We start from the raw sequence: 103,767 nt of genomic DNA on the forward strand, positions 1-103,767 counted from the left end.
CAAAGGGAAGCTCAAGAAAGACAAGAACAAGAACGAAGAGAAACAGAGTCTCGCCGTCAACGAGAGGCGCAAGAAAGGCAAGAACAAGAAAGAAGAGAAACAGAGTCTCGCCGTCAACGAGAGGCGCAAGAAAGGCAAGAACAAGAAAGAAGCAGACGTTAAAGCATTATTTATATTTAAAATTATGTTATTATGAAGAATTTATTTTTATTGTTAATCGTAGCTATTACATTTTCTTTATTCTCATCATGTGAAGGACCTTCCGGACCAATGGGTCCTTCCGGACAAAGTGGACTGAATGGGAAAGATGGTATCGATGGAAAGGATGGTTATGGTACAAATTGGTACGTAACATCATTTACGATAAAACCCAATGAGTGGAAATTAGTAGGAGATCCAGGGGAGCTCAATTCTCATTTCTTTGTAAACAAACCCCTAAATGAATTAAGTAACTTCATTTATAAAGAGGGTGCTGTTATTGGATATATTGAAACCGCCAAAGGCGTCAAAAATGGACTTCCTTATGTTCTACATCTAGGGGGAAAAGATGATAAGGGTGAATTGTTATGGACAGAGACTGCTGATTACGACTTTTATCCGGGTGGAGTCGGATTTTATCTGACATATTCAGATTTCAAGACCGAATATCGTCCTGATAAAGATAAAACTTTTTACATTGTATTGATGTGGTAAATATTTAAATATTTGATAATTATGGGCTTAAACACATTAAGTCCATAATTATATAATAGGGTTAACTATTTAACAATTAATTCACTAAATTGAATCTTTTTATTATCTCCCGGGATAATAAAGCATTAAATATAGGATTTAATTACTAAATTTGCATCTTATAAAATGAAAATTATTAAGGATAACTTTCTCTGAAAAAGATAAGTAAAATGAGAGTAAATAAAGTCTACCTCTGTTTTATTATATGTTTGTTTATATTTTCTACATCTGTAAATGCACAGAATACAGGTCTTGTAAGGCAACAGAAAGATAGTATTTTGAAAGATATAACAAATATAGACAGGCAACTCAAGAAGATTTCAACACGAGATACAACCAAAGGATTTTCGGCTCCGTTAAGAATCGACTCTGCTTATGCAAATGGATTAAATGCGAGTAATCTGCAACCTCTAAGAGATGAAAAAGGACTGCTTATTCTAAAAAATGATTGGATGCCATTTGATGATCATGTATCATTTAGAGATACGGTGATTTTTGATCCGGTATTCTTACCTGTTGTTTTTGATGGTAAGATATTACCATCAGATATGGACTTCTTATCAAAAAAATCAGAAAATGATACTACAAGCGAGTTTCATTTGATATCTCCGGATAGTACTTTTGCGCCTAAACTTGCACGGGTTAAGGAGATAGAGGCTGAAAGAAGACAGTACTACATGAATAATCCTCAAAGGGTTAAATTGAATGTATTTCATTTTAAAGACATTCCTCTCTTAAAGGAGACTATAGTCGAGAAAAAGAGTATATTCCAAGATTTACTTACAACTGATGATCCGATAGGCATCAATAAACCGGAAGTAGAGAAAATACGAATAAAACCGGTGTATTGGATCAAAACAGGAGAACATTCATTGCAGATAAATCAGAATGAGCTTTCAGACAATTGGTACAATGGAGGGAATAGCAACTTTAGCATAATAAATTATCACAAGCTGAATGTAAAGTATAAGAAAAACAAGACTAGTTTTGAAAACACTTTCGAATGGCGTTTAAATGTCCAGAGAACACCTGCCGACAAATTCCATAAAATTAGTATCATTGAAGATTATGTAAGAAACAGTAGTCTTTTTGGAATAACTGCATTTAAAAAATGGTCATACAATGTCAACTTAAAGATAGAAACACCAATATTCAGAGGTTATCCTGTAAACAGTGAATCGAGAGTAAGATCTTTATTTTCTCCTTTAGTTGTCAATTCGGGTATTGGTATGCGATACACTACAGAAAACATATCACCTAAAGATAAATACAAGCGATTAAACTTGTCGTTAGAACTATCTCCAGCCTCTATTAACTACACTTTAGTAGCTGATACAATGGTGGACAAGTCGAGATATGGAGTAGATGAAGGGAAGAAAAGTAAACTGGATTTAGGATCTACAGTTAAGGCAGATATATCATATTCATTTAACCGATATAACAAATTCACAAGTCGAATTATGTATTTTACAAACTATGAGAAAATACTATTTGAATGTGAGAATAAATACACAATGAACCTAAATAGATTTTTATCAACGTCTATTTATTTCTACCTGCGCTATGACGATGGTGTACCTCCGACTAAAAAAGGAGATTGGGGATATTTTCAATATAATGAGATGGTAGGTTTTGGACTTACTTATACGTGGTAAAATATTTCCTTTTTTAACACCCTTGTAATCAATAAGTAACTTACAAGTATAGAAAAAATTTATTTATTTACCCGTTTTTATTTGGAATGTTACAATTATTTCTATACTTTTGCACTCACAAGATCGCGGGGTGGAGCAGTGGTAGCTCGCCAGGCTCATAACCTGGAGGTCATCGGTTCGAATCCGGTCTCCGCAACTAAAAAGAAAGCAATCTCAATTGAGGTTGCTTTTTTGTTTTATATATTGATTTTGGAATATTTTACAATGCTTGCAAATGTATAATCAGAGAAACCAAGCATTGAAGAATGCAAGAAACATCCAGTCATCATTCGATAGAAATCGAATACTTTGAAATTTTTGTTTTTCTTCTCAATAAATTATACAACTTCTCTGTTGAAAGTGATATTGTAGTCCAATTGCCAACGGAATTATATTTACATAGTTGAGTTGCACTCCCTGTACTAAATCCAATAAAAATATTACCTACATAGCAGGTCGCGAATTGTTCTGTATAAACAGGATTTGTTACAATATCGTAGATATAATAAAACACTGAATCTTTCTCTTGTTCTGTTATGTCAAAATATTCTTGTCCTCTATTTATAGGCTCATATTCGATGACAGATTCATTGATTCTTATCTCTTTAAGGTCACATGTATCTCGAACTCCATAATTCTCATATTTATCAATAACTATTACCTGATTTTGAGATTCAATTCTAAGAGTCTTCCAACATATAGATTTTTTTCTCTATTCCCTATCATTGATTGATCTTGATTTTTTTTACAAGATATTAGTATAAAAATAAGCATAAAGATAGATGGCAACAATACAGTTCTCATATCATATTATTTATATCATATAGAGTCTCAATCTGGAATAATTCCATAACAATCACCCTCAATTCCCAAACAAATCACTTTTATAGTCTAACAAAGCATTCAATAAAAAACAGAAAGGACTAAGACTTCTCATGATAACTACTATAAAAACAAAAAAGGAAGCTAAAAAGCTTCCTTTATATTTTGTTATCCTGATAATTCTAATTAAGCAGGATGAATTGCTTCAGTTGGACAAGCATCAGCACAAGTACCACAGTCAGTACATGCATCTGGATCAATTTTGTAGATGTCTCCTTCTGATATTGCATTTACAGGACATTCATCGATGCAAGTACCGCAAGCAATACAATCTTCATTAATAACGTAAGCCATGATTTTTGTTTTTTTAATATTATTACTAACTTTGATTTGGCAAATATAATGAGTTTTTTCTGTATCTAAAATAGATAGGATTAGATATTATTAATATTTATATTGTTTATATCTATTTACGAAAGTCTCGATCAATATTATTTACCTGGCAATAAACTCATTATGAATAGTTTTTGTTTTACATCAATAAGATGAAGAAATTACTATTTTTACGCTTTCTAGATTAAAATAAGTACTTTGCAATAACTAACAGCAAATACGTTATTAGAAATAAATACTGAATTTTGAAACAGCAAAAATTAATACTATTATACCTATCTTTTATTGTCCTGTTCGGTATTAATATGCAGGCACAGACTCGTAAACCGCAAAACCTACCTTTTGCAGATCAAAAGATGTATCATTTGGGCTTTATGGTTGGATTCCAAGCACAAGACCTTATTATATCACATTCGGGCTATGTGGGAGATAACGGTGAAGCTTGGTTTACGGAAATCCCCTCCTATTCGGTAGGATTTAGCGTAGGTATGATTGCCGACAGATATTTGAATCAATATTTCAATCTGCGGGCCACTCCTTCTCTACATTTCGGGGAAAGGCGTTTTGTTTTTAAAGAACAAACATCCGGTAAAGAATATGAATCAGCCTTGAGGAGTAATTATTTAACACTACCTCTTTATCTCAAATTTAGCGCAGATCGTACAGGGAATTTCAGACCCTATCTGCTTGCTGGAGCATACGCAGCTTTAAATATCGGACAAAAGAAGAATGATATACTTCGATTCAAGTCGATGGACTATGGTCTGGAGTTTGGCGTTGGATGTAATTTGTATTTACCGCTATTTAAACTGTGTCCTGAATTAAAATTTTCATTCGGACTGACTGATGTTGTAAATAAAGACAGATCAGATTTATCTGATAAAGATTTAATTAAATATACTCAAGCGATTTCATCGGGAAAAACACGAATGATATCACTTGTGTTTAACTTTGAATAATAGAGGGATCATTTTTGATCATAATCATTATACCTGTCTTCTATATAGGAGATTCTTTGCAAATGAATACTACTGAAAAAAAGACCATCGGAAAGATGATTCACTTGTACTGTAAAGATAAACATGGTACAAGCCATGCTTTATGCTCGTCTTGCGCTGAACTGAACAATTACGCACAAAGAAAGTTAACGAAATGCATATTTGGTGAGGATAAACCTACATGCCAAAACTGTAAAGTTCACTGCTATAGTTCGGAAATGAGAGAAAGAATAAAAGAAATTATGAAATACTCCGGTCCACGAATGCTACTTCACAATCCCATTTTAGCAACTAAGCACTTGATCAAAGGGCTGAGATCACCTAAGAAAGCTTATCCAAGAAAACACGATTAGTACAACTCAAAAGATAATAATCTAAAATAGTCATCGCCGCCATAGCCTCAACAATTGGTACTGCACGAGGTAGAACACAAGCGTCGTGACGTCCACGAGCCTTAAGATCTGTACTATCTCCATCTTTATTTACAGTCTCCTGATGCATCAAAATTGTTGCCACAGGTTTGAAAGCTACACGAAAATAAATATCTTGTCCGTTTGATATTCCACCTTGTATACCTCCCGAATGGTTTGTCTTGGTTCCTATCTTACCATTATCGTTATAGAATACATCATTGACCTCCGATCCTCTGTGATTGACATCAAATCCATCGCCGTATTCAAACCCTTTCACCGCATTTATGCCAAGCATAGCATTCCCTAAAGCGGCATGTAACTTATTAAATACAGGCTCTCCTAATCCTACAGGAGCACCCTTTATAACGCACGAAATAACGCCGCCAATAGTATCCCCTTTCGACTTAACCTCTTCTATAAGTTCTATCATTAACTTTGCTTTCTCAGGGTCGGGGCAACGTACAGGCGTAGATTCTATAAGCGACAGATCATAATTCTTGTATAGTTTTTCGAGCTTTATATGTCCTACTTGCGAAGTATAAGCCAATATTTCCACTCCTAATTGTTTCAACGCAAGCTTAGCTAATGCCCCGCCTACACAACGAGCAATAGTTTCGCGGGCCGACGACCTGCCTCCTCCACGGTGATCACGTATACCATACTTCTGAGAATATGTATAGTCTGCATGAGAAGGACGATAAATATCTTTCAGGTTGTCGTAATCTGACGAATGCTGGTTATTATTTCGAATAAGAAATCCTATCGGTACTCCGGTAGTTTTACCATCATATATACCCGATGAGAACTCTACTTCATCTGCTTCTTTGCGAGGAGTAGTTATCTTAGATTGTCCCGGGCGACGGCGATTTAGTTCGTTTTGTATAAACTCCATATCTACGGTTATCCCGGGAGGGCAACCATCAATAACTCCTCCGATACCAGCACCATGAGACTCTCCATAAGAAGTAAGTCTGAATATATTTCCAAAAGTATTCATCGATAATCTTAAATATGATAATAATACAAAATTACATGAAATAATTTAATAATCGAGCAGATATATTAAAAGAGGGCAATTTCCCTTTCTAAAATGAAAGAAGAAACACCCTCTTATTTTCTATATATTGAAGATAGTTTTCTTAGTTTTCTTTATTCTCATCCATCCTCAACACCTTTTTGTCTTCGTTCAGATAACAATTGACAGTGTCATTGATATTATATATCCTATAACTGTTGTCATAAGACCATGTACCCTGAATGTATACCCGAAATAGATAAGCCTCATCAGGTTTCTGACGTTTTTCTTTGGCTATTTTTTCGTACGATATCGGCTTAAAGTATTCCACCTTGGTTATAGTCCCATTATCTGCATCCCTGTACCTCATATGCTGCCTTACAGCATCACCCATTTTCTCCAGATTGTTTTGATAACTCAAATTACAAGAAGTCAATCCGATAGACAATAATAAAAAGAATATGTACTTTTTCATATTTTTCAGATTTTTCAGATTTTGTTATTCAAAATTACAGAAACCGAATATCAGAAACAAATAAAAAGCAAAAGTTATTTACCAAAAAGAAGCAGGAACTGTCTTTTTATCATTTTTTTGTTACTAAATTAGCGATTCAAATGTATTCCAATTTAAGGGTTGCCTGAAATGAGCAAAAAAGGTTCGGAGAAATTTTCGCTAGAAAAGCGTTCTAAATCGGCTTTATATGCACTAAACGGTTTGAGAGTATTATTTTTGGAAGAGCATAATTCCCGTATACATATAGCTATTGTAATAGTTGTAGTTACGGCTGGATTTCTTTTAAAAATATCAAATACAGAATGGCTTGTTATATGTATTCTGATAGCGTTAGTTTTTAGCCTAGAGATAATAAATTCTGCCATCGAGAATATATGTGATTATATATCACCTCAGTGGAATGAAGTTATAAAAAAAGTAAAAGACCTTGCCGCAGCTGCAGTTTTTGTATCGTCTGTAATATCTGTCATCTGCGGAGCTATTATTTTCTTACCCAAATTGTATAATTTATTTGCATAAATTTCAAATACCAATAAATAGTTTCATTCAATTAACGTTCTTAAAATGAAAAAATTAATTTACTTATTACTTTCCTCTTTACTTTTCATATCATCCTGTAATACAAAACCTTTAGAGCTGAATGTAATGACATTCAATATTCGTTTGGATGTTCCCAGCGACAGTCTTAACAGCTGGCAATACAGAAAAGACAATGCCGCTGAAATGGTTCGGATGAATGATGTGGATATACTCGGCATGCAAGAGGTTTTGTTGAACCAGATGAATGACCTGAAAGAACGCCTGCCGCAATACACAGCAATAGGCGTAGGACGTGAAGATGGTGCAGACAAGGGAGAATTCAGCCCCATTTTCTATAAAAAAGATAGATTCTCGGCTATAGAGTCCGGCACATTCTGGGTAAGTGAAACGCCCGAAGTGGCAGGTTCTAAAGGTTGGGATGCATCATATATACGTGTGGCAACCTGGGCTATACTAAAAGAAAAAACTACAGGTAAAGAAATATTTGCTATTAATACACACCTTGATAATGATGGGTCGATTGCCCGCAAAGAAGGTGGAAACTTACTATTAAAGAAAGCTGAAGAGCTGGGAAAAGGTCTGCCGATAGTACTTACAGGAGATTTTAATGATACTCCGCAATCGGAAGCGATTAAAAATATTACAGATGCTTCAAAAGCAAATCACCTGATAGACAGCAAAACGGTTGCCCTAAAAACATCAGGTACAGACTGGACATTCCACAACTTTGGTAGACTAGCTGAAAGCGAACGTCCTCTAATTGATTATATATTTGTGAGTAAACAAATAAAGGTACAAGATTATGCAGTCTTGCCCGACACTTTAAATGGAACTTTCGTCTCCGATCATAAGCCGGTACTTTCTAAACTAATTATAGAATAACACTTTAAACATTAATAATATGAGGAAGTCTTTTATTTTTATCGCTTTACTAGCCATAGCCGGACTTGTCAAAGCACAAACAATGGAAAAACTACCTATCGATCCGCAGGTTAGATATGGGAAGTTAGAAAACGGACTTACATACTATATCCGTCATAACGCCTACCCTGAGAAACGAGCTAACTTTTATATCGCTCAGAAGGTAGGTTCTATGCAGGAAGAAGACAATCAGGCAGGATTAGCCCACTTTCTTGAACACATGGCTTTCAACGGGTCAAAAAACTTTCCGGGGAAAAAGACCATGTTAAATTATCTGGAGTCAATCGGTGTTAAATTTGGTGCAAATGTAAATGCATACACTTCGTTTGACGAAACTGTATACAATCTAGATGACGTTCCCGTAGTACGCGATGCGATTATTGATTCATGCTTGATGGTATTGCACGACTGGTCTGGATTTATCGCTCTGAAAGATGAGCAAATTGATGAAGAAAGACTTGTTATAAAAGAAGAATGGCGTACCCGTAGCGGCGCTCAGTACCGCATATGGGACAAACAACTTCCTGTTATTTTCGAAGGAAGTAAATACGCCGACCGCATGCCCATTGGTAAAATGGAAATCGTAGAAAATTTCCCTTATCAGACATTACGCGATTACTACCATACATGGTATCGTCCCGATTTGCAGGGCATTGTTATTGTTGGAGACATCAATGTAGATGAAGTAGAGGCCAAGATAAAAGCTATGTGGTCTGACATTCCTAAACCGGTAAATCCGGCAGAAAGAGTTTACTTCCCTGTTCCGGATAATGATAAACCAATTGTATCTGTTATTACCGACCCTGAGGCTGTAAGAACTCAAGTAACTCTGTATATTAAGCACGATGTAATACCAGCTGAGACAAAACAAACTCAGGAAGGCCTGATTATTAGCTTCATTAAAAGCCTTGCTTCGAATATGCTATCAGATCGCTTAGAGGAAATATCTCAAAAAGGAGATGCTCCCTTTGCTGCATCCTACGCATACGATGGAGAGTTCTTCGTATCAAAAACAAAAGATGCATGGACCACTATTGCGCTAAGCAAGGAAGGAAAAGTTGATGAGACTTTAGCGAGCCTGATAAGAGAAAATGAACGCATCAAAAGATTCGGATATACTGATGCTGAAGTAGAAAGAGCGAAAGCTACTTTATTGGAACAATATGAAAATATGTATAACAACAGAAATAAAGAGCTTAACAACAGATACGTTCAAGAATATGTAAGAAGCTTTACCGGCGATGAAGGCATACCGGGTATCGAATACGAATATGATTTCGTTAAGAAGTTTGCTCCATTTATTAATGCTCAAGCAATTAACGCTGTTGTAAAACAATTGATTGCGGATAAGAATATTGTGATTACCGTAACAGGCCCTGAAAAAGAAGGACTTGTGTATCCTACAACAGATGAGTTATTGAATGTATTTAAGAAAGTAGAAGCCGAAGATATTACTGCATACCAAGAAGCCGTATCTAACGAACCTCTTGTAAGCCAATTACCAAAACCGGGATCTATCGTAAAGACTGAAGCCGATAACACGCTAGGGACTACAATATGGACACTATCGAACGGCATGAAAGTAGTTATTAAAAAAACGGACTTTAAAGATGACGAGATACTAATGTCTGCTCATGCTTATGGAGGAACTTCTATCGTTCCTGACGCTGATATCTATAATGCAAATATGGCTTCAATGGTTCCATCAGTAGGCGGTATTGGCAATTTCAGCTCTACAGATCTCAAGAAAGTATTGGCTGGCAAATCTGCAAATGTAAACAATAGCATATCGGCTTATACACAAGGTTTCAATGGTTCTTCAAACATGAAGGATTTGGAAACAATGCTTCAGTTGACTTATCTATATTTTACTGCTCCTCGCAAAGACGAAGGGGCATACTCCAACATTATGGATTTGATCAAAAATCAGCTGAAGAACTTAACTTCCGAACCTTCGTTCATCTTGAATATCAACAAAACAAAAGCAATGTATGGAGACAACCCTCGCATGCAAGTTATGTTGTTAGAAGATGCAGAAAAGTTGAACTACGATCGCATTATTGAAATATACAAAGAAATATATGCTAATCCGGGTTCATTTGTTTTCAACTTTGTGGGTACAGTGGACGAAGCTATTCTGAAACCATTGGTAGAACAATACCTTGCTGCACTACCATCAGGAAACAAAGATGCCAAATACAAGAATGTAGATTCGAATATACGTAAAGGACACGTTGAAAATGTTTTTGAACAAGAGATGAAAACGCCAAAAACATCTGCATTCGAAATGTATAGCGGAACTCTGAACTATGAGCAAAAAAATCAAATTGCATTATCTGCGCTTAAGCAAATATTGGATATTGTATACGTGCGTACAGTAAGAGAAGAAGCCGGCGGTACTTATGGCGTTGGGGTACGCTCTTGGATCTCTCGTATTCCGGCAGGTCAAAGTGTATTGCAAATGTCTTTTGATACTGATCCTGAAAGAGTTGCTTCAATAACACCTATTATCAGCCGCGAAATAAATAAGATAGCTGAGAACGGCCCTGAAGACACTGACTTCCTGAAAGTAAAAGAATATATGGTAAAGAAATTCCAGGAGGATGAAAAACAAAACGGCTATTGGGTGGGCATATTAGGTTCCAAATATTTCTATGGGGAAGATAACCATTCAAATTATTTAGCTCTTGTGAACTCTCTATCCAAAGATGATATCAAAGCTTTAACTAAACAATTGGTATCTCAAGGAAATCATATAGAAGTAATTATGAATCCGAAAAAATAAAAGCTGACTTTTAGAATTTCAAAATAAAGAAAGCCGTCTGAAAAATATCAGACGGCTTTCTTGTTTATATCTTCAATATTTAAATTACTGTCAATATCTGTAATTCATCACTGTTCTCTATGAAGATCAGAATTTATTTCAATAGATTTTCAATTTTGTCTACTAAAACAGATTTCTGTGCAGCACCAACTTGTTTATCAACCACTTCACCATTTTTAATAAAAAGTATAGTAGGGATATTACGAATACCATATTTAGAGGTAATCTCGTCATTGTTATCCACATCTACTTTACCAATGGTTACTTTATCGGCATATTCACCGGCCAATTCTTCAACAATTGGGCCGACCATACGACATGGGCCACACCATTCTGCCCAAAAATCAATAACGACAGGCTTGTCCGATTTTAGAACATCCTCAAAACTTGCATCTGTAATTTCTAAAGCCATAACTTTTGTCTATTTGTTTATATATTTTATATATTAAGTCTATTTTGTTTTTTCCTGTGCAAAGGTAAATAATCTATTTTAGATATAAAAATTTCAATTTACCTTAAAGACAAAACTTTCGTTTTCCACCAGATAATCAATAAGTTCCTGTTTCACATTTATTTTATAGCTTCGTGAGAACAAATCTACTTTCATATTTCGCTCTCCGTCTACTACTTCAAAATATAACAATGAATTACCCGGATTGTTTTTAGTTAAAGTAGATAATTCTTCTACCATCTGGGTATTCATGTCATGCAGAGGCAATGTAATAGTTATCTTCTCCACCAAGGTATCTTTTATGTCCGGCAACAAATTAATTGAGTTAATCTTAAGCTCCATCTGATTGGCATCATACTTACGCCCTTGCACACGCCCCCTTACAAATACATATAAACCGGGACGGCCATATTTACTAAAATTGATATAATCATCGCCAAAAAGAGGTATCTCTCCACTACCGGTAAAATCCTCTATACGCAATATCATATAGGGCTTTCCATTTTTGGTGATGCCCTCACGCATTCCACTCACCATCCCCCCAAAGGTAACTTCTTTATTTTTCAACGCATCTTTATCTTCTATTTCAGACATACCTACATTACATACATAATTTAGGATAATCTTGTATTCATCAAGTGGATGGGCTGATAAATAGATCCCGATCAGTTCCCGCTCTTTATTCAAACGTTCCAGATCTGACCATTTCTCAACTTTGGGAATCTCGGGACGTGCAATATCAAACGAAGCATCGTCTCCAAACAGGGAGTTTGCAGCTTGATTTTTATCTATCTGAAACTTATTCCCATAACGAATAAGCATATCTATAAATGTCTCGCCTTTACCGTTCATTCCAAAGAATTGCTCTCGCGTCATTCCCGGAAAGTTATCAAAAGCTCCGGCCAAAGCTAAAGATTCTATATTCTTCTTATTACATGCACTAAGATTCACACGCTCTACAAAATCAAAAATATCTTTGAACGGACCATTATTTCTTCTTTCTTCTATGATATTCATTACAGCCCCCTCCCCTACACCTTTAACGGCTGCTAGACCAAAGCGAATATCTCCTTCTTTGTTTACCGAGAACTTAAGGTATGATTCATTCACATCAGGTCCAAAAACATTCAAGTTCATGGCTTTACACTCATCCATAAACTTAGTAATTTCAGTAATATTAGATAAGTTCCGAGAGAGAACCGCAGCCATATATTCGGATGGATAATTTGCCTTCAACCAAGCCGTTTGATATGCAACCCAAGAATAACATGTCGCATGAGACTTATTAAATGCATACGAAGCAAATTTCTCCCAGTCGGCCCATATCTTTTCCAGTGTCTTCTTTTGATGCCCGTTCTTTGTTCCTCCGGCAATGAACTTCTCCTTTAGGGCATTCATCTTATCTATAAGCTTTTTACCCATAGCTTTACGTAGCTCATCGGATTGTCCACGTGTAAAATCTGCCAATAGACGAGAAAGTAACATGACCTGTTCCTGATATACTGTAATACCATACGTATCATTCAGATAACGCTCCATTATCGGAATATCATAACTGATCTCTTCCTTTCCATGCTTTCGGGCAATAAATGATGGAATGTAATCCATCGGCCCCGGTCGATAAAGAGCATTCATCGCAATCAGGTCTTCAAACTTAGATGGCTGTAACTCTTTCAGGTATTTCTGCATACCGGCAGACTCGAACTGGAATGTACCTGTTGTTTTTCCCTGACTGTAGAGTTCATATGTTACAGGATCTTCCAACGATATACTGTCTATATCGATATCTTTACCTGTTGTATGTTTGATATTTTCAATTGCCTCTTTTATGATCGAAAGGGTTTTCAACCCCAAGAAGTCCATTTTGATAAGTCCGGTTTCTTCAATAACAGTACCTTCATACTGAGTAACCAAGATATTTTCTCCGGTCTCTTTATCTTCCGCCGTACTAACGGGTACAATATCTGAAATATCCTGCTGCCCGATAATGATACCACATGCATGTACACCTGTATTGCGGACATTTCCCTCTAGCATCTGCGCATATTTTATTGTATCGCGCATTATCGGATCGTAGCTGTTTGCTGCTTCTTTCAGCTCGGGAACATATTCTATCGCATCTCGTAGTGTGACTTTTTTCTTATCAGGAATACGATCAGGAACAAACTTTGCCAAACGATTAGATTCTGATAAAGGCAGTTTTTGTACACGAGCAACGTCTTTTATAGCCGACTTTGTCGCCATAGTTCCATATGTGATAATATGTGCCACACGTTCTTGACCATATTTATCTGTTACCCACTTCAATACTTTGCCTCGCCCATCATCATCAAAGTCGATATCTATATCGGGCATCGATATACGGTCGGGATTCAAGAAACGCTCAAACAGGAGGTCATATTTAATAGGGTCTATATCTGTTATACCCAAACAATAAGCTACTGCCGAACCCGCAGCCGAACCACGTCCCGGACCTACAGCAACCCCCATACTGCGTGCGGCAGCAATAAAGTCCTGAACAATGAGGAAGTATCCCGGAAACCCCATGGTCTTCATCGTATTCAACTCAAAATCGAGCCGTTCTACGATCTCCGGACTTCGGTCTTTTCCATATCGTTTATCTGCTCCTATGACTGTAAGGTGTCGCAGATAGTCTGATTCCAGCTTTATCCGAATAACCTTATCATACCCTCCCAAACGGTGATATGCTTTTTCTCCGAATTCGAGAATAAGATCTTCTTCGGAATACATAATTTTATACCCTTCTTCGGTTCCAAATGAGGCATCGATCGTAAAGAAAGGCATCAATGCATCCGAATCTATAGAATAAAATTCTACTTTATTTGCTATCTCAAGCGTATTGGTCAATACTTCGGGATGATCTGCAAAGATTTGATTCATCTCTGCTGTTGTTTTCAACCATTCCTGTTTTGTATATCTCATCCGTTTAGGATCGTCAAAGTCCTTTCCTGTACTCAAGCAAATCAGTCGGTCGTGTGCATCGGCATCCTCCTCATCTACAAAGTGAACGTCATTTGTTGCGATTACCTTAACGCCGTACTTCTCACCAATACGAAGCAGTTCTTTATTTACCTTTTCTTGTAAAGGATATGCTTCTGCATTTGCATCGGGACGGTTTGTCTTATGTCTCTGCAACTCGAGATAATAATCTTCACCAAAGAGATTTTTAAACCATTGAACAGTTTTTTCGGCCTCTTCTATATCATCGGACATAATCTTTTTAGACACTTCACCTCCAAGACATGCTGTAGAGATAATAAGTCCTTCATGATATTTTTCGAGCAATTCTTTGTCGATACGGGGACGCATATAATAACCTTCTGTCCATCCGTACGAAATCATTTTGATAAGGTTTTTATACCCGGTAAGATTTTTGGCCAAAACCACCAAGTGCCAACCACTCATATCCGGCTTGCCTTCCTTCAGATGTCTGCTTCGACGTGCAACATAACATTCGCAACCTATAATGGGCTTAAACTTCTTAGCCTCTTCTTCCTTTATTTTGGTTTTTAAATCTCCTATCTGAATCGAGTTGTCTGATTCTTTATCTGCCTCTAATTTCTTTATCTCAGTTTTTAGTTCCTTAATAGCAGCATCATATTTCGAATTTTTCTTTTTTACGTAATTGAAAAACTCTTTTATCCCAAACATTGCGCCATGATCGGTCAAAGCAATGGCTTTCATTCCATCACCAACCGCCTTATCTACTAGCTTTTGAATACTAGCCTGACCATCAAGCAGTGAATATTGGGAGTGAACATGTAAGTGTACAAAATTATTCATATCTCAATCTTTGCTTTTTCACAATTTGTAAAGTTACTATAAATAGCCTGCCTTTACCACAAAAATACGCATCAGTTTTCAACAAATAATATCCGTTAGGTTTTATGCCCTTGTAGTCACCGAGATAAGAACATGCAAGCCGTTAATTATAAACCCGCAACATTCTCACAACACCTTCAAACATCTATAAACAAACATCTTAACACATACAATATGATCATTAAAAATAGGATTTATAAAACATGTGGTCAGAAATTATAAATACTGACAGTTTATTAAATCTATTCATATATTTTTGTAGCAGATGCTAAATCAGACTAAACAGCTTCCTAGCTTTAACTGAGAACATTCTCATTGAATTAACAAACTTTACAAAACTTGAAAATGGTAAGATCCTCCGGATTTTACCATTTTCTACATCTAACATTATAAATTAGGACTTCTGAGTTCGATTTATAATAACCCAGAAAATCAAATTTAGACAAATGGGGTTTTATAATTATCAATATATTGGTACACAGAAAATATATACCTAAATTTGTGTACACAAAACTGACCGTATGATCAAGAAAAACATATTATTACTTCTCATATTTATAACATCTCTTGCTTATTCACAGCAAATAAAAATCACAGGAAAAGTTACTAATCAACAAGGAAAATTGTTGGAACACGTTTCTATTTCGGAGATCAATAGCCGCAACGAAGTAATAACAAATGAGAGAGGCGAATATGCATTATCTATACAACCTAAAGATTCGATTAAGATCATATTCTCTTTGATAGGCTATCAGCGTCACCAATATATAATACCTAAACCTACAAGTGACTTGGTACTGAATATTACCTTAAAAGAAGATAATAATATCTTAGGAGCCATTACTATAGAAGGACAACAAACCGTTACCACAGTTATTGAACGAGTCGACTACTTAGCAACCAGACGAGCTTCAAATCCTTGGGGAAGTATAGAATCTCTCCTCGCAACGATGGGGGGAGTAAGCTCTACAAACGAACTGAGTTCGCAATACTCTGTACGTGGAGGGAACTTTGATGAAAATATCGTATACGTTAATGGGAATGAGATTTATCGCCCTCTCTTAGTGCGTTCAGCTCAGCAGGAAGGGTTAAGTTTTATAAATCCTGACATGGTGCAAACCGTCGGTTTTTCTGCCGGAGGATATAGTGCAGAGTATGGAGACAAGATGTCATCAGTGCTTGATATTACATATAAAAAACCAAAAGAGTTTGAAGCGTCTGCCTCTGCCGGACTTCTAGGGGGAAGTGTCCATATCGGTAATTCGACAGGAAAATTCTCGCAGATTACGGGAATTCGTTATAAAACAACTCAGTCCTTACTGAGCTCTACCGATACTAAAGCCGAATACGACCCTTCATTTATTGATGCTCAAACATATATAACGTACGACTTGTCGCCCAAATGGGAAGTTAGTATGCTGGGAAACTATTCGCACAATACTTATGAATATACGCCCAAGACACGCAGTACTAGTTTTGGTACACTTACCATGCCTCGAAACTTTACCGTATATTTTGATGGATGGGAAAAGGACAGGTTTATTACTTACCAAGCAGTATTGACGCTGAAAGGCAGAATAAATGAAAATATAAATATAGGTATTACCGGCTCTACATTCTCTTCTGACGAAAGAGAACGTTATGATATAGAAGGCAATTATATATTGGAGGAACAGAACATAGTAGAGGGAAATGAAACCTTTGACGAATCTTCTCTGCTGGGGATAGGACGCTATATTGAACATGCACGCAATGAGGTGAAATCGGAAGTATATACAATCAGTCATTTCGGAGACTTTAAGATAGGAAGTAACCTCTTGAAATGGGGGCTCACTTATCAACAAGAAAATGTAAGAGATAAGATCAAAGAGTGGGAAATGAGAGATTCTGCGGGTTACTCTCTACCAAATACAGGAATAGATGTCAATCTATATTCGAATCTGAAAGCAGATAACAAAATCAAGCCTTCTCGTTTCTCCGGATATATACAAGACACTTATAAACTCAATACAGACAATGGCTTATTTATTATAAATGCCGGAGTCAGAGCGAGCTATTGGACTTTCAATGAAGAACTGATAGTAAGCCCACGTGGAGCTATAGCTTTTGTACCAAGCGGAATCGAAAACTTCTCGATACGACTAGCGGGAGGCATTTATTATCAGGCTCCTTTTTACAAAGAATTCCAAAAAGTAATAAATGTAGATGGGAACAATGTTATCGAGCTGAATAAAGATATTAAATCACAAAAATCGATTCATGTCGTACTAGGAAGTGATTATTATTTTGGAGGCGGGGGCGAACACAACTCTCCACCTCTGAAGTTATCAGGAGAAATATACTATAAGAAATTATCTGATCTGATTCCATATACAGTAAACAATGTAAAAATACGTTATTCAGGAGAAAATAGTTCAAAAGGCTTTGCTCTAGGGATGGACATGAAGCTGTACGGAGAATTTATTCCGGGTGTAGATAGCTGGATTAGTCTGGGAATAATGAAAACGCAACAGGAAATAGACGGGGTAAAAGTTCCTCTGCCTACAGATCAACGTTTCAACTTTGCATTATTCTATCAGGACTATATGCCGGGATATGAACGCCTAAAAATGAGCCTTAGAGGTCTGTGGTCGCAAGGCTTACCCGTATCTGCACCATACAAAGGGTATGAAAACGGATATTTTCGCACACCTGCATATAAGCGTGTTGACATCGGTTTTTCATGGCAAATACTAGGCGAAGATTTTGCTATACGCAACACAAACTCGCTATGTAAAGCCCTAAAAAACATCTGGCTAGGAATAGATATCTTTAATATATTCGACATGCAAAATACAAATACGTATTACTGGATTACAGATATTTACAATCATCAATATGCCGTACCAAATTATCTGACCGGACGCCAAGTAAACGCAAAACTATTAATCGAATTTTAGCTTATTTAATAAATTGAATTCAATCATATAAGGTTAAATAATATAACTTTACTATCAATCAAAAACGAAGAGATTATGGAAAATTTTTCATTAGCAAATCCCGTAAAGATTATATTCGGGGAAGGAATGATCAAAGAGATTACGAACGAAATACCTCAAGGCAGTAAAGTGTTAATGACTTACGGAGGAGGCAGTATAAAGAAAAACGGAGTGTACGATCAGGCTGTAAAAGCTCTAAGCGGTTACGAATGGCATGAATTTGGAGGGATAGAACCAAATCCACACTATGAAACCTGCATGAAGGCTGTCGCTGTAATCAAAGAAAAGGGTATCGATTTTATATTATCCGTAGGTGGCGGATCGGTTCTTGACGCTACAAAGTTTATTTCTGCCGCAGTCTATTTCGAAGAGGGTGATCCGTGGCAGATACTGTCTAAAGGTAGCAAAGTAAAGAAAGCTATGCCTTTTGGAGACATTATTACATTGCCTGCTACAGGATCAGAAATGAATAGCGGAGCTGTAATAACCCGTGCCGAAACTCAAGAAAAACTTACATTTGGTTCTCCCCTCACCTACCCTAAGTTTTCTGTACTTGATCCGACTGTAACATATTCATTACCTCCCCGCCAAACAGGGAATGGAGTTGTAGATGCTTTTGTACATGTAATGGAGCAATACCTGACATATAACGAAGGAGATTCTTTGCTGCAAGATAATATGGCTGAAGCTATTGTAAAAACATTGGTAGAAGAAGGACCTAAAGCACTGAAAGAACCTAGCAACTATGACGTTCGTGCCAATCTGATGTGGGCTTCAACGTGGGCACTGAATGGCTGGATTGCCTGCGGTGTGCCCGAAGACTGGGCTACTCACATGATCGGACATGAACTTACAGCTTTCTATGGACTTGATCATGCTCAAACTCTTGCCATTGTATTGCCGGGAGTAATGACAGTGCTAAAAGATCAGAAAGGCAGAAAGATCACTCGTCTTGGAAAAGAGGTGTTTGGCATCCAAGGAAGCGATGCAATAAATAGAACAATTAAAGCAGTAGAAAACTTCTTCGAATCGATGGGTGTAAAAACTCATCTGTCTGACTACGGATTGGGCGATGAGGCTATAAATAAAGTAGCTGAGCGATTAGGAAACCGTGGATGGAAACTCGGAGAGTGTCATAACATTACTGCTGATGTAATCAAAGATATTTTGACTTTAAGAAAATAAGTCGCAAATATAGAAAGTAAGCCGATAATTATATCGGCTTATTTTATAATCTGATCTTCGGAAACCTCGCTTAAATTATTTATTATTAATTCTTTTAGCTTTTCTTCCGGCAATATTACATTAAAGTTACCCCAAAAATTTCTGTCATACTGATACTTAGTATCTGAGAATATGTTTTGAGTAGGTATTCTTTCCTTTCGGGCAAATGCATTTACATCCGTTGTATCTACCATACAGTTTACCATTTCGAACCACAGATATAATGGAGTGCTAAAAAGCTTTCGCTTTCTTTTCATCTTAAATTCGAGGTCTCCACGAATATGGTTCACATAATAAATACCATCATTGGATAATTTATACGAGACATTGTACCGAGCCTGTTGTAATGTTAGCCGGATATCCTTATTCTTCCTTTGAACATAAAGATCTGTAGCCTGTTGTACAAACTTGGGATTGACCTCGAAATGCGCTTCTATCAAAGCATAATTCTCTGCGTCAATAAACAATTGTCCTTTAAACAAAGGTTCATCGATATATTCTTTCTGACAGAATGAAATAATATTCACCCTTCTGCCATCTACAACTGTAATATCTGTATGCCCATACTCATATTTATTTTGCTCTTCAGGCTTCAAAAAATCAGGTAAGTTCTTCACCAAATCCAATATCAGACAAGAATTAATACCGGATTTCATTTTTGTAAAGATTGTATCACTTTCCTGAATACTCTTAATACGGCGCATCTTTATAAGTTTTACCTGATCAAGATTTGCATTTACATCATAGCCGGTCTTATAGATTTTAAGTACCGCCTCTGTTACATCTATATTATTTTTTTTATGGTCTATACCCTCTCTGTAGAAGGTTGTAAGATAAACAGGCGAGGTTGAGTAGTTATTCTTACGATTCTCCAGCATACGGTTAATCTCTTCTTGAGGCTCAACTACTCTAATTACGACTTCCTGTAATGGTATTATTCTGGGCTCGAGGGCAAAACGAATATGCTGTCCGGCCAATAGTCCTACTTCCACTTCCTGACTTTCGTAACCTACATGAGTAAACTTTACCTTGGAGTGACGAAGAGAATCAGGCAATATCAATTTGAATTCTCCATCCTGATTAGAAATCGTTCCTATTGTTGAGTTGCTGATTCCTACTGCGCTATAAGCCAAAGGCTCATCCGTTATCTGGTCGTATATTGCACCACTAAAAGTAAAGAACTTTTTCTCTACACTATCTACCTTTTCTATGGAGATTACGGCATGTGTCTTTATCCGATCTGTAACTTGTAATAAAATATGATTTCCTACAACAGAAATCTTTAGTTGATTATTCCCGGTGATCGCATATATGGCTTCCCGCAATGTATATTCGCCTTTTGCAATCTTAACCTTCTTATCATTGTCTATTATCTGGCTATCATAGATAAATAAATAACCCGACTTGTCGGATACTTGCCTCAGCAGTTTATATACACTCTCTTTACTTTTTGGTAATTGTATCTTCCGATTTAGCACTGCGCCATCATCTGCCTGTAAGATCACTGCTACCATCATTAGCAATAACGATACAAGAATACGATGAAAGGTATTTTCAGCCGTATATTTCATGGCGGTTATATATTATTTTTGTGATATAAATATCACATTATCTTGCTGTTTAAACTGCAAATTAAGAGCCAGACAAATCAGTTCAGCCATTGTGTATGGAGTATCACCCGAAAAGGTAACTGTCAGTAAACGATCTTGCAGTTCGGGTGACACTGTTAGCTGCTCTGCATCGGAGTTCATATTTATAACCCTCACAATATCCGACAATCGCTGATCTTTAAAATGAACCCTTTTGAGGTACGATTCAAACTGTGAAACATCTGTGGTTTTAACCTTATGTAGATTATCAGATTCCAAAAAGGCTGTTTCTCCTGCCCTTACATTTACTATCTGCCCGTTCAATTTTGAAGTGACTCTTACTTCTCCACGCCGTACTGATAAAGAAAATGAATTTTTATTTTCACTCTTCACATTAAATGAAGTGCCCAATACCTCAATAATCGTTTGCTGAGTTTCAATGACAAATGGTTTACTTGGATTTCGACTGATATCAAAAAAAGCATTTCCCTCTAAAACGACCTCTCGTTTATCATCCGAAAAACGATTCGGATACTGCAAAGATGCTTGATCTGAAAGATATACTATCGATCCATCTTCTAAAGTAGAGATCAGAGTTGGAGCATCCTTTTCGTTATTTATTGTCAACATTTCCTTATGGCTGGTCTTTTGTCCCCATATAACGAATACTGAAATGGCACAAATACATAAAATTGCAGCCACAGCCCCCCATCTTACCAAAGATGTACGTATGCTTGCCTTTTTCGCTACTTTATTCTCCGGCAGCAATCCGTCCCGATCGAGCCGCATATAAAGGCGATCCCAAGCCTGATCTGTAATCTTATTATTTGTTTCTTTCAAATTCATGATGCGTGTGTATATTTTTCTATTTCCTGTCTTAATATCTGATATGCTTTTGTCATTTCTGCCTCTACCGTTTTTATTGACACAGAAAGCAATTGCGCAATTTCTTTATATTTACGACCTTCCATCCGATGCATTCTGAAAATGCGTAGTCGTCGTTCAGGTAACTGTTCCAGTGTACGATTTATAATATTCTGAAGTTCTTTATATTCAATCTGTTCTTGCGCTGTCGTTTCCGATGCTTCAAGCTTCCTGCTTAATACATTTTCGCGGTGACGTTCTTTTACGTACTGATGTTCGAAATATTGAAGCGACTGGTTACGTACTGCCCCATACAAATAGCTCTTCATCGAACGGACAATATTCAATGCCTCTCGGTCGCGCCACAATACATAAAATAATTCCTGAACAATCTCTTCAGCTGCATCTTTACGACCAATTATGCCAAACGAGTACATGTATAAAGGCAGATAGTACTGGCGAAAAACCTGTTCGAAGGTTTCTATATCACCATCCTTTATCTTCTTGAATATAAGTACATCGTTCAGCATAATAAGTACAATCACAAGTAAGACCAAATATAATAAATCATAACGAATTTATCAGTTACTTTGTTGTTTCTTTAATTTATTTACTGCCGATTCAAGCGACTCTGTAGGTTCTATAATGTTATAGCCCTCCCAGAAGTTGGCATCATAGAAGTTACTCACTTTGTCTGATAACGAATATCTGTCGTTAAATGCTTCTCTAGCGGGAATTTTAGCTATATTATTTTCTTGCCTGTCGGTAACAACCATCTCTGATATAATTGTATAGTTGGTAGAGAACAGCCTGCGTTTATAATCACATTTGAAGCGAACTTCGTTACGAACATAATTCAGATAGCTTTTTCCATTCTGCTGCTTATAAGTAACCAAATAGGCTACCTCTTCAGGTTTGAAATGCAATCTGAATGGTTTTTTACGAAGAATGGCCTGTGTAACTTTATTGCGGTCGTCCATACTCAAATTAAACTCTGCCCGTGAAAAAGCTAATGTTTCCTGATCAATGTACAAGTTACCATAAAACAGGGCGTAAGGCATGACAACCTGAGGCTCAAAACTTATCACATAATGAAGACGTTCGTTTATCATTACACTGTTCTCCATCTTGTACTTGTAGTAATGAAGAGAAGCTTTATCTAACATTATATCCCTATTCTTCACAATATCCAGGTAAGTAGACAAGTTGGGACCTCCTACAAATTTAACAAGCAGAGTATCGCCGGGTTTTGGACTGAGCAGTTTCCTGCCCTTCAACACTTGTACCCTATCTCCTGCATCCGATTGAGTGTATGGGGTCTTGTAGATATCTATAACAGCTTCGGAGATATTTATATAGCTTCGTCTTTTCTGTATAGTTTCACGATAAAATCCGGTTAAAAGATTTGTCATCAAACTATTGTTATCACCTATCTTATCGATAGCTTTTTCCACCAATTGCAACGGATCAGTAGATTCGACAACGACCTCTTTCAATTTGTTCTCGTTACGTGTAAGGAAGATCGTAATATTACTCATATCCTGATCCAATAGAGGTACCCGCTGATTGAAGTAGCCTATGTGGGAAACTTCTATTGTTTTAACGTTCAGGGAATCTCTGACCTTAATGGTAAATCCACCATCAGCATTCGATATCGTACCGATACCTGTTCCGGGAACAGATATACTCACATATTCAAGAGTCTTCTTTGACTTTATATCCTTCACTACTCCGGTTATTGTAATATATCCCGGATCTTTGGCCGAATAAGTTGGAAGTGCTACACTCCAAATTATAAGGACTGTAAATACAGTTTGTATCAATTTTAAACATTTAGTTCTCATGGCTATATTGTTTTTAATGATGATTAATAAAACCGGTTGTACTATTATGATCGTTCAAAAAATGAAAACCCTATCCTTTATCAGATATTTAACATTTAAAGAATGATAATTTAGTTCTAAAAAAATATGAGTATTAATAAAAAGCGATATAAATCACACAATAAACAACTAACAACCTGCCACTTATAAATACAAAGGCTTGTGATTTTACTATCACAAGCCTTTGTTTTCCTTATACTCTTATATTTTTATTTTGCCACTTTCAGCTCGTTGATAAGACGAGGGCAGTTCATTACCTTATCTATTATATAAAGTACGTAACGTATGTCTACACTGATTGTACGTTGCAACTCTGGTTCAAACAAGATGTCACCGCTCAACGATTCCCAGTTGCCATCAAAAGCAAGTCCGATTAGTTCTGCGTTTCCATTAAATACAGGGCTACCTGAGTTACCTCCTGTAATATCGTTGTTCGACAAGAAGTTTACATACATTTTTCCATCAGCTTTGTTTGCATATTGTCCAAAATCTTTACTTGCCAAATCGTCCAATATATATTGTTGCACACCGAACTCTGGATCGTTAGGAACTTGTTTATTCAGTACACCTTGAGATGTTGAATAATAGTCGTAAGTAACCGCATCGGCAGGCTTATATCCGCCCACAGAGCCATAGCTCAAACGTTGAGTGAAGTTAGCATCCGGGTAGAAAGCTTTATTCGGCTCCATTTCCATTAATCCCGCCATAAACAAACGGCTGCCTTTATCTATCTGAGGATAATAAGGTGCAGATGCCTGACGTAATAGGTTTAAACATGGTTCTAAAGATTGAGCGAATGAAATTGCAGGGTCATTATTGATTGCCTCCTGATCTTCACTGCTTATTAGAGCTGTAGCAGCTTCCAGATTGGTAAATTTAGTATTGTTGTAGAACCACTCGGCAAATTTATCATAGTCTCCACCAAATTCATTTGCAATCTTTGTATATACCGAAGGCAAGTATTCAGCAGGAACTCTTTCGGCATATATTTTTAGTAATGCAGGCATTACTTTACGATCGAGAGCCGGCTCATAATCTTTATAAAGCGGAGCTAAACGCTTTGTGAATTCTTCACCTTTATTTTTGTCAGGATCCATTCTATTTACAAGGAGTGCCGTATTTGCATAGCGGATAATTTCAATCCCATTGAAGAATGTTTCGTACAGATATGTCTGAATTCTAGATGTTTCCATTGTTTCAGTATAGCCTTCTTTCACTAGCGTAAGAGCATCCCCGTATTTTGCTTGCAATGCAGGTTTTGAAGCAGCCCATTGCGCAAATCTAGCCTCAAGTTGTTCTTTATCTTTTATAACGCCAAGTTTAGCAATAGCTTCGTTCATCCCCATAGCATTTTTCCAGTAATTGGAGCTTCCTGCATATTTAGAGGCGTATTTGATACGAATAGCATCGCTTGCGTTCATATCTTTTCTCCAGATATCCTGTTTTGCTCCGCGAACTTCAATCCGAGGTTTATGTTCCGATTCTACCATTTGGTTGATACCCCACGATGTCATATAGCGTTCGGTACTTCCCGGATATCCAATCGTCATGGCATAGTCGTTCTCTTTGTAGCCCTTTAGAGAAACAGGAACTGAATATTTAGGTTTGTAAGGTACATTATCTGCACTATATTCTGCTGCACCATTGTCTTTGTTAGCATAAACGCGGAATACAGAGAAGTCGCCGGTATGGCGAGGCCACATCCAGTTGTCTGTTTCACCACCAAATTTTCCTACAGAAGATGGAGGAGTAAATACAAGTCTTACGTCTCTGAATACTTCGTATACAACAACATAGTATTTGTTGTGTGTATAAAAAGGTATTACTTGCGCTCTAAGAAACTTATTGTCTTTATACTTTTCAAGATATACTTGCGACAAAGAGTCTATTTTTTCTTCACGTACATTCTCGCTGTCAGTAGATAATAGTGTGGAGGTTACAAAATCTGTAATGTCTTCGGTCTTTTGTAAGAAAGCAACAGTCAAACCTTCTGCTGGTAATTCTTCCTGAAATGACTGGCTTACAAAACCGTCTTTCAAATAATCATGATCTACAGAACTAAGCTTTTGTATTGCATCGTATCCGCAGTGATGGTTGGTGAATATCAACCCTTGACGAGATACCGATACTCCGGTACAGCCTCTACCAAAAATAACTACAGCATCTTTCAGCGAAGGGTTAGTCTCACTGTATATGCTATCAATAGGGAACTTAAATCCCAACTCTTTCATGCGGGCAGCACTCTGCCTGTTGAGTTCTTTTAATAGCCACATTCCCTCGTCAGCCTTTACTCCGGCAACAGTAAGGAAAATTGCTAATATTAAAAATAGTTTTCTCATCGTTTTAGTTATTATTAATTAATGATATGTTTGGTAATTAAATAGCTCTTCAGTCATACCTATATAATTTACTGGCTGGCTGAAAGATACAGCTAAAAGGTGACAAAAGTAACAGCTTTTACCCACTTTTTTAAAGTGTAACCTTTTATTCTTCACACAGCATACATCCCATTTATATACAGATAATTATATTTAACTTTCACAACACGATGAAATAAGAAAGTGTCACTTATTTCTTTTATTGTTGCTAATATATTTACTGATGACAGGAATCTCTTTTAATGGCAAATCTTTCTTTATTATAACCGCCGTAAATATAACAAGGAATACCGTACGATATGCCAGTCGTAAGATTTCGTTATCTATCTGTGGATACATGGCCGCAATGTAAAATACGACAGCCAAAGCAAAGTATAAGAAAATGCGCTTTAGGTCGTATCTTATCGGATAATATTTTTGTCCTATAAAATAAGATATACTCATAATAATCAGATTACAAATCAGCGTAGCCCATGCACTGGCAATATAGCCATAAACAGGGACAAAGATGATATTGATCGCAACCTGAAGGATACATCCGAATACAGAAAAATAGGCTCCGTATTTTGTCTTATCGGTTAGCTTATACCATACCGAAAGATTGAAGTACATCCCAAAAAATATTTCACCCATCATGGCAATAGGAACAATGACTGTACCTACTGTATAGTTTTTGCTGACTATATACTTCAATATATCAAGATAAAACATCACAGCCAGAAAAACGAGTAAAGCAAATATTACAAAATACTTCATAGCATCGGCATACGGTTTTGTACTGCTGTTCTCCCTATCCTTGCTAAAGAAGAAGGGCTCGTAAGCATACCGGAATGCCTGTGTAAACATTGTTATAATAACCGTTATCTTAAGGCAAGCATTGTATATACCTAATTGGCTGAAAGCTTCATCGGGATTATCGAACAGAAAAGGATAAGTTAATTGCGCTACAGTCTGATTTATAACTCCTGCCAGCCCCAATATTAAGAGAGGGAATGAGTATATCAGCATACGTCTGATCAGAGCATTATCAAATTGGAGCTTCACATTCTTCATTGTTGTCGGTATCAATAGTATCAATACCACCAAGCTAGACAGCAAGTTTGCCAAAAAGATGTATCCGATACCGATCTCGGGATGAAAGAACTTATTAATAGCCAGGTCCGGATAGTTTTTGTATAGCCAAGGACATACGACCAAAAACAGAAGATTGAAGAATATATTAAACCCTATAAACGTAAGCTTCAATGTAGCAAACCGAATCGGTCTTTTCTGATAACGCAAATAAGCAAAAGGGATTGTCATAAAAGCGTCCAGTGCCACTACAATAGCCATCATCCAGATATGTTCCTTGTGATCGGTATATTCCATCCATGACGAAATAGGATTGATGAAGGAAAAACAGAATAAAATAAACAGCAGAGATGTTGTAGCTAATGAGATTAAAGATGTAGCATATACTTTATCAGGATTCTCTTCTTTCTTGTTCATAAAGCGGAAAAATCCCGTTTCCATGCCGTAAGTCAGCAAAACCATGAATAACGCCGTGTAGCCGTATATATAGCTTACCTTGCCATACTCGATAGTATCAGTAAAAATATATGTGTGTAAAGGAACAAGTAACCAATTAAATATGCGGCCAACAATACTACTCAATCCATAGATTGCAGTATCTTTTGCTAAGCTCTTCATTCCACTCCCTGCCATATAGATATATTTAGTTGGCTACAAAAGTAGTAAAAATAAATCATGAGTTGTATTTTATACCCTGCTAGTTAATTCCATATTTTTACTCGTCAAGACACATTACCTAATCCCCTGATAGTAGCTACAATAGATGCCTAAGCAACTATAAAAAGTGAAATTAAATAATCATTTTTTAATATTATAAATTACCTTTGTGATAATAATAAATAAAAAAGGAAGTCCAAATGAATTATTATCATCTGTCTATATTGGTACATCGTCAGGCTATCAGGTATGGTAAGAGAACAGCTCTGAAATATAGAAACCCGTATGAAAAAAAATGGAAGAATATTTCATGGAATAAGTTTTCGGACAATGTAATGAAAACAGCCTGGGCAATGGCTGAAATGGGTGTAGAAGAAGGCTCTAGGATCGCTGTGTATTCTCAGAACATGCCACAATATCTTTTTGCGGATTTCGGTACTTTTGCCAATCGTTGCATTTCGGTACCTATCTATGCAACATCATCACCGTCGCAAGTAGAATATATCGTAAAGGATGCCAGTATACAGTTACTGTTCGCCGGAGAGCAGTTCCAATATAATAATGCATTTAAAGTGCAACAAAATTCGCCTGCTTTAAAGAAAATTGTTGTATTCGATAATAATGTGAAATTTCATCCCGATGATAAGACTTCTGTCTATTTTGATGATTTTATCGCTACCGGTGAAAATTCGCACACAGAAGTTATCGTGCGAGTACGCCTTAAATCGAGAAGAGAAGATGATATAGCTTGTATTATATATACTTCAGGTACAACCGGCGAACCGAAAGGAGTAGTATTACCACATTCGTGTTTCTCTCAGGTTTTCCGTATTCACGACATGCGTCTGCCTATGACTTCGAATAAAGACCTGTCTATGAATTTCCTTCCTTTGGCGCATATATTTGAACGGGCGTGGACATATTACGCTATCCATAAGGGTATGACCATTGCTATCAATCAAGATGCAAAGGAAATACAAAAATCAATAAAGCAAGTTCATCCGACTATCATGTGTAGTGTTCCCCGATTCTGGGAAAAAGTATATGCAGGCGTTCACGAAAAAATATCCAGTTCCAAAGGTCTGATGAAATGGCTATATACCGATGCCATCAAGACAGGGAAAAGATATAATTTGGACTTTAAAAATAAAAATCTACGAGCCCCGCTTGGTACTCGTATTAAATTTGCTCTATATAACAATACTATATTTTTCGTTCTTAAGCTGGTTATCGGTATCGAGAAGGGAAACATATTCCCTTGTGCAGGAGCTCCATTATCTGATTCAATCATTGAGTTTTTACAGTCGGTAAATATTCCAATAATTGTGGGTTATGGTCTTACTGAAACAACTGCAACTGTAAGCTTCTATCCTAACAAAGAATTTGTTATTGGGTCTATTGGCAGCGTAATGCCGGAAGTTGAGGTTAGGATTGATGAGACAAACAACGAGATTCTTGTGAAAGGAAAAACCGTGATGCGAGAATACTACAACAAACCAGAAGAAACAACTAAAGTTTTCACCGAAGACGGCTTCTTCCGGACGGGAGATGCAGGAAAATTGGAAAACGGAGTATTGTACATTACCGAACGTATCAAAGACCTGTTTAAGACAGCTAACGGAAAATATATCGCACCTCAGGCTATAGAGACACGCGTAGCCGAAGACAAGTTTATCGATATGATTGCAGTTATAGCCGACGAGCGTAAATTTGTGAGTGCTCTTATTGTTCCCGATTATAAAGCACTGGAAGAGTATGCAAATGAGCACCAAATAAAATATGACAAAGTAGAGGACTTGTTTTCTAATGTAGACATTCTCCGTATGCTCGACGGACGCATAGAACTCTTGCAAGCTCATTTTGCGCCATACGAAAAGATAAAAAAATACAGGTTGCTGGCCGAGCCATTTACGATGGAAGGTGGTGAATTAACCAATACACTCAAAATAAAGCGTAAATTTGTAGCAGAAAAATACAAAGATATTATCGACAAAATGTATAAAGAATAGAATGTTTAGCAACAACTAACTAATTCTTTCTAATAGCTTAAAATTACGCAATGGCCGGAATTTATATTCATGTTCCTTTTTGTAAGACAAGGTGCATATATTGTGACTTCTACACACGCACAGATATGTCTCCGAAGTATGACTATGTTTCGGCTCTTTGTGAAGAGATAAAGCTACGTAAAAACTACATTGGAGAGGAAGATGTAAAGACAGTATATTTTGGAGGAGGTACTCCATCTCAGTTATCTGAGAGTGACTTCCTCCGTATATTTGAAACTTTACACCATGAATTTCGGATAGCACCCGATGCTGAGATAACAATGGAAGCTAATCCCGATGATCTCTCACCTCAGTATTTAGCAACCCTTAAAGAAAAATTACCATTCAATCGCCTGAGCATTGGAATTCAAAGTTTTGACGATGAAGAGCTCAAATTCCTGAAGCGCAGGCATTCTGCCGATAAAGCAAAAGAAGCTGTCAGAATGTGCCAATCGTTAGGCTATGATAATATCAGTATAGACCTCATGTATGGTTTGCCGAACCAGACAATGCAGATTTGGGAAAGAAACCTCGAAGAAGCAATTGCTCTCGATGTACAGCATATTTCATCTTATCATTTGATCTATGAACAGGGCACAAGGCTCTATCGCTTATTCAAAATGGGAGACGTAAATCCTGTTGATGAAGACCTGAGTGTAGACATGTTTTCACGAATGATAGAGCAACTTACCGCTGCAGGATTTGATCATTATGAGATCTCTAATTTTGCTCGTCGCGGATTATACTCAAAACATAACAGCTCGTATTGGCTTGGAAAAAAGTACCTGGGACTAGGTCCTGCTGCCCACTCTTACGATGGACAAAACCGCTCGTGGAACGTTGCCTCTATATCAAAGTATATAGAAGGGATAAGGGCTGAAAATCCAAATCTTGAAATTGAGGCATTAGATGAAAACACAAGATACAACGATTTTATTTTAACAGGTATGCGTACCAAATGGGGAGTAAATCTGTCTGAACTGGAATCCCTTTTTGGCACTAAAATGAAAGCATTCTGCTTGAAAAACGCACGAAAATATCTCGATCAAGGGTTCTTAACCGAAAAGGATAATATCTTAAAATTAACCCGACAAGGAATCTTTATATCCGATGGTATAATGAGCGACCTGATGTGGGTATAATTTAGAGTTTCTAGAAAGGTTTTATCTGGCACTAATATTGAAGAAGATTAAATTAATCCTCTTGATTTGAATTCAAGATATTTATTTATAGAATCGATAGTAAGGTTTTCAGGCTTTGAGAGAATCGTATGAATTCCATATCTATTGAGTTCTTTTACGATCAGGTATTTATCATTCCATAGCTTTTCGGCCATCCCTTTTCTGAATATATCTTCCAATCCTGCAGGAGAAGACTCCAGCACCTCGTTAAATTCTGAATTCAAGAAAAATGCAACCAACACCAAATGATCTTTGGCCATGTGAGTGAGATATTTCAACTGGCGGCGCATTCCATTTATAGTCTCAAAGTTTGTAAACAAAACAATCAGACTGCGTTGCGACAATTTACGACGAACAGTAGCATACAATCGTTCATAATCAGACTCCTTAAAATCTGTTTTCTGCGCATATAACGTTTCCAAAATCTTTACTCGCTGACGGCGTTGCCTATCTGCCGGTAGTATTTCATCCACATTCTTAGAGAAGGTTATGAGTCCGGCTTTATCACCTTTATTCAGAGCTGTGGTACTTACCATCAATGTAGTATTGATTGCATAATCCAACAGTGTCAACCCGTTGAATGGCATTTTCATAGTACGCCCTTTGTCGATCAAGCAATATACAGGTTGTGATTTCTCTTCCTGATAGGTATTTACCATCAGCTGGCTCATACGTGCCGTTGCCTTGTAGTTGATTGTACGAGGATCGTCACCCAATACATAATGTTTAATATGATCAAATTCAGTAGCATGCCCGATGCGTCGTATTTTCTTAATACCATAGTCTGTAAGACGATGCGATGCCGCCAATAATTCATACTTGTGCATTTCGAGGAAAGACGGATATACGGCAACATCCTTATTCTCGTCGAATATATAACGTCGTGTAACAAGCCCCAAGAGTCCCGCCACATAAACGTTTATTGCTCCAAATTGATACACTCCTCTTTCGGTGGGACGAAGATCGTAGTACAAAACTTCCGATTTGCGTACACCTATCGAAGTACTAAAGGTCAGATCTCTTTTTTGAAACTGAAAAGGCACCTCTTCAATGATTTTGATCGCAACCCTGAATGGATATTTATTGGATACCGAAAGTGATATTGTGTTTACATCACCGTTCGATAACCGTTCGGGACAATTACGAAAAGCTTGTATACCTCTTGTCTGCCGATAAAGAGTAAAGGTATCCAACAATAAGAATACAGCCAACACGCTCATCACCACAGTCATGATAAAAAGTGAGACCTCGAAAATATAAGATACGAAGTATCCCAACACACATAAAGCCAGCGTGAAGAAAAAACGGTTTGAGAGATAGAAACTCTTAAAGAACCATTTTATCGGGGAACTTCCACTTTGTCTATCAGTTGACATATAATTGTATCGGTAGATGTACCGTCCATTTCTTTTTCGGGTGTTAATAAAATTCTGTGTCTAAGTACAGGCACAGCAACTTCCTTGATATCGTCAGGCGTTATAAAATCACGTCCTCGTATGGCTGCCATTGCTTTAGAGGCATTCAGTATTGCAAGCGATGCACGAGGCGAAGCCCCAAGGGTTATCCATGGGCTCTGACGTGTAGCAGATACAATCTGAGCGATATATTCTAATAGCTGATGTTCAACCAGCACTTTATCTACCGCTGAGCGCAAAGAGTTTAATTTCTCAGCCGTCAGAACCGGACGAATACCTATCTCAGGAGATAATTCACCTCGGTTTTGCCTGTCCAAGATATTTATCTCATCTACAATATTCGGATAATCGACTACGATTTTGAATAAGAAACGATCTAATTGAGCCTCGGGCAAACGATATGTCCCCTCCTGCTCTATCGGGTTTTGAGTAGCCATTACAAGAAATGGATAGCTCATTTTATATGTTGTTCCATCATTTGTAACCTGACGTTCTTCCATCACCTCAAAAAGCGCAGCCTGAGTCTTTGCAGGAGATCGGTTTATTTCATCAATCAGCACAATATTCGAAAAAATAGGCCCTTTCTTAAATTCAAATTTGGCAGACCCCGGAAGAAAAATACTTGTACCCAAGACGTCCGAAGGCATAAGATCGGGCGTAAACTGTATACGACTGAAAGCAACATCGATAGTCTTTGCCAGAAGTTTTGCTGATAAAGTTTTAGCAACACCGGGAACCCCTTCTACCAATACATGACCATTTGCCAAGATAGCAATTATCATCTGCTCTATCAGTTGATGCTGTCCAACAACAACACGCCCAATTTCATTTTTTATCTCCTGAACACTTTGGCTCAATTCGGAAAAATCTATCCTTGACTGAAATTCTAAATCCGACATATATTTTTATTTTATTTGTTTTTTACCTTTCTATAAAATTCTTCCAACAGACTATTATATTGCAAGAATATATCGTTTGACACATGAGGCAATATAATTATATCGTTATATAAATTAAATAGATTACTCAATTTATCTCTTTCAACTCCTGATTTGGCACTCAGTACATCCAAAAAGTCGTCATTAATTTTCTCTGTCGACATATAGTAATTCTTCCTTATATAGTCAAGGAAGTACGCATGTCGCTTTTCGGCAATGGTTTTAAAATCTTTTTTGCGATAATATAAATTACTGATTGTACCTAGAAACTCTAATGAAGAGTTTATATGTGGTTTGATGACAGGAATAATCCGTTGAGTACGTTTCGCCCTGAAGATCACAAAGAGCAACAAACCGCCGAGTATAAGATATAATGCAATACGTAACAGAGGATTGGACAACATCGCCTTGAATATACTACTATTCGCATCAGTACCACCTTGCTTTTGATATTCGTCCCAAATAATTTTACTATTCTGTGGCAAAAAAGATAAGCATCTGAAAGCAAAATCATATTTGTTTAGTTGCAGTAGATTAACATTGGCAAAAGCTGATGGGATTGTATGCAAATAGAAATGCCCTTTTCCATATTGTACTTCTAAGAACACTGTATCTTTTTTGTTATTAAAGGCCAATGGACGTGACATCAATTTGCAACTATCTGTGTTAAGCCTTGTTTCACCGGTTATACCTGCAAAATTATATTTCTGATGCGGAGAATCTATTAAATAATAAGCTGTATCTGCTTCAAAATATCTATGCTTTGTCTTTATACCTAAAGTATCCATCAGGCTCGAAGAAAAGCTTTCTGCCGAGATGAACACATTATTCCCCAACCCAACAAAATCGACTAAATATTGCATATCTACTTTATCCAGCGTAAACTTGGTATTGATAAATATATATGCTGTAGTATCTATTTCCGCATCAATACTTTTNNTCCTCAAGCCCTTGCTCAAGTACTGTATCTACTACAAGGTCGGTATTTACTTGAGTTGTATCAGACTCTTCAGTATAGTCATATTCATCATCAGAATCTTCATAATAACCTGAACCATACGAATCATAAGATTTGTCATAGGAAAAGTATTCTTCCATACTCTCTTTCAGGTTATTATATATTGGTGTGCGTGTAGATCGTATATTCTTTTTGTGAAAGATATCTCCAAGTAGCTCGTATGCAATATATGTTCCATATGGAGATGTCTTGGTATTTATAAATGTAGGTCTCCAATCTACCGGCTTAGGAGCTTTGGTTCGGGCATACGACAAACCAANNTTGAAACCAATCAATAAAAGGATAATCACCCCAATCAGAATTATTAGTTTCTTATCTTTCATGGTTTATCATTTTATTTAGGTCGCCCATACGGGAATCTACTTCAGTGAATTTACTCTCATCCAACTCGAATTCACCATACCACACATAATCAAAGATTAGTGTAGTTTCAAGAAATTTAGAGCGCAACAAGGGATTCTGCATCTCGTACTGATAGCTGTAGTTGGTCTTATGACTACTCCATTCTATAATGTCCTTATCAGACATTTGTTTCAGATTTTTCAGATATAAAAAACGGACAGCCAGACGATAATCTTTGTTTCTTAATGCATTAGATATTAATGCATCAAAATTCATTTCATGTACATTTTCTGTATAGATATCGATATCCGACTTATCTAGTTCTTTCTTACCCAATAAAGTTCTGTAATCTACTCCAATAAGTTTTAAGACAATCAAACATATTACAACTACTATGATGAGTAGCACTACAATGCTCAGTATTCCTGATTTAGCGACCGCACCAAATAAATTATTGATAAAGTTATTGATTGCCAGTAAAAATCTATCCCACCACGATAGCCCTCTTTCTTCTTTTTTATACTGAAATCGCGCATCTTTTCTATATTCCTCTATTTTGCTTTTATCGGGTATACGTATGCTTACTTTTTCTTGAATGTGTAAGGGCTTTGTTGTTGCAATAGAATCTGACTGACCAAAAAGATCTATGCACATACAAACCAAGAGCATTAATAAAATGCTCTTGAATATGTATATATTTTTATTTGTATTTACCACCCTAAGGGATATGTTGAAATATTAGTATTAATATTGAATCGGTTGGTCTTCTTCTTTATTTACACCGATCATATCTATTTCGTCTGTAACTCCAATACCATCCAATTGGCTTCTATAACTGAAGTACATAACACCCAATACTATTATTAGTATAGGGCTCAACAACATGCGAGCTGTGTAACTCAAAGAGTATGTAAGGTATATATATATTTCGCTGGTAAGAAAATCTATTCCTAATAGATTACCGATCATCGTGCCATATACCGGAAGTGTAAACACAAAACCAATAACACTGGCTATAATAGAAAAAATGGTTATTAATGCCGAAGATATCCACCAATGATGGCGGACAAGATCAATACTCCGCTGAAAAGTTTCTACCAGACCCTTTTTCTCTACTATATATGTATAGAAATATAGTGAAAGGTATACCGAAATAATCAGCCCAGGAATCAAACACAATATCCAACCTGCAGAAATCAGAATCCCATAGATGATAGAATAACCGAACAAAGGAAGTGCTACTTGCTTTACTTTTGTCCACACATCCTTACTATCTACCGTGCCATCTTTCGATTCGGCATATAATGCCATATAGCACACAGGATAAAGTGACATTAAATATCCTGCTACCATCATAATAAATATACCAAGAAAAAATCGCCAATCAAATAGTGATCGAAAAATTGCAAATGGATCGTCTTCATATTCGCCAATAGATGTCATACCCATATTGGAAAAAGACAGTAAATTCATAAGAAAATATGTAGCAATAAGTGTAATAGGTATAAATACCAATATACCCTTTAAGATTGCTCCATAATTTTGCTTAATGAATGCAATTGAAGTATCAAAAATACCGCTAAAGTCACGGCTTTGATATAACTTGATCTTTTGTTGTTGTTTCATTTGTTTTTTTATTGATGTAATAAGGATAATAGATAAAATACCATATAATAAATAAGGCCGACAAGCCTATTATTGTCAGATTAAAGTAAACCGGCATTTCGGTCAAACGAGTCAGATAGCTCTCGATAAAAGCCGCTACAATAAAAACGGGAATCAGTGCAACAACTATTTTCACAGCATCTTTTGCTCCTCTCTGTAATGACACTATGCGTTTGTATGTACCGGGAAATAAAATACTATTGCCCAATATAAGCCCTGCACCTCCGGCTATTACGATTGCTGATATTTCTAATGTCCCATGCCACCAAATGGATATAGCCGAAGTAAACAACAAACCTTTCTTAAAGAAAAAGTATTGAAAAACACCCAGCATTACACCATTGGAGAATAAGATATAAACTGTACCCATAGAAAATAAAATGCCACCGACGAATGCATAAAATGCAACTCCAATATTATTTGTTGCGATGCCGAAAAACATAGGCGCCTCATCCGAGCTTTTATATATAGCCATCGGATCACCGCTCTCTATATTCTCGAGAGTTTGATTTACATATCCGGGACTTAATATCTGACTAGCGAAGGCTGATTCTTGTTCTAAAGAAAATATCCCAAGCAAAACACCTGCAAACATCGTCAAAAAAGAATAAAGCATGTGTCTGCGATATTTGTACATGATAAGAGGAATTTCTTCTTTCCAGAAACGAAAAAAGCGTCCTTTCTCTTTTTTCTTATACTGGTATATATTGATAAAATAGCGCCCTGTAAGTTGATTTAGATATTTTACTGTTTGCGACCGCGGGTAAAACGTACGCGCATAAGATAAATCATCCGTGAGTTCAATGAAATTATCCGCTAATATTTCAGCCGGAATATCTTTTTCCTTGGTCTGGATATCTATTTCTTGCCACTTATCTCTATTTTGCTTGACAAATGCGGCCTCTCTCATCAAAAACTACAAGTTTGCATTTATAATATATTGTTTCAGCACAAATATAGCTCTTTGGTTAAAAAGAATGAAAAATTTGTACTATATAATCATACAAAAAACATAAATTTGTTCTTTATTTTTAGTGTTTATGATAATAGAAGTACAAACAACCCAAAACGTAACAATAGACTACGAAACAGCCGGTGTCGGATACAGACTTTTAGCTTATATTCTCGACTGGGTTGTAATTTTAATTTGGTATTTAGGTTGGATTGGAATTATATCTCTTTTCTCCCAAGCCGGATTATGGAGTGCGTTTGATGGTAATACTGCCATGATATTTATAATTATAATAATGGCTTCCCCTGTACTTTTCTATGACCTCTTATTCGAAACATTAAATAAAGGACAAAGCATTGGCAAAATGATCGTAAAAATACGAGTTGTGAATGTCGATGGTACTGTTCCATCCGGAAGTTCTTATCTCTTAAGATGGTTATTCCGCTTAGTTGATTTTACGTTTACAGAGGGTTTTCTGGCTATCATAATGATTGCAGTTACAAAAAAGTCGCAGCGGTTGGGTGATTATTTGGCAGGAACAACAGTCATAGACCTCAGATTGAACGCACGAAACAAAGAGTTAAAGCTTTCTGATCTTGATTTTCATGAAGACTATAAAGTTACCTATAAAGATGTGCTTGACAAGTTATCCGACAGAGACATTCAAACGATTACTTCTATCATAGATGACCAACGCATGCAATACAACGAATACTTTAACCAACGTTTGGCTGACAGAATAAAATCGATTACAGGCTATGAATATGATGGTCCTGACAGAATTTTTCTTCGAAAAGTAGTCACCGACTACAATTATTTAGCGGTACAAGAAGTATAAATAATTATCAGGTAATATTAAGTTCAAGAGTCTCTCCTTCTTTTATACGCTTTAGGTGACAAAACAACAATTCACCGTTTTCATCTCGTAAGTGCATACCGTTTCCTTCGCAATAACGAAAGTATTTGCAGTCTTTACATTCACCTTGCTTCATCCATCTACGATCTCGAAAGGGCTGATAGCGATTCGACCATATTTCCCAAAAGCTATCTTTATATATATTTCCCTGCGTAAAATTTGATCGCAGATTAGGACACGCCGAGATAGAACCATCAACAAGTACCGATGCAATATTGATACCGGCATGACAAAAATAGAAATGATCTCGGATCTCTGTTTCATAATTGCCAACAAAACCTTCGCAACCATAACTGAGGTTTATAAGACCTTCCTTACGAGTGTGTTTTATAAATTCAAATAATTGCTTAAACTGAATCGGGGATAATTGTAGCTCCTTATGATCGGCAGCTCTTCCGATAGGGAACACAGTAAAAATACGCCATGATTTAACACCGGTATCGATGAGTAGCTTTTTCAAATCATTGAGTTGAGAGAATGTATCTGCCGTAACACAAGTAACAACATCGAATACAATATCTTTAGTCTGCGCCAGCATCGAAATAGCATTAAATGCCATACGAAAGCTATTCTTATTTCCACGCATTATATTATGTCTCTCCTCAAGTCCATCGAGGCTTATTGTCACCGATCGCAAACCGGCATCAAGAAGGCTTTTCAATCTTTGTTCCGATAAAAACAACCCGTTTGACACCATCCCCCACGGATATTCCCTTTTGTACAACTCCCGTCCGCAAGCCTCAAGGTCGTTACGCATCAATGGCTCGCCACCTGTTATAACAATCATTGTATCATGAGGATTAACATGAGGGGTAACTTCATCTACCACTCGCAGAAAATCTTCCAAGGGCATATCCTTTTGCCTCATATCTTTGTGACAATCGCTGCCACAATGCTTGCATGCCAAATTGCATCTCAAGGTACATTCCCAAATGAGATAGTTTAATTTATGTAGAGATGTCTGATTCTTTTTATGCTGACGAAACAGCTCTAAACCTAAACGCTTTCGGAAGGGAATGTCGTCTACACTCATTATTTTTCAGGATTAGATGAGTTAAGCTTTACAGTACCCAAATCCTTTGTCGTTTCACCGACATACCAACCACCACTACCATTGGTAAAGCTCGGATTATCAAACCTCACAGTATCTATCACTGTTTCCAATAATCCGTTTTTCTCCCCATCGATATCTTCGTATTTTATAACAAACTTCTGACTAGTTGGAAAGTCTTGAATCGATACATTAAATAATCCTTTCACATCGGTTTTTACACTATCTACATAGCGTACTTTACCTGTATCATAACCATTTTTAATTACCCCTAGTGCAACTTTAAGCCCCGAAACTTCTTTATCACCATTTTCCACCTTGCCTTTCACAATAAATTTAGCAGATGGAGTTCCATACTCAACTTTAGGATCAACGGTTGAGCATGAATGATAACCTAGAAAAATGAGAACAAAAGATAAAACCTTTGAATACGCAGAAAGAAGCCTAATTTTCATAATATATCTGTTTTATAAGTATAGATTTAGTTGTCTATATATTACGATGCATATAATGCACAGAAAGTTGCATGAATAATTATTTCTTTGCAGATGGCTTAGCTTTTCCCCGAGCACTTACCTTCGGCTTTGCTACAGGTTTCGGACTCTCAAGTTTAGTTTCAGTTGCTACACTTTTAGGCTTCTCTGTTGCCTTGGGCTTTGCCATTGTAGGTTTTGTTTTAGGCTTTAACAGAATTTCGAGCTTTTCAATTTTGTCTTCCAGCTCTTCTATTTCATTTGCCTGATTGTGAATGGTAGTGAGCAATGCATTAAGCTCCTCATTATCAATAGAGCTAGGAAATTCGGCTTCTACCCTTTCCTTGAAGTCGCTCAATACATTCATATAAGTATTAAATGCTTCGTATGGAGATGAATATGGGCTAAATGGCAACGCATTTTTTGTTCCCATATAATAAAAATGATCACTCGATTGCAAATATATCCAGTCTTGTAATATCCGTCTCGATTGACTCAGGCGAACACGTTCCGCTATTTCATACAACTTATTGAATGCTTCTTCTTGCAATGTATTACCCAACCATGCCGAAACATCTTTTTCTTCACCTACCCATGATATAGGATGCATAGACGAAATAGAATCTACAGGCTTCATCGTCTTAAATATTTCTGATGGGGTAGCAAATCCGATGTTATTCTCAGCAGCAAAACGAGGCAATACTCTCATAAATTCGAATATACCGGAGCTTTTCTTTTGGAAATTACCTAATGCTTCATAATTCATAAACAGATTGATAACCTGTTCCTCTTTTGGCGTATTAGCCACCCAGGAAATAAATTTATCGGCAGTAAGCGGATACTCATTCCAGCTATAGTTCGAAAAACGAGTTGCAATATCGTCACTGAATTTTGAATTACGTAGCAGCAACTTCAATTTTGGCTCTTCTGCTGCTTGATAAAGATAATTAGGACTTTTCCATCCGAGTGTTCGCTTAGCACCCTCGGTTAATATTCCTGTATAGCCCATTTCATAGACTAAGTGTCCAATTTCGTCAGAGTATATCAATTCTGTGTTGCGAAATACCTTTGGACGTTGCCCAAACAGGCTTTCTATCTTATTGCTATGCTCATTTACTTGCTTCTTGAACTCTTCAGGATCTACCAAAGAAGCCAAAGAATGTCCTTGTGTTTCAGTCAAAAACTCAACACAGCCTGTATCTGCCAACTCTTTGAACCCGTCAATAACCTCAGGAGCATATATTTCCATCTGATCTAAAGCCACGCCCGAAATAGAGAATGCAACCTTAAATTTGCCTTCGTATTCTTTTATCATCTCAAGCATCAACCTGTTGGCAGGTATAAAAGAAACCTCAGCCACCTGTTGCATAAAATCCTCATTGGCAAAGTCATCATAATAGTAATGATCGCCGCCAATGTTGAAAAATCTATAGCGTTTTAGCCTGTGAGGCTGATGTATTTGGAAATAGAAACATATATTTTTCATAATGTATTTTGTTTTTTATTATCGACATAGACTGTTATAAATATCCCTTACCTTTTGTCCGGCATATTCCCATTTTATATTATCCACCTCTTCTTTCCCTTCTCTGCTAAGGAATTCAGACATGGCATCGTATGTACAAATAGAATATATAGCATCAGCCATAGCCTCAACATCCCAATAGTCAATCTTCACTGCTTTATCTAAGATTTCGGCACAGCCGGATTGTTTAGATATGATAGTGGGAATACTACACTGCATAGCTTCTAGTGGAGAAATACCAAAAGGCTCCGAAACCGAAGGCATTACATATACATCGCTCCGTTTGAGCATTTCATATACCTGTTTTCCTTTTAGGAATCCTGTAAAATGAAATTTATCCGATATCCCTCTTTCGGCTGCAAGATAGATCATACGTTCCATCATATCGCCGCTACCGGCCATCACGAATCGTATATGCTTTGCCTTTTCAAGTACACGAGCCGCAGCTTCCACAAAGTACTCCGGCCCTTTTTGCATCGTGATACGCCCCAAGAAAGTTACAACTTTATCCTTACCTTTTTGAGGCTCTATCGCGACAATCTCGGCACTTAATGGTTCTACTGCATTGTGCACAGTAGTTACCTTTGCAGGGTCTTGATGATATTTTTCAATTACTGTTCGCCGGGTCAGTTCACTCACACAGATAATATGATCTGCGTAGTCCATCCCGTTTTTTTCCATTTGATAAACTTGCGGGTTTACCTTGCCTCGGCTACGGTCAAAATCTGTTGCATGCACATGTATAACCAAAGGTTTTCCCAAAACATTTTTGGCATGTATTCCTGCGGGATAAGTCAACCAATCATGTGAGTGTATTATATCATAATTATGAGTGCGTGCAATCACTCCGGCAACAATAGAATAATTATTTATCTCCTCCAGCAAATTGTCGGGATAACGTCCCGAGAACTCGATACAACCCAAATCATTTGTATGCAAATAATTAAAATCGCCATAAATATGATCACGTAGATTATAATACTCCTGAGGGTCCATATATTTGGACAGACGCTCGCTTACGTAGTCCCAGTATACCTCACGCCAGGCTACAGGGGTATTGCATGCTCCTATTATTTTCAGAAAACTCTGGTCTTCATCGCCCCAGGGTTTAGGTATAACAAATGTAATCTCCATATCAGGCTGCAAAGACATACCTTTTGTCAATCCATAACTGGCTGTTCCAAGCCCGCCTAATATGTGGGGAGGAAACTCCCATCCAAACATTAATGCTTTCATATATTTTAGTTCGAAACTATTCTGTTAATTTAACAATCTAAATCATATTGCATATAGAGGTATTCTTTATCATTCAATATTCATCTCCAAACATTTTCTGAACATTGAGAGCAGTTATTATTCCGGCAACATTTATGGCATAAGAAATCTGCCCATGTCCGAAATAAGGGATACTGCCATCATATACAGAAGATAAAGAACCTATGCCATCGTTAGACATTTCATCCTCAACACCAATCAAAAGACGGTCGAGAAAAGACAATCCACTCTGCTGAAATATTTTAAGGTAAGCTTCCTGATATGCCCGCAGCAGCCACGGCCATGCCGCACCATTAAAAGCACTGTAGAGGCGATCATATATTGAGCCTTCACATCTCGGACGAAAGCCAATGCTCTTCGGACTAAGGGAACGAATGCCTTTAGGTGTAAGTAATTCTTTAGTTACTATATCAATTATACTTTTACTTTGTCGCTTACCCAGCAGTGGGTAATCGACAGCTATAGCCAATAACATATTTGGTCTGACACTCCAATCGACGAAATTACCCACAACATAATCGTACAGATAGCCACCATCGTTAAGAAAGACTTCCAAAAATGATGTTTTGGTTATCTCAGCCAATAGAGCCATCTTTCTTTCCAGCTTCGGATTATCTTGATTGCGTGCTATTTCTTCATTAAACTTAAGTGCATTATACCAAAAAGCATTAACCTCAACCAAACACCCTGTACGAGGAGCCAAATAAAGTCCGTCCGAAATCTTATTATGCATCCAACTCGGATAACCAACTTTATTGTCTACAGTAAGTAACCCATTCGTTAATGGTTTCAAGTTAGGGTGATTGCCTTCTTGTATAAAGCTTACTATCTGGCTAACCAGACTAGCATATTTCAAATAAAAACGCTCAGAATCGCACATCTGAAACTTTTTAAGGGCACGTATCACCCATAAAAGTACATCTGCATCGCCTATATCCTTCAAAAATCCGGTAATAGGTTTCCCCTCCATAAATTGCAGAATTGTAGGAATAGCAGTATCAACAATCTCTTCAAAAGCATCTTTCTTGCCAACTCCTAGTGTAAGTCCTTCCAAAGCCATAAATTGCTCTCGGGTCTTAACCTCACCCCAAGGATAACCATTCAGTAAATATAGTTCATCTTTAGTAGGACGATAATAAAACTGATGTGCTGAATTTTTCAGACAGTTGTAGAATGAAGAACGAGGGGTACGCTCTTTTATACCCTTTTCAAACGAGAAAACCAGCTTATTCGTATCTACGTGAATATCACTTGCCGAGAATATAACTGACTCACCTTTCTGTATGGGTAATTCGAAGTATCCGGGCACATACAAATCTTCTTTGTATGGTAATCCGTGATTCATATCCTGCATATATTCTACACCTTTATACCAGTTGGGCTCAAAGACGAAATTTACAGGCTTATTAAACTGCATAAACAAATCGGGATAACCGGTATACATACACATACTGATGCCATTTTCAACTTCCTTATATCCAAGTTCTGCTATCGGATTCTCTTCCGTTAATTCGTTCACATCTCTAAATGCCAAGAAAGGCTTGAAGCGCATCGTTGTAGGCGAATGAGCATCTATCAGCGTATATCTGATAAAAATAGAATTATCCTCTAAAGAAAACATCTTCTCTTTAGATAAAATCACCCCCCCTACTCTATATATCGTTCGCGGCAACGAGTCGCAATCAAATTCTCGTATATATTTATGCCCCATCGGGCTATAATTATTTCCATCATATTTATGTATCCCCAGATTGAAATCCGCACCATGCTGTATTACAGTTTCATCTAAGGATGATAGCAATACATGATTTGTATCACCCAAACGGGGTACAGGAAGAACGAGTAGCGCGTGTTGCTTTCGTGTGTTACACTCTACTAATGTTGTACAGTGATATGCTCCCCTCCGGTTTGTTCTCAAAATCTCACGATAAAGCGAGTATTCGAGGTTAACCATCCGCGATTTATCAAATTTGAGGTAAGCATTGGTCTTTTTATAATTGTAATCCATAATGTTACTGATAGATTTTCGGTATTTAATATGTCAACAAACAAGCTATATAAATTCAAACTCGTTTATACAACAAGCTTTTTTGTTCTTAAAGATATGAAAAATGTAAACAAAAAGCGAAGCTTTAGGATATTTTATTAACATTCCCTTATATACACTAATATTCAAATGAATAGACGTCTCTCTATTTAGAATAATTATATATAATAAACGCTTCCTTCTAAAACACACAAATAATTATCAATAAATACTTTATACGCAAATATTAACAAAGAGTACTTTAACTTATCTCAATAAAGTATATCTATTGATAAGTATTTTATATATTTGTACTCCGAAAAAAGGTAAAGTAAAAATTTTGAAATAAAAACAAGTATATGCTTTCATTTATTACCTGGGATGTAAACCCTGATGCTTTTGCTATATTGGGACGAGAAATACGATGGTATGGAATACTTTGGGCTACCGGAGTACTGCTAACAACTATTGTTGTTCAAAAAATGTACAAAGCGGAGAAGCTGCCTGAGAAATGGTTCGATTCGTTATTCATCTATGTTCTCACGGGCCTCATTATCGGAGCACGACTGGGGCATTGTTTATTTTACGACCCGGTATACTACCTAAGCAATCCGTTAAAGATGCTGATGGTATGGGAAGGCGGTTTATCGAGCCACGGAGGAGCAATAGGCATGACTGTAGGTATATGGCTATTTTCGGTCAGAGTTACCAAAAAGAGTATGATATGGGCTCTTGACCGATTGATAGTAGGTGTTGCCATTGGTGCAACATGCATCCGTTTGGGTAATCTAATGAATTCTGAAATATACGGAGGAACGACAACTCTTCCTTGGGGTTTTAACTTTGTGCGCGATCCGCATTGGCATTTCCCAATAGCAGAAGGTGGTGCAAACGAATTACCATGTCATCCTACACAAATATATGAAGCCCTCATTTACTTCGCGATTTTTTGTATAGGACTATATCTATTCTATAAAACAAATGCAAAAAACAAACAAGGCCTGATACTAGGGGTCTCTCTTATAGGGATCTTCCTTTCCAGATTTTTTATCGAATATATAAAAAATGTACAGGAGCCATTTGAGGTTAATATGATAGCTACTTTCGGTATTAATATGGGACAATTGCTAAGTATCCCATTCGTACTATGGGGTATATGGCTAGTGTGGAATGCAACAAGAAAAAAAGCAACAATAGAAAGCAAAACAATAAAGAAGTAGAAGTAATTTCGTATGTTAAAACCAATTCCAATAGAAGATGACCTTTACTATATCGGAGTAAATGATCGCACTAAGAATCTTTTTGAAAACTTATGGCCACTCCCTAAAGGCGTATCTTATAATTCATACCTTCTTGTAGATGAGAAGACAGCTCTTTTTGATACAGTAGACGTATGTTATTCTGATATTTTTTTCCATAAGCTGGAAATAGCCTTAAATGGAAAGTCTCTTGACTATGTAATCATCAATCACATGGAGCCCGATCATTCAGGTTCTCTGGGATTGCTTAGAAACAGATTCCCGAATGTACAGATCGTAGGTAACAAACGTACGGCTGAAATGGTACAAGGATTTTATGGAATCTCAGATGGAGTGAAAGTTATAGAAGACGGAGAAGAACTGTCTTTAGGTAACAAACATAAGCTTATTTTCAATCTGACACCAATGGTACATTGGCCTGAAACGATGATGACATATGACACTTATCATAAGATCATATTCTCGGGCGATGCTTTTGGTACATTCGGAACTCTTGATGGTGGTATTACCGATGCACAACTACATCCTGAGCGCTACTACGATGAGATGGTGCGTTATTATTCTAACGTTGTAGGCAAGTTTGGCTCTCCGGTACAGAAAGCACTTGAAAAACTTAATACTCTCGAAATAAAATATATCTGTTCTACACATGGTCCGATATGGACTCTTGACGAACAGATAAAAAAAGTAATAAGCATATATGACAAGCTAAGCCGTTATGAAGGCGATGAAGGCGTTGTGATTGCTTATGGCAGTATGTATGGCAACACTGAGCAAATGGCTGAAACAGTAGCTTACGAACTGGCTCAACAAGGGATAAAAGAGGTTATATTACATAATGTATCGAAGCGTTCACATTCATACATTATACGTGATATATTCAAATACAAAGGATTGATCATCGGATCTCCTACATATAACAACAAACTCTTTCCTGAGGTAGAATATCTAATCTCGAAAATTGAAGGTCGTGATATGAAGCACCGTTATTTCGGATATTTCGGATCATTTACCTGGGCGGGAGCAGCAGTTAAGCGTTTGGCTCAATTTGCAAGCGACAGTAAATTTGAAGTCATAGGCTCGCCGGTAGAAATGAAGCAAGCTATGAACCTAAATACTTATGAAGACTGTGTTTCTCTGGGAAAGGCTATGGCCGACAGACTTAAACAAGACAGATAAGCTATTCGCGCATTAAGTAGATATAATATAAAACAAAAGCCGTCCTTTAAAGAACGGCTTTTGTCTTATTATAGAATAAGTCTAAATTATTAGAACACAAGGTTTACACCAATTTCTGTTTGGCTAAGATCGAAATCGAATCCGAAATTATCACCTTTGATTCCAGCATATTTTGCATGTTGATAACCTAAGAATCCGAATTTACCTGTTAAAGTAATTTTATCTGTAACATTAACTGCTACACCCGGACGGAAACCAACTTCCCAAGCATTTAGTTTATACTTTTCAGCGGCAGTCTGACCTGTAGCTACCATATAATCTGTTTTTCCATAAGTATATGCTACGCCACCATCAACAAACAGGCTACCCATAGTTCCTTTTAGGAATGACATACGTAGGAAAGGATTTACTGTAAACGCGTCTTTGAAAATAATATCGGAATTTACAGAACCGTTTAATGCTGGTTTATTGTGTGCATAACCCAATCTGATACCTACTCCCATATTATTAGTAAATGCATAACCTACTTCAGGAAGAATACGGTATGATGATACTCTGTCGCCACCATCAATTTTAGTACTGTTGAAACCAACGCTACCTCCAACCCATATCTGACCAACATCTTGTGCTGAAACTGTTGCTGTTAGACCTAACATAATTGCAAGTGTAAAAAATAACTTTTTCATAACTTTTAATTTTTGTTTTTAATTTACCTTTATTTAATTAACTCAATCTTTTAAGATATTCTCTTATTGATGAAGACAAAGGTCTAACAAAATAGAGAACGACAAAAGGTCTATTTTGGCTTAAAGATGTTCTAAAATTCTTTTTAGGCATAACTTTGAAAAATTGTTGACAACAGAAATAGTCTAAAATTCTTATAATATGTTCAAAAGTTCTTTTTGGCTTTTTCTATATTTCAATGAAAATAGACTATGTTTGCATTCATCTTAATCGACTTTTTACACAAAAAGAATTCAAAATATGAAATTGGCAAAAATCCAACTAGAGGATATTTCAGAACATATAGATCCTTTCGCAATCAAAAATTTTATTATATCCGATAAAGCAGTATTATTTCCTCCTCTGTCCTCCAATTTTCCGTTTATACTAGATGGCGTAGCTTTTGCCATTTGTATTAAAGGGAATGCTCGTATAAAAATAAATTTCAAAGAATATGATATAGAGAAAAACATGATTATTACAATCATGCCTCAGTTTGTCACAGAATTTATCACACGTAGTGAAGATCTGATGCTTGAGTTTTTAATTTTCTCTATAGATTTTCTAACAGAAATGCCCAATATATCGAACTTCGACATATCGAGAAGTATTATGCAAAACTCTTGTATAAAAATATCAGAAACGGAAGCCAACAAATATCTGGAGTTCCACTCTTTTATTGTTAAACAATACAAGCGCAGAGATCATCCATTTAGGAATGAAATGGCTAAAAGCCTCTTATATGCAATGCTAACCGAGATAGGTAATATATATTACAATCGGATCAAAGATGTAAGTGCGCACGAATGTGATAGCATGAATACATCTTCGCATCAGGATGAATTAATCTCACGCTTTTTTAATTTATTATTGCAATATCACAAAAAAGAACGATCGTTACAGTTCTATGCGAGTGAAATGTGTCTCACTCCAAAATACTTATCAACTATTGTAAAAAGCAGAACAGGCAGAACAGCCTTTATGTGGATAAATGAAGCCTTGATTGCATCAGCAAAACATCTGCTAAAAACAACAACAAACACAATTTTACAGATATCAGACGAGCTGAATTTCCCCAATCCTTCTTTCTTCGGGCGATTTTTCAAGAAACATACAGGACTAACTCCCGTACAATACAGAGAGACTTAATGCATTAGGGGGAAGAGAAAAATAAAACATAAAAACGGGAAAGGGTTTCGCGATAAAATCGAAATATCATGATATAAACTTCCTAAGTAAGGGGTTCTTTTTCATATCATCATATTTGCGAACTACTACCCCCAGCCTCTCGAATAGTTGACGGATAAGCGGATCAATATCCATTACATACACCTCTTTGATTCGATTGGTTAATAACCAAAGAGCCAAATAATTGACGTCCTTTTTCACTATAATGTCTTTTTCGATCTCTACGACTGTATTACTGTCGGTATGCAAAACGATTATAGGTATTGTGTCTATATCGGATTCGTCAATCTTATCGTTTTTAAGAAATAATGCTATTTTCATAAGATTAACTTTTAGGTAAAGTTGATAAATATATATGATCGTCAAAAGTCCTATAAAGCGGTATAAGTGTCCTAAATATCCTAAGTTACTATTATTTGAACAAAGTATGTCTTCGTTATGTTTAAAATGAAGAGTATACTACACATTAATATTAAATAAAAATAGAAACATTATGAAGAAACTATTAATCGGAGCAGCTGCCGGTATAGGTCTTGCGCTCGTTATTTATAAGTTGGCAGAAAGTGGTAAGCTAGATTGTGTATGTGATGACTTAAATAAGTTATCAGGTCAGGCTAAGAAAAAAATAAAAGATGGTATCGATGTTGGAAAAAACCAACTGGAATATCTAAAGGAACGTGCAGCCTACAAGTCTGAACAATTAAGCGAATTGGCTGATGAAGTGGAAAAGAAAGTTTTGGACAAATTAAATAAAGCCAAGAGCTAACTCCAGAATTATTGGTTGATAAAGAAACAAAAAGGAATGCTAACGTTAGCATTCCTTTTGTATATAAATGAAAGGTCTTATTTACATATTTGTTTTTAGGAACTTAATAACCTTTTCGTATAAATAAGTTCTGTTGGCAGCACCTCGTATCGAGTGATCTTTATCCGTGAACACAAACATATCGAATTGCTTGTTGGCTTTGACTAATGCCGCAGCATAATCCATCGTATTTTGAAAATGCACATTATCATCGGCAGAACCGTGAATTAATAATAAATTTCCCTCTAATTTGTTAGCTAGCAAAATCGGAGAGCCTGATTGATATCCGGCTGCATTTTGCTGTGGAGTACGCATAAAACGCTCTGCATATACAGAGTCATAAAACTTCCAATCGGTAACAGGAGCAATGGCAACTCCGGCTTTGAATACGCCATTCCCCCGGCTCATACTCATTAGGACATTGTATCCACCATAACTCCATCCCCAAATAGCGATTTTGCTTCCATCTATATAAGGTAAAGAAGCAAAATGTCTTGCCGCAGCTGCTTGATCGTCCGACTCGTAAATACCGAGATTCATATATGTACACTTGCGAAAGTCTTCCCCTCTGGCAGCAGTTCCACGTCCGTCAACACAAGCAACAATAAATCCTTGGGTAGTCAGGTAATCTGTCCAGTCAACACCGTACTTATCGGCTACCTGTTGCGAATTCGGACCACTATACTGCACCATTACCAACGGGTACTTGCGTGATGGATTGAAGTCCACCGGTTTCATTATATACGCATTCAGGTCTTGTCCGTCAGCCGCTTTTACAGTAATAAACTCCTTTTTAGGTAGATTGAGTCCGGCTAATGTATTTTTCAATTTAGCATTATCTTCCAATACTCGAAGTTCCTTTCCTGTAGCGTCGTGCACGGTAACAATCCGAGGTATTGAGATATTTGTATAACTATTGATGTAATATTTCCCATTTTTACTGAATGTCGCACCATTAGTTCCTTGCTTTGTAGATAATTTGGTTTTTATTCCTTTCACCATATCCACCTTGTAGATTGCTCTTTGGAGAGGGCTGTCTTCTGCAGCTTCATAAAAAACAGTTTTAGAAACCGGGTCAACAGCCAATAGACTTGTTACATCATAGTTTCCGGAAGTCAATTTCTTTTGCTGAGCACCATTCTTATCATAAAGATATATATGAGAATATCCATCCTTTTCGCTAACATACACAAACTGATTGCCAAAGAAGTATATATAGTTTAACAATTCAGAGTCTATATATCTGCTGTTTTCTTCATGAAGGATAGAGCGGCATACCGATGAGCGTGCATTTGCAAGAAACAGATCAAATTTATTCTGTTCTCTGTTCAATGTCATTATTGCTAAATCGTCTCCGGTAGGTAAAAACTGTATACGAGGGATATACTCAACATTATCAGGTATATTCATTTTCCGTATTGTCTTCGAGTCAATATCGAATACGTTGCATGTTACTTTCGAATTTTGTTCTCCGGCCTTCGGATACTTGAACGAAAATGAAGTCGGGTAAAGATTGTTTTCATACATCTGCATCGAATACTCAGGCACATTTGTTTCGTCGAATCTTACAAATGCCAACAAACGCCCGTCTTCAGAAAAATCCATAATACTGGTCGTTGCAAACTCTTCTTCATATACCCAATCTGTTCCCCCATTGATTATTTTACCCAATGCTCCATCTTTTGTTATTTGAGATTCTGTATCATAATCAAACTTAACTAGCCAGATATTGTTGTCGATAACATAAGCCAACATTCTTCCATCTTTAGAAAAAGTCGGGATTGATTGCTTTTCTTTATTTTCAGTCAGTTTTCGGACTAAATTTCGTCTAATATCGTAATAATAGTAATTTGCTTTGAATGAATGACGATAGATCGGTTCGTAATCGTTATACACAACCAGACGTTTCTCATCGGGGCTGATTATAAATCCTTGAAATGAGCTGAACGTACATTCACGTGCCTTATTAACATTAAACAGAGTATCGGTAGGCAAACCTGTTTTGTACGAATACTTAATGATCATTGTATTTTTATTATCTGCCTGAAAATAAGATTCCCCATCGGCAGAAGAAACAACAGGCTGAACACCGCGAGCAGAATATTTACCCGCATTAATATCCATAAGGTCTAAACGTTGCGCACTTGCTGTTGTTAAGACAAAACAAGCAAGCAGCAATCCTAAAACATTTTTCATATCAATAGCATTTATTTTTGACAAATATATCAATTTTCGATGGGAGTTGTAAATGATATATCGCATTAAATAGAAATAACCTTTGACCAAGGCCAAAGGTTATTGTAAAAACACCTAAAGTAATACGTAGTTTTTAAAGTCCTATTTGTATTTTTATTTGCTTATATACAACCGATATTCTCCCGGTTGAAGTGTAATATCTATAGAATTATCGGATACATTTAGTTGGTTACCCGTAAAATAATCCTGCCAGTTACCTGTTTTTCCGAAATTAACCTTTTGAGTTAATTCTGTGACATCGAAGTTAGCTATGGCACAGATAGACTCTGTTGATGATTTCAATAATACTTGTTTATACTGATTTGCTAAATCAATAGTATAGTCACTCGTATAAAAGGTAGTATTCGTATTACGAAGTTTGTTCATTTTAGCAAACACATCGTAGAGGTTTTTTCTTGCAGGTACATCATAGTATTCCCAATGAGGAGGCTTTTCTCCTAAGCGGTCATTATTTAATTCCTCATCGTAGCCCAGCTCTCCGAACTGCCAGATCATTTTAGGTCCAGGTAATGACATCAAAATAACTGCTGCCGCTTCTGTTCGTTTTAATCCTGTTGCTAAATTTTTCACATTGTAATCACCATAGCTTTTTCCGTATGAGTTATTTTTGAACATAATTCTTTCTTCATCATGACTTTCCATATAAGCTACCAAATTTGGTTTCGTCCATTCTCTTTTCTTATATGAAGCCCATGAAACATCACCTTTTAGTCCATTGTCTCCGGCTTCAGCCCCCCAACCCATCGTTGCCTCATTGAAGTTATAATTCATATTACCCCATAGTTTAACTCCATAGTCTGCCAGTATTTTTTCTTCATCATTGGCTGTTAGATGCTCAAAAATGACAATTGCATCAGATTTCCGTTTCCAAATTTCGGAAGCCATTCTTTTAAGTATCGCTATACGACTGTCGTCTTTACTCCACCCATCACTTTTTGTATTGGTAAAACCTTTTGTAAAGTCGAAACGAAATCCATCTACTTTGTATTCTTTCATCCAATATGCACAAACACTGTCTACAAATGCCTGGGTATATTTACTCTCGTGATTGAAATCATATCCCCAAGAATAACTGGAGTTAGGGGATATTTTATTGTACCAAGGATTATCGGCTGTAGGATTTTTATCGCTACCCTGATACATTCTCACCATCGGGCTTTGTCCATAGCTATGATTTAGTACCATATCCATTATCACAGCAATTCCATTAGAGTGGCATGCGTCAATAAATGCTTTATAGTCGTTAGGTGTACCGTATGCTTTGTCTGTAGCAAAATAGAACGACGGGTTATACCCCCAACTATTATTACCCTCAAATTCATTGAATGGCATTAGCTCTATAGCATTTACTCCAAGATTTTTAAGGTAGCTTATTTTTTCTTGCACAGCCTTAATCGTTCCCTGCTCTGTAAAATCACGAATAAGTATCTCGTAGATAACCATGTTATCCGGCTTATCAACTCTAAAAGTATTTACTTTCCAAGAATAAGAAGCCGGAGCTGTATTTACTACCATAGCTATCTCGGAAGTCTTTCCCGTAGGGTATTGTATCAAATTAGGATATACATTATTAGAGATATAACGATCATTATCCGGATCAGAAACTTTAGATGTATAGGGGTCTGCTATCCTTATCGAATTATCTATGAAGTATTGACATATATACTCCTTCCCTTTTTGGAGATTGCCTATTTTTATCCAGAAACGATCCCCGTCTTTTTTCATCTTATAGCTCTCCGAAACCGTCCAATTATTGAAGTCTCCGATAAGGTGAACCGTTTGTTTTTTAGGAGCAAAAAGAACAAAAGCCAATGAGTCGTCACTGATAACAGTAATACCATCTCTAAGACTGCCTATTGTTGGCGTTACAGGGACTTCGGGTATATCAGGATTGTTGGGACCATTATCACTGCATGATAAAAACATGCATAGTACTAGAGGGAAAAAGAATCTTAATAATTTCATGATACGAATAAGTGTATTAGGTTATTTTGGCACAATAGCCTTCCGTATCACAAATCTATGGTTTTTGATCCGACAGTTATTATCCTGAATAAACTACTTGCATAAAAAAGAATGCAAACGTTTGCATTCTAAACAATTAGTATTCCCAACTATATAAGCATGTTGTTGCGTTCTATTAAATAAGATTATAAGGAGAGTAAATATAGAAAAGGCGCCGGATCAGTTAAGATTCCAACGCCTTTTGCTTACCTATATATAAATAATCATTCACTAATCCGTTTATAGTATTTCGGCTTATAGTCAGGGAAGAGATCCGGATGAAATACATAGGCCATATCTTTTAAGATATAGTCGGGATGTATAGGCAGATCTTCGTAATAACTGCTATAAGCGGTGTTGCATCCATATATGTTTTTACTTTTGAATGCTTTAAAGTAGGAATATGGCTTATATTCTTTCTCAAGACTTGCATAAGTCATATCCGATGGGGTATTGTACTTGATAATCCAGATGTCAGCCTCTCCTGCCTTGTCAAAAACTATTTCGAAGTTAAGAGGCATATATGATGTTGATTTGTCCTCATTCCATGGATATATTGCCCCTGCATCAAACAACATATTGGACATAAAGCTTCTGCCACCCGGCATATTCCATTTTCCTTGATAAGGTATATCCGGGAGTACCGACTNNTCTCTTAGTTACATTGGCTACTATCTCTTTCACTTCTTTATAGTTTTTCTCTGTAATAGCAAACAGAGAGTCGGCATAGTGTTCTTTTCCTGTGAATAAAGAATAAAAACGAATCCATTCAGCGCGTCCCAGTGGATGAGATTCTGTATAGTCTACAGTTTCGAGCATGGGGATATTTGTTTTCTCTACATTGCCGTATGTCCAGCCTTGTATTGGGGTTGCAAAAATAGCATCGGGATTCAACATGATTATTTTCTCTACATCGGGCTTACTAGCCATTCCCAAATTTTCTATTTCGCCATTTTTTACACGCTGTTGAATTACATCCAATTTTATATACTGAGGTTCACAAACTCCTTTTATAATATCTATTTGCCCCAATTCATTCAAAGATGAACAATGGATAGTAGAATAGGTAGCTACATTCTGAAGTGGAATTTTTACAACGACACCCTTCGGCAAATTTGCTGGCAATTCTTTTGTTCGGTCTACAAGCACATAGGTATGTAACAACCGAGTAGTGTCCCACGGGTCACGTACAGTAACAAGGGTATAATCATTATACTTTTTCACTTGAAACCCTTTGGCATAATGCACTGTATAAACAGAGTCCGCCTGTTTATGAAGAGCACTCTCATCTTGTCCGACAGGCTTTTGTTTGTTACAGCCCGTCAAGACAAGAATGATAGTGAAAAGTAGCGTGATATTGAATGATTTCATTTGTTGTTTTATTATTTATAAGGCTTTTACTATAAAGCCATAATACGATACTTCCTTAGAAGTGTTTCTATACTGATATTAGTTGGAGGTAAACGGTTAACTAATGCTCGTATTCCATATTCGTCTAATATCTTATCATCATGTATAGAAAACGCAAATCTACCACAGAATTCGCAGTCCTCGTCATTCCGATCTGTTTGAGGATCATAATCAGATACTATATATATAACACCATTATACGTAAATTTCTTTAATAAATCTTCTTTAAATATAGTTGTTCCACCATATCCTATTATTTCTNNGACTTGTTGAGGTATTAGTATTTTTTATCATTTTCAAACCAAACATAGCACTATATCTTTTTGCTTCTTGTGTTGCATATTGGTCGAATTCACCAGGGTATATTGTATTTATCTTTAAACAGATTATATCTCCAAACCGAGTATATAGATTAACAAGTGCATCTCGAGCAATCGGACTATATATATATCCAAGCTCAATTTTTATATAAGGTTCTTGTAATCTTTCTATTTTATTAACTCCCCTAGCGATATACCCTTTCATTATTTTTCTAAGGTTGAACTCCGGAATAAACTCTGTAATAGGAATTAATCCGCCATCTCCCAATTCAATAATACTATGAGTGCTTTTATCATTCAAAGAGCTGACCCATCTAGAGAGGTCTAAATTAGTATTTTTAACCTCTTTGGCTATAGAAAAAGAAGCAAAATCAGGAGAACCTCCGATTGTTTTAATAGACATTTTAATAGAACTGAATTCATTAGTAACGGATGTACTACTGTTATTATTTCTTCCAAAGTTCAATTCTGCAGAACTATTTTCCTTGGCCCCCTTAAATTTATATGAAGCATCCATTTCGAGGTTCATATTTTTTTCTTTTGTCTCACTGGTTTCTGTTTTTTTATATAAACCCACATATTGAGCAGATGCTTTCCCTCCAGTAACAAAGCTGGCCAAAACAAACCCTCCATAATTGGAAAAAAATTCACTTGGGTGTGTCCTATATAATTCTTCTTTGAAATCCTTAGACAAATAATTCTCTTTAATCTTTTCTAATATGTTTGAACTGGTTTGCAATTCAAAACAAGAATCTCTTACAACGATATTAACTTCACCAAAAACTGCATCTGTATTTTCCACAAGTGATTTCGTAAATACTTCTTTTTTATTACTTTTACTTCCAATAGAGAAAATTCCAACATCAAGCTTAAACCCTCCACCTATATTTTTAGTTATTGTTGAATTAGAGGTATATCTATCAAAGTTAGCATATGAAAAATATGAACCATCACTTGTATTATTTTTCCAGAAATTACAGTACGAACGATAGTCTTTGTAAAATTTATCAAAATCGATAACTGAATAACCAAGATTTCTTGAATCTTCAATAGGATAATAATTATTCCNNAAGTATTTCACTTGAGGAATACCTATAACTCCGGTTTTTGTGGTGTTAGTTACGGAAGAAAATTTTGACTGATACTCAGAACGAACCCATGGAATATTATGGTCTCTTTCTTTTAAAACTACTTCGTTATTTGCCATTGAATAACCTGCTTCTTTATTCTTTTCATAGTGATCTTCACAGGAAAAAATAAGAAACGATAGACTAAGGATTAACAATAAATACTTTTTCATAATTTAAATTTTTTAGTAAATACAATATTTTATTTTAATAAGAATATAATTCCGTTCAAATTGAGTGATCTTCTGATTTACTAAATTTTTAATTTGATTTGTAGTTATTAATCATACAAACTCATAGAAATATAACTATGAGTTTGTATGAACTTCGCTTATTTGACTGTAGGATATGCTGCAATCGGATTTAAACCTTTTGTGTCAAATGTTTTAATTAATTTACCATCTGTATTGAAAACATACATATCTCCATCGGTCTTATAGTCTGATGTACCTATAAAGATATATTTCTTCACAGGATCAGATGATATACTATATGGTTTGTTCAATACAGTACCATCAGTAATAAAATTGTTAGTCAATACCTTTTCTGCTTTAGCATCGTATACGCTATATGTTATAATCTGATTCCAATTGGCATCGTATTGAGAATATATAATGTATATATTATCGTTACATATTGTCATCCATGTAGCATTTCCTACCTGAGTTACTTCTTGTGTATCTGCATCTATTCGTTGCAATGTATTTGGTACATCATTATAATTTCCATTTGATATTACATAGATATCCCCTTGACTATCTACAACCATTTTATCAGGATTTATAACAACATCCAGCTTCTTAAGCTCTGTAAAAGTCGCTACATCTACAACCGAAACTGTTTTATCATAACCAATAGCTGTATTATAGTCTAACCCTCCTGAATTTGCAACATATAATTTTCCTTTGGATGCTCGTACATATTCAGGGTTACGGCCAACTTTTACCTCAGCTTCAATTTTTAAAGTATTCGGATTTATTTTAGCCAAATACCCATCAAAATATGTGACATATACTTTACCATCATAAGCTGTAAGATTTCTCGGCTGTTGCTTTTTTCCTTCTTTAGTAGATTCTATAGTACTTAATATTTTACCCGTTTTGTCCAAAACATAAATAACAGCAGATCCTGATACTGCTATATAAGTTCTATCTCCGTAAGTTATTATATCTTGTCCAGTATCTCCCAGTCCTTTACTATTTATTGATTCGAAGACATTGTAAGTAACCTTTCCTGTTTCATAGTCGTAATAAGCAATATTTGCGTTATTACTTCCGCTTTTTCCACTATTTAATATATATGATCCTGTTCCTACCAAAGGTGGTTCAACAACAGGTGGCTCAACAATAGGTGGTTCAACAACAGGATAGCCTTCGTCATCACTACATGATGCGAATCCTAAAACTAATGCTACAAAGAGAAATGCGTAAAAAATTTTATTTATTTTCATATGAATAAATATTTAAAAATTATAATTAGCTGATATTGTAAAAGATCGTCCCGGCATAGGATAATATTGTACAATTTGATAATTCTTGTTTGTCAGATTAATTAAATTGAGTTGGAGGCGTAAGCTATTATTATTTAATATAAAAGACTTATTTAGTGAAATACTATGATCTGTATATGATTCTATCTCATTTTTTGGTATATTCTGATCAAGAGCGTAACGTTTGCCTGATATAATTACAGTATAGGCAAAATTTAACCAAGGGTTTTCTAAACTTACCGATGCCGAACCATAATGACGCGGTGTGTAAGGGATTTGATCTTTATAGTTTTTACTATTTTTATCTGTTACATCTATAACTCTCTGATAACTATAATTACCTGTGATATTTAATGATATTTGAGATGTTAACAATGCATGGAGACGCGTATTCAGATCCACCCCAGTCATATCTACCTTTCCATAATTGCGCATCTTAAAAATATTCATTGTAGGAAAAGGCACAATTTTATCATCTACTTTATTTCTGTAACCATCTAAAGATACACTCATAAAGTCAATGGTCTCAGATATTTTTTTTGTCCAAGTCAATCCTATATTGTATTGTGTAGCATATTCCGGTTTTAGATTTATATTGCCCATGCGTATGTAATACATATCATCAAAAGTTGGCACTCTGAATATCTTTTTATAAGATGCACGAAGTCTTAAATTGGCTTCTTCGAAAGGTAAGTATGATACACTTATAGATGGCGTTATCTTTTTCTTATCTTCAGGTGACTCTCCCGTTTGAAGACTTTCATCAACATAAGTAGCCAAAAGGCTTCCGGTTACGGTTAGATATTTATTAGTAAATTGAGCAGCCAAAGCTGTGAGTGATGAAATTCTCTTCGGCTTGTCTACATCTTCAAAATTACTGTTCAATCTATTCTGAAATATATCTTCAAATAAACTTATAGATAGATATTTAAGAGGTTTGCATATCATACCTGCTGATGCATAGTATTCATACTGAGTGATGCGGTCTTCTTGTTTGTTTTCTGCTGTATTATTGGTTATTGACAGATATTTATAATGGTTGCGGCTAAATTTTAATTGTCCTTTTATACTTATTTTATCATTAACTTTATTTTTGTAATATAGCTGGGAGAACAAATCCTTGTTCCAGACTCTTTCTTCATTGTCGTCTCTGTAGAAAATTACAGAACCCGGCAAACCTCTCTCCGAATCATAATAATTTACCTTAAATTTCAGCTCGCCAGCTTTACCCATACTCCCATAAAGGTTTAATTCTGTACGCCAGATATTGACATCCGAATTTCTACGCTTACGTTCTTCTGTCTGGTCGGCATTCTTAAATGTAAATTTATATCTTCCGTCTGCTCTTTCCCATCCTGTATTTAACGAAAGAGAGAATTTCTTATTCAGTCGGTGTGCATAATAGACAGTAGGATTGAAAAGCCCATAAGAACCAGCTTTAACTTGTATATTTCCATTATATGATTTATTCTTAAAGGCAGGGTTTGATGTTATTACCTCTAATAAGCCGGCTGATGCATATGATCGTGCAGATTGGAATATATCGTCAGATTGACCAATGGAGAGACTTATCATGGAAACATTTTCCAACGAAAAACGGCTGATATCAATCTGTCCGGATTGAACATTACTCATCGTAACACCATCATAACTAACTGCAGTATGTTGTGCCCCCATCCCCCTTATTGAGACAGTCTTCATACCTCCAATACCTCCATAATCTTTTACTGTAACTCCCGAAAAACGACGTACAGCATCAGACACGGACAGTATTCCTATTCGTTCAATCTCTGTATTATCAATCACTTGAAGTGGAGTTGTAGATCGTGAGACAGAAGGTTTGATCTGTGCAGAAATTTCTATCTCTGACAGTTTCTTTGCATTGAGACTATCATTAATCTGAGCCTGTACATGCATACAGCCTACTACAAATAAAAATATAAGGGAGAATAAAAAAGTCCTCATCTTCACAAATTATTCAATAAAATGCTTTCGATAAGAACAAAGAAAAGACTATATAATCTTAACACTGTTTCTTAAGCTCTATTCCTCGAAAGCTGTCCGAACTATTACTTTGCAGGTCTTCTGACTTACTCCAACTTGTACAGCCTTCCCATTTTGAATAACAGTGGCTATGTTGCACAAGCTTTACAGAGCTTACAGCAGCGGGTCTGTTCAGGATTTTCACCTGATTCCCTTTTAATTCGTTAACAAACGAAACAAAGTGCTGCAAAGGTAAGGATAAATTATATTGAAAGACAAAATATAAATGTTAATTCCACTAGCATGCTTCATGCGAAAGATATTATCCTGTGTTTTATGCCTCTATGCATTAAAATTCTCCAACCTTAAGCAGCCATGATTTAAATTAATATTTGTAAATCGACATCTAATGTTGTGTTTATCTTAAAAGAAAAACGCTTACCTTTGTTTCATATTCATATATAAATGAAATGAGGAATACAACCAGAGATAAAGTATTGCAGGAAATAAAAGTTGATCAACCGGCTCAATTGCTAGATTTCCTTGTCCAAAAAGAAGTACGTAAAAGCCGCAACGCAGTGAAATCGCTTCTTGCACATAAACAAATCAAAGTAAACGGAAAGCTTATCACCCAATTCGATTTCGAACTGAAGGCAAAAGATAAGGTCTCTGTTATGAAATACGATCAGTCTCGAAAAGAAAAGAGATTGAAGGGATTAAAGATTGTATTTGAAGACGACGACTTACTCGTCATCGAAAAAGAAGCAGGATTTCTATCTGTAGCTACAGATAAGGAAAAGTCACGCACTGTATATAACTCTCTGAATGAATACGTAAAGAAAAAAGATAAAAAAGCACGTGTTTATGTTCTGCATCGCCTCGACAGAGAAGTTTCGGGACTTATGATCTTTGCGAAAGACATGGAGCTCCAGGATATTTTCCAGAAAAACTGGGACAACCTTGTACCTAAGTATTCATACATGGCAATTGTAGAAGGACGTCCGAACCCTAAAAATGGAACTGTAACATCGTGGCTTACCGAGAACAAGAACTTTGTAATGATGTCATCTCTTATCGATAACGGAGGACTGAAATCTGTTACTCATTACAAGACACAAAAATCGAAAGGTGGCTATTCATTATTGGATTTTGACCTTGAAACACGACGCAAAAATCAAGTAAGAGTACACATGCAACAGATCGGACATCCGATTGTTGGCGATAAGAAATATGGTGCTTCAAATAATCCGATCAAAAGAATTGCCCTTCATGCCGGGGGACTAATTTTGAAACATCCAAGAACAGGGGAATTGCTTGAATTTAAAGCCGGCATCCCTAAAGCAATGCAAATACTAATATCCGAAACACAAAAAGAAAGAAAGGATAAGCCCGAAAAAGAGGAATCAATTTAATACATTTTAGGTATGAATGAAGATATTAAGCAGATAGGTCAGCGTCTGAAAGGCCTCCGTGAGGCTTTGGATATGACGACCGAAGAGTTCGCTTCATCATGTGGTATCGATCCTGTGGTATACCTCGAATATGAAGAAGGGAGAAAAGATTTGACTATCAGTACACTGAAAAACATTGCTTCGAAACATAATATAGATGTTTCTGTACTGATGTTTGCCGACGAACCTCGCATGAGCAGCTATTTTTTGACGCGCAAGGGAAAAGGTTTAGCTGTGAAGCGTGTTTCAGATTACAGCTATCAGACGCTAGCCGGTGGATTTAACAATCGAAAGGCTGATGTGTTTGAAGTCACAGTAGAACCCAAGCAAGATAGTGTAAGGATACATCATAGCACACATACCGGGCAAGAGTTTAACCTTATCCTTGAAGGACGGATGCTTTTACAAATAAATGGGAAAGATTTGATATTGGAAGAAGGTGATAGTATCTACTTCGATTCAAGCCTACCCCATGGAATGAAAGCTTTGGACGGAAAGCGAGTGAAGTTTATTGCTGTTGTGCTGTAAGCTGGTATTTTCATTTACTAAAAGATTAATCACCATTATATAATGTTGGAAAAATTTGTAAAACAAATTCATTTTACTTCAACTGAAGATTTTGCAAAGCATTATCACGTTGAGATTCCTGATAATTTTAATTTTGGATATGATGTAGTTGATGAATGGGCACGAATAAACCCTACCAAAAGAGCTATTTGTTGGGGAAATGACCAGGGAGAACACATCGATTTCACATTTGCAGACATCAAAGAACAGAGCGACCGTACAGCTGCTTATTTTCAGTCGTTAGGCATAGGACATGGAGATATGGTAATGCTTATCATGAAACGACGCTACGAATTTTGGTTTGCTGTTATAGCTCTGCACAAGATAGGCGCTGTTGCGATTCCGGCGACTCATCTATTAACAAAAAAAGACATCGTTTATCGCAATAATGCGGCAAGTATAAAAGCAATCCTGAGTGTAAATGACGAAACTGTCATAAGTCACATAAATGAAGCAATGGCGGAGTCGCCAACAGTGAAGTGCCTTATTGCATGCGGGGAAAATATACCTTCGGGATGGAACGATTTCCATAAAGGAATAAAAGAAGCGAAGCCTTTTGTACGTCCCGATCATGTAAATACCAATGATGATATTTCTCTGCTGTATTTTACTTCAGGTACAACAGGAGAACCGAAAATGGTAATTCACAATTTTGCTTACCCTTTAGGGCATATTGTAACAGCTAAATATTGGCACAACCTGCACGAAAACAGCCTGCATCTTACAGTTGCCGATACGGGATGGGCAAAAGCCGTCTGGGGAAAACTATACGGACAGTGGATAGCCGGTGCGGCTGTAATGGTATTTGATCATGAAAAATTTACACCTCAATTGGTATTACACCTTATAGAGAAACATAAAATCACTTCTTTTTGCGCACCTCCGACAGTATTCCGCTTTATGATTCGCGAAGACCTGTCTCACTACGACTTATCTTCGTTGGAGTACGCCACTACAGCAGGTGAAGCTCTCAATCCATCTGTTTTCGAGGCATTCTATAAAGGTACAGGAATAAAGATGATGGAGGCTTTCGGGCAAACTGAAACCACGCCGACTATTGTTACTTTCCCATGGATGGAACCAAAACCCGGAGCAATGGGTGTACCCAATCCGGCGTATGATATGGACTTAATAGCAGCAGACGGTCGCTCGGTAGAAGATGGCGAAGTAGGTGAAGTTGTTATTAAGACCGACAAATGGAAACCACTAGGTCTATTTATGGGTTATTATCGTGACGAGGCACTAACAAAACAGGTGTATCATGATAATGTATACCATACGGGAGACATGGCTTGGCGCGACGAAGATGGCTATTATTGGTTTGTAGGACGCATAGACGATGTTATTAAAAGTTCGGGATACCGTATCGGACCTTTTGAAGTAGAAAGTGCTTTGATGACACATCCTGCTGTTGTAGAGTGTGCTATCACCGGAGTACCGGACGAAATACGCGGACAGGTAGTAAAAGCGACCATTGTATTAGCTATGGACTATAAGAACAAAGCCAATGACCACCTGAAGCGTGAGATACAAGACCACGTAAAAAAGGTTACAGCTCCGTACAAATATCCTCGTATTATCGAGTTTGTTGAAGAACTACCTAAAACGATTAGTGGAAAGATCAAACGAGCGGAAATAAGAAAACAGGAAGAAAATTAGTAATACATCAATGCAAGAGTATGTTTATCGGCATAGAGTATAAAACTATTATCTACCGATTTGCATATTTGCTTAATCTCTAATTTCTTTATATTTATTATGATTTGTAAAGAATAAAAGATTATATTTGCACGCCTAAAAGTGTGCATATATCTCCATTAGGCCTCATTTTATTGAAAAGAGGTGTCCGGGATATATGTGTATTTTATTAATTTTGAAGAAAATAGAAATAATATAATTAAATAACAAAAAGTAAAATCCAAAATGCAAAACAAAGGCTTTGTAATTACTTTTGCAATACTNNTTAACATTAGTTTGTTTGTTTTACTTGTCTTTTACGTTTGTAACAAGAAGTTACGATAAGAAAGCGGAAGAATACGCAGCTGCATACGCTACGGAGCATGCAAAAGGCGATCAACTACTCTATGATGAGTTGTATAATAAGCAATATACTTTCTACATAGACTCAATGTCTACAGAGAAAGTTTGGCCTAAAGGTATCCTTGGCATTGGAGATAGCATCGGCTATACTCTGAAAGAATGCCGTGAGAAAGAAATTGGCCTCGGGCTAGACCTTAAAGGTGGTATGAGTGTTATTGTGGAAGTAGACGCTGCCGCAGTACTTCGTTCACTTGGAGATCCCGACAATGAGGCGTTTCAAACAGCTTTAGGACAGGCTTCGGACGAAAACAGAAAAGGAAGTAACCGAGACTATATCTCTATTTTTGTTGATAAATTCAAAGCTAGTAACGGCAATAACAAATTAGCATCGATATTCAGTACAAAACTGAGAGATCAGGTATCTCCTACCGATGATGATAATAAAGTAGTAGCTGTTTTAAGAACAGAATTGCAAAGCGTTGCTGATAACTCATTCAATGTGTTGCGTACGCGTATCGACCGATTTGGGGTAGTTGCTCCTAACATTCAGAAACTAGACCGTGCAGAACGTATACTAATCGAATTGCCGGGAGTTAAAGAACCTGAACGTGTGAAGAAACTATTGCAAGGTAGCGCAAATCTTGAGTTCTGGAAAACATACAACCTACAGGAAATCCAAAACTATATTGAGTTGATGGATCAGCGTTCGAAAGAAGTGTTAGCTGCAAATGGTACTACTGCACCTGTAGCTACAGATTCTCTAGCTGCTGCGACCACAGACTCTGTAAAAGTAGAAAGCACCGATAATCTAGGATTTACAAAACCTCTTCGCTCCTACTTTACAACCTTTGCAGGTGGAGCTATCGTCGGTTTTGTAAATAAAACAGATACAGCTGCCGTAAATAGAATTTTACACAGATATCAAGATTTGTACCCTGGCGACTTAACATTTGCTTGGGGCTTCAAAGCTGAAGATGCAAAAGAAACACAATTCGCACTATATTCTCTTCGTGGTGATGGTATTAAAAAAGGTCCGGCTCTTGACGGAGATGTTGTGATCTCGGCTAAAGCTGACCAATCTCAACACGGTTCTGCATGGGAAGTAGATATGCAGATGAATACTACAGGAGCACAACGTTGGGCTACTATTACAGGAGCTGAGCAAGGAAGAAGCATCGCTATCGTTCTTGATGGATCTGTATATTCTGCACCAAACGTTCAAAATAAAATTGAAGGTGGCCGTTCTCAGATCACAGGTCGTTTTACTGTAGATGATGCAAAAGACTTAGAGAACGTTCTTAAGTCTGGTAAGATGAAAGCAGGTGTACATATCGTACAAGAAGATATTGTAGGGCCATCTCTCGGACAGGAAGCTATTACTGCCGGTATATTCTCATTCTTATTAGCCTTGGTATTATTGATGATCTATATCTGCGTTATTTACGGATTGATACCGGGGTTAATCGCAAACTCGGCGCTAATTGTCAACTTGTTCTTCACCATAGGTATTCTAGCTGCTTTTGGAGCGGTAATGACACTACCGGGTATAACAGGGCTTGTATTGGCACTTGCGCTTGCTGTGGATGCTAACGTATTGATTTATGAGCGTACAAGGGAAGAATTAAGAGCGGGTAAAAACGTGAAAGTTGCCGTAGTAGACGGTTACAAACATGCATTTTCTGCTATCTTCGACGGTCACGTGTCTCAGGTAATTACAGCCATCATTCTTGCATACTTCGGAACAGGTCCGATACAAGGATTTGCTACAACGTTGATAATTGGTATCATTGCTTCGTTCCTTACTTCTGTATTCCTGACACGTATATTCTATGAATATATGCTCGAAAAAGGTAAATTCAGAAATCTTACATTCTCTACATCTCTTTCTAAGAAACTGTTTTTGAATACAAATATCAATTTCTTGGGAATGACCAAAAAGGTTGTTATCTTCTCTGCCATCATTTTGGTGTCAGGATTGGCTTCATTATTTATCAATGGATTGAACGGAGGTATTGACTTTACAGGTGGACGAAACTATTTGATCCGTTTCGATAAGAATGTAAATGCTGATGATATAGAAAAACTACTAGTTCCAGAATTCCAAGGTTCTACGGTTCTTGTATTGACTAGTGGATCAGCAACGCAATCTTCTACAACAAGTCAGGTGCGTGTTACTACAAACTACAAAGTAGAAGAAGCAACAGATGCTGTAGAAACAGAGATCAGAGCTAAAATGACTAGTGCATTGAAAGAATATTTGGCACCAAATACAACAATCGACAACTATATACAAAGTTCTCAACGTGTAGGGCCAAGTGTTGCCGACGACTTGAAGACCGCTGCTACAATCGCAGTTGTGATTGCCGTAATATGTATGGCTGTCTATATCCTTATACGTTTCCGCAACATAGCGTTCTCGGCAGGTACATTCTTCGCAGTAGCACACGATGCTGTATTGGTTATTTTCTTATACTCTTTACTATATAAGATAATGCCATTCTCGATGGAAATAGACCAGTCGTTTATTGCTGCGGTGTTGACAGTAGTAGGTTACTCTATCAATGACAAGGTTGTAATCTTCGACCGTATCCGCGAGATCAGAAACATGTATCCAAAACGCAATATAACCGAAACTATTAATGAGGCATTGAACTCAACATTAGGACGTACGATGAATACATCATTGAGTTCTATGTTGGTTGTATTCTGTATCTTCTTATTAGGTGGTGATACTATCAGAAGCTTCACATTTGCGATCTTCATCGGTATTATTATCGGTACATATTCTTCTGTATTCGTTGCTACCCCAATAGCTTGGGCTATCTTCAAGAAAGAAGAAAAGAATAAGGATAATGCAATTGAAGCGAAATAAAACTAAATAAATTGTCTTTTCGATATAGAGGCTGATTAAACAATGTAATCAGCCTCTATTTTTTTGTAGAAACTAAAGAATATATATTTAAGCTTTCAAGAAAGATTATCAATAAAAAAATCCTTTCATTACAAAGATGAAAGGATTCTTATTATATAACTAAGATGTGTATTCTGTTCGGGCTAGAAAGGAACAAAGTCATTACCACCTCCTTGCATAGGGTGTGGTGGTTGTTCTGCCACAGGGTGATTGTTGATCTTAGATGAGAACTGCTGACCTGCTCCAAAATTATAATCGTCATCAATATTTTGAAAACGGGCAAATTCGCTCTTGAAGCGTAACAATACATCGCCTGTAGCACCATTACGATGCTTTGCTATAATAATTTCGGCAAGACCTATCAAGGAGTTACCTTTATCATCTTCTAATATTTTATAATATTCAGGGCGGTGGATAAAACATACCATATCGGCATCCTGCTCGATAGCTCCCGATTCACGGAGGTCAGACAATTGCGGACGCTTTCCTTCTGCTCCTGTACGCCCCTCAACCCCACGGTTAAGCTGCGAAAGGGCAATGATTGGGATGTTTAATTCTTTTGCTAATCCTTTCAATGAGCGAGATATCATACTCACCTCTTGTTCGCGGCTACCATAATTCATACCGCTGGCATTCATTAGCTGGAGGTAGTCAATTATGATAATCCTAACGCCATGCTCACGGACCAGACGGCGTGCTTTTGTCCTCAGTTCGAAAACTGACAAACTCGGGGTATCATCTATAAATAACGGTGCGTCGTAAAGCTCTTTTATTTTGAAATCGAGCTGTTCCCACTCATAAGGGAGTAACTGCCCATTCTTTATCTTTTCGCCCGGTATTTCGCATGTATTGACGATCAGACGGTTTACGAGCTGTACGTTCGACATCTCGAGAGAGAATAATGCTACCGGATATTTATAAGACACAGCCATATTTTTGGCCATTGACAACACGAATGCGGTTTTACCCATCGCCGGACGAGCTGCAATAATTACCAAGTCGGAGTTTTGCCAACCCGAAGTTATCTTGTCCAGCGGAGTAAACCCTGTTTCCAGACCGCTTAGCCCTTCAGGACGGTTTGCCGCTATTTCAAGTAAATGTAAGGCTTCTTTGATGACCGGATTGATCTGCGTCACATCCTTCTTCACATTGCCCTGCGATATCTCGAACAGTTTGCTCTCAGCTTCCTGCATGAGGTCGTCGACATCTACTGTTTCATCAAATGCTTTACTTGTAACATTTGAGGAAAAAGAGATAAGTTCGCGCGCAAGATATTTTTGAGCTATAATACGGGCATGAAATTCGATATGGGCAGCAGATGCCACTTTTTCGGTCAACTGAGCTATATATACAGGCCCTCCCACTGTCTCCAATTCTCCATCTTTGCGTAATTGTTCGACAACAGTAAGCATATCGATCGGTGCCTGACGTACAGCCAGATCTACTATTGCTCTGTATATAATCTGATGAATGGAATCGTAAAAACTTTCTGGTTTAAGACTATCACTAACAACCGAATAAGCATCTTTCTCTAGCATTAGAGCTCCGAGTATGGCCTCTTCCAACTCTCTGGCCTGTGGTTGTATTTTTCCTATATCCGGAACTAAAGTTGTTTCCTTTGGTTTGCGTTTTCCCTGATTCCTAAAATTTGACTCTGCCATTTATCTGAACTCCCCTTTCCATAAATTTTATTCAAAGATAAAATAAATAATATTGAATGGAGACTTAAGTTTTGAACAAGATGTTAATAACTTTTTACGGGTTATATTTGGCGCCTTTCAAAATTGTTTGCGCATCCATAGATAATATATCTTCCAGCAAGAATCCCTTCTTATTGGCATACTGATTTACGATCTGCCAGCCTATCCATGCACCTACACGCCCCGGAGACTGCGGTGATACTACGGTTGTAGAAGCGGCATCATTGGTGAGACGAGTGATAAGCATGTGATCGGTAGAATAAAGATAGTTTTCTTTTACTATTTTCTGCCAAATATCTTTCTCGTTATTCTTGCACCAAGCTGATTGTTGGGATGTATATCCTATCAGATTGTCGGTATCCTCACCGGGAAGCAGAATGGATAGTGCATACAAAATTTTACCTTCATCTATCATAGCAGACAGAAGAGTTTCGTGATCGGCAGGTTTTATAATATCACTTATCAGCCAAGCTTTGATATAATCCTTTACAATATCCTCAGACTGCATTTGAAGGCGTTCGTATGGTTGAAAGAAACTTTGATAAGCCGGATAGTCACTACCCAAATACTTGTCTATCGAGAGAGATATAAGATTGTTTACGATAATTACATTTGCTCTGAAACCTGAGACATGCATCGCTAACCGAGGTAGTTTTTTACCGGGAAAATTTTCTTCTACCAAAGCGTTTACCGCAGTCAACTTATCTTCATATACAGATACGTCTGCATATTTTGTAGATACATCCTGATATATTTTGAGTAAGTCTTCATTCGCAAAGTAATCTCTAAGTTGAGGAAAAAACGTCGCTTGATCGCTGGTCTTCATGGCGATTTGCCCAAAAGCAGGAAGCAACAAGGGATATTTTTCGGTCAGAGATTTTTCTGTTGCGGCATCAGGGTGTTGTATATAATTGTATATATCTTTATCGAAGCGTATAATGGATACTCTCTCTTGTGCTGAATGCCTGTTGTCGCTCTTCACCGTGCCCGAACAGCCGATGAAAGATATTATAATAAAACCTAATAAGTAAGTTATATTTTTCATTTATTCCCTTTTAAGATTTCTTCTTTGCGAAGATAATTTATATTTTTTAATTTTGTTCCGCTTTATAAACAAACATATATGCATAATGTTATAACTAAGAATGTAACAATATATTATATATTTTGGCGCAAGTAATAAGCATAGTCTATTATAGAAAAAAAAATAAATCCAACGAATGATAACTATATTAGGAATAGAATCTTCCTGTGACGATACTGCAGCAGCCGTTATACAAGACGGGGTGCTTTTGTCAAATGTAATATCCAGCCAGAAGGTTCATGAAAGTTACGGGGGTGTTGTTCCCGAATTGGCTTCACGAGCACACCAGCAAAACATTATACCGGTGGTAGATCAGGCTTTAAAAAAGGCCGGAGTCAACAAAGAAGATCTGTCCGCAATTGCCTTTACCCGAGGTCCGGGACTTATGGGTTCGTTGCTTGTGGGTACATCTTTTGCTAAAGGGCTATCGTCGGCACTAAATATACCGATGGTTGATGTTAACCACCTGCACGGACATGTTTTGGCTCACTTTATCAAAGAGAATAAAGACGATGATAACCAACCACAATATCCATTTTTGTGCCTACTGGTTTCGGGTGGAAATTCACAAATAATTCTTGTGAAGTCATACAACGAAATGGAGATAGTAGGACAAACAATCGACGATGCCGCCGGCGAAGCTTTTGACAAGTGTGCGAAAGTGATGGGACTGGGTTATCCCGGAGGACCTGTTGTTGACCGATTGGCAAAAGAAGGCGATCCTACCAAGTTTAAATTGAATAAGCCGCATATACCGGGTTATAATTACAGCTTTAGCGGATTGAAAACTTCTTTTCTATACCTCTTGAGGGATGAACTGAAAAAAGACCCTGACTTTATTGATAAGAATAAAGAAGATCTTTGTGCGTCATTACAAAAGACAATCATAGATGTACTGATGGAACAACTCAGACGAGTAGCCAAAGATTACAATATAAATGAGGTTGCCGTAGCCGGAGGAGTATCTGCAAACTCGGGGCTTCGTACAGCTTTCGAAGATCATGCAAAACGTTATGGCTGGAAAATACATATCCCTCCTTTTGGATATACAACAGATAATGCGGCAATGATAGCCATTACCGGTTATTTTAAGTATTTAGACAAAGATTTTTGCTCTATGGATGCTGCTCCATACTCGAGGGTAGTAATGTAAAAAGAGACAGTAGAAAAAGAAAAGGATTGCCTACCGAGACAATCCTTTTTCTATTTATATATTTTTCTTATATGCTCTTCTTTTCTTATGATTCTCAGCATTGAATCCGTCCCAAAGAGAAGCAACCTTGTTGTTCATCTCCAACTCGGGATTTGATTCTGCAAACTTGAAGCCACACTTATGTGCTGATGGTATAAAATCGTTAAAGATGATAGCGTTTACACCTTTTCCTTGATATTCGGGCGAGATACCAATCAGCAGAAGGTCTACGACTGGATTTTTCTTGCTTTTGAGATCCCTCAAAAGATTTATCCAACCAAATGGAAGGAATCGTCCGCGAGATTTAATAAGTCCGCGAGAAAGGCTCGGCATAGCTATACCAAATCCAACTACCTCATCGGTATCTTCTTTAATTATTATCGATACCAAATCCCAGCGAAGCAATGGCACATACATTTTCACATAGTAGTCTATCTGACGTTGTGTCAATGGAGCAAAGCCATATAAAGGCTTATAAGCAACATTCAACAGTTCAAATATCTTACTTACGTATGGCGTTATTTGTTTTAGGCTTTTAAATTTAAGTACCTTCAAACCATATCGCTGCATCACCATATTAGCGATACGCTGATGCCTTTCAGGAACAGAATCAGGAACAGGTATCCGATATTCATTCCAGTCGGCGTCCTTCTCAAATCCGAGGCGTTCTATCTGCTCTCTGTAATACGGATAACTATATGTTGTAGACATTGTCGACTCTCGGTCGTAACCTTCAATCAGCAAGCCTTCGTGATCTAAATCGGTAAAGCCCATAGGTCCTACTATAACATTCATACCTTTGGCTTTCGCCCACTTCCCTGCCGCATCGAACAAGGCATCTACAACCTCGTTGTCGTCGATAAAATCAACAAATCCGAAGCGTGCATTTTTTTGATTCCAGATTTCATTCGCTGTGTGATTTATAATACCGGCAATACGGCCAACGATCTCGCCATCTCTATATGCCAAAAACAATTGTTTTTCACAAAAATCGAATGCGGGATTCTCTTTTTCATTCAACGTACCCAGTTCATCCAGAACGAGAGAAGGTACATAATATGGAGAATTTTTATAAAGAACATCGGTAGGAAATTTAATAAATGCTTTTTTCAAAGCTTTATCATCTTCTTTAACCTCCTTAATGATTATAGACATAGATTAAATAATATGGAGAATAAACTTATTTTCAGAACGCAAATATATGGATTTTTTATTTATTTAATATATCCCCTTAAACTCATAATTAAATGAAATAATATTTCTTTATTTCCAAATAAATTCATTTTCAGAGACAATATAATCCATCTTTATATCATTCGTATCAACAGGGATAGTATCCAGAAGTTGGAATTCGAAACATATACCCATTTTAGGAGCCGAAACGAGAGACAAGAAGCGATCGTAATACCCCCTACCTCTGCCCAGACGCCCCATCTTTCGATCGAAGGCTACACCGGGGACAATAATTAAATCCACCTTTTTATAATCGGTAAAATTATCACCCAATGGTTCCATTATACCATACGAAGATTGCTTCAATGTGGTATCCTGAACATATTTTCTGAAAACAATATCATCCTTAACCACAACTGGCAAGTAGAAATTCTTTTCAGCACTCCAACGGTTTATAAAATCGAGGGTCTGTACCTCATCCCCCATACTATTATAAATAAATATAGTTTTTGCCTGCTGAAATGCTCCTGTTATTTCCAAAACCGATAATACTTCTTCCGAACGATTGTGTAGGTCGTCAGCCGAATATTGTTTCTTTAACAAGGATATTTCTTTTCTCAGTTTTTCTTTTTGCTGTGCTATATTCATTCTTTATTTTCTTTGTTCCGTTGGAGATATTTTGTTTGTATAATTAATTCCTTCAACAAAAATACATTTCTTTTTCTAATTTCTACTTAAATAGAACGAATACAAGAAAAAAGGATAAAAGTAGAGTTCTACTTTTATCCTTCTATTTTATATTATATCATAACCAATCCTCATTATTTATATGCTCCTTTCTTTATGGCATCAGGCGTAGCCTTATTAGCCTTGAGCAATCTTACCGCTTCTTTTATCATCTGCTCATCTCTTTGGAACATTTCATAGAAATTGTCTTCGCTGAAGAAATTGCGTATAATAAATGCTTCGAGCTGTGTTTGAAGAAGCTTGCGCGATTCATCTATCAAATATGGCTGTTTACGGATTCCCTTTGTATAGGCATAGTCTGCAAAATTATCGACAATAGGCTGTGTAGATAAATATTTTGCAGCATCAGTCCATGTTTTAAAGCTCTTCAGTTTATCTCTGTTCTTTTCGGTATACACATAGCTAAACTCTCTGAGCAACCCTTTATTCGCTACTCGCATGTAGTACGAATTGATACCTGTCGTATCGCGAGGAACAAAAACATCGGATAAAACGCCATCGTCACCATACACCGGTCTTCCCGAAAGAGTATGGAAAAGAGGTAGATTATCGAACTTGATACTATCTCTATTGTCAAATTCTCCTCGGCTATATCTGTTATACAAGTCCATACTATATGTCTGACGGTCTCCCTTTTCGTATGCCTTCTGTACACATCTACCAGACGGTGTATGATATCGGGCAATTGTGAGTCGCATAGCAGAACCATCGTTGAACTTATATTGAGCCTGTACCAATCCTTTACCAAACGAACGGCGACCGACGATCAAGCCTCTATCGTTATCCTGTATAGCTCCGGCAAATATCTCACTGGCTGATGCACTTGTTTCATCGAGAAGAACCACAATCTGGCTTTGCTTGCATGTACCCGAATTATCAGCATAATAATTTTCACGAGGATAAGCTCTTCCTTCAGTATACAAGATAAGCTCTCCGTTGGCAAGGAATTCATTCACCATCATTATGGCAGCTTCCATGTATCCTCCTGTGTTTTGTTGCAAGTCTACAACAAAAGATTCACAACCCTGACTTTTCAATTTAGCTATTGCCGAAATAAATTCGTTATATGTTGTGCTGCCAAACTTACTTACCTTTATGTATCCTATCTTATTATCAAGCTTGTAGGATGCATCCACACTCTTCACCGGCACAAAGGCTCTGGTTACTACAAATGGAATCAACTCATCACGCCCTTGTCTCCTCACCCCTATTTTGATCTGGGTCTTTTCAGGTCCTTTGAGTGTGCTGTACACTTTATTTTCATTTATTCCTTTGCCCACAAACAGAGAGTCATTCACAGTTACAACTCTGTCTCCGGCCTGTATACCGACAGCTTCAGAAGGTCCTCCCGGTATGGCTTTTACAATTGTCAGCGTATCATTCAATATAATAAACTCAACACCGATACCACTAAAATGACCTTCCAGTTCGTCATCTTTGCGGTTCATAATATCTGCACTAATATAATCTGAGTGCGGATCTAATCCGGCCAATACGGTTGGTATAGCATTTTCGATCAGCGCATCTACATTTACCGTATCCACATAAGACTTATTGATATAGTCGAGTACAACGTCGAGCTTATTGCCTTTTCGCCCTAAAAATCCGCTTCCCGAACCAAATATAGAATAAGCATTTCCTATAAAGATACCAACAGCAACACTTACAGCAATGCACAACGGAAGCCAGATATAAATACCCCTTCCTCCTTTTTTAGTTTTACTACTATTATTGTTCTCTGCCATTTTGCTGTTTGTCCCTTCCCAATTGTTGTTCAAGTTCTTATCGCTTTCCATTTAATCTTCCGATCCCTCTGTGTTAGTTTCTATATCTATAAATACGACCTCTACTCCCGCACGTTCGAGAAGAGAAGCTCCATCTGTACGCCGATATTTCTGATTATACACAACCCGCGTTATGCCCGCCTGAATTATAAGTTTTGCACATTCTATGCAAGGCGATGTAGTCACATACATTGTAGCCCCAAGACTACTGTTATGCGAACAGGCTACTTTCGTGATTGCATTAGCTTCGGCATGCAGAACATATGCTTTGGTTTCGTTGTTTTCATCTTCGCAAATATTCTCAAATCCTGAAGGAGTACCATTATACCCATCGGATATAATCATTTTATCTTTTACAATAAGGGCTCCTACTTTTCTGCGCTTACAGTACGAATTTTCGGCCCAAATAGCCGCCATTCTCATGTATCGCTCGTCGAGCAACCTTTGTTTGTCATCGCTCATGAAATTACGTTCTAAAAATTCGAACACAAAGATAATGAAAAGTTCACGATTTAAAGTATTTAGTTAATTTTTATATAATCCACAAATTACCTTTTTAGGCATTGTAGAGGCATATTAAATTTTATTTATAAATGATAGATAAAAGAAGGTCTACAACATTGCTTTTTCTTATCAGAATTATCTCTTATAGAGATCTTTGAAATAATTAAAATAGATTGTAAGCTAAAACATCGCTATTATAAGAAATCATTAAATTAATTCTATCCGAATATTCATTCAAGTGTAAAGGAAGATATAAAGTGACAGTGAAATAAGGTTCGAAAGGTGTTACTTTTGTCACCTTTTGCAAATAAATACAGCTTCAAGACGTAATATATCAATTGGTTACAGCAAATAATCGGCAAAGCAGAATATTGTAAATATTGTTACCTTTTTATAGATAGTGATTTGAATTTGGAAATTCGTAACCGAAAGGTATTGAGTTATAAAAGTCGGTATTTTAGGTGAAACAAAAATATTGCTTTAAATTTGCAGCAAAAATAGGATATACATTATAAGTTTTTAAGATTTGTTATGAACGACCATCAATTTAAAGCACATCCATGGCATGGAATAAATGCCGGAAGCAATGCACCTCAGGTAGTAACATGCTTTATCGAAATAGTACCTACCGACACAGTTAAATACGAGGTTGACAAAGAAACCGGTTACCTTAGCATCGACAGACCACAGAAGTACTCAAACATCATCCCTGCCCTTTATGGGTTTATCCCTCAAACATATAGTGCCGACCTTGTAGCAGAGCTTACAAACAATGAATTGGGAAGAACTGATATAGAAGGAGATAACGACCCTGTAGATATTTGCGTTCTGACTGAGAAAGACATCACACATGGAGATATAATAGTGAAAGCCAGACCGATAGGAGGTTTCAGATTATTAGATCACAACAAAGCCGATGATAAGCTTATTGCTGTACTCGAAAATGATGCTATCTACGGTGCATACAAAGATATATCGGACGTACCGCCAATGGTAATAGACCGTCTGAAACACTACTTTACCACCTATAAGGATTTACCCGGAGACAAGTCTCCTCGATGTATCCTTACAGGCACATACGATGTAAAAACAGCACACGAGGTTATACGCCGTTCTATAAAAGACTACGATAACAAATATAGGAGTGACAAATAAGAGGAAGAAATATCTGGCTTATTTTTCGCTGGCAGCCGTAATGGTTGCCAGTATCTGTCTTATATATGGCTATCTGGAAGCACGAAATATAAAGCTGAAAGAGCTGACATTCCGAAGCAAAGATATTCCCGATGCTTTTGTAGGAAAGAAGATAATCTTTGTATCGGACATTCACTCCGGAAAATATTTCACGGGTAAAGACGTGGCACGTCTGGTAGAGAGAATCAATGAACGAAACCCCGACATGGTGTTTATCGGAGGGGATAATACCTTAAAAGACACAACATACTCACATCCTTTCTTTGAGGAAATAAGAAAGCTGAAAAGTAAATACGGAGTATACACAGTATTGGGCAATCATGACCACTGGGAAGATGCCAAGCTAATACAGCAAGGCTTTAGCAATTGTGGCTTTCATATCTGCGACAATGAGTCATACTGGATAAAAGAAGGTAATGACAGTATAAAAATCGGAGGTGTAGGAGATCTTTGGGAAGATGTGCAGATTATAGACAATACGATCAGTGATGTGAAGCAAAACAACTTCTGCATATTGCTGTCTCATAACCCCGACTACATGGAATTGCTAGACACAGACCTTGTAGACCTTATGCTATCGGGTCACACACATGGGGGACAAATAACTCTTTTTGGATTGTATGCTCCCATTATGCCGGCAACCAATCATCCTGAATATATGCAAACGGGACAAAAATACAGGTATGGTTGGAAAGAAAAGGGTAAAACAAAATTATATGTTACTTCGGGCGTTGGTATGGGCGGATTTCCATTCCGTTTTTTCGCACAACCCGAAATTGTAGAAATAACGCTAGAGCAGAAATAAGACAAGAGTAAAAAACTGCCTATTTCTTACTTCCTTTGAAGTTATCGATCACACTTAAAAGCCTGTTCAAAGAGCCGACATCGTAACGTACCTGATGCCTGAGACGATTAAAGTCTAGTTTATTTACAACTCTCACCGTAGCATTATATTTCTTTGTATACGACTTGCCTACAAGCCTGTAGATATTATCCAGATCCTTAGCCGGATGTACTCTCGATTCTGAGTTTATGACATAAGGATCAAACCCAAGCCTATCTTTTATAAATCGTCCTGTCAGCCGTTTGTCTATTCTCTTGAAGTGATTCGTTTCCGCCATAAACCACGCTTCTATTTCGTGTATTGCAATTACAATATCAAAATACGGAGCATCTGCTCTCAGCTTATTCGGCAAGAAGCGTAAACCTTTTTCCAGCTTCTCCAAATCATCTATCGGTATAGGATAAAGATCACGGACACCGATTATCATTTCATACCCTCTTTGTCGAAGGTTAGAAATGTTATCTAATATCTCCGATTTTACCCTGTTGTCTGAGCCACAATCAAAAATAAGCACTTCATACTTCGGATTTCGAGAAAATGACGAGTTCCGAACAATCTCTTGTTTGGGTATATTAGAACCTCCACGAAATTGTTTCTGAATAATATTAATCTGTTTATAGCCAAAGACTTCCTTTATCAAGCGATTTATAAAAATCTGCTCAGTCTGTCCTTCAACGAAAAAAGCAATGCGTCTCATCAAACGTTATTATCCTCATCCATAATGCCAAAACCTTTCTGGTAAAAGTCTGTGGCCAAAAAATCGAAGTTATTAAGTCCCGTATATTTAAAGTCTTCAAAAGTATCTTTCGAATTTGTATAATCGTAGAATATCGATTTGCTATGGTCCCTACCTATTACAGACCAATAGCGAAGCGGTATTTGATTCATAATGTAGCGATCGTTTGTGGTCATGAAGAATTGCATATTGGATTTGTTCACCTTCTTAATAACGATGTCTGTTATTTTCTTCGAGCTTTCAAAATCAAGACCTTCTCCAATATCATCAATCAACATACAAAATGAAATATTCTTCAATTTCGCATAATGCAACAATATCAATAAAGACAGAGCCCGATACATGCCTTGAGACATTTCACGTTGAGAAACAGTATATTTACAATCTTCTTCAACGCATAGTCCGTAAAGTCCGTCAACCTCTTCTATATCGATTTTAGAAATATCATAGCCCAAATCCTGCATGCTCGACAGAATCTCTGATATAAAGGTTTCACCGAACAGCTCTCTCCCTTTGTAGAAAGCGTGAATCAAAGTCTCCGGGTCATCAATATCTTTATTGTTTTCCTCCCCGACGTAGTCCTTCACCAATTTCTTTTTCTCCAACTGGTTTGCAAACATGTAATTTCGGAGAGACCTCCCCCACTCTACAAAACTTTCATAATAAGATTTCTCTTCGTCGTTTTGCAAAGTAATGGCCAGTTGATTATCTGACACATCCGCTTCAACTCTATTATTTTCAAGATCGATGAATATCTTCTTTTCCCTATCCAATAAGACTTTGTCATCAAACATCAGAACCTCTGTGATGATAGTCCTGTTTTTGAAGCCAAGTATATACTTATATGTGTTTTCACCCTCAGTAAAAATGATTTCAAAGTTTTCGCTAGGACTAACAGTTTGTTTTAAACTAATCTGTCCCGAAAATAAGTTCGCAATTTGTCTTATAAGATTTAATGTCCGGCTTTTTCCGGATGCGTTTTTGCCCACCAAAAGATTTAGATTATCAAAATAAGCATAATCATCATTACTGCCTACGATACTCCATTCGCGAGGTTCACCCGCATAACGAATATATTTTAATGCACGAATTATCATTTGGGTCTATATTTTGCAAAGAGTATAAAATTTTACCTCCTCAAATATACACTTTTTCTCTCTGTAAATAATCTTCGATGGAGAATTCAATTACAGATTCACCTGCCGATTCTTTGTAGCAAACATTTAAGAATGACTACTTCCGAACAAGTCGTCCGATATCGGACATTTACAAAAACGATAAACAGCTGATTATATACAATTTACATTTTCGGCATACGACTTGATATAAATAGGTAGAATAATAAAACATTAGAAATGGACAGAGAGATACCATTAAGTGAGCAACGCAAAGAAAGACGTAAACAGATCATAGGATATGGTGCTATTATAGTAGGTTTGGCAATAGTAGTTATTATCGTAGTAAACTTTCTGCAAGGTTCGATTTCTTCGAAAAATGTAATTATAGGAACTGTTGACAGAGGAACAATCGAAGTAACGGTAAATGCATCGGGCAAAGTGATTCCTCTGACCGAAGAAATTATTGTATCGCCTATCAATAGCCGGATACTGGAGGTATATAAAGAAGCGGGAGATTCGGTTAACAAAGATGAACCGATCTTAAAGCTCGAATTGGCCTCGATAGAAACAGATTACAAGCAGAAGCTGGACGAAAAGGAAATGAAGAAAAGCAAACTTATCCAGTCTCAAGTGAGTCTCGACAATACAATTTCGGATCTTCAAATGCAGTTACAGGTAAAGGATATGAAGCTCAAACAACTACAAACCGAGCTTAAAAACGAAAGATATCTGGATAGCATAGGGGCAAGTACCTCTGACAAGGTACGCCAAGCAGCATTAAACTATGAAGTAGCAAAGCTTGAGCTCCAGCAGCTAAAAGAACAAATAGTGAATGAGAAGAAAAATGCATCAGCCGAGGTCAAAGTCCAACAACTCGACCTGAGTATATTCGAAAAATCGCTGGCAGAAAGTGCCCGTCTCTTAAAAGATGCTCGTATATTATCGCCTCAGAGAGCAACGCTTACCTATGTAAATAACCAAATAGGTTCGCAAGTTTCTGCCGGAACACAAATAGCTATTGTCTCAGACCTGAGTCACTTCAAGATATTGGCAGAAATAGCCGATAGCTATGCCGAGAAACTCAGTTCGGGAGCTAAAGCGATAATAAAAATCGGACAGTTGCAGTTGGAAGGAACAGTCGTAAATATAACTCCTTCGGTAAAGAACGGGGTAATTAATTTCACCGTTATGCTAAAAGACTCAGGTAATTCTCGCCTGAGAAGTGGTCTGAAAACAGATGTATATGTTACTCATGGGATACAGGATGATGTATTACGAATTCCGAATTCGACGTATTATATAGGAGCCGGAGAATATGAGCTGTGGGTAGTAAAAAATGGAGAAGCGGAAAAGAAAAAAATAAAACTAGGCGAAAGCAGCTTCGAATATGTAGAAGTGATAAGTGGTCTCGAAAAAGGCGAGCAAGTAATTATATCAGATATGAATCAGTATAAAAACAAGCAAAAATTAAAAATAAATTAATTCTATAATAGGTAATATAATTTTAGGGAGATCTTTTATACTCTTCCTTCGATTAGGAAGAGTATAAAAGTAAATAAAAAAATAATTATACATAAAATATCAGCACTATGTCAATAATCAATTTACAAGGGATTACAAAAATTTATAGGACGAAAGAAGTAGAAACAGTAGCATTGGAAAATGTAAATCTGGAAGTCGAAAAAGGGGATTTTCTGTCCGTTATGGGCCCATCAGGTTGTGGTAAAAGTACCATGCTAAATATCATGGGGCTACTCGATGTTGCAACCAATGGCAAAGTACTCATCAATGGTACAGAAACAAACAAGATGAAAGACAAAGAAATGGCGGAGTTCCGTAACAAAACACTTGGGTTTGTTTTTCAAAGTTTCCATCTTATAAATTCACTAAACGTACTCGACAATGTGGAACTGCCACTTCTTTATCGCAAGTCTGGAGACACTAGCCGCCGCGAATTAGCAAAGCATGTATTGGAGAAAGTAGGTCTTTCGCACCGCATGAAACACTTCCCGTCTCAACTATCCGGAGGGCAGTGTCAGCGTGTAGCCATAGCTCGTGCCATTATCGGCAATCCACAAATCATTTTGGCCGATGAGCCTACCGGAAACCTTGACAGCAAGATGGGTACGGAAATTATGGATCTACTGTTTGAGTTGAATAACGAAGGTACAACAATAGTAATGGTAACACACGACGAACTTATAGCAAAAACAACGAAACGCATTGTTCGTTTCTTCGATGGAAGACGTGTAGAATAAAATTTAATAAATCAGCTAAGCTAGAAGGAAAAAAATGAAAATAAGCTACTTCAAACAAGCCATAAGAACAATTAAGGATAATCCTTATTCGGCTTTTATATCCATCATGGGTGTTGCTCTTTCTATCGGCATAATTATATCGTTACTTGTTGCCATACGAGCTAAAACAATGGATATTGAACCGGAGACCAACCGCTCGCGATCTTTATATGTAAAATGGGTTGGGGTGAAAGAAAAAAACACAGGAAATTTTGTCGTTAACGGTTTTATGTCTTTAAAAACAATCAAGGAGTGCTTTCAGTCATTAAAAACACCCGAAGCTATTACCATATCATCATTTATTCATTCTCATCTGGCTACTTTACCGGGAGGAAGCAACCAGAAGAGATGTTATGTATTGTATACAGATGATGTTTTCTGGAAAGCATTTGACTTTAAATTCATTGCTGGAAAGGGATATAATAAAGAAGATTTCGATTCGGGTATAAAGAAAATCGTTATCAGTGAAAAATTGGCACGCACAATTTTCGGAAGCATAAAAAATGTGGTAGGAAAACAAATGCAACTGAACTTTATTACATACACAGTCTCTGGCATAGTAGAAGACCTATCGCCGATAACGGTAGCCACTTATGCTCATGCATGGATACCCCTCACATCTATACACAAAATACAAAGTGCAGATATGGAAGGAATAACAGGTATGTACAAATGTCAGATTATAGCGTATTCTTCGAAAGATTTTGATGCCATACGTGCAGAAACAAATCAACAGGTGAGCCGCTATAATACCACATTAGCCAACTATAGTGTAGAGTTTTACGGACAACCGGACACCCGGTATGTAGAGGATCACCGATTTGGACCGGGATATCCGGATATGCAAAGGTCATATTTATCTGATATCGGATTAGTCTTGATTCTTCTAATTGTACCTGCCATTAATTTATCTGGTCTCACATTGTTTCGCATGAGAAAAAGGATAGCCGAATTGGGAGTCAGAAAAGCATACGGGGCTACGAGAAAAACCCTCATCTGGCAAGTATTGAGCGAACAAATGGTATATTCTCTTATTGGCGGTGGTTTAGGTTTATTACTATCATTCATTACAGTTCATTTTATAAGCGACTATGGTTTTAATTATAATAATTACTTTGGTTTGGATATTGAGCCTCATTTTAACCCTTCTGTTTTTATAACTCCGGGTACGTTTCTTTTGACGTTTATCTTCTGTGTAATTATAAACCTTTTAAGTGCAGGAATACCCGCATGGAGAGTGTCATCTGCATCTATTGTTAAATCTTTAAGGGAAGACTAAAACTATGTTGAAACAAATTTTCAAGATAATAATTAATCAGCGCAAAAGTAATTACTGGATACTAGCCGAATTACTCTTTGTTTCGATATGTCTTTGGTATATAGTTGACTATATGGAGGTGCTGAGATCAGTTAGAAATATACCCTTCGGTTATAATATAGAAAACACTTATCGCATCGATTTGAATGAACGCCTTGAAGACAGTGAAAATTATATCTCTCCCGAAGAAAAAACAACAACTAGCGGAGAAGATCTATTAAGTATAATGGAGCTGACACGTCAGTATCCACCGATAGAATCAGTATCGCTGTCTATAGCGTCACAGCCTTATGCGGCTACACCTTATAGTCAGGCATATTATAAAAAACTGTCTTATAATAAAATGGGTGTATCAGCTCAGGAATATAAAGTTACCCCTTCTTTTTTTGATGTTTTTAAAACACAATCTATCACTCAAAAAGATTTAAAACAAGCGTTGAATAGGCATTCTGTGATAATATCTGCAAATGCTGCAACTGAGTTATTAAAGGGAGAGGAAGCTATTGGCAAGAATATCATTGTAGGAGAGAATGGCGAAGAAAAACAGATCACAGGGGAGTATGTACCTGTAAGATGGACTGAATACTTTAAAGCTAACCCCTCATTCTATACTCTTCTGTCTGAGGAGGAAATCATAAAGAATGTAAACTCTGACAACCTATCTCAAATGGAGCTGTGTATACGTGTGAAACCGGACATAAAAGATGATTTCATCGACAAATTTATAAAAGATATGGCACCTAAGATTATGGTTGGTAATATTTATCTGATGGATGTACGCCCAAGCTCCTATATCAGAAAGGCCGCAGTAGGGCCTGAAGAGAGTACGATCTTCGTCAGAACTTTTCTTTTAGGATTTCTTCTTATCAATATTTTTTTAGGTGTATCGGGTGTATTCGGTCTTCGTACACAGCAACGTCAAAACGAATTAGGACTGCGGATTGCTGTAGGCTCTCCCAAAATAAAAATACAAATGTTAGTGATTACAGAGGGATTCCTATTATTGTCAATAGTCATGATACCTGTTATAATCATAGCACTCAATTTTGGACTATTTGAACTTGTACATCTCGATTGGGTAGCATTCACTTTTTTACGCTTTATAATCGGCATATCGATCACTTATGCTATTATGGCTCTAATTATTCTTGTTGGTGTATGGTATCCGGCATACAGGGCTACAAAAATAAATCCGACTGAAGTATTGCGAAACGAATAAAAATTTTGAATAAAACAGAATAATATATGTATAAAGTATATTTCAAACAGGCTTTGGGAATGCTGAAACAAAACAAGTTTATCAGCATAATCACTATCACAGGTACAGCATTGGCTATAATGATGGTTATGGTCATCATAGTGACCGACTCCATTAAGCATGTAGATATAGCACCTGAAGTAAACAGAAGCAAGACCTTCTATGTGAAACGCTATACCAAAAAGAGTAAAGATCAAACTAAAAGCAGGATATGGCAAAGTACAATCAGCTACGAATTGTATAAAAATTACCTCTCGGAATTTAAAACGCCCGAATATACTACTGCTGTTGACAAAGCATGGAATGGCAATCAGTTTATGGTAAAAAAGGAGAATGCGAAAGAACGTTTCTTATCGGAGATCAAAATGGTAGACGCTAGTTACTGGAAAGTACTATCCTTTACTTTTCTGGATGGAAAACCATTTACAGAAGAAGACTTCAAATCGGGCATACGCAATGCTGTGATATCCCAAAATCTTGCAAAAAAAGTGTTTGGGAACAATGAAGCTTTGGGCAAAAATATAGAAATAGACTTTAAGCTATACAAAGTGATCGGTATTATAAAAGACGTGCCCCAGACCTTTACATACGGATACGGAGAAGCGTATATACCATATACCTCGAAGAATGGGTACACTAACAGGAGCTATCACATCCTATACCTATTGAAGGATAAAAAAGACGCAACAGCATTAACGGAGGAAATACAGAAAGCTCAACGAAAATTTGATAGTGGCGACCCCGAAAACAATATAACGTTTCATGGGCCTTACAATCAGAGACAATTATTAATGCAAGAAACCAGGGATATGAAACCGGATGAAAAAACAGCGAATAGAAAAATGATATTCATTTTTACCGTTTTACTTCTCATTCCGGCAGTTAACCTATCCAGCTTTAGCATGTCTCAAATAAAAAGACGAATCGAAGAAATAGGAGTAAGAAAAGCTTTCGGAGCGAAAAAATATATAATACTGATTCAGATTTTGTTCGAAAATCTAATTACAACTTTCATAGGAGGTATTATAGGATTGATATTGTCATACTTCATTGTAATGTGGCTCAAAAGCTGGCTACTCGATGTAGGGGCAGAGAGTGCTATACCAATTCATGCTTTAATATCATACCCTGTATTAGTAGGTGTATTCTTAGCATGCTTTGTGCTCAACCTTCTTTCGGCAGGAATACCGGCATACAGAGCGTCAAAAGCAGCCATAGTTGATTCTTTGAACAAAAAAAACATGTAACAATATGATAAAGCAAATTTTTAAAATAATATGGAGTGAGCGAAAAATCAACATTTGGATATTGTTCGAGCTCGTATTGGTCTTTTGTATCCTTTGGTTTTGTGTAGATTACATCTATTTTTTCACAAAACGTTACTTAGAGCCGACAGGCTATAATGTAGAACACGTTTACAACATCAATATGGGTATAAAAGAAGAAGGTCATGTACTTATAAACAATGGAACGGATGCTCAAAAAGATTCATTAGTCAACATCGTATGGACTATCGTAGATCGCATAAAGAAATATCCTGATATAGAATACATAAGTCTCTCTTCGGCTGCTGTTCCCTATTCGGGTTCATTTATGAGCAATAAAGCCTCTTTGGATACGATGGTTGATTACATTCAGTTCAAATCGGTTAGTCCTGACTATTTCAATGTTTTTAAAATCAACTTGCAACAAGGACAAGTAGAGAACTGGAATAACACGGATAATATAGTTATCAGTGGGAATAAAGATAATCAATTTTTGAAGCACGATACCAAACAAATAAAATCACTCGTAACCGGAGATAACGAAAACAAACAAGTAATAGGAGTTGCAGCATCTTCCAAGAGGAGTGAGTTTGACGAACACAATCCGATAGTTTACACATTATTATCCACAAATGATAGGGAAACAGTCTATTTTGATGGAATCGAAATTTGTGTACGGGTAAAAGCCGAAGCCGATAAAAATTTCATTGAACGATTTACAAAAGATATGCAAGAACAAATTGCGATGGATCCTTATTTTTTATCGTCTGTGACATCTATCAGTGATCTTAGAAAAGAGTTTATGAAATGGAACAAATACGATAATAACTTCAAGAGTATCTTTTCTATATCATCATTCCTTTTCATAAATATCTTTCTTGCTGTGGTAGGCACATTCTGGTTTCGTATACAGACCCGACGTAATGAAATTGGATTGAGAGTAGCTGTAGGATCAACCCGAATGAATATAAAAGCTTTATTCATTCTCGAAACTCTCTTCTTATTGCTATTAGCCAGTCTTATAGCCACGCCGATATGCATAAACATCGCTTTGGCGGATATACTAAGAGATATTGGCGTACCGTCCATAGATAGAGGAGAAGAGCCAATACAGATAAGCCAATACGTTATTAACTATTTATTTACTGCATTTATACTGATCACAATATCAATATCGGCAGTACTTTATCCATCGTGGAGGGCATCCAGAATACAACCGGCAGAAGCTCTGCGAGACGAATAAAACAGAAACAAAACAAAGAGTATGAAAAAGATTTTTTCTTCTATACTATTGCTGGCTTTATTTACAGGTTTGCGAGCACAGGATACGATTACAGTAAATCTTCCTGAAGCTATTCAACGAAGTGTCTCTATCTCGGTAGATGCTGTTGTAGCCCGCAACCAGTTTAAATCAAGTTATTGGGGATATAGAACATATAAAGCCGAACTGTTGCCCGAAGTAACATTAAATACTACCCTGCCCTACTATTCTAAATCATACAATCCATTTCAGAATTCGGACGGAACATACACATTTGTTAGCAACGACTATAGTAAAATAGACGCAGGAATATCCATATCCCAAAATATCCCATTAACAGGGGCTACACTCTCCGTAGAAAGCAGTTTTCAAAGATTAGAGCAATACGGAGGCAACGGTTCTACAAGGTATATGGCAATTCCCGGATCGATAACACTTCAACAACCTATTTTTGGATTCAACCGTGTGAAATGGTTACAAAAAATAGAGCCGGTAAAGTATCAGGGAGCAAAACAGCAATTGGTCGCCGATATGGAAGATGTATCTAATACCGCAATCCAATACTATTTCAATTTGCTATTGGGACAAATAAATATGGAAATAGCACAGCAAAATCTAAAAAACACAGAGAAGCTCTATACGATAGCCGAAGCAAGAAGAAAAATAGGACAAATTTCAGAAAATGATTTATTGCAACTGAAAGTCTCATTACTAAAAGCGGAGTCATACCTCACAGACGCACAAGCCTCTTTAAGTTCAAGAATGTTTCAGTTGCGTTCCTTTCTTGGGTATGGAGAAGACATTATCATTAAGCCCGCTATACCGGAAGGGCTTCTAAGTAGAATGCCGATTTTGTCTTATTCGCAGGTGGTAACATTGGCACGAGAAAACAACCCCTTTACGCAGAATATCCAGAAAAGAATGCTGGAAGCGTCTCGCGATGTAAGCCAGGCAAAAGCAGACCGTTGGAATGCGACATTATTTGTTTCATTTGGAATGTCGGGACAGGAAGATCGTTTTGCTCAAGCCTTCAACAGCAACAACTGGAGAAACAACCAAGTCGTTAATGTTGGTATCAAAATACCGATCTTGGATTGGGGCAAAAGCAAAGGAAAAGTAAAAATAGCTGAAGCTAATCGTGAAGTAGAAAACTCTAAGATAGAAAAAGAGCAAATAGATTTCAATCAAAATGTATATCTTCGTGTACAGAACTTTAATAGTCAGTCGAAGCAATTGGAACTGGCAAAAGAAACAGATATAATTGCACAGCAACGTTACAATACCTCTATCGAAGCGTTTGTATTAGGTAAAATTGATGTATTAAACCTGAACGACTCCCAATCTTCGAAAGATGAAGCCAGACGTAATTATATCGAACAGATGTATCTGCTATGGTCTTATTATTACCAGATAAGAAGTCTGACCCTTTACGATTTTTTAGGCAATAAAGAAATATCTGCTGATTACGATAAGATTGTTGATTAACTTCAAAATCATTATTTTTATCCACTAGAACGAAGATTTTTATGATACTGATCTGTGACGACGATGCTGCTATACGTTCATCCCTTTCTTTAGTATTAAAAAGGGCCGGATATGAAACAGCGAATGTAACATCTCCTCAAGAGGCAATAGCTTTTGTGAAAGCCACATCTCCCGACCTGATCCTGATGGATATGAATTATACCAAAGGAACAAGCGGAGAAGAAGGACTTACTTTACTGAAGCAAGTAAAAATTTATTGCCCTGACGTACCTGTTATACTTATTACGGCATGGGGATCGATCAACCTTGCAGTGAGGGGAATACAAGCCGGTGCTTTTGATTTTGTCACCAAGCCTTGGAACAATATGGTGTTACTGAACACCATTCAGACAGCGATACAGTTGAAAGAGGGAAGTGAAAAAGAGGCAGCCGGAAACAATTCACATATCAGTAGCGACGAAGCTTTTCGGAATGATAAAATCATAGGCAAGTCTCCCCTCTTACAAAATGTATTCAATACAATTTCACGGGTAGCCAAAACAAATGCCTCTATCCTTATTACAGGCGAAAGTGGTACAGGAAAAGAACTTATAGCTGAGGCTATTCACGAGAACAGCAACAGAAAAAAGAATCCTTTTGTGAAGGTAAACCTAGGGGGTATTTCACAATCTCTTTTCGAAAGTGAAATGTTTGGCCATAAAAAAGGAGCGTTTACCGATGCTCATTATGACAGAATTGGTCGCTTCGAATTAGCAAATAAAGGAAGCATCTTCCTCGATGAAATAGGAGAACTAGATGCGGCATGTCAGGTGAAATTATTAAGGGTGTTGCAGGATAAAACGTTTGAATCGTTAGGTGACAGCAAGCAAAAACAAGTTGATGTACGTGTCATTAGTGCAACCAATCGCAATCTTGCCGACATGGTCTCTAAAGGCACATTCAGAGAAGACCTGTTCTATCGGATCAACCTTATCACGATAAGAGTACCGGCTTTGCGTGAGCGGATAGATGACATTCCTCTACTTGTAAAACATTTCGCAAAAAAACAAGTCGAAATAAACGGATTAGAAAACATTGAATTTACATCGGAAGCAATCAGCTTCTTGAAAAGATTACCATATCCCGGAAATATAAGAGAATTGAAAAATCTGGTGGATAGAGTTATTCTCGTCTCAGGTAAAAACATACTTACCGATAGCGATTTTAAAGATCAATATACAGCAATCCCCAATTCATCGTCTACACTCCCCGACTCTATCTATCCTTTAGACGAATTGGAAAAAAAGATGATAGAAAAAGCAATGGAACTATATGGGGGTAATCTCTCGAAGGTGGCAACAGCACTAGGCGTAAGCAGACAAGCATTATACAGAAGGCTGGAGAAATATGGAATAAGCACAAATGATTAGGGACTATGAAATCAAAAATCTTATTCTGGATATTAGCAGTTCTTGTCTTTGGTTCTTTATTAACTGTAGGGTTTGTTTTTTTTAGAACAGACTTATACAAGTTTCTACTTATAGAAGGAATAGCTATCCTTGCTATTATATTTTTTATCACCCTTTACTACCGACTTATAAAACCATACCAGATTATTAGCGATGGTATGGAACTATTAAAAGAACAGGATTTTTCGACTCGTCTGCGTCCCGTTTCCGATAGCGAAGCCAACAAGCTGATTGAGATTTTCAATAAGATGATGGATCAATTGAAAGACGAAAGGCTGCAAGTGAGAGAGAAAAATCACTTTCTTGATTTGCTTATACAAGCATCCCCACAGGGGGTTATCATTTTAGATTTTGACGATAAAATCACAGAGGTTAACCCATCAGGACTACGACTGTTGAGTATAAACAATATCAATGACGTAAAAAACAAAAAGCTGGATGAATCGGGAATAAATATAGGAGATCAACTAAGCAAACTAAAGCAAGGAGAAGATGTAGTGATACGCAGTTCGGGTATAACAATGTATCGTTGTTCCCGCTCTTCGTTTATAGACAGAGGGTTTGCGCATCCTTTTATCCTCATCGAAGAGTTGACGCATGAATTGCTAAAGATTGAGAAAAAATCATACGAGGGTATTATCCGCATGATGGCACATGAGGTAAACAATTCGGTGGGTGCAGTAAGTTCTACCCTTAATGTTATATCGGATATATTACAACAGAATGAAAACAGCGAATTGATCGATGTATTGCCTGCTGTAGATGCATCCTTCGACAGATGTAAGCATTTGGGGCATTTTATCAGTAACTTTGCCGAAGTTGTAAAAATCCCCGAACCATCGGTATCCGATGTAAGCATAAATGAATTGGCACGGTCTGTCGAAACTCTCTCCCGAGCAGAATGCTTAAAAAGAAATATAAATCTTAATTTGAATCTGACTACCGGGAAAGATTTAGCATGTATCGACAGTATACAGTTCGAACAAGTACTCGTCAATATTGTAAAAAATGCCTACGAAGCAATAGACAAGAATGGAGATATAAATATCATTACTACCTCCCAGCCTCTTTCGATTACCATTGAAGACAATGGTCCGGATATACCGGAAGAAACAAAACAAAAACTATTCACACCTTTCTTTACTACCAAACAGACAGGTCAGGGAATCGGATTAATGTTTGTTCGTGAAGTCTTGCTTAATCATAATTGCAAATTTGACTTGAAGTCTGAAAATGGTTGGACAAAATTCGAGATCTTTTTCTAACAGCAAGCATTTGTATTCATATCTGAGAGATACTATCACATCGTATCCTTAATATCGGGAGAAATAAAACTATATAAAATAGGGGCATTATACTCTTTCCCCTTTTTTCGTTCGTCCAGTTGAATAACAAATCCTTCCTGAAGTATTTTTCGTTGAAAGTTTCGCCTGTCAAGCTTTTTATTTAAAAATATTTCATGAATCTTTCTCAATTCGGTCATCATAAATTTCTCGGGAAGCAGCTCATATCCTATAGGTATTATTGGCATTAAGAGTTTGATTGACTCTTGTGCTTTTTTTATAATAAGCTTATGGTCTGAATACATAGCAGGCAATTTATTTATATCATACCAATGTAATTGCTTTTTTTCGGATACAAAGTCATTTACCTCATCATACTTCACCAAAGCAAAGTAGCCCATTGTTATAAATCGCCTTAACAGCCATTTTCCATCATTCCTTACCGAGCTATATTGAGCTACATAGTCTAGGTTTTGTTTCATGATAGTTCTGTTCGGATCACTAAACAATGCAAATTGCTTTAGGAAAATATTGCTCAACCCTGTATACAGTTCCAGTATCCTGTGTGCCGCTTGATCTGCACTTTCGTCATTAAAAACAAAACCGCCTAATAGAGCCTTATAATTGTTTATACCAAAATCTCTCAGCAGTACTTTTATTTTCCCCTTGTGAAAAGCTATTATAACACAATCTACCGAAAAGCCTGGGTGCGAATTCTCTGCGGTATGATCTTCATATGTCAACTTCCTTAAATCCTTCATAATCTAGGTCTCTATATCCTATTAAAATGATTAGATGGCAAAATTAGAGAATATATTCCGAATAAAAATATGTTTACTAAAGCCAAATTGTGTTATAAAACATAATTGCGTACAAAATACGTCTATTAATTTTTTATATCAAAATCTATAAATACATTTGCAAAACTAAAATGCGTTCTCATAACGCACCTAACATAAATATCAATATTATGAAAAAGAAGTATATTCCAATATTCTTACTGGGAATATTAAGTTTGCAATGTACACAGCCAACTAAAATCGATGATTACATCCTTGTTGAAAATAAAGGTGGGCCAACACTTGGATACTCTGAATCATCTGGTGTAAAAATCATTACGATTGACGATCTCAAGTTTAAAGACCTCAACAAAAACGGAAAGTTGGATAAGTATGAAGATTGGCGCTTGCCTGTACAAGAAAGAGCAGAGAACCTCGCTTCACTGATGTCTATTGAACAAATTGCTGGCCTGATGCTATACAGTGGACACCAATCGTTACCGGCTAAGGAAAGTGGTTTTTTTGCTGGAACATACAATGGAAAGTCCTTCATCGAAAGCGGAGCGAATGCTTGGGAGCTGACGGATCAACAAAAGAAGTTTTTGAAAGAAGATAATTTGCGACACGTATTAGTTATGGGTATCCAAAATCCTGAAGTAGCAGCTCGCTGGAACAATCAGATGCAAGCCTACATCGAAGGTCTTGGATTAGGCATTCCGGGAAACACAAGTTCAGACCCTCGACATTCGGGACAATTGGCTGGTTCTTCGAATCCTGAATTCAACGCAGGAGGAGACCGCATATCTATATGGCCTGATGGATTAGCCATGGCAGCGACTTTTGATCCTTCGATCGTAAAACAATTTGGAGAGATAGCCGCTAAAGAATATAGAGCATTAGGCATAGCAACTGCGCTTTCACCTCAAATAGATTTAGGAACCGAGCCTCGCTGGTTTCGTATCAACATGACATTTGGAGAAAGTCCGAAATTGGCAACAGATATGGCTCGTGCTTATATTGATGGCTTCCAAACTTCGGAAGGAGATGCAGAGATTAAAGACGGATGGGGCTACAACAGTGTAAATGCAATGGTAAAACACTGGCCTAGCGGAGGCCCCGAGGAAGGTGGTCGTGACGGGCATTGGGCATTCGGAAAGTTTGCCGTCTATCCGGGAAACAATTTCGAAACACATCTAAAGCCATTCCTCGAAGGGGCTTTCAAGTTAGAAGGCAAAACGAATAAAGCATCAGCCGTTATGCCATACTATACAATATCGTATAATCAGGCAAAAGACGGAACAAACTATGCTAATGGATTTAGTAAGTATATCATAACAGACCTTCTGCGCGACAAGTATGGATATGATGGCGTAGTTTGCACCGACTGGCTGATTACAGGAGATGAAGGGAAATCTCCGGGAGATTTTGCAGGAAAACCATGGGGAGCAGAAAAACTTTCTATTCCCGAAAGACATTACCTAACCATCATGGCGGGAGTTGATCAGTTTGGAGGAAACAATGATAAAGAACCTGTATTAGAAGCTTATCGCATGGGTGTAAAAGAGCATGGAGAAGAATTTATGCGCAAACGATTCGAGCAATCGGCAGTTCGTTTATTAAAGAATATATTTCGGGTAGGGCTTTTCGAAAATCCGTACCTCGATCCTAAAGAAAGTGAAGCAACAGTTGGTTGTGAAGCATTTGTAAAGGCGGGTTATGAAGCTCAACTGAAGTCTATCGTATTACTAAAAAATAAATCGACAGTATTACCTGTGAAGGATAGCAAGAAAACGGTATATATTCCTAAGAAAATAAATCCTTCTGTTAGAGACTGGTGGGGCAATATAACTCCAGAAACTGAGGCAATACCCGTAAATCTTGACTTAGTAAAACAGTATTACAATGTAACAGACAATCCTCAAAACGCAGATTTTGCTCTTGTATTTGTAAACTCTCCGCATAGCAATAGCGATGGTGGAGGCTATAATAAAGAAGATAGAAAAGCCGGAGGAAATGGATACGTTCCCATTTCTCTACAATATGGTCCTTATACAGCTACAGAAGCCAGAAGTCACAGTATCGCCGCAGGAGACCCAGTAGTAGATCCTTCTATAACAGACAGATCATACAAAGGAAAATCTACAACTGTAGTTAATACAAAAGATCTGAATACAATACTGGATACAAAAACACAGATGGGTGATAAGCCTGTTGTAGTTGTTGTAAATGCTACCAGACCGATGGTATTTAACGAATTCGAAACCAAAGTAGAAGGTATAGTCATTCGTTTTGGTGTATCAGACAAAGCTGTAATGGATATTGTTTCGGGTAAAGCAGAACCTTCGGGCTTGCTTCCTGTGCAAATGCCGGCTAACATGGTTACTGTAGAAAAACAGAAAGAAGATGTTCCTTTCGATATGGAATGCCATACAGATACAGAAGGCAACACTTATGATTTCGGATTTGGACTCAACTGGAAAGGGGTAATAAAAGATGTACGCAACCAGAAATATATAAAGAATTAATACATACACAAAAACTATTAGTCACCTTAATATACACATTAATTAACCTATTTAACCTTTAAAATTTTATGAGCAAATTGAAAATTCTCTTTGCTGCTATCTTGCTATGCATAACACCATACGTGTTTGCACAAGATGCAAGTAAAGATAACACTGTTACTTTTTATGTAACAAGACATGGTAAAACTATACTGAACACCTTAGTGCAGGCTCAAGGGTGGGCAGATACCCCTCTGACCCCACCCGGAGTAGCTGTTGCCGAATATTTGGGTATCGGGATGAAAGACGTTCCTCTGAAAGCGGCTTATTCCAGCGACTTGGGTAGAGCTCGCCAAACAGCCCGTATCGTTTTAGAGAAAAAGGGACAGAAAAGTCTTCTTTTACAAGAAGATGAAGGATTGCGGGAAGCTTGTTTTGGTAGCTACGAGGGCAAACCAGATGAGAAAATGTGGGGAGACGCTGCCCTTAGAATCGGACTACGCAACATGAAAGAATTTTTTGAAGCGATGAAAACCGACAACCAAGTATACATCAATGCCATGCAGGCACTAAAAGATTTGGATGAATTGGGAATGGCTGAGAACTATTACGACGTAAAAAAAAGAGGGCAGGCTGCATTTAAAGCAATTGCAGAAAAAGAAGCAAAATTAGGCGGAGGAAATGTATTAGTAGTCGTTCATGGAATGTTTATTGGGATACTTTTATCGGACTTAGATAGCTCGGGTAAATTTATCCAACCTACCCACCTTGGGAACGCATCTGTAAGCAAGGTGATCTACAAAGATGGCAAATTTACTGTAGAATCGGTTGGTGATATGAGTTATGTAGAAAAGGGCAAAGCCGCCTCCAATTAGTAAAAAAATCGAAACACTAAAACAAACAGAATGAAGACAAATAAATATCTTTTCTTAGCTCTATTTCTTGCCTTTACAGGTGTAGGAATGAATGCTCAAGAAAAAAACAAATCGAAAAAAGAAGCTGCCGGCGAGGTCAAAGAAGGCGATCGCAATGTGATGCTTAATGCAGCAAACAATACCGGGCCGCGCGATGTTAATATCGGATTACCGGCTAGTACTGGAGGTACAACAGTGTTAGAGAATGGTATACCAACTGTATTCTTTTATTGGCCCGAACTACCACCACGAGCATGGCGTAATGATGCGTCAATTGCAAAAAGAAAAATGCTTGACTTAGGGCAAACAGCCGTTCGTGTGGGAGAAGTGGGCGTATCATTGAGTACTTTCAACAATCTGGGTACTGATAAATTTCAGGGCAAAGGCTCGTTGAATTCAAACCATTTCGGATTGATGCGTGGAGATATTAATCTTAGTGGGCCTATAAACCAGAAAGGACTTAAATTCTCTGTCGGTGCATACGGAAGTTTCGACCCGGGCACGTTCAAACCTAAAGGTATTACAAGATATTATAACGACAAGGCTCAGTTGTATAAGGCAGCTTTGACGCAGGAGTACAAGGGAGAAAATATAAAAGGGTCTATAACGGCATTCTACAAGTATGCGAATATCGACAACATTAACAATAAGTATAGTCCATTCCGCTTCGATAGAAATGGAAAGGTCTCAGAACTTGATAATTTTAGGTTAGGTCGAGACTCTTATATCGAACAAAGCGGCGTACTTACGTTGAAAGATGCTTACACAGGGCAAGCTGTAAAAAGAGATCCGGTTAAAGATTATGGAACAGCTTCACATACTTTAGATATTATCGGTAAAAATACACTTTCAAATGGCCTAAACATTGACTACATACTGCGTTATCGTTATACAAAAACAGGTATGTATACTGCTGTAATGACGGGAGTTGAGAATGTCTCCAACCTTTCCGGTAAGTTGAATTATGTAGATGACGGAAGTGCCTATGCCGGAGAAAATGTACAAAGTGTAATGAACCTGGCTTCGAGAAGAACTCCGATGAATACATTAATGGGTACAGTAGAAGTAGGAAGAAAATCGGGCAACCACAAATGGTCTGTTGGTATTGATCAGTGGTATTTTGAGACTCATAATTTCCTGACCGAATCATCTCAATATTATCAGGAAGTAGCTCCTAATCCTAGGAAATTAAAACTAATCTCCAATACAAATCCAAATGGAGATATGAGGTTAAATGCAAACTATGAGTACTATGATGGCAGCGAGAACAAAACCGCACTGTTCTTCTTAGACAAATGGGATGTATCGAATGTAGTTACTTTAGACTTTGGTGCTCGCCTGCAATACTTCAACTTAAGAGGTAATTATATAAAAAGTGGCGACAGAAAAGATCAAAATGGCAATATACGTTTGATTGGTGATGCACCGAAATCAGATATTAAACATGATTGGTTGACAAAAGCTGTAATGGTAAATGCTGTAATCAAGTTGACAGACAAATTTGGTTTGCTAGGAGAAGCTGTTTACAATGAAGATGGAGCTCACTTGAACAAATATTCATCGGGCAAAGACCCTCAGTTAGAAATTTCAAAAGTTCCCGAGGCGGCAATAGGAGTATTTTACAATCACAAGTTTGTTAGCTTAGTATCAAAGGCAACATATATTAACAGGAATAATTACCGTACCACTGTGAATTTCTCAAATCCGAATAATAGCTCCGATGTTGAAAGAGCGATGACACAATACGATGTACAGACATTAGGATGGACTACAGATGTATTATTTACTCCTGCGAAAAGCTTCAATTTACATTTTCTATTGACATTGCAACAACCAAAATATAAAAACTTCAACGGAGACCTTAAATTCTCCGATGGAACAGTCTCTTCTTACGATTTTGGAGATAAGACAGTGACCGGAGTTCCAAAGGTATTGATAGAGATAGATCCTAGTTATACTTGGAAAGATTTAAGAGTTTGGGCTAGTGCAAGATACTTTAGCAAACAGTATTTCAACAAACCGAACACTCTATACTTTGATGGACGTTGGGAGACATTTGCAGGTGTAAATTACAAAATCTCTAAAAACTTTGATGTAAGCGCTACTTTCGTAAACTTACTGAATCAACGTGGAGTTTCGGGCTCTATTCCTGATGCAGACCTGATCGTTACCGATGCTGATGTGAAGAGTAAAGAAGGTACTGTAATGTCGGGTACATACATCCGTCCTTTTACAGCCGAATTTGGAGTAAAGTATAAGTTCTAACTATTTAAATTATAAAGTTATGAAAGCAAGAATTACATTAGCCATTTTAGTTTGTTCTTTAATTTCGCTGAATATATTTGCGCAAGACAAAAAGATAAGAGATAAGAGAACAAACCCTGATTTATATTACTTGGAAGAATCGGAAGTCGCAAATAGTCTGGAGCTCTTACCACCTCCACCCGAAGCCAATAGCATTCTTTTCTTATACGATAAAGCTCAACATGACTGGGGAAAACTGCAAAGAAATACCCCTAGAGGAGAACAGGCTGTGAGTGACGCACAGATAGGTGGTAATGGTGTACCATTGGCTTTTTCCGAAGCATTTGGACTTGAAATCACGAAAGAACAGACTCCTGAAATATATAAGCTTATAATAAACATGCGTGAGGATGCCGGAGACTTGGCTACTCGTCATGCTAAGGTGCATTATATGCGAGTTCGTCCTTTCAGTTTTTACAATGAACAAACTTGCCTACCCGAACATCAACACGCACTGTCAACCAATGGTTCATATCCATCAGGTCATACAGCAATCGGTTGGGCAACGGCACTTGTTTTGGCTGAAATAAATGTTGACAGACAAAATGAAATCTTGAAACGTGGATATGAAATGGGACAAAGCAGAGTTATCTGTGGATACCATTTCCAGAGTGATGTTGATGCGGCCAGATTAGTATCGAGTGCAGTTGTAGCACGCTTACATGCGAATGATGCATTTATGGCACAACTTAAAAAAGCGAAAGATGAATTTGCGGCACTTCAAAAAGCAGGTAAGGTAAAGCCTAGCGATAAGAAGTAAGTTCTAAGAATTGAGTACACGTTCGGTAAAAGACAATAATACAAATGTGTAACTAAATAAAATTAAATATTTATTACGGAGAGAGGCTACTGTTTTAGTAGCCTCTTTTTGTTGAATCACTAGATAACAATCAACTATAATTAATTTTATTATTTATCTATATACAAACCAATAGAAGAAAAAGTAACAGAAAAGTTACAAATAAAAAAAGTGAAATAACTGTCACTTTTGTCACCTTTTTCATTAAAGAATGTATAGATCAGAATTATACGAAGTGTATAATAAAAGCAGCCCATTGATAATCAATATCATTCGTGCTGCCTTCATTATAAATTGGAGTTATAGTCTCTATCTGTTCAGAAAGACAAAGGAATCAGAAGTTTCAAGCTGAAATTTCGTCCCATGTTATACACCCCTTGTCTGCCTGTCACGGGATTTTCATCGGCATACTTCAATCTGCTCAAATGGTTCTGATAGGCTTTATCTGTCAGATTATTCACAGCGAAGAAGAGTGAAGCTATCGTTTTCCCCTTGTGGACAAAGTCGGTACCTATTGAAGCGTTGAAAAGTGTATAGGCTGGTGTCGGTGTCTCGGTTCTAAAAGCTGAATAAACTTTGCTCTGCTTCAAGTTGCTTTCTATTCCGAAAGAGACATAAGTATTGTTCAATAACTTTTTGCCGTGGCGTATCAGATCGTAACGGATATCAGATATAAGCTTCGGAGCTGGCGTAAACGGAAGATACTTTGTAGAATCAGGCTGGTTTAGCTGTACAGAACTTACATACGAAAATGAGTTCTGAAAATGCAACTGCTCCACAGGATGTATATCAACGCTGATTTCACCTCCCATGATACGAGCATCACCTGATACAAACTGATATGTCTTATAGCCATCGGTAAGCAAGTCTTCCCCATTAGTGTCCAATAGTTTATGAGAAAAGATATAGTTATTTATCCTATTGGCAAACAGAGATAACTCACCCGAAATAAGCGGAGAGGAGTAACCTAGTCCCCAGTCAGCCTGCCAGCTATTTTCGGCCTTTAGGTCACTGTTTCCTTTCTCATAGCGAATTGTACCTTCGTGAGCACCATTAGATGCAAGCTCACTCATATTTGGGGCACGAAATCCATGTGACACATTCAACTTTGTATTCCATTCGTCCGAAAACTGATAAGTCAATCCTAAGCTGGCACTAATACCGGTAAAGTTTCGGGAAAAGGCATGAAACTTTTCTTCAGCATCGGGGCTTGATGGGGTAACAACCTCCTCTTGTTCATTCAAGAACAATGCTTTAGCCTTATTATAACGGCGATCGATACGTAATCCGCCGCTAATATCAAGAGCTCCGATATTTTTACTTACCAGTGCAAAAGCTCCGATATCAAACAGATTATACTCCGGTATCAGAAACTCCGATCCTTTGTTTAACGATCGTTGATACATACCGTTTATGCCTGCTACAAACTTATATCCCGCAATATCAGGCAGCGTATAGCGAATGTCATAGTTAACTGTATGAAGTTGGAAATACAAACCGTAAGTATCAGGTTCTGCTATTTCTTCAAACTCCTGCCTCCTGTTTTGTTGATAACCAATAATTGTTTTCAAATTCCCCTCTCCCACTATAATACTATTATTCAGTAAGGCTTTGTAGTGATATATCTGCTGATAAGGCATCTGCTTTTCGTATGATTTGCTATCACTATCAGATGCCACAACTTCAGTTTCTTCACCATTTGCAATAGCTGGTTTTAGAAATCTTCCAGTCTCTTGGTCTCGGTCACCTTCTACTATTCCGGGGGTTAGGTGATAATAGTCCAGGCTAAGATGCGAATAACCCCAGCTTCGGTTAATACCAAGCAGCCCAGACACAGCCCGTTCTCTAAATCCTGAATTATAGACATAACCATCGTACTTATTTTTATATGAATGAGCCATTTTATCACTATAACGCCAGTTCCAAACAAACCCGCTATTATTACCTGATGCATTTACCGAATAGTTGAACAGTCCATTATTAGTCTGATATTCACTCATCAGATTAGCCTTTATTATTCCTTCGGGGAGGATAGGTTCGGGCAAGAAATTAATAACTCCCGCCAATGCATCAGAACCGTAAATCAAACTGGCAGGGCCTTTCAGTATTTCAACAGAGTTCACGCTTTGTGCATCTATCTCTATACCATGCTCGTCTCCCCACTGTTGCCCCTCCTGACGGATACCGTCATTGACAACTACAACACGGTTGTATCCCAATCCTCTGACAACCGGCTTCGATATCCCATTCCCGGTGGTTATCTGAGCTATTCCCGGCTGCTTCGCTATAGCATCGATAATATTCGAAGAGGATTGTTGCATAAGCTCTTTCTTAGAAATATACGATATCGGTGAGGGTGTACGTTTTATTAGCGAGTTACCCGTAAGAGCTGTGATAACCACTTCGTTAATCTCCGCATTCGATTCTTTCATTACGAAATCAAGAGTAGAAGTATTTTTAAGGTCGACAGTTTCAACAATTGTTTGATGTCCGACATAATTGACCTGTATAGTTGTTTTTATAGCCGGCAGATTAGCTATACTATAATTTCCGTTTTCATCACTGATTGCTCCTTTTTTCAGTTCGGGAAGGTAGATGCTAACTCCAATAAGTGGAGCGCCATCGATACCGTCAGTTACCTTTCCTGCTAATGTCCTACTATCTATAGGAACATTTGCGGATATTGAAGTAACGGTAAAAAGTAAAAGAATAAATGTATATATTGTTCTCATAATTATATACGAATAGGAACTATTTATCTAGTATACACAATACAGATAAATAGTTATATAGAGTTAATAAATATAAAATTGATCTTCGTATCAGGCTTTACCAAATACGAGAATAATGTTCTCTGCTAAAGAACACTCAAATGAAAAATTAGTTTGTATATGAAGTAATATAGGTAGGAGGTCCACGTGTGGATATATCGGAGATGAGTTGGGGTAAGAATATAACCCGATCTGAAATAATAAGCGTTGTTACATAAACAGTAATTAGCTGCCTGATATTTCCAAACTTCTGAAGAGTAAAATTGAAAAAGGAGAAAAGGCAGATACTACAATCATGATGTTGGTCGGATAATTCCTGTTGCGATGAGCATGAGGACTCTGTACAATAGTGGCTGTGGTCGGCAAATATAAAGTGTAAAGGCTTCATCAGTATCATACTGACGAATATACTTACAAACACAATTGCTATTTTCCGAGGGGATATCATCTAACTCTATTCCTTTTGAGGAGCAAAAGTAGTATTATAAATTAAACTACTACTCGTCCTTTTATTTTTAAATAAAAGAGTTAACTTTTATTTGGTAAAAAGATCTGCATTATATTGATATTCTACCAATAAAAGATCAGAGAGATATCTATAAATAGAATAATTTAATATTTATCATGTACATTTGTATCTGAAAACTTAATAATAGAACGAATGAGAAATTTGTGTATAGCATTGATAATTGTACTTGTAGTTCCTGCCGTATGGTTTTCTTCATGTGCTAAAGTTGATAACTATGAAGGGGCTGGAAAACCGACAGTTTCCGACGTCAGATTCAACGCCAATGATACATTACATCTTCAGGATGGAGAAGTCATAGTTTTGAATGATTCTACTAAAAGAGGTCCATCACATATTGACACATTAATTATAGGCAAAACACTCTACTTGAATGCCCGTTTTAGAGACAACATTGGTTTATCAAGTTATAGAGTGAAGATGGAAATAAATAGTCAAGCAGGCGAACCATATAAACTTTGGGCTCTAGGAGAAGATATTTTCAGTACAAAAAGACATAAGGTGACAGACACAATAATTATTCGCAATTCTTTGTTTTCGATTCCTTATTATGTTCTTAGTAAAGACACTATATATATGAAACAAGGTGAACATGAGCTACAAATCGCTTATGGAAATATAGCAAACAAAAGAGACTCTTCTTACTATAAGGTTTTGCTTCTTTCGAGAGACTCAATACTTTCAATCAGGAAGAAACAAAATATATAATCCATTTGTTTTATAATCGAAGTAAAATATTAGTAACACTAAAAATACACTCACAATGAAAAAAAGCGTAATTGCAATTATCGTAGTAGTACTTATTCTTCTTATCGGATACTTTTTCAGTAAATCATCTTATAATGGGATGGTAGCTCAAGAAGAAGGGGTATCGTCTCAATGGGCTCAAGTACAAAATGCATATCAACGTCGTGCCGATCTTATACCAAACCTGGTGGCAACAGTGAAAGGGTATGCTACACACGAACAACAAACACTGACAGAGGTCGTAGAAGCTCGTGCTAAGGCCACACAGATGCAAGTAAATGCAGATCAGTTGACAGAAGAGAATATCAAGAAATATCAGGAAGCGCAAGGGCAACTAGGTTCTGCTTTGGGACGATTGATGATGATTACTGAAAATTATCCAGATCTGAAAGCGAATACAAATTTCATACAGCTTCAAGATGAACTCACAGGTACAGAAAACCGTATCTCTACAGAAAGAAATAAATTTAATGAAAGAGTAAAGGATTATAATACAACTATCCGTATGTTTCCTAAAAATATATTTGCAGGACTTTTCGGCTTCGAAAAGAAAGCTTATTTCGAAGCAGATCAGACTGCACAAACTCCTCCAAAAGTAGATTTCTCTAAATAACAGTATATAAAGACTTGAAATATACATATAAGATATTGCTTCTATTATTGCTTGTGCCGGTATTACTATTGGCACAAGACGATGATTTACCCAACCCCATCACCAGCCCTTCACCCAGACTGGTAAACGATTTCAGTAATACATTTACGAGTGAACAGAGAGAAGACTTGGAGAGAATACTCCTCGCCTATAATGATTCTACTTCTACTCAAATTTATGTGGTTACTGTGGATGATCTAAAAGGTTACGACATCTCCGATTATGCAGCCCGATTGGGACAAAAATGGGGAATCGGACAAAAAGACAAAAACAATGGGGTACTTATACTTATCAAGCCTCGAATAGGCAATGAAAGAGGAAGAGTATTTATCGCCACAGGGTATGGTGTAGAACATATCTTAACCGATGGACGTGTAGGGCGTATCATCGACCAATACATGATCCCTTACCTTCAGAATGGGGATTACTATAATGCAACCAAAGGAGCTATCGGAGCCATAATAAAATATCTATCGGGAGAGTTCCAAGCTGATGAAGATAACGGAGATAAAGGTTCTCTTGTAGGACAAGTCTTTATCATATTATTCATCCTCTTTATCTTGTATATTTCGTACCGAAACAATAAGGGAGGTCCATCTTCGGGAGGACGCAACCGTGGAGGCGGTGGCTACTATGGTGGCTGGGGAAGCGGACGATCGGGAGGTGGCTGGAGCAGCGGGGGTGGCTTTGGTGGCGGAGGAGGCGGAAGCTTCGGAGGTGGTGGCGCGGGAAGAGGTTT

General features: G+C 37.1%; 80 protein-coding genes, 1 tRNA gene, 1 pseudogene and 1 riboswitch. Of the genes and pseudogenes, 40 read left to right on the top strand and 42 right to left on the bottom strand.

Translation table 11 applies throughout. From position 1 onward, the window contains the following. The first annotated feature begins 192 nt into the window (after positions 1-192). From B3P17_RS10085 to B3P17_RS10095, 3 genes are all read left to right on the top strand, one after another. Positions 193-693 (top strand): hypothetical protein, encoded by a 501-nt coding sequence (locus tag B3P17_RS10085; RefSeq protein WP_291105346.1) that lies wholly within the window; start codon positions 193-195, stop codon positions 691-693. A 209-nt stretch (positions 694-902) separates the two neighbouring features. After that, complete coding sequence (locus B3P17_RS10090; RefSeq protein ID WP_291105348.1) at positions 903-2,387, top strand: DUF3078 domain-containing protein; 1,485 nt, start codon at positions 903-905, stop codon at positions 2,385-2,387. Positions 2,388-2,511: 124 nt separating this feature from the next. Beyond that, positions 2,512-2,583 (top strand) — tRNA-Met (locus tag B3P17_RS10095). 851 nt (positions 2,584-3,434) lie between these two features. Here the strand turns inward: B3P17_RS10095 and B3P17_RS10100 are convergent. Then, the gene (locus B3P17_RS10100) at positions 3,435-3,602 is read right to left on the bottom strand and encodes a DUF362 domain-containing protein (protein WP_006842812.1); all 168 of its coding nucleotides are present in this window, start codon (positions 3,600-3,602) and stop codon (positions 3,435-3,437) included. Positions 3,603-3,946: 344 nt separating this feature from the next. Between B3P17_RS10100 and B3P17_RS10105 the strand changes: the two genes are divergently transcribed. Continuing rightward, positions 3,947-4,600: a porin family protein gene (locus B3P17_RS10105; protein WP_252638184.1), complete on the top strand. Its 654-nt coding sequence runs from the start codon at positions 3,947-3,949 to the stop codon at positions 4,598-4,600. Between the two features lie 62 nt (positions 4,601-4,662). Then, positions 4,663-4,992 (top strand): nitrous oxide-stimulated promoter family protein, encoded by a 330-nt coding sequence (locus tag B3P17_RS10110; protein ID WP_289781692.1) that lies wholly within the window; start codon positions 4,663-4,665, stop codon positions 4,990-4,992. Here the strand turns inward: B3P17_RS10110 and aroC are convergent. Both aroC and B3P17_RS10120 read right to left on the bottom strand, forming a co-directional pair. Continuing rightward, positions 4,961-6,049, bottom strand: a complete 1,089-nt coding sequence (gene aroC, locus B3P17_RS10115) for a chorismate synthase (protein WP_291105351.1) — start codon at positions 6,047-6,049, stop codon at positions 4,961-4,963. The two genes, B3P17_RS10110 and aroC, sit on opposite strands and share 32 nt — an antisense overlap. A gap of 142 nt (positions 6,050-6,191) precedes the next feature. Further along, a complete protein-coding gene (locus tag B3P17_RS10120) occupies positions 6,192-6,542 on the bottom strand; it encodes a hypothetical protein (protein ID WP_252638078.1) in 351 nt (116 codons plus the stop codon). Positions 6,543-6,710: 168 nt separating this feature from the next. Between B3P17_RS10120 and B3P17_RS10125 the strand changes: the two genes are divergently transcribed. The 3 genes from B3P17_RS10125 to B3P17_RS10135 are packed head-to-tail and all read left to right on the top strand — an operon-like array spanning position 6,711 to position 10,827. Further along, a complete protein-coding gene (locus B3P17_RS10125) occupies positions 6,711-7,100 on the top strand; it encodes a diacylglycerol kinase family protein (RefSeq protein WP_252638079.1) in 390 nt (129 codons plus the stop codon). 45 nt (positions 7,101-7,145) lie between these two features. Next, positions 7,146-8,003: an endonuclease/exonuclease/phosphatase family protein gene (locus B3P17_RS10130; protein WP_252638080.1), complete on the top strand. Its 858-nt coding sequence runs from the start codon at positions 7,146-7,148 to the stop codon at positions 8,001-8,003. Positions 8,004-8,022: 19 nt separating this feature from the next. Beyond that, complete coding sequence (locus B3P17_RS10135; RefSeq protein WP_291105355.1) at positions 8,023-10,827, top strand: M16 family metallopeptidase; 2,805 nt, start codon at positions 8,023-8,025, stop codon at positions 10,825-10,827. A gap of 133 nt (positions 10,828-10,960) precedes the next feature. On the opposite strand, the gene trxA is transcribed toward B3P17_RS10135, so the two are convergent. Further along, positions 10,961-11,278, bottom strand: a complete 318-nt coding sequence (trxA, locus tag B3P17_RS10140; protein ID WP_135105233.1) for a thioredoxin — start codon at positions 11,276-11,278, stop codon at positions 10,961-10,963. A 93-nt stretch (positions 11,279-11,371) separates the two neighbouring features. Further along, on the bottom strand, positions 11,372-15,121 hold the full coding sequence (dnaE, locus tag B3P17_RS10145) for a DNA polymerase III subunit alpha (protein WP_252638082.1): 3,750 nt from the start codon (positions 15,119-15,121) through the stop codon (positions 11,372-11,374). Between the two features lie 560 nt (positions 15,122-15,681). Between dnaE and B3P17_RS10150 the strand changes: the two genes are divergently transcribed. Both B3P17_RS10150 and B3P17_RS10155 read left to right on the top strand, forming a co-directional pair. Further along, on the top strand, positions 15,682-18,099 hold the full coding sequence (locus B3P17_RS10150) for a TonB-dependent receptor (protein ID WP_252638083.1): 2,418 nt from the start codon (positions 15,682-15,684) through the stop codon (positions 18,097-18,099). Positions 18,100-18,174: 75 nt separating this feature from the next. Continuing rightward, on the top strand, positions 18,175-19,323 hold the full coding sequence (locus B3P17_RS10155) for an iron-containing alcohol dehydrogenase (protein ID WP_291105358.1): 1,149 nt from the start codon (positions 18,175-18,177) through the stop codon (positions 19,321-19,323). A 38-nt stretch (positions 19,324-19,361) separates the two neighbouring features. On the opposite strand, the gene B3P17_RS10160 is transcribed toward B3P17_RS10155, so the two are convergent. The 6 genes from B3P17_RS10160 to B3P17_RS10185 all read right to left on the bottom strand — a co-directional run bounded on the left by B3P17_RS10160 (position 19,362) and on the right by B3P17_RS10185 (position 27,780). After that, positions 19,362-20,933: a carboxypeptidase-like regulatory domain-containing protein gene (locus B3P17_RS10160; protein WP_252638085.1), complete on the bottom strand. Its 1,572-nt coding sequence runs from the start codon at positions 20,931-20,933 to the stop codon at positions 19,362-19,364. 12 nt (positions 20,934-20,945) lie between these two features. Beyond that, positions 20,946-21,797, bottom strand: a complete 852-nt coding sequence (locus B3P17_RS10165) for a FecR family protein (RefSeq protein ID WP_252638086.1) — start codon at positions 21,795-21,797, stop codon at positions 20,946-20,948. Next, positions 21,794-22,345, bottom strand: coding sequence for an RNA polymerase sigma-70 factor (locus B3P17_RS10170; RefSeq protein WP_252638087.1), 552 nt, complete (start codon positions 22,343-22,345; stop codon positions 21,794-21,796). Before B3P17_RS10170 ends, B3P17_RS10165 begins: the two co-directional genes overlap by 4 nt. A 51-nt stretch (positions 22,346-22,396) precedes the next feature. After that, positions 22,397-23,659 (bottom strand): carboxypeptidase-like regulatory domain-containing protein, encoded by a 1,263-nt coding sequence (locus B3P17_RS10175; RefSeq protein ID WP_252638088.1) that lies wholly within the window; start codon positions 23,657-23,659, stop codon positions 22,397-22,399. 248 nt (positions 23,660-23,907) lie between these two features. Then, positions 23,908-26,037, bottom strand: coding sequence for a S46 family peptidase (locus tag B3P17_RS10180; protein ID WP_252638089.1), 2,130 nt, complete (start codon positions 26,035-26,037; stop codon positions 23,908-23,910). A 225-nt stretch (positions 26,038-26,262) separates the two neighbouring features. After that, positions 26,263-27,780 carry a polysaccharide biosynthesis C-terminal domain-containing protein gene (locus tag B3P17_RS10185; protein ID WP_252638090.1) on the bottom strand — a complete coding sequence of 506 codons (1,518 nt, stop codon included), beginning with the start codon at positions 27,778-27,780 and terminating at the stop codon, positions 26,263-26,265. Positions 27,781-28,004: 224 nt separating this feature from the next. Between B3P17_RS10185 and B3P17_RS10190 the strand changes: the two genes are divergently transcribed. Together B3P17_RS10190 and hemW are read left to right on the top strand one after the other, a co-directional pair. Continuing rightward, entirely contained in the window at positions 28,005-29,813 is a 1,809-nt protein-coding gene (locus B3P17_RS10190) for an AMP-dependent synthetase/ligase (protein WP_252638091.1), read from the top strand. A 50-nt stretch (positions 29,814-29,863) separates the two neighbouring features. After that, positions 29,864-30,994, top strand: a complete 1,131-nt coding sequence (hemW, locus tag B3P17_RS10195) for a radical SAM family heme chaperone HemW (RefSeq protein ID WP_252638092.1) — start codon at positions 29,864-29,866, stop codon at positions 30,992-30,994. 47 nt (positions 30,995-31,041) lie between these two features. Here hemW and B3P17_RS10200 read toward each other — a convergent pair whose 3' ends face one another. The 6 genes from B3P17_RS10200 to B3P17_RS10220 form a co-directional block, all read right to left on the bottom strand. Further along, entirely contained in the window at positions 31,042-32,409 is a 1,368-nt protein-coding gene (locus B3P17_RS10200; RefSeq protein WP_252638093.1) for a DUF58 domain-containing protein, read from the bottom strand. Continuing rightward, positions 32,373-33,347 carry an AAA family ATPase gene (locus B3P17_RS10205; RefSeq protein ID WP_252638094.1) on the bottom strand — a complete coding sequence of 325 codons (975 nt, stop codon included), beginning with the start codon at positions 33,345-33,347 and terminating at the stop codon, positions 32,373-32,375. Before B3P17_RS10205 ends, B3P17_RS10200 begins: the two co-directional genes overlap by 37 nt. 11 nt (positions 33,348-33,358) lie before the next feature. Next, on the bottom strand, positions 33,359-34,249 hold the full coding sequence (locus tag B3P17_RS15825) for a DUF4350 domain-containing protein (protein WP_422653394.1): 891 nt from the start codon (positions 34,247-34,249) through the stop codon (positions 33,359-33,361). A 467-nt stretch (positions 34,250-34,716) separates the two neighbouring features. Continuing rightward, positions 34,717-35,400, bottom strand: coding sequence for a hypothetical protein (locus tag B3P17_RS10210; protein ID WP_252638098.1), 684 nt, complete (start codon positions 35,398-35,400; stop codon positions 34,717-34,719). Between the two features lie 90 nt (positions 35,401-35,490). Then, positions 35,491-36,372 carry a hypothetical protein gene (locus tag B3P17_RS10215; protein WP_252638099.1) on the bottom strand — a complete coding sequence of 294 codons (882 nt, stop codon included), beginning with the start codon at positions 36,370-36,372 and terminating at the stop codon, positions 35,491-35,493. Next, positions 36,332-37,321 (bottom strand): stage II sporulation protein M, encoded by a 990-nt coding sequence (locus tag B3P17_RS10220; protein WP_291105365.1) that lies wholly within the window; start codon positions 37,319-37,321, stop codon positions 36,332-36,334. The genes B3P17_RS10215 and B3P17_RS10220 overlap by 41 nt, the downstream gene beginning before the upstream one ends. Positions 37,322-37,451: 130 nt before the next feature. On the opposite strand from B3P17_RS10220, the gene B3P17_RS10225 reads away from it, so the two are divergent. Then, positions 37,452-38,201 (top strand): RDD family protein, encoded by a 750-nt coding sequence (locus B3P17_RS10225; RefSeq protein WP_252638101.1) that lies wholly within the window; start codon positions 37,452-37,454, stop codon positions 38,199-38,201. Positions 38,202-38,208: 7 nt separating this feature from the next. Here the strand turns inward: B3P17_RS10225 and B3P17_RS10230 are convergent, their stop codons facing one another. The 5 genes from B3P17_RS10230 to B3P17_RS10250 all read right to left on the bottom strand — a co-directional run bounded on the left by B3P17_RS10230 (position 38,209) and on the right by B3P17_RS10250 (position 44,611). Continuing rightward, the gene (locus tag B3P17_RS10230; protein WP_252638102.1) at positions 38,209-39,312 is read right to left on the bottom strand and encodes a TIGR04133 family radical SAM/SPASM protein; all 1,104 of its coding nucleotides are present in this window, start codon (positions 39,310-39,312) and stop codon (positions 38,209-38,211) included. Further along, the gene (locus B3P17_RS10235; RefSeq protein ID WP_252638104.1) at positions 39,312-39,785 is read right to left on the bottom strand and encodes a radical SAM-associated putative lipoprotein; all 474 of its coding nucleotides are present in this window, start codon (positions 39,783-39,785) and stop codon (positions 39,312-39,314) included. The genes B3P17_RS10230 and B3P17_RS10235 overlap by 1 nt, the downstream gene beginning before the upstream one ends. Before the next feature lie 79 nt (positions 39,786-39,864). After that, positions 39,865-41,289, bottom strand: a complete 1,425-nt coding sequence (locus B3P17_RS10240) for a glycoside hydrolase family 57 protein (RefSeq protein ID WP_252638105.1) — start codon at positions 41,287-41,289, stop codon at positions 39,865-39,867. 18 nt (positions 41,290-41,307) lie between these two features. Further along, the gene (locus B3P17_RS10245) at positions 41,308-42,564 is read right to left on the bottom strand and encodes a glycosyltransferase (protein WP_252638106.1); all 1,257 of its coding nucleotides are present in this window, start codon (positions 42,562-42,564) and stop codon (positions 41,308-41,310) included. Positions 42,565-42,637: 73 nt separating this feature from the next. Continuing rightward, on the bottom strand, positions 42,638-44,611 hold the full coding sequence (locus B3P17_RS10250) for a glycogen debranching enzyme N-terminal domain-containing protein (RefSeq protein ID WP_291105369.1): 1,974 nt from the start codon (positions 44,609-44,611) through the stop codon (positions 42,638-42,640). Between the two features lie 377 nt (positions 44,612-44,988). Here B3P17_RS10250 and lgt point away from each other — a divergent pair, with 377 nt between their 5' ends. Then, entirely contained in the window at positions 44,989-45,849 is an 861-nt protein-coding gene (gene lgt / locus B3P17_RS10255) for a prolipoprotein diacylglyceryl transferase (RefSeq protein ID WP_252638108.1), read from the top strand. Between the two features lie 12 nt (positions 45,850-45,861). Then, positions 45,862-47,067, top strand: a complete 1,206-nt coding sequence (locus B3P17_RS10260; RefSeq protein ID WP_252638109.1) for an FprA family A-type flavoprotein — start codon at positions 45,862-45,864, stop codon at positions 47,065-47,067. A gap of 89 nt (positions 47,068-47,156) precedes the next feature. Here the strand turns inward: B3P17_RS10260 and B3P17_RS10265 are convergent, their stop codons facing one another. Further along, positions 47,157-47,753 (bottom strand): outer membrane beta-barrel protein, encoded by a 597-nt coding sequence (locus tag B3P17_RS10265; RefSeq protein ID WP_252638110.1) that lies wholly within the window; start codon positions 47,751-47,753, stop codon positions 47,157-47,159. Positions 47,754-48,051: 298 nt separating this feature from the next. On the opposite strand from B3P17_RS10265, the gene B3P17_RS10270 reads away from it, so the two are divergent. Next, positions 48,052-48,939 (top strand): helix-turn-helix domain-containing protein, encoded by an 888-nt coding sequence (locus B3P17_RS10270; RefSeq protein ID WP_252638112.1) that lies wholly within the window; start codon positions 48,052-48,054, stop codon positions 48,937-48,939. A 66-nt stretch (positions 48,940-49,005) separates the two neighbouring features. Here B3P17_RS10270 and B3P17_RS10275 read toward each other — a convergent pair whose 3' ends face one another. Beyond that, positions 49,006-49,299: a hypothetical protein gene (locus B3P17_RS10275; protein WP_252638113.1), complete on the bottom strand. Its 294-nt coding sequence runs from the start codon at positions 49,297-49,299 to the stop codon at positions 49,006-49,008. Between the two features lie 172 nt (positions 49,300-49,471). Between B3P17_RS10275 and B3P17_RS10280 the strand changes: the two genes are divergently transcribed. Next, positions 49,472-49,744 (top strand): hypothetical protein, encoded by a 273-nt coding sequence (locus tag B3P17_RS10280; RefSeq protein WP_006842849.1) that lies wholly within the window; start codon positions 49,472-49,474, stop codon positions 49,742-49,744. 81 nt (positions 49,745-49,825) lie between these two features. Here B3P17_RS10280 and B3P17_RS10285 read toward each other — a convergent pair whose 3' ends face one another. The 7 genes from B3P17_RS10285 to B3P17_RS10310 all read right to left on the bottom strand — a co-directional run bounded on the left by B3P17_RS10285 (position 49,826) and on the right by B3P17_RS10310 (position 60,354). Continuing rightward, entirely contained in the window at positions 49,826-51,979 is a 2,154-nt protein-coding gene (locus tag B3P17_RS10285; RefSeq protein WP_252638114.1) for a S9 family peptidase, read from the bottom strand. Positions 51,980-52,132: 153 nt separating this feature from the next. Beyond that, positions 52,133-54,004 carry an alpha-amylase family glycosyl hydrolase gene (locus B3P17_RS10290; protein WP_291105374.1) on the bottom strand — a complete coding sequence of 624 codons (1,872 nt, stop codon included), beginning with the start codon at positions 54,002-54,004 and terminating at the stop codon, positions 52,133-52,135. A gap of 263 nt (positions 54,005-54,267) precedes the next feature. After that, a complete protein-coding gene (locus B3P17_RS10295; protein WP_291105376.1) occupies positions 54,268-54,651 on the bottom strand; it encodes a hypothetical protein in 384 nt (127 codons plus the stop codon). A gap of 792 nt (positions 54,652-55,443) precedes the next feature. Beyond that, positions 55,444-55,737: a hypothetical protein gene (locus B3P17_RS15895; protein ID WP_414647339.1), complete on the bottom strand. Its 294-nt coding sequence runs from the start codon at positions 55,735-55,737 to the stop codon at positions 55,444-55,446. Further along, positions 55,679-57,073, bottom strand: coding sequence for an MAC/perforin domain-containing protein (locus B3P17_RS10300; protein WP_291105378.1), 1,395 nt, complete (start codon positions 57,071-57,073; stop codon positions 55,679-55,681). The genes B3P17_RS15895 and B3P17_RS10300 overlap by 59 nt, the downstream gene beginning before the upstream one ends. A gap of 158 nt (positions 57,074-57,231) precedes the next feature. After that, complete coding sequence (locus B3P17_RS10305; RefSeq protein ID WP_252638119.1) at positions 57,232-58,350, bottom strand: DUF5074 domain-containing protein; 1,119 nt, start codon at positions 58,348-58,350, stop codon at positions 57,232-57,234. A gap of 12 nt (positions 58,351-58,362) precedes the next feature. After that, a complete protein-coding gene (locus B3P17_RS10310) occupies positions 58,363-60,354 on the bottom strand; it encodes a TonB-dependent receptor plug domain-containing protein (RefSeq protein WP_252638121.1) in 1,992 nt (663 codons plus the stop codon). A 93-nt stretch (positions 60,355-60,447) separates the two neighbouring features. Then, a riboswitch (cobalamin riboswitch) is annotated at positions 60,448-60,629 on the bottom strand. Positions 60,630-60,842: 213 nt separating this feature from the next. Between B3P17_RS10310 and B3P17_RS10315 the strand changes: the two genes are divergently transcribed. The 4 genes and pseudogenes from B3P17_RS10315 to secDF all read left to right on the top strand — a co-directional run bounded on the left by B3P17_RS10315 (position 60,843) and on the right by secDF (position 67,302). Then, positions 60,843-61,784: an RluA family pseudouridine synthase gene (locus tag B3P17_RS10315; protein WP_252638122.1), complete on the top strand. Its 942-nt coding sequence runs from the start codon at positions 60,843-60,845 to the stop codon at positions 61,782-61,784. Positions 61,785-61,796: 12 nt separating this feature from the next. Then, complete coding sequence (locus B3P17_RS10320) at positions 61,797-62,351, top strand: helix-turn-helix domain-containing protein (protein ID WP_006842856.1); 555 nt, start codon at positions 61,797-61,799, stop codon at positions 62,349-62,351. 42 nt (positions 62,352-62,393) lie between these two features. Next, complete coding sequence (locus tag B3P17_RS10325; RefSeq protein WP_252638123.1) at positions 62,394-64,049, top strand: AMP-binding protein; 1,656 nt, start codon at positions 62,394-62,396, stop codon at positions 64,047-64,049. Between the two features lie 264 nt (positions 64,050-64,313). Then, positions 64,314-67,302 (top strand): annotated as a pseudogene (secDF, locus tag B3P17_RS10330) (protein translocase subunit SecDF). Positions 67,303-67,484: 182 nt separating this feature from the next. Here the strand turns inward: secDF and dnaB are convergent. Both dnaB and B3P17_RS10340 read right to left on the bottom strand, forming a co-directional pair. Then, positions 67,485-69,002 (bottom strand): replicative DNA helicase, encoded by a 1,518-nt coding sequence (gene dnaB, locus B3P17_RS10335; RefSeq protein WP_291105382.1) that lies wholly within the window; start codon positions 69,000-69,002, stop codon positions 67,485-67,487. 94 nt (positions 69,003-69,096) lie between these two features. Beyond that, on the bottom strand, positions 69,097-70,086 hold the full coding sequence (locus B3P17_RS10340; protein WP_252638126.1) for a hypothetical protein: 990 nt from the start codon (positions 70,084-70,086) through the stop codon (positions 69,097-69,099). A gap of 175 nt (positions 70,087-70,261) precedes the next feature. On the opposite strand from B3P17_RS10340, the gene tsaD reads away from it, so the two are divergent. Beyond that, a complete protein-coding gene (gene tsaD / locus B3P17_RS10345; protein WP_252638128.1) occupies positions 70,262-71,278 on the top strand; it encodes a tRNA (adenosine(37)-N6)-threonylcarbamoyltransferase complex transferase subunit TsaD in 1,017 nt (338 codons plus the stop codon). A gap of 54 nt (positions 71,279-71,332) precedes the next feature. Here the strand turns inward: tsaD and B3P17_RS10350 are convergent, their stop codons facing one another. From B3P17_RS10350 to B3P17_RS10365, 4 genes are all read right to left on the bottom strand, one after another. Continuing rightward, a complete protein-coding gene (locus B3P17_RS10350) occupies positions 71,333-72,472 on the bottom strand; it encodes a hypothetical protein (RefSeq protein ID WP_252638129.1) in 1,140 nt (379 codons plus the stop codon). 108 nt (positions 72,473-72,580) lie between these two features. Next, positions 72,581-73,138: a 5-formyltetrahydrofolate cyclo-ligase gene (locus B3P17_RS10355; protein ID WP_252638130.1), complete on the bottom strand. Its 558-nt coding sequence runs from the start codon at positions 73,136-73,138 to the stop codon at positions 72,581-72,583. Between the two features lie 173 nt (positions 73,139-73,311). Next, the gene (locus tag B3P17_RS10360; RefSeq protein WP_252638131.1) at positions 73,312-75,033 is read right to left on the bottom strand and encodes a S41 family peptidase; all 1,722 of its coding nucleotides are present in this window, start codon (positions 75,031-75,033) and stop codon (positions 73,312-73,314) included. Then, entirely contained in the window at positions 75,034-75,483 is a 450-nt protein-coding gene (locus B3P17_RS10365; protein ID WP_006842865.1) for a deoxycytidylate deaminase, read from the bottom strand. A gap of 573 nt (positions 75,484-76,056) precedes the next feature. Here B3P17_RS10365 and B3P17_RS10370 point away from each other — a divergent pair. Next, complete coding sequence (locus tag B3P17_RS10370) at positions 76,057-76,680, top strand: inorganic pyrophosphatase (RefSeq protein ID WP_135105191.1); 624 nt, start codon at positions 76,057-76,059, stop codon at positions 76,678-76,680. Continuing rightward, positions 76,670-77,524, top strand: a complete 855-nt coding sequence (locus tag B3P17_RS10375; protein WP_252638132.1) for a metallophosphoesterase — start codon at positions 76,670-76,672, stop codon at positions 77,522-77,524. Before B3P17_RS10370 ends, B3P17_RS10375 begins: the two co-directional genes overlap by 11 nt. Before the next feature lie 19 nt (positions 77,525-77,543). Here the strand turns inward: B3P17_RS10375 and B3P17_RS10380 are convergent, their stop codons facing one another. Both B3P17_RS10380 and B3P17_RS10385 read right to left on the bottom strand, forming a co-directional pair. Then, entirely contained in the window at positions 77,544-78,260 is a 717-nt protein-coding gene (locus B3P17_RS10380) for a DUF4276 family protein (protein WP_252638134.1), read from the bottom strand. Next, positions 78,260-79,396, bottom strand: coding sequence for an AAA family ATPase (locus B3P17_RS10385; protein WP_252638136.1), 1,137 nt, complete (start codon positions 79,394-79,396; stop codon positions 78,260-78,262). The genes B3P17_RS10380 and B3P17_RS10385 overlap by 1 nt, the downstream gene beginning before the upstream one ends. Positions 79,397-79,654: 258 nt before the next feature. Here B3P17_RS10385 and B3P17_RS10390 point away from each other — a divergent pair, with 258 nt between their 5' ends. The 9 genes from B3P17_RS10390 (at position 79,655) to B3P17_RS10430 (ending at position 91,014) form a co-directional block, all read left to right on the top strand. After that, positions 79,655-80,899: an efflux RND transporter periplasmic adaptor subunit gene (locus B3P17_RS10390; protein WP_252638138.1), complete on the top strand. Its 1,245-nt coding sequence runs from the start codon at positions 79,655-79,657 to the stop codon at positions 80,897-80,899. A gap of 107 nt (positions 80,900-81,006) precedes the next feature. Further along, on the top strand, positions 81,007-81,675 hold the full coding sequence (locus B3P17_RS10395) for an ABC transporter ATP-binding protein (RefSeq protein WP_006842871.1): 669 nt from the start codon (positions 81,007-81,009) through the stop codon (positions 81,673-81,675). Positions 81,676-81,709: 34 nt separating this feature from the next. Beyond that, positions 81,710-82,993, top strand: coding sequence for an ABC transporter permease (locus B3P17_RS10400; protein WP_252638139.1), 1,284 nt, complete (start codon positions 81,710-81,712; stop codon positions 82,991-82,993). Positions 82,994-82,997: 4 nt separating this feature from the next. Continuing rightward, on the top strand, positions 82,998-84,251 hold the full coding sequence (locus B3P17_RS10405; protein WP_252638140.1) for an ABC transporter permease: 1,254 nt from the start codon (positions 82,998-83,000) through the stop codon (positions 84,249-84,251). 26 nt (positions 84,252-84,277) lie between these two features. Next, a complete protein-coding gene (locus B3P17_RS10410) occupies positions 84,278-85,537 on the top strand; it encodes an ABC transporter permease (RefSeq protein WP_252638141.1) in 1,260 nt (419 codons plus the stop codon). A 4-nt stretch (positions 85,538-85,541) separates the two neighbouring features. Beyond that, positions 85,542-86,798 carry an ABC transporter permease gene (locus tag B3P17_RS10415; RefSeq protein WP_252638142.1) on the top strand — a complete coding sequence of 419 codons (1,257 nt, stop codon included), beginning with the start codon at positions 85,542-85,544 and terminating at the stop codon, positions 86,796-86,798. 21 nt (positions 86,799-86,819) lie between these two features. Further along, positions 86,820-88,301, top strand: a complete 1,482-nt coding sequence (locus B3P17_RS10420; RefSeq protein ID WP_252638143.1) for a TolC family protein — start codon at positions 86,820-86,822, stop codon at positions 88,299-88,301. Between the two features lie 41 nt (positions 88,302-88,342). After that, the gene (locus B3P17_RS10425; protein WP_252638144.1) at positions 88,343-89,710 is read left to right on the top strand and encodes a sigma-54-dependent transcriptional regulator; all 1,368 of its coding nucleotides are present in this window, start codon (positions 88,343-88,345) and stop codon (positions 89,708-89,710) included. A gap of 5 nt (positions 89,711-89,715) precedes the next feature. Beyond that, a complete protein-coding gene (locus tag B3P17_RS10430; protein ID WP_252638145.1) occupies positions 89,716-91,014 on the top strand; it encodes a sensor histidine kinase in 1,299 nt (432 codons plus the stop codon). Between the two features lie 35 nt (positions 91,015-91,049). Here the strand turns inward: B3P17_RS10430 and B3P17_RS10435 are convergent, their stop codons facing one another. Next, entirely contained in the window at positions 91,050-91,793 is a 744-nt protein-coding gene (locus B3P17_RS10435) for an NUDIX hydrolase (protein ID WP_252638146.1), read from the bottom strand. A gap of 209 nt (positions 91,794-92,002) precedes the next feature. On the opposite strand from B3P17_RS10435, the gene B3P17_RS10440 reads away from it, so the two are divergent. From B3P17_RS10440 to B3P17_RS10455, 4 genes are all read left to right on the top strand, one after another. Further along, on the top strand, positions 92,003-94,336 hold the full coding sequence (locus tag B3P17_RS10440) for a glycoside hydrolase family 3 protein (RefSeq protein WP_252638147.1): 2,334 nt from the start codon (positions 92,003-92,005) through the stop codon (positions 94,334-94,336). 68 nt (positions 94,337-94,404) lie between these two features. After that, complete coding sequence (locus B3P17_RS10445; RefSeq protein ID WP_252638148.1) at positions 94,405-95,190, top strand: histidine phosphatase family protein; 786 nt, start codon at positions 94,405-94,407, stop codon at positions 95,188-95,190. A 30-nt stretch (positions 95,191-95,220) separates the two neighbouring features. Next, the gene (locus B3P17_RS10450) at positions 95,221-97,494 is read left to right on the top strand and encodes a hypothetical protein (RefSeq protein ID WP_291105392.1); all 2,274 of its coding nucleotides are present in this window, start codon (positions 95,221-95,223) and stop codon (positions 97,492-97,494) included. Between the two features lie 19 nt (positions 97,495-97,513). Further along, positions 97,514-98,293: an acid phosphatase gene (locus B3P17_RS10455; RefSeq protein ID WP_252638152.1), complete on the top strand. Its 780-nt coding sequence runs from the start codon at positions 97,514-97,516 to the stop codon at positions 98,291-98,293. A gap of 356 nt (positions 98,294-98,649) precedes the next feature. Here B3P17_RS10455 and B3P17_RS10460 read toward each other — a convergent pair whose 3' ends face one another. Both B3P17_RS10460 and B3P17_RS10465 read right to left on the bottom strand, forming a co-directional pair. Then, positions 98,650-101,064, bottom strand: coding sequence for a TonB-dependent receptor (locus tag B3P17_RS10460; RefSeq protein ID WP_252638153.1), 2,415 nt, complete (start codon positions 101,062-101,064; stop codon positions 98,650-98,652). Positions 101,065-101,212: 148 nt separating this feature from the next. Then, positions 101,213-101,551, bottom strand: a complete 339-nt coding sequence (locus B3P17_RS10465; RefSeq protein WP_291105395.1) for a hypothetical protein — start codon at positions 101,549-101,551, stop codon at positions 101,213-101,215. A gap of 213 nt (positions 101,552-101,764) precedes the next feature. On the opposite strand from B3P17_RS10465, the gene B3P17_RS10470 reads away from it, so the two are divergent. The 3 genes from B3P17_RS10470 to B3P17_RS10480 form a co-directional block, all read left to right on the top strand. Next, positions 101,765-102,337: a hypothetical protein gene (locus B3P17_RS10470; protein ID WP_252638156.1), complete on the top strand. Its 573-nt coding sequence runs from the start codon at positions 101,765-101,767 to the stop codon at positions 102,335-102,337. A 55-nt stretch (positions 102,338-102,392) separates the two neighbouring features. Further along, positions 102,393-102,989 carry a LemA family protein gene (locus tag B3P17_RS10475; protein WP_006842886.1) on the top strand — a complete coding sequence of 199 codons (597 nt, stop codon included), beginning with the start codon at positions 102,393-102,395 and terminating at the stop codon, positions 102,987-102,989. Between the two features lie 14 nt (positions 102,990-103,003). After that, the coding region (locus B3P17_RS10480) for a TPM domain-containing protein (protein ID WP_291105398.1) at positions 103,004-103,767 on the top strand (764 nt) is incomplete at its 3' end.

This window comes from Dysgonomonas sp. UBA7630 (genome assembly GCF_002483985.1).
In the GTDB taxonomy this organism is placed as follows: domain Bacteria; phylum Bacteroidota; class Bacteroidia; order Bacteroidales; family Dysgonomonadaceae; genus Dysgonomonas.

Excerpts from the sequence above, each read along its gene's own strand:
- B3P17_RS10085 (WP_291105346.1), top strand. The coding sequence starts at position 193 with ATGAAGAATTTATTTTTATTGTTAATCGTAGCTATTACATTTTCTTTA.
- B3P17_RS10090 (WP_291105348.1), top strand. The coding sequence starts at position 903 with ATGAGAGTAAATAAAGTCTACCTCTGTTTTATTATATGTTTGTTTATA.
- B3P17_RS10100 (WP_006842812.1), bottom strand. The coding sequence starts at position 3,602 with ATGGCTTACGTTATTAATGAAGATTGTATTGCTTGCGGTACTTGCATC.
- B3P17_RS10105 (WP_252638184.1), top strand. The coding sequence starts at position 3,947 with ATGCAGGCACAGACTCGTAAACCGCAAAACCTACCTTTTGCAGATCAA.
- B3P17_RS10110 (WP_289781692.1), top strand. The coding sequence starts at position 4,663 with ATGAATACTACTGAAAAAAAGACCATCGGAAAGATGATTCACTTGTAC.
- aroC (WP_291105351.1), bottom strand. The coding sequence starts at position 6,049 with ATGAATACTTTTGGAAATATATTCAGACTTACTTCTTATGGAGAGTCT.
- B3P17_RS10120 (WP_252638078.1), bottom strand. The coding sequence starts at position 6,542 with ATGAAAAAGTACATATTCTTTTTATTATTGTCTATCGGATTGACTTCT.
- B3P17_RS10125 (WP_252638079.1), top strand. The coding sequence starts at position 6,711 with ATGAGCAAAAAAGGTTCGGAGAAATTTTCGCTAGAAAAGCGTTCTAAA.
- B3P17_RS10130 (WP_252638080.1), top strand. The coding sequence starts at position 7,146 with ATGAAAAAATTAATTTACTTATTACTTTCCTCTTTACTTTTCATATCA.
- B3P17_RS10135 (WP_291105355.1), top strand. The coding sequence starts at position 8,023 with ATGAGGAAGTCTTTTATTTTTATCGCTTTACTAGCCATAGCCGGACTT.
- trxA (WP_135105233.1), bottom strand. The coding sequence starts at position 11,278 with ATGGCTTTAGAAATTACAGATGCAAGTTTTGAGGATGTTCTAAAATCG.
- dnaE (WP_252638082.1), bottom strand. The coding sequence starts at position 15,121 with ATGAATAATTTTGTACACTTACATGTTCACTCCCAATATTCACTGCTT.
- B3P17_RS10150 (WP_252638083.1), top strand. The coding sequence starts at position 15,682 with ATGATCAAGAAAAACATATTATTACTTCTCATATTTATAACATCTCTT.
- B3P17_RS10155 (WP_291105358.1), top strand. The coding sequence starts at position 18,175 with ATGGAAAATTTTTCATTAGCAAATCCCGTAAAGATTATATTCGGGGAA.
- B3P17_RS10160 (WP_252638085.1), bottom strand. The coding sequence starts at position 20,933 with ATGAAATATACGGCTGAAAATACCTTTCATCGTATTCTTGTATCGTTA.
- B3P17_RS10165 (WP_252638086.1), bottom strand. The coding sequence starts at position 21,797 with ATGAATTTGAAAGAAACAAATAATAAGATTACAGATCAGGCTTGGGAT.
- B3P17_RS10170 (WP_252638087.1), bottom strand. The coding sequence starts at position 22,345 with ATGCTGAACGATGTACTTATATTCAAGAAGATAAAGGATGGTGATATA.
- B3P17_RS10175 (WP_252638088.1), bottom strand. The coding sequence starts at position 23,659 with ATGAGAACTAAATGTTTAAAATTGATACAAACTGTATTTACAGTCCTT.
- B3P17_RS10180 (WP_252638089.1), bottom strand. The coding sequence starts at position 26,037 with ATGAGAAAACTATTTTTAATATTAGCAATTTTCCTTACTGTTGCCGGA.
- B3P17_RS10185 (WP_252638090.1), bottom strand. The coding sequence starts at position 27,780 with ATGGCAGGGAGTGGAATGAAGAGCTTAGCAAAAGATACTGCAATCTAT.
- B3P17_RS10190 (WP_252638091.1), top strand. The coding sequence starts at position 28,005 with ATGAATTATTATCATCTGTCTATATTGGTACATCGTCAGGCTATCAGG.
- hemW (WP_252638092.1), top strand. The coding sequence starts at position 29,864 with ATGGCCGGAATTTATATTCATGTTCCTTTTTGTAAGACAAGGTGCATA.
- B3P17_RS10200 (WP_252638093.1), bottom strand. The coding sequence starts at position 32,409 with ATGTCAACTGATAGACAAAGTGGAAGTTCCCCGATAAAATGGTTCTTT.
- B3P17_RS10205 (WP_252638094.1), bottom strand. The coding sequence starts at position 33,347 with ATGTCGGATTTAGAATTTCAGTCAAGGATAGATTTTTCCGAATTGAGC.
- B3P17_RS15825 (WP_422653394.1), bottom strand. The coding sequence starts at position 34,249 with ATGCAATATTTAGTCGATTTTGTTGGGTTGGGGAATAATGTGTTCATC.
- B3P17_RS10210 (WP_252638098.1), bottom strand. The coding sequence starts at position 35,400 with ATGTGCATAGATCTTTTTGGTCAGTCAGATTCTATTGCAACAACAAAG.
- B3P17_RS10215 (WP_252638099.1), bottom strand. The coding sequence starts at position 36,372 with ATGAAACAACAACAAAAGATCAAGTTATATCAAAGCCGTGACTTTAGC.
- B3P17_RS10220 (WP_291105365.1), bottom strand. The coding sequence starts at position 37,321 with ATGAGAGAGGCCGCATTTGTCAAGCAAAATAGAGATAAGTGGCAAGAA.
- B3P17_RS10225 (WP_252638101.1), top strand. The coding sequence starts at position 37,452 with ATGATAATAGAAGTACAAACAACCCAAAACGTAACAATAGACTACGAA.
- B3P17_RS10230 (WP_252638102.1), bottom strand. The coding sequence starts at position 39,312 with ATGAGTGTAGACGACATTCCCTTCCGAAAGCGTTTAGGTTTAGAGCTG.
- B3P17_RS10235 (WP_252638104.1), bottom strand. The coding sequence starts at position 39,785 with ATGAAAATTAGGCTTCTTTCTGCGTATTCAAAGGTTTTATCTTTTGTT.
- B3P17_RS10240 (WP_252638105.1), bottom strand. The coding sequence starts at position 41,289 with ATGAAAAATATATGTTTCTATTTCCAAATACATCAGCCTCACAGGCTA.
- B3P17_RS10245 (WP_252638106.1), bottom strand. The coding sequence starts at position 42,564 with ATGAAAGCATTAATGTTTGGATGGGAGTTTCCTCCCCACATATTAGGC.
- B3P17_RS10250 (WP_291105369.1), bottom strand. The coding sequence starts at position 44,611 with ATGGATTACAATTATAAAAAGACCAATGCTTACCTCAAATTTGATAAA.
- lgt (WP_252638108.1), top strand. The coding sequence starts at position 44,989 with ATGCTTTCATTTATTACCTGGGATGTAAACCCTGATGCTTTTGCTATA.
- B3P17_RS10260 (WP_252638109.1), top strand. The coding sequence starts at position 45,862 with ATGTTAAAACCAATTCCAATAGAAGATGACCTTTACTATATCGGAGTA.
- B3P17_RS10265 (WP_252638110.1), bottom strand. The coding sequence starts at position 47,753 with ATGAAAAAGTTATTTTTTACACTTGCAATTATGTTAGGTCTAACAGCA.
- B3P17_RS10270 (WP_252638112.1), top strand. The coding sequence starts at position 48,052 with ATGAAATTGGCAAAAATCCAACTAGAGGATATTTCAGAACATATAGAT.
- B3P17_RS10275 (WP_252638113.1), bottom strand. The coding sequence starts at position 49,299 with ATGAAAATAGCATTATTTCTTAAAAACGATAAGATTGACGAATCCGAT.
- B3P17_RS10280 (WP_006842849.1), top strand. The coding sequence starts at position 49,472 with ATGAAGAAACTATTAATCGGAGCAGCTGCCGGTATAGGTCTTGCGCTC.
- B3P17_RS10285 (WP_252638114.1), bottom strand. The coding sequence starts at position 51,979 with ATGAAAAATGTTTTAGGATTGCTGCTTGCTTGTTTTGTCTTAACAACA.
- B3P17_RS10290 (WP_291105374.1), bottom strand. The coding sequence starts at position 54,004 with ATGAAATTATTAAGATTCTTTTTCCCTCTAGTACTATGCATGTTTTTA.
- B3P17_RS10295 (WP_291105376.1), bottom strand. The coding sequence starts at position 54,651 with ATGCCGGGTGGCAGAAGCTTTATGTCCAATATGTTGTTTGATGCAGGG.
- B3P17_RS10305 (WP_252638119.1), bottom strand. The coding sequence starts at position 58,350 with ATGAAAATAAATAAAATTTTTTACGCATTTCTCTTTGTAGCATTAGTT.
- B3P17_RS10310 (WP_252638121.1), bottom strand. The coding sequence starts at position 60,354 with ATGAGGACTTTTTTATTCTCCCTTATATTTTTATTTGTAGTAGGCTGT.
- B3P17_RS10315 (WP_252638122.1), top strand. The coding sequence starts at position 60,843 with ATGAGGAATACAACCAGAGATAAAGTATTGCAGGAAATAAAAGTTGAT.
- B3P17_RS10320 (WP_006842856.1), top strand. The coding sequence starts at position 61,797 with ATGAATGAAGATATTAAGCAGATAGGTCAGCGTCTGAAAGGCCTCCGT.
- B3P17_RS10325 (WP_252638123.1), top strand. The coding sequence starts at position 62,394 with ATGTTGGAAAAATTTGTAAAACAAATTCATTTTACTTCAACTGAAGAT.
- dnaB (WP_291105382.1), bottom strand. The coding sequence starts at position 69,002 with ATGGCAGAGTCAAATTTTAGGAATCAGGGAAAACGCAAACCAAAGGAA.
- B3P17_RS10340 (WP_252638126.1), bottom strand. The coding sequence starts at position 70,086 with ATGAAAAATATAACTTACTTATTAGGTTTTATTATAATATCTTTCATC.
- tsaD (WP_252638128.1), top strand. The coding sequence starts at position 70,262 with ATGATAACTATATTAGGAATAGAATCTTCCTGTGACGATACTGCAGCA.
- B3P17_RS10350 (WP_252638129.1), bottom strand. The coding sequence starts at position 72,472 with ATGTCTATAATCATTAAGGAGGTTAAAGAAGATGATAAAGCTTTGAAA.
- B3P17_RS10355 (WP_252638130.1), bottom strand. The coding sequence starts at position 73,138 with ATGAATATAGCACAGCAAAAAGAAAAACTGAGAAAAGAAATATCCTTG.
- B3P17_RS10360 (WP_252638131.1), bottom strand. The coding sequence starts at position 75,033 with ATGGAAAGCGATAAGAACTTGAACAACAATTGGGAAGGGACAAACAGC.
- B3P17_RS10365 (WP_006842865.1), bottom strand. The coding sequence starts at position 75,483 with ATGAGCGATGACAAACAAAGGTTGCTCGACGAGCGATACATGAGAATG.
- B3P17_RS10370 (WP_135105191.1), top strand. The coding sequence starts at position 76,057 with ATGAACGACCATCAATTTAAAGCACATCCATGGCATGGAATAAATGCC.
- B3P17_RS10380 (WP_252638134.1), bottom strand. The coding sequence starts at position 78,260 with ATGAGACGCATTGCTTTTTTCGTTGAAGGACAGACTGAGCAGATTTTT.
- B3P17_RS10385 (WP_252638136.1), bottom strand. The coding sequence starts at position 79,396 with ATGATAATTCGTGCATTAAAATATATTCGTTATGCGGGTGAACCTCGC.
- B3P17_RS10390 (WP_252638138.1), top strand. The coding sequence starts at position 79,655 with ATGGACAGAGAGATACCATTAAGTGAGCAACGCAAAGAAAGACGTAAA.
- B3P17_RS10395 (WP_006842871.1), top strand. The coding sequence starts at position 81,007 with ATGTCAATAATCAATTTACAAGGGATTACAAAAATTTATAGGACGAAA.
- B3P17_RS10400 (WP_252638139.1), top strand. The coding sequence starts at position 81,710 with ATGAAAATAAGCTACTTCAAACAAGCCATAAGAACAATTAAGGATAAT.
- B3P17_RS10405 (WP_252638140.1), top strand. The coding sequence starts at position 82,998 with ATGTTGAAACAAATTTTCAAGATAATAATTAATCAGCGCAAAAGTAAT.
- B3P17_RS10410 (WP_252638141.1), top strand. The coding sequence starts at position 84,278 with ATGTATAAAGTATATTTCAAACAGGCTTTGGGAATGCTGAAACAAAAC.
- B3P17_RS10415 (WP_252638142.1), top strand. The coding sequence starts at position 85,542 with ATGATAAAGCAAATTTTTAAAATAATATGGAGTGAGCGAAAAATCAAC.
- B3P17_RS10420 (WP_252638143.1), top strand. The coding sequence starts at position 86,820 with ATGAAAAAGATTTTTTCTTCTATACTATTGCTGGCTTTATTTACAGGT.
- B3P17_RS10425 (WP_252638144.1), top strand. The coding sequence starts at position 88,343 with ATGATACTGATCTGTGACGACGATGCTGCTATACGTTCATCCCTTTCT.
- B3P17_RS10430 (WP_252638145.1), top strand. The coding sequence starts at position 89,716 with ATGAAATCAAAAATCTTATTCTGGATATTAGCAGTTCTTGTCTTTGGT.
- B3P17_RS10435 (WP_252638146.1), bottom strand. The coding sequence starts at position 91,793 with ATGAAGGATTTAAGGAAGTTGACATATGAAGATCATACCGCAGAGAAT.
- B3P17_RS10440 (WP_252638147.1), top strand. The coding sequence starts at position 92,003 with ATGAAAAAGAAGTATATTCCAATATTCTTACTGGGAATATTAAGTTTG.
- B3P17_RS10445 (WP_252638148.1), top strand. The coding sequence starts at position 94,405 with ATGAGCAAATTGAAAATTCTCTTTGCTGCTATCTTGCTATGCATAACA.
- B3P17_RS10450 (WP_291105392.1), top strand. The coding sequence starts at position 95,221 with ATGAAGACAAATAAATATCTTTTCTTAGCTCTATTTCTTGCCTTTACA.
- B3P17_RS10455 (WP_252638152.1), top strand. The coding sequence starts at position 97,514 with ATGAAAGCAAGAATTACATTAGCCATTTTAGTTTGTTCTTTAATTTCG.
- B3P17_RS10460 (WP_252638153.1), bottom strand. The coding sequence starts at position 101,064 with ATGAGAACAATATATACATTTATTCTTTTACTTTTTACCGTTACTTCA.
- B3P17_RS10465 (WP_291105395.1), bottom strand. The coding sequence starts at position 101,551 with ATGATATCCCCTCGGAAAATAGCAATTGTGTTTGTAAGTATATTCGTC.
- B3P17_RS10470 (WP_252638156.1), top strand. The coding sequence starts at position 101,765 with ATGAGAAATTTGTGTATAGCATTGATAATTGTACTTGTAGTTCCTGCC.
- B3P17_RS10475 (WP_006842886.1), top strand. The coding sequence starts at position 102,393 with ATGAAAAAAAGCGTAATTGCAATTATCGTAGTAGTACTTATTCTTCTT.